Origin of the sequence: Streptomyces pactum (assembly GCF_002005225.1) — a bacterium.
GTDB classification, from domain to species: domain Bacteria; phylum Actinomycetota; class Actinomycetes; order Streptomycetales; family Streptomycetaceae; genus Streptomyces; species Streptomyces pactum_A.
In genome coordinates this window covers 1948710-2061331 of the sequence record NZ_CP019724.1, presented here as the reverse complement: position 1 = coordinate 2061331, position 112622 = coordinate 1948710, and the positions used below count along the sequence as shown (strand labels likewise).

Below are 112622 nucleotides of genomic sequence, written 5' to 3'. Positions count from 1 at the left end.
TCACCCGCCTCCTCGTTGGTGCGGCGCACCGAGACCGGCACCAGGTCGGCCTGGATCTTGCCGTCGGCGTACGCCTTGGCGGCCTTCTCCTGCGAGCGCACGGCGTACTCGTCGGCGCGCCGCTTGGTGATGCTCGGGTAGCGGTCGTGCAGGTTCTCCGCGGTCATCCCCATGAACAGGGCGGACTCGTCGACCAGCTTCTCGCTGACGAAGCGCGGGTTCGGGTCCACGCCCTCGCCCATCGGGTGGCGGCCCATGTGCTCGACACCGCCCGCGACGGCCACGTCGTACGCGCCGAAGGCGACGGAGCCGGCCACCGAGGTGACGGCGGTCAGGGCGCCCGCGCACATGCGGTCGATCGAGTAGCCCGGGACCGAGGTGGGCAGGCCCGCCAGGATGCCGGCGGTGCGGCCGATGGTCAGGCCCTGGTCGCCGATCTGCGTGGTCGCGGCGACGGCGACCTCGTCGATCTTCTTGGGGTCGAGACCGGGGTTGCGGCGCAGCAGCTCCCGGATCGCCTTCACGACCAGGTCGTCGGCGCGGGTCTCGTGGTAGATGCCCTTCGGGCCCGCCTTGCCGAACGGGGTGCGGACGCCGTCTACGAAGACGACGTCCCTGACGGTACGAGGCACGATGGCTCTCCTCCAGGGTGCGGGATGGCACTGCTGCGGCACGCAGGTACTGAGCGCGCGCTCAGGCCCATGCTACTTATGAGTAACGTAGCTGCCCAGTCCCCCCGGCCCAAGCGGCGAACGTCACACCGCCGGGTCGCCGCTCCATCCCTGGATCTTGGCTGGATCCCGCCGCCCGCCCCTTCTACGACACGCTCTGGGACAGAGCCGTCACCAGTGCGGGCGTCACCTGCTCCACCTGCCAGGGCCGGGCCCCGTGGCCGGCGAGGGCCGCGGCCACGGACTCCGTGTCGACCGTCGCCGGCGGCTCCCAGCAGACCCGGCGCACGGTGTCCGGGGTGATCAGGTTCTCCTGGGGCATGTTCAGCCGCTCCGCCAGCGTCGTCACCGCCGCCCGCGCGGCGGTGAGCCGGGCCGCGGCGGCCGGGTCCTTGTCGGCCCACGCCCGCGGCGGCGGGGGACCGGTCACCGGCTGGCCGGGCTGCGGCAGTTGCGACTCGGACAGGCCCCTGGCCCGGTCGACCGCCACCTGCCACTGCTCGAGCTGCCGGCGGTTGACCCGTCCGAACCCGTTCAGCGCGGCCAGCGCGTGCGCGTTGACCGGGAGGGCGAGCGCCGCCTCGACGATGGCCGCGTCCCCGAGCACCTTGCCGGGAGAGACGTCGCGGCGCTGCGCGATGCGGTCCCGGGTCTGCCACAGCTCCCGCACCACGGCGAGCTGGCGGCGCCGGCGCACCTTGTGCATGCCGGACGTACGGCGCCACGGGTCCTTGCGCGGCTCGGGCGGCGGGGCCGAGGCGATCGCGTCGAACTCCTGCCGGGCCCACTCGAGCTTGCCCTGCCGGTCCAGCTCCTTCTCCAGCGCGTCGCGCAGGTCGACGAGGAGTTCGACGTCGAGCGCGGCGTAGCGCAGCCACGGTTCGGGCAGCGGGCGGGTGGACCAGTCGACGGCCGAGTGGCCCTTCTCCAGGACGAAGCCCAGTACGTTCTCGACCATCGCGCCGAGGCCGACCCTCGGGAACCCGGCGAGCCGGCCGGCCAGCTCGGTGTCGAAGATCCGGGTGGGCACCATCCCTATCTCGCGCAGGCACGGCAGGTCCTGGGTGGCCGCGTGCAGCACCCACTCCACGTCGGAGAGCGCCGCGCCCAGCCCGGACAGGTCGGGGCAGGCCACCGGGTCGATCAGCGCGGTCCCGGCGCCCTCGCGGCGCAACTGCACCAGATAGGCGCGCTGGCCGTAGCGGTAACCGGAGGCGCGCTCGGCGTCGACGGCGACGGGGCCGCTGCCCGCGGCGAAGGCGGCGGTCACCTCGGCGAGGGCGGCCGCGTCGGCGATCACCGGCGGAACGCCCTCCCGTGGTTCGAGCAAGGGGGTCGGCGCCTGACTCGCAGAAGATCCGGCGTCGTCCGGAGGGGCGCCTCCGGTGGTTCGCAGTGGGCGGTCTGCTGCGGTTTCGTGGGCGTCGGTCACGTGTCAAGGGTATCGGTGGATCGACGGCGCCCGCCGACGGAACGTTCCGTCGGCGGGCGCCGGGGGGTCGTAAACCAGTCAGGTCAGTGAAAGATCGGCTGTGGGGGAGGGGAGGGGAGGGAGGCAGGGGAGGGGAGGCGGGGATCGGGTCGGGTTCGGGAGCGGTCAGTGGATGATGCCGGTGCGCAGGGCCACGGCGACCATTCCGGCGCGGTCGCCGGTGCCGAGCTTGCGGGCGATGCGGGCCAGGTGGCTCTTGACGGTCAGGGCGGACAGGCCCATCGAGACGCCGATCGCCTTGTTCGACTGGCCCTCCGCGACCAGTCGAAGCACCTCCACCTCGCGGCCGGAGAGCTCGCGGTAGCCGCCCGGGTGGCTCGGGGCGCCCGGGGGGCGGCGGTGCAGGCGGGCGGCGGCGGCGCCGATGGGGGCGGCACCCGGCCGGGTGGGGAGCCCGACGTTGGTACGGGTGCCGGTGACGACATAGCCCTTCACACCGCCGGCGAGGGCGTTGCGTACGGCGCCGATGTCGTCGGCGGCGGACAGGGCGAGGCCGTTGGGCCAGCCCGCGGCGCGGGTCTCCGACAGCAGGGTCAGACCGGAGCCGTCGGGGAGATGGACGTCTGCGACACAGATGTCGCGGGGGTTGCCGATGCGGGGACGAGCCTCCGCGACGGACGAGGCCTCGATGACATCGCGCACACCGAGCGCCCACAGATGGCGGGTGACGGTGGAACGAACGCGCGGGTCGGCCACGACCACCATGGCGGTCGGCTTGTTCGGGCGGTAGGCGACCAGGCTTGCAGGCTGCTCGAGGAGAACGGACACCAGGCCTCCTGGGGTGCGGGACGGGGCCGGCTCATGGGGGTGAAGCCGGGACGAACCGTGCTTTCAAGGTCACAGTCGTCTTCGGCACCGAACCCGTCCGCCTTTAGAGAATGATCACGATCTGGTGAGTAACAATCCGAGCAATTCGGACACGCGGTCGATCATTCGAAGATCGAACGGTTTCACACTTTGTCGATACGGGGCCGAAAGTGGCCGTGTCGACAAAGTGACGGAACGTTTCCTGGGCCGCACGGAGCCCGGGTGCGGGAGGGCGGAGAGAGGGGCGGCCTAGCGCGACTGCGGGCCGCGCCGCTGCGGCAGCGACACGATCGACGCGTCGCCCGGCGCGGCCGGTGGCAGCCCGGCGACCTGGGCCAGCAGGTCGCACCAGGAGGCGAGGTGCGCCGCGGTGTCCGGGACGCCGCCCAGCCCCTCGCGCGGCGTCCAGGACGCCCGGATCTCGATCTGCGAGGCGGGCGGGCGCGCCGAGAGCCCGCCGAAGTAGTGGGAGCCGGCCCGCGTGACCGTGCCGCTGGCCTCCCCGTACGTCAGCCCGCGCGCCTGGAGCGCGCCGGTGAGCCAGGACCAGCACACGTCCGGCAGCAGCGGATCCGCGGCCATCTCCGGCTCCAGCTCGGCCCGCACCAGCGTCACCAGCCGGAAGGTGCCCCGCCAGGCGTCGTGCCCGGCCGGGTCGTGCAGCAGCACCAGACGCCCGTCCGCCAGATCGTCGTCCCCGTCGACGACCGCGGCCTCCAGCGCGTACGCGTACGGGGCGAGCCGCTGGGGTGCGCGTGTCGCCTCCACCTCGACCTGCGGCCGCAGCCGCGCGGCCCGGAGCGCCTCGACGGCGGCCGCGAAGGCCGGCGGCGCCGTACTCTCCCCATGCCGGGCCTCCTCTTCGGTACCTTTCGGTTCGTCCATTCCGCCAGCGCCGTCCGACAGTCGTCCCTGAGCCGCAGCCATGCGGGGAAGATTAAGCGGAACGGCGCCTCGGCGCAGGGAGGGACACCCGCGTGCGGGCGCGATGTCCGGATCACGCGGGTCCGCGGGGCGCGCGGGAGGCGCCCCACCCGAGGTCGGGCGCCGTGACGGCGACATGCGAGACTTGCCGGTGTGAGTGCCAACCAGAGCCCCGCGGGCAAGCAGCCGACCGCCACGTACGACTCCGCGTTCCTCAAGGCGTGCAGGCGTGAGCCGGTGCCGCACACCCCCGTGTGGTTCATGCGGCAGGCCGGGCGCTCACTGCCGGAGTACCGCAAGGTGCGCGAGGGCATCCCGATGCTCGAGTCCTGCATGCGGCCGGAACTGGTCACCGAGATCACCCTCCAGCCGGTGCGCCGGCACGGCGTGGACGCGGCGATCTACTTCAGCGACATCGTCGTCCCGCTCAAGGCCATCGGCATCGACCTCGACATCAAGCCGGGTGTCGGCCCGGTCGTCGAGAACCCGATCCGCACCCGCGCGGACCTGGCCCGGTTGCGCGACCTCACCCCGGAGGACGTCTCCTACGTCACCGAGGCCTTCGGCCTGCTCACCGCCGAGCTCGGCGCCACCCCGCTGATCGGCTTCGCCGGGGCGCCGTTCACCCTCGCGAGCTACCTCGTGGAGGGCGGCCCGTCCCGCAACCACGAGAACACCAAGGCCCTCATGTACGGCGACCCGCGGCTGTGGGCCGACCTCCTGGACCGGCTCGCCGACATCACGGCCGCCTTCCTCAAGGTGCAGATCGAGGCGGGCGCCGGCGCCGTCCAGCTCTTCGACTCCTGGGTCGGCGCGCTGTCTCCCGCGGATTACCGTCGCTCGGTGATGCCCGCCTCGAGCAAGGTCTTCGAGGCCGTCGCCGGATACGGCGTGCCGCGCATCCACTTCGGCGTCGGCACCGGCGAACTCCTCGGCCTCATGGGCGAGGCCGGCGCGGACGTCGTCGGCGTCGACTGGCGCGTCCCGATGGACGAGGCCGCCCGCCGCGTCGGCCCCGGCAAGGCGCTCCAGGGCAACCTGGATCCCGCCCTCCTCTTCTCCACCCCGCAGGCGGTCGAGACCAAGACCCGCGAGATCCTGGACGCGGCGGCCGGCCTGGAGGGACACGTCTTCAATCTCGGCCACGGCGTCCTGCCCGCCACCGACCCGGACGCCCTGACCCGCCTCGTGGAGTACGTGCACACGCAGACCGCGCGCTGACGAGCCCGCACGCGCGGACCACCGGGCCTTCCCACGCCCTGGCCGGGTGCGCGCACGCCACAAAGGCGCCCGGCGCCCGGCCTCCGCGCTGCTCGGTGAACGGCCCGATCCGGACGTGCCTGCGCCCGCCGGTCGCGCGGCTCGGCGCGCGGGCGTGCTCGTGAACTCCTCCGCCGCGGCCGTCCCGGAGCCGGGGCGGCCCCTCCGTGCCTGCCGGGCCGCGTCGTGGGCGACGACCGCCGGCGGCCCTTCGCGGCCCGCTCGGGGGCGGAGGTCTCCCACGCGACCGCCCCCTCCTCCAGTTCCGCACCGCCCACCCGTGCGCACGGTCGTGCCCGGCAGCCGCTCCCGGGGCGGGGCGGTGACGCCGTGCGGGAGCCTCCCGTGGAACCGGACAGCCCGAGCCGGCGCGCCTCGCCGCCGTGCCTGCCGGAAGCCGTCGACCGCGCCTCTCGGAAACGGGTCTTTGGTGTAGACCAAGTGGGTGCGGACTCAGGTTAACCAGGCGTGTCAAGAGGGGTCCCGTCGAACCCGGAAGTAACAACTGGTCCTGTCGGGGCGGGTGTTGACACCTTTCCTTGGTCTAGTCCATTGTGAGACGGAAGTTCGGCGAGGGGCGCATGTGACGCCCCGGTTCCACGCCGGACGACTTCCGCTTCCGTGACGACCACCCCGGACGAGACGACCATTCCGGACGAGAACGCGGACCGGGCGATCCCCTGACCAGGGAGACCCCCGTCCCACCGAGACGCCCTCGTCACCCCGCTCCGCCCACGCGTGCGAGCGGGCCCCGCTGCCCCCACCGACCTCATGTGCGACGGCCCGACCTCCGTCGCGCACACCGCCGTTGCCCGCACGGGGCGACGGCGAGGATCTGGAGCACCACATGGCGACGCCCGATTCCCACCTCCACCGAGCCCCGTCGGACCTCCCCTACTTCAGCGCGGACGCCGACACCTACCTGGCCCGCACGCAGTTGCGCGACCTGCGCAAGACACGTCCGCTGCGGGTGCTGTCCGAGGAGGACTTCGCCCACTGGCAGACCTACGGCTACGTCGTGGTGAAGGAGGCGATACCCGCCTCGTCCGCCCGTCGACTGCTCGACTTCGCCTGGGAGTTCCAGGGCCTCGACCCCGACCGCCCCGACACCTGGTACCAGGATCGCGAGTACCGCAGCGACCTCGACCGGGAACTGCACATCTACGGCTTCGTCGAGGCCTACCACCACCAGCTCATCTGGGACAGCCGCCAGACACAGCGCGTCTACGACGCCTTCGTCGACGTCTGGGACTGCGAGGAGCTGTGGGTCACCCTGGACCGGCTCAACCTCAACCCGCCCAACACCGGCAACCGCGACCGCGCCCTGATCGAGCACCGCGAACGCGGCTTCGACATCGAGCTGCACTGGGACGTCGACACCACGCTCGGCGTGCTGCCCCAGCGGGTGCAGGGCATCATCGCCCTCAACGACACCAAGCCGGACCACGGCGGCTTCCAGTGCTGCCCCGACCTGTTTCGGCGCTTCGACCGCTGGAAGGCCCTCCAGCCCGACGACCGCGACCCGATCCGCCCCGCGATCGACCGCGAGGACATGCCCGTCGTACGGCCCGACCTGGAAGCCGGCGACCTGCTCATCTGGAACGGCCTGCTGGCCCACGGCGTCGCCCCCAACGTCTCCGGCGACGGCGTGCGCGCGGTCCAGTACCTGTCGATGATGCCCGCGCTGGAGACCCACCGGACCCTGCGCGACTCCCGCGTCGGCTCCTGGCGCACCCTCGCCACCCCCGACTGGAACGCCACGCTGCTCGGCGACGCCCGCCGGCCCGAGTCCGAGCGTTACGGCCCCGCCGAGCTGAACGACCTCGGCGCCAGGCTGCTGGGCCTGGAGTCCTGGCACGCGGACGCCGGCGACGGGGCCGGCACCGACAGGAGCGAGGCGACCGACGAGGCCACCGGGGAAGCCGCATGCGCAGCATCTGCCTGACCCTTCCCACCAACCGGCCCTGCCCGGACACCATCGCCGCCCTCGGTGCGGAAGCGGCCTACGCCGCCGACCACTTCGGCGTCGAGGTCCACCTGCTGGTCCTCGACTCCTGCCCGCCACCCGTCCACGCCGCGCACGCCGAGGCCGTACGGCGCCTGCCCGCGCACCCCCGGATCACCGCGCACCACCTCGACGAGGCCGCCCAGCGCGACTTCCTGGCACGGGTGACGGCACACTCCGGCAGCGCCAAGCCCGACCTGCTCCTCGACCTCATGCTCCCGGACGGCCTGTCCTACGGCGCCTGCACCGACCGAGCCTTCCTGATCGCGGCGGCGCTCGGCTGCGAGTCCGTCCACCGCAGGGACTCGGACAGCCGGTACCAGAGCCTGGACGGCGCCACGGTCTTCCCCGTCCACCACGAACTGCTGTCACTGGGCCGACGCGCCGCCGACGCACTGCCCGACGTCACCGAATCGGCCCTGCCCGTCTCGCTCCTGGACCGGCCGGTCGCCATGGTGGGCAGCTCCTTCGTGGGCGAACTCTCCGTGGACGTCGGGCGGATACGCGACGCCGATCCCGGCGCCTACCACGACGTCGTCTCCCTCTGGGCGCCCGAGCACTGGTCCGCCGAGCGGAAACGGGAACTGGTCGAGGAGTCCTTCCGCGGAGCGGGCACCGCCCCGTTCGAGGCCGACCACTCACTGCTGGCACTGGTCGACCCGATGCGGGTGGACATGTGCAACATCGCCTTCCACGGTGACACCGTCAGCGAACGGGTGCCGCTGCCACCCGCCAGGGACACCATCGGCAGCGACTACTTCCTGATCCACCTGGTCCACGACGCCCGGCTGCCCGGCGTGCTGCACAACCGGAACATCGTCAACTACCACACCGGTGAACGCCGGACCGGTCGCGGCTTCCTCGCCTACCAGATGCGCTTCGCCAAGTTCCTGCTGTCGATGCTCCACTTCCACTTCGTCTACGACCGGATGGCCGAGGCCGGCGACACGCTGCTCGACGGCCACGGCCGGGCCCGCCCCTTGGCCGTCGCCGCCCTGGCCCGCGAGAGCACCGGCCTGGACCTCGCGGAGAACGCCCGCCGGCTCGACGCCCTCGACACCGCCTACCGGCGGCTCGGCGGCCCGTACGCCGACGTGGCCGGCCTCCTGGCCGGCCGGCGCGAGCGACTCCTGGACGAGGCGCGCGACGACATGGCGGACTTCGCGCTGCTGACGGAGGCGTGGGAGGGTCTGGTGGCGGCGGCCAGGACCACCCCCCTCGTCCTGACGCCCGGGCGGCCTCAGTGAGCGCGGCGATGACCGAGGATGTCAGCGCACCCCTGGCCGCCGCCCTCGCCGCCACCACCGAGGACCGGCTCGTGTACGACCTCGCCGGCATCGAGCGGCGCTACGACACCCTGCGCCGCGAACTGCCCGGCGTGCGGGTCCGGTTCGCCATGAAGGCCTGCCCGGTCGACGAGGTCCTGACCGCCCTGGCACGCAGGGGCGCCGGCGTCGACGCGGCGAGCCCCGGCGAGGTGGCGCAGGCGCTGCGGGCCGGAGTGCCGGCCGGGCGCGTGCACTACGGCAACACCGTCAAGTCCGACCGGAACATCGCCGACGCCCACCGTCTCGGCATCCGCACCTTCGCGACGGACAGCCCCCAGGACGTGGCCGCCCTCGCGGTCCACGCCCCCGGTGCCCGCGTCTTCTGCCGGGTGGCGACCGGCGGAACGGGCGCCGTATGGGGCCTGAGCCACAAGTTCGGGTGCCCACCCGGCGACGCCGTCCACGTCATGGAACGGGCCCGGGAGGCGGGGCTGGTCCCGGCGGGACTGTCCGTGCACGTCGGCTCCCAGCAGATGACGGGCGAGGCGTGGCACGCCGCCCTGGAGGACCTGGGCGGCACCCTGCGCGCCCTGGGCCGGCGCGGCATCCGCGTCGACCACGTCAACCTCGGCGGCGGCCTGCCCGCGCTCGGCTACCGCGACCGGCACGGCACGCCCCTCGACCCACCGCTGGACAAGATCTTCGCGGTGATCCGCGAGGGGGCGGCCGAACTGCGCCGCATCCACGGCGCCCCCCTGGACTTCGTCATCGAACCCGGCCGGCACCTCGTCGCCGACCACGGGGCGATCCGCGCGCACGTCGCCCGCCTCACCGAGCGCCGTGGGGCGGACGGCGAGCCGCGGTACTGGCTGTACCTGAGCTGCGGGAAGTTCAACGGCCTGTACGAGATGGACGCGCTTCAGTACCGGCTGGTCTTCCCGGGGCACACCGACGGTCCCCGGGTCCCGGCCGTCGTCGCCGGACCCACCTGCGACAGCGACGACGCCTACTGTCACGAGGAGGCGCTGGTCCCGGTGCCCGCGGCGCTGGCCTCGGGCGATCCGGTCTGGGTGCTCTCCAGCGGCGCCTACGCGACCAGCTACACCACCCTCGGCTTCAACGGCTTCGCACCGCTCCCGTACGCCTGGGCGGGCCGCCCGGAAGGGGACGCCGCCGATGGATGACACCGTGCGCGTACGCCGTATCGAGGACGGGGACTGGGACGCCGTCGTGGCGCTGGAGCGGGAGGCCTACACCGGACTGGGCCTGTCGGAGGGCCGGGCGGCGCTGCAGTCCCGGGCGGCGGCCTCGCCGCGGACCTGCTTCGTCCTGGACGTCGGCCCCCGTACGGCCGGCTACCTGCTGGCCCTGCCCTACCCGTTCCACCGGTACCCGGAGCTCGAGCGGACGGAGGAGACCGCGACCGCCTTCCCGCCCGGCAACCTCCATCTGCACGACGTCGTCGTGGCGCCCGGCCTGCGCCGCAGAGGACTGGCGCGGCACCTCCTGCACCACCTCACCGGCACCGCCCGCACCCGCGGGGACGAGCGGATCTCCCTGGTCGCCGTCGGCGGCACCGAGCGGTTCTGGTCGGCGCGCGGCTTCGTACCCCACCCCGGGGTCGTGCCCGCCGCCTACGGCGCGGACGCCGTCTACATGTCCAGACCGGTGCCGCCGTCCGACCGCACCCGGCGGGCGTCCCCGTCCGCGCTCACGCCCCCGCCGCCGGTCCCGTCCCCGTCCCGGTTCCCGTCCCTGCGCGAAGTGAGCTGATGCGCGTGTCCCGTCTCCACGACCCCTTCCGGCGCGGCCAGGTGGCGATCGCCGCGCTGTTCCTGTCCCTCGGCTTCCAGTACGCCACCTGGGCCGCCCGCATCCCGGCCGTCAAGGCCGACCTGGGCCTGACCGCGGCCGAGGTGGGGGTGCTCCTGATGGCCGCGGGGGTCGGCGCCGCGGTGTCGTTCCCGGTGGTGGCGTGGCTGATGCGACGCCTCGGCTCGCGGCGGCTCGCCCTGCTGTCCCAGCTCGGCCTGGCCCTGCTGCTGCTCGCCCTGGCGGCGGCCCCGAACTACCCGGTGGCCCTGCTGGTGATGTGCGCCGACGGCGTCCTCGTGGGCTGCCTGAACGTGGCCATGAACGCGCAGGGCGCGGCCCTGGAGACCCGTCACGAGCGCAACACCATGGCGAAGCTGCACGCGACGTTCAGCGCCGGATCGCTGCTCGCGGCCCTGCTCGCCTCCGGCATGACCGCCGCGACCGGGTCGGTCGCAGCGCACTTCGCCGTCGCCGTCGCCCTCCTCGCGGTACTGGGCGTGTCCGCGCGGACGGGACTGCTCGACGACGCCGCTCCCGCGGATGCCGCCGCTCCGGCCGATTCCGCCGATTCCGCCGCTCCGGCCGAGCGGTCGGAGCGCCCGCGGAAGCCGGGCCGCCGCCGCTGGACCGTCCCGTCCAGCCTGACCCTGTGGATGTGCTGCGCCATGGTCTTCGGCACGGTCGCCGAAGGCGCCATGAACGACTGGTCCGCCCTCTACCTGAAGGACGTCGCCGACGCGTCAGCGGAACTCGCCCCCCTGGGCATCGCCGTCGTCTCGGGGATGATGGTCGTCGCCCGGCTCTTCGCCGACGGCTGGCGGGCCCGCTGGGGCGACGGACGGGTCGTGCTCCTGGGCAGCGCGGTGGCCGGTGCCGGCCTCGCCGCCGCCCTGGTCAGCGGCGGCGTCGCACCGGCCCTCGCCGGCTTCGCCTGCATGGGCCTGGGCATCGCGGCCGTGACCCCCTGCGTCTACGCGGCCGCCGCCCGGCAGGGCTCGGACGCGCTGACCCTGGTCGCCGCCATGGGAACCACCGGTCTGCTGGCCGGCCCGCCGCTCATCGGCTTCATCGCGGGCGCGAGCGACCTGGCGTGGGGCATGGGCGCCGTCGCCGCGTCGGCGGTCGCCGTCTCGCTGTGCAGCACCCGCATCCGCTGGACTCCGGCCCCCGTGGCCCGGACAGAGGCCTCCCGCGCCTGACCGCGGCACCGCCGACGGCCGTTCACCACCCTGGCCGGGCCCGCCTGTCGAGCAGCGGCCCGCGCGGCTGTGGCGGGGGCGGGGTGCCGCGCCGCAGCGGCCGGGCGATCAGCACGCCGACGACGAAGCCGACCACATGGGCCACGTACGCCACGGTGCCCGCGTCGGGGACGGCCCCGCCGGACGAGTGGACCGCCTGGAGCCCGAACCAGAAGCCCGGCACGATCCGGGCCGGCAGGCGCAGCGGCAGGAAGACGGGGAAGGGGACGAGGAGCCGGACGCGGGCCTTCGGGTACAGCACGGGACAGGCGCCGAGGACCCCGGCGATCGCGCCCGACGCGCCGATCAGCGGGGCACCCGAGCCGGCGTCGAGGAGGGCGGAACCGTAGGTCGCCGCGTAGCCGCAGACGCCGTGGAACAGCAGGTGGCGCACACGGCCCAGCCGGTCCTCGACGTTGTGCCGGAGATCCACGGGAAGAGCGTGTTGCCCAGCAGGTGGAGCCGGCCGCCGTGCAGGAACATCGCCGTCAGGACGCTCGGCGCGGGCAACTTGCCGTAGTCCGGCGGCCGGACGGTGAATCGGTACGTCTTTGAACGCCCGCGTCCGAGTCCGCGTATGTCCTGTCAACCGCCCGCGGCCCGGGGAAGGCGGGGCGCGGGGACGACGTGAGGAACAGGCGATGAACGAACGGGTCACACCGGCTCCGGCGATACACGCCCTGCCCGACGGCGAGGCCGAGGTCGCCCTCGTGCTTCGTCTGCCGTGGGAGGACGTCGCCCGGCTCGGTCAGGAGGCCGGGCGGCTGGCCGCGCAGACGCAGCGGCCGGTGACACTGGACGAGGCGGTGAGCCACCGGCTGCGCTCCGCGCGGGGCGCGGCGCACGCCAAACCGGCGGGTGAGCAGCCGCCCGCGGTGAGCGCCCCGGGGCCGGCGGCCGCCCCGGCACGCGTGACGACCCCGGCGCCGGTGTCGTCCCTGCCGTCGCGGCCCCCGGCCGAGCAGGCGCGGCAGGCCATCGACCGGATCAACGGGACGGCGTAGCGGGCGGCGCGGCGGGCCCGCTCAGGCCTGCCGCTCCACCGCCCGCGCCGCCTTGCGCGCGGCCACCAGCACGGGGTCCCACACCGGTGAGAAGGGCGGCGCGTAGCCCAGGTCCAGGGCCGTCATCCGCTCCACCGTCATACCGGCCGTGAGGGCGACCGCGGCGATGTCGACCCGCTTGCCCGCGCCCTCGCGGCCGACGATCTGGACGCCGAGCAGCCGTCCGGTGCGCCGCTCGGCGAGCATCTTCACCGTCATGGGGGAGGCACCCGGGTAGTAGCCGGCGCGACTGGTGGACTCGACGGTCACCGTCACGAACCGCAGCCCCGCCCGCAGCGCGTCCTTCTCGCGCAGTCCGGTACGCGCGATCTCCAGGTCGCAGACCTTGCTGACCGCCGTGCCGACCACGCCCGGGAAGGTGGCGTACCCGCCGCCCGCGTTGGTGCCGATGACCTGCCCGTGCTTGTTGGCGTGGGTGCCGAGCGGGATGTGCCGCTCCTGCCCGGAGACCAGGTCGAGCACCTCCACACAGTCGCCGCCCGCCCAGATGTTCTCGTGTCCGCGCACCCGCATGGCCATATCGGTCAGCAGCCCGCCGTAGGCGCCGAGCGGCAGCCCCGCGGCCTTGGCGAGCGCGGTCTCGGGGCGTACGCCGATGCCGAGCACCACCACGTCCGCCGGGAACTCGGTGTCCTCGGTGGCCACCGCGCGCACCCGGCCGTCGTCGCCGGTGAGCACCTTGGTGACCTCGGCGTCGTTCACCATGGTGATGCCGAGACACTCCAGGGCCTCGTGCACCATGCGGCCCATGTCGGGGTCGAGGGTGGACATCGGCTCCCGGCCGCGGTTGACGACCGTCACCTCGTAGCCGCGGTTGATGAGCGCCTCGGCCATCTCCACGCCGATGTACCCGGCGCCGACGACCACCGCGCGGCGGCCACGTGTGCGGGCCAGCGTGTCGAGCAGAGCCTGCCCGTCGTCCAGTGTCTGCACCCCGTGCACGCCGGGCGCGTCGATGCCCGGCAGCTCCGGGCGGACCGGACGGGCGCCGGTCCCGATCACGAGTTTGTCGTACGACGTCCAGGACTCAGCCCCCGAATCGACGTCGCGCGCGCGTACCCGGCCGGCGGCGACGTCGATCTCGGTGACCTCGGTGCGCATCCGCAGATCGATGCCGCGCGCGCGGTGCTCCTCGGGCGTCCGGGCGATCAACTGGTCCCGGCCGGTCACGTCACCGCCGATCCAGTACGGGATGCCGCACGCCGAGAACGAGCTGAAGTGGCCCCGTTCGAACGCCACGATCTCCAGCTCGTCCGGGCCCTTCAACCGCCGTGCCTGTGATGCCGCGGACATCCCCGCGGCATCACCGCCGACCACGACCAGTCGCTCTCCGGCCCGTCCGCTCCCGCCCGTACCGCTGGTACCGCCTGTCCCGCCGGTACCGCTCGTCCCGCTCGCAGCGCTCATGCTCATGCGAACACGCTACGGGGGCGGGGCATTTCAGTCCCGCCCGCCGGGCTCCTCGCGGCCCGCGGCCCCGGGCGCCGGGCGGGCCGTCGGCAGCGGGGCCGACGTGGCGGACGCGGCCGCCGTGGGCGAAGCCGGCACCGGTGCCGGGCGGCGCGGCAGCCGGGGCCGCACCACCCGCAGCCACAGCAGCACCAGCAGCGCCGCCACCGCGGCGAACGGCAGCGCCGCGCCGAACGCCACCGCCACCCAGCGCAGCATCGTCACGAAGGCGTCCCAGCCGCCGGCCAGCGCGTCCGTGAACCCGGGGGCGTCGTCCTTCTCCGCCCGTTCCTGCGGCGTCTCGGACAGGGAGAGGGTGATGGTGGCCAGGCTCGTGCGGTCCTTCAGGGCCGCCTGCCGGGCGAGCAGCGCCTCCAGCTCCGCCTGACGGGTGCTCAGCTCGCCCTCAAGCGTCACCACGTCGCTCAGTTGCGTCGCCCGGTCCATCAGCTCGCGCACGCGGGCCACGCTGGCGCGCTGCGACTTGACCCGGCTCTCCACGTCCACGACCTGGTCGGTGACGTCCTCGGCCTTGGCGTTGCGTTCGAGGAGCTTCCCGGCGCCCTCCAGTTCGCCGAGCACCTCCTCGTAGCGCTCCACGGGCACGCGCAGGACGACCTCGGTCCGTTCGTGGCCCTCCCCGTCCCGGGTGGTGGTCTCGTCGCCGACGTAGCCGCCGGCGTTCTCGGTGGCGGTCCGGGCCGCTTCGAGGGCCTTCGGGGCGTCCTCGACCCGCACGGTCAGGGAGGCGGTGCGGATGATGTGCGTCGGGGCGAGTCGCGGCGGCGCCGTCGCCTTCGCGCCGTCGGCGTCGCCGCCCGCGGCACCGGCCCCGTCCTCGGCCCGTGCGGTCGCGCGCGCTTCCCCCGGGGGCGCGGCCTCCTTCGCCGCGCTGCCGGCCGAGTCGGAGCCGGCGCCGGACCCGGTGCAGCCGGTGAGGGCGAGGACCGCGGCCAGCAGCAGACCGGCCAGGGCGCGGGCGGGCGGCGCGGAACGGAGTGCCGGGCGTGCTGCCGGTCGTGGTGCTGCGGGCCGTGCGTGCATGGCGGTACCCCCGAGGGTCGTGACGACTGACGCTCCTTCGACGCGGGGAGGGGCGCGGACGTTGGCGCGGAACGGTTTCGAAGAGGTCACGGTCCGGACTCGCGGAAGCGCGGGACACGGCGGGCGCGCGGGGACCGCCCGGCCCCGCGGCGCTGTCGGTGCGGTCTGAGACGCTGGGGGCATGTGCGCAAGTGAGAGCCCCGCGGGCGAGATTCCCGCGGACACGGGGCATGTCGTCGTCATCGGAGCCGGAATCGCCGGACTGGCCGCCGCCCACCGGCTGCTGGAGCGCGGCGCACGGGTGACCGTGCTGGAGGCCTCCGACCGCGTCGGCGGCAAGCTGCTGGCCGGCGAGATCGCCGGAGTACGCGTCGACCTCGGCGCCGAGTCGATGCTGGCCCGCCGCCCCGAGGCCGTGGGCCTCGCCCGCGAGGTCGGTCTCGCCGACCGTCTCCAGCCGCCGTCCACCGCGTCGGCTTCCCTGTGGACCCGCGGCGCCCTGCGCCCCATGCCCAAGGGCCACGTCATGGGCGTCCCCGGCACCGCCGCCGCCCTGACCGGCGTCCTCTCCGAGGAGGGCCTCGCCCGCATCGAACGCGACGCCGAACTGCCCCGCACCGAGGTCGGCGACGACGTGGCGGTGGGGGAGTACGTGGCGGCCCGCCTCGGCCGCGAGGTCGTCGACCGCCTCGTCGAACCACTGCTGGGCGGCGTCTACGCCGGTGACGCCTACCGCATCTCCCTGCGCTCGGCCGTTCCCCAGCTCTTCGAGGCCGCCCGCACCCACGCCTCGCTCACCGAAGCGGTGCGTGCCCTCCAGGGCCGGACGGCCACCTCCCCGCCCAGCGGCCCGGTGTTCATGGGCATCGAGGGCGGCGTCGGCACCCTCCCGCCCGCGGTCGCGGAGTCGGTGCGCGCGCGAGGCGGCACGGTCATCACCGACGCTCCGGTCACGGAGCTGCGCCGCACCGCCCCGGACGGCTGGCGGATCGTCGCCGGCGACCGGGAGCTGCACGCGGGAGCGGTGGTCGTCGCCGTCCCCGCCCGCCCCGCCGCCGAGCTGCTGCGCGCCGAGGCTCCCGCCGCCGCGGCCGAGCTGGCCGGGGTGGAGTACGCCTCCATGGCCCTGATCTCCCTCGCCTACCGCCGCTGCGACGCCGCCGCGCTCCCCGAGGGCAGCGGCTTCCTGGTGCCGCCCGTCGACGGGCGCACCATCAAGGCGGCCACCTTCGCCTCCCGCAAGTGGGGCTGGATCGCCGACGAGGACCCGGACCTGGTCGTCCTGCGCACCTCCGTCGGACGGTACGGCGAGTCGGAGATCCTCGGCCGCGACGACGCGGGCCTCGTCGCCGTCTCCCGGCACGATCTGGGGGAGGCCACTGGGCTCACCGCCGAGCCCGTCGCCACCCGCGTCACCCGCTGGCAGGACGGCCTGCCCCAGTACCCCGTCGGCCACCACGCGCGCGTGGCCCGCGTCCGCGAACACGTCGCGAAGCTCCCGGGCCTGGCCCTGTGCGGCGCCGCCTACGACGGCGTGGGCGTCCCGGCGAGCATCGCGAGCGCGTACGCGGCCGTGGACCAGCTCCAGGGTGACCTGCGCGGGGTGCGGGAGCTCACCGACCACCCGGTGCAGAGCCTGCACGGCGGAGCGGGAGAATAGGGCCATGAGTGACGACGCCTCCACCCCCGCCGACCGGATCCCCAACAAGGGCAAGCTGGCCAAGGACCTCAACGAGGTCATCCGCTACACCCTCTGGTCCGTCTTCAAGCTCAAGGACGTGCTGCCCGAGGACCGCGCGGGCTACGCCGACGAGGTCCAGGAGCTGTTCGACCAGCTCGCCGCCAAGGACGTGACGATCCGCGGCACCTACGACGTGTCCGGTCTGCGCGCCGACGCCGACCTCATGATCTGGTGGCACGCCGAGACCGCCGACCAGCTCCAGGAGGCGTACAACCTCTTCCGCCGCACGAAGCTCGGCCGCGCGCTGGAGCCGGTCTGGTCGAACATGGCGCTGCACCGCCCCGCCGAGTTCAACCGCGCGCACATCCCGGCCTTCCTGGCCGACGAGACGCCGCGCGACTACATCAGCGTCTACCCGTTCGTGCGCTCCTACGACTGGTACCTGCTGCCCGACGAGGACCGCCGCCGCATGCTCGCCGACCACGGCAAGATGGCCCGCGGCTACCCGGACGTGCGCGCCAACACGGTCGCCTCGTTCTCCCTCGGCGACTACGAGTGGATCCTCGCCTTCGAGGCCGACGAGCTGTACCGCATCGTCGACCTCATGCGCCACCTGCGCGCCTCCGAGGCCCGGATGCACGTCCGCGAAGAGGTCCCCTTCTACACGGGGCGCCGCAAGGACCTCGCGGAGCTGGTGGCCGGGCTCGCCTGATCAGGCCTTCGGCGTCGCGGCCCTTCTCGGCTCCGGCTCCGGGCGCGGGGCGCACGACGCGTCCCGCGCCGGGAGGCGGCCGTCCAGCAGGTACGCCTCCAGGTGGCCGTTGACGCAGGCGTTCGGACCGCCGGCGACGCCGTGCGTACCCGCGTCCCGCTCGGTCACCAGCACCGAGCCCGACAGCCGCCGGCGCAGCTCCAGGGCGCCGTCGTACGGAGTGGCCGCGTCCCGCTCGGCGGCCAGGATCAGCGTCGGCGGCAGTTCGCCCGGCCCGGTGCGCACGTCGAGGGGGGTCTGCCGGGGCGCCCGCCAGTAGGCGCACGGCAGGTTCGTCCAGACGTTGTCCCACGTCTCGAACGGCGCCCGGCGCGCCAGCCGCGTGTTGTCCCGGTCCCAGACCTCGAAGTCGGTCGGCCAGGGCGCGTCGTTGCACCCGACGGCCGTGTACACGGCGTTGGAGTTCTCCGCCCCGACCGCGCCCTCCTCGGTCCGTGTCCCCGCCTGGTCGATGAGCGGTTGCGGGTCCCCCTTCAGGTACGCCGACAGCGCCTCGGCACGGTGCGGCCAGAAGTCGTCGTAGTACCCGGCCCGCAGGAACGCCCCCTGCAACTGCGCGGGGCCCACCGTCCCGCCCGCGGGCTTTGCCGCGAGCCGCGCGCTCGCCTCCTCGTAGCTGTCCTGCACCTCCCTCGGCGTGTCCCCGAGCCCGTACCCGGAGTCGTGCTCGGCGATCCACTCCTTGAAGTCCGACCAGCGGTCCTCGAACGCCTCCGACTGCCCGAGGTTGTTGCGGTACCCAACCCGCTCGGGCTCCGGGTTCACCACCGAGTCGAACACCATCCGCCGCACGTGCGTGGGGAACAGCTCGGCGTACAGCGCCCCGAGGTAGGTCCCGTACGACACCCCCATGAACGTCAGCCGCTCCTCGCGCAACGCCGCCCGCACGACCTCCAGGTCACGGGCGTTGTTGAGGGAGTGGTAGTGCCGAAGCGCGTCCCCGGCACGTTCGGCGCAGCCGCGCGCGTACGCCCCGGCCTCGGCGGCGCGCTGCTTCTTGTACGCGTCCGAGGGCCGCGTCGGCGCCGGCCGGGGCCCCTTGAAGAACTCCCCGGGCTCCTGGCAGGACAGCGGCGCGGAGGGCGCGACCCCGCGCGGGGCGTACCCGACGAGGTCGTACGCCGCCGCGATCCGCTTCCACTCGGGCACCATGCCGACCAGCGGGAAGTACAGCCCCGAGGTACCCGGTCCGCCCGGGTTGTAGAGCAGCGCGCCCTGCCCGGGCACGTTGCGCTCGCCGTTGTCCGGATCCTTGTGTGTGGCCCGCATCCGGCTGACGGTGAGCCGGAGCTGCTTCCCGTCGGGGCGCGCGTAGTCCAGGGGCACGGCGACCGTGCCGCAGCGCATGCCGCCCGGCAGGTCCTCCGCTTCCGGACACCTGCCGAACTCGACGCCCGCCGCCGCGGCGCGCTGCGCGGCCACGGCGGTGCCGCGTGCCTCGGCGCTCCCGGACGGCGTCCCCGCGACAGCCTCCGCCGGGGCGGCCGCGAGGGTGGTCAGCAGCAAGGACCCGGCGGCCGAGTAGAGGGCGGCAGCTCGCATCGCGTATCCCTTCGGTGCACGGTGTGACACAAGGGATATTTGGTGCGGCGACCGGGCGGGGCAAGCACCGCCCGCGTGTCGGCGCCGAGTGCCTCCGTACGCCCCAGGCGCGTCAGGCCCGGCGCTCCCAGAAGTCCTCGGCGAACTCCTCGCGGTGGGCGAAGGCCGCGCGCAGGTCGGGTTCGCCGATCGCGTGGACGCCCCGGACGGCGACCGACGTGAGGTAGGTGCGGTCGTCCGCCGAGCCGTCGGCGTGCCGGACGAGGGCACCGATCAGCCGCTGCCCGGCGGGGGAGGCCCAGTGCGAGTACGGGTGCGCCTCCATCCGCGTGATGGCGAGGCACCCCAGGGTCAGGGTGAGCGGCAGCGCGAACCACAGGGCGATCAGCGGGCGCGGCTGGTCCGCCGGCAGCGGCAGGGCCAGGGCGGCGCCGCCCAGCGCGCACACGGCCACGGCCGCGACCCGTACCCGTCGGACCCCGGCGGCGACGCCGCGGGCGCCGTCCGGCACGGCGAGGCCCGCGCCGACCAGCCGTTCGGCGAGGGCCCGCACCGCGTCCGCGGTCGCCGCGGCGGCCCGTACCGGCGCTATCCGGGACTGTCCCCCGGGCCCTATCGCCCCTATGACCGACCGCTCCATCTCGTCCCGCCCGCACGGGTCGACCACGGTCGCCCAGCCGGTGTGCGCGAGCAGCAGCCGGCGCTGGCGTGCCATGGAGACCAGCGTCAGGTCGGCGACCCGTCGGGGGCCGCCGGACAGGAACGCCGCCTCGTACAGGGTCAGCGCATGCTCACGGCCGGCGGCGTGCGGGGCGACGGCGGCCGCGCGCACGGCGGCCAGGCACAGCCGCAGGCACGCCAGGCCGGCGACGGCCCAGGCCGACAGGAGCAGGAGGACCCAGAACATGCCGTACTTCTATGCCAAAGGCTTTCGCCGGCGCCATGCCCTGTTCACATTTCGGGACGCAGTGTTGTGGGTATGTGACGTTCCGTTTGTCGATGTCCCGACGAGGCCGTGATCGGTTCAGCGGCGCAGCAGAACACGCCTGGTGGCGCGGGCCCACCGTGCCCCGGGACGCGCCGACCGCGGCTGTGGCCCCGACCGCTCCAGCCACCACTCCCGCAACTCGTGCCGCACATCGGCATCCCGCGGACGGCCGTTCCGCATCAGGTGCTCGACGAAGTCGAGGGCGTCCCGCCGGTAGCCACCCGTCATCGGACGCTGCTGGGCATAGGCGAGGAAGGCCGGCCGGTACCCCGCACCGAGGACGACCGGCAGCTCGGGCGCGACCCTGGCGACCACGTCCGCCCGCTTCCCGGCCAGCGCCCGCGCCTGCACCCCCAGCCGCACCCGGTCGAACCCCTCGGGCACGGGCGTCCCGGCGACCAGCGCGGACAGCAGCGCGGCCTGCGCCAGGCCGAGCCGCTGCCGTACGGCGTCACCGGCGCCGGACCCGTCACGCGCGGCGCGCGGCCCCACCGCCCCGTCCGCGGCGCGCGCCGTAGCCGCCGCCCGTCGTTGCTCCGCGGCGCGCGCCGTACCCGCCGCCCGTCCCTTCTCCATGGCGCCCCGGATCGCCTCCACCTCCCCCGCCAGCTCGTCCCCCTCGGGGAAGTTCTCGTCGCGCTCGAGCAGCACGCCCGGCGGCATCACCCGCGAGGCGAGGTCGGTCAGGATGTCGAGCACCGGCCGCGGAACGGGGTGGGCGTGGCTGTCGTGCCAGACGCCGTCCCGTTCGAACCCGCCCGCGACATGGACGTAGGCGATGGCCTCCAGGGGCAGTTCGGCGAGGGCCTCGGCCGGATCCTCGCCGCGGTTGACGTGGTTGGTGTGCAGGTTCGCCACGTCGATCAGCAGTCGCACGCCCGTGCGGTCGGCCAGCTCGTACAGGAACTGCCCCTCCGTCATCTCCTCGTCCGGCCAGGAGACGAGCGCGGCGATGTTCTCCACGGCGAGCGGCACGGGCAGCGCGTCCTGCGCGACGCGCACGTTCTCGCACAGCACGTCGAGGGCGTCGCGGGTACGCGGCACGGGCAGCAGGTGCCCCGCCTCCAGGAGCGGGGAGGCGGTCAGCGGCCCGCCCGCCCGGACGAACGCGATGTGCTCGGTCACCAGCGGCGACCCCAGCGCCTCCACCCGCTCGGCCAGCGCCGCCAGCCGTCCCGCGTCCGGCCGTTCGGCGCCGCCGAGCCCGAGCGAGACGCCGTGCGGTACGACGGTCACCCCGCGCTCGCGCAGCCGCAGCAGCGAGTCGGGCAGATGCCCGGGGCAGAGGTTCTCGGCCACGGCCTCGACCCAGTCGATGCCGGGCATCCGCTCGACGACGTCCGCGATCTCCGGACGCCATCCGATGCCGGTTCCCAGTCGCGCCACTCGCCGCATGGTCCCTCCCCCTCCTGCGAACATGTCGGGGGTATCGCCCGCCGCGCCCGGCCCGAACCCCGGAAAGGGCATGTCCAGAGCAACATTTGAGGTTCGCGGCGGAGCCGGGCCGTCAGCGCAGGTCGAGCCGCATCAGCACCCGCGGGTGACCGGCCAGCACCGAGGCGGTGTCGGCGGCGTGGACGAACCCGGCACGTTCGAAGTTCTTCCGCAGCCCGGCGTAGGCCATGGTCAGGTCGACCCTGGCAGCCCCGTTGTCGAGCGGGTACGCCTCGATCGCCGGTGCGCCCCGGGCGCGGGCGAAGTCGACCGCTCCGGCGATCAGGGAGTGCGAGATCCCCTGCTTCCGGTGCCCGGGGCGCACCCGGACGCACCACAGCGACCAGACCGGCAGGTCGTCCACGTGCGGGATCTTGCGGTTGCGCGCGAAGGAGGTGTCCGCGCGCGGCGCCACCGCGGCCCAGCCGACCGGCTCGTCACCGTCGTGGGCGAGCACGCCCGGAGGCGGTCCCGAGCGGCACAACTCTTCGACGTAGGCGCCGCGGGCCGGGCCGCGCAACGCGTTGTTGACCTTGGCCGGGAGGCGGTGGCTCAGGCACCAGCAGACGCTGGACCGCTCGGACTTCGGGCCGAGCAGCGCCCGGACGTCTGCGAAGACCGAGGCCGGGCGGACATCGATGGTCATGGCACCACGATGGCACGGCGCACGGAGCGACGCTCCCGGCCCGCCACCGGGGGCGGTGCGGAAGGTCCCGCTCCCGGCCCGCCACCGGGCGGTGCGGAAGGTCCCGCTCCCGGCGTCGGCCGCCCTCTACCGCAGCGCCGGGTGATCCGCCACCACCGTGCACGACCCCGGCGCGATCTCCGTGTACCCGGCGTCCCGGACCACCGGCAGGCCGCTCGTCGTGAGGGCGCGCCAGCGAGCCGGGTCCGGGGTGCGCACCGCCAGCGGGTAGCCCGCGTCCCGCCAGCCGGACCGGGCCTCGTCGTCCAGCTCCCACCACGCGAGCTGGGCGCCGTGTCCGGCCTGGGCCATCGCCTTGCCGGCCGACATGTCCAGGTCCGGGTTCATCCAGAGCACCGGAGCGGAGAGATCGGCGTCGACCGGCGGCTCCGGGTCGTCGAGGTCGGTGCCGGAGACCTGGAGGCGGGCCAGGTCCTTGGGCCAGCCGTCCAGCGGGACCGGCGGGAAGACCCGCACCTCGGCCGTCTTGCCGGTGACCGTGATACCGGGCAGCGCCTCGGCCCGCCGCCACTCGGCGCCGCGCGCCCGCCGCACCACCTTCCGGATGCGCGCGTCCTGCCAGTCGCGCACCGCCCGTGCCCACTCGCCCTCACCGGCCGACCGCTCGTCGCCGAGCATCACCAGCACCGCCCGGGCCGCGGTCTCCAGCGCGTCGGTACGGGGCGGCGGCGCCGCCCGCTCGATGCGTACGACGAGCGGCAGGACGAACTGCGGCGCGAGGTCGCGGTCGCCGGGCTCGGGGCGGAAGGGGCTGTCGGGGACGGGAGTCGTCGGATCGTTGCTCACGCCCACCAGTCTGCCAAGTCCCGCGCGCACGAGAGGATGGCCCCATGCGACGAGAGCTGCGGCTGGACGGCGTCGGCCGTCGGTACGGTCTGCGCGGGCCCTGGGTACTGCGCGGCGTCGACCTGGGCGTGACCCCCGGCACCCTCGTCCGCGTCGAGGGCGCCAACGGCACCGGCAAGTCGACCCTGCTGCGCCTGCTCGCCGGGATCGACACCCCCACCGAGGGCCGGGTCACCGGCCGCCCCCGCACGGCCTACGTCCCCGAACGCTTCCCGCCCGCCCTGCCCTTCACGGCCGCCGCCTACCTCGTCCACCTCGGCACCGTGCACGGGCTGTCCCGCCGGGCGGCGGCCCGCGCGGCCGGGCAGTGGCTGGAGCGGCTGGGGGCCGCCGGGCACGCCGCCACGCCGCTGGCCCAACTGTCCAAGGGCAGCAGCCAGAAGGTGGCCGTGGCGCAAGCCCTGCTCGCCGAACCGGAGCTGCTCGTGCTCGACGAGGCGTGGACCGGGCTCGACGCCGACGCCCGGGCGGAGTTGGAGCGTGCGGTAGCCGAACGGACCGCGTCCGGCGGTGCGGTCGTCTACGTCGACCACGACCCGAGCCGTCTGGCCGACGCGCCCGACGCCACGTACACCGTGCGCGACGGCGGCCTGCACCGCCGTACCGAGGTCGCCGGGGTCTCGGCCGGACCGCGCGTCGTGGTGCGGGTGCAGGGTCCGCCCGTCGGCGGCCTGCCCGCCGACGCGGTGCGGATCGCCGCCTCCGCCGAGGAGAGCCGCCCCGGCTGCTACGCCCTCACCGTCCCCGCCTCGCACTCCGACGTCCTGCTGCGTACGCTCCTGACCGCCCGGCCGCCGTGGCACGTGGTGAGCGTGCACGCCCAGGAGGGCCCGCGATGACCGCCCTGCTCCGCTACCAGGCCGCCTTGCTGCTGCGCTCCCAACGCTGGCTGCCGCCCGTCATCCTGTACGCCGCCGCGCTCGGCATCGGCGTACAGGGCGGGCAGCCGGTGCTCGACTCCCTGGGCTGGGCGGCGGCCGTGCTGCTGCCGGTCGCGGCCTGGCTGGTACGGATCTGCGTCACCGGCGAGCCGCCCGCCGCCCGGGGATGTGTGGCCGCGGCGCGCGGACCCGCGCGTGCCCACCTGGCCTGTCTGCTGGTGGCGCTCGGCGCCGCGGTCGTACTGGGTGCGGCGGCCACCGTCGTCGTGACGCTGATCAGCGACCCGGTGAGCACGGACCACGGCACGCGCGTGCCCCCGCTCGCGGCGGGCGGTGCCGGACTGCTCGCCGCGCTGGTGTGCGCCCTGCTCGGCACCGCCGTCGGCGCGCTCACCGCCTGGCCGCTGCTGTGCTCGCCCGGCCGCGCGGTCCCGGCACTGCTGCTGGCGGCCCTGCTCGCGCTGGTGGCGTCGGGGTCCCCGGCACGGGCGGCGGTCGGCGGGCTGGTCACCGGCTCGCGGTCGGGGACCGTGCCGCTGCCCCTGTTCCCGCTGGCCGTGGCCGCCCTGGTCACCGCGGCCGCGGCCGCCGCGGCCTGTGCGCTCAGCTCGCGCAGATCAGCCTGAGCAGGCCGTGCGCTGGGCCTCCTGCCACTCGCAGACCGGGCAGAAGGTGATGCCCTTGTACGACTCGGGATACTCCGTCGGCTCCCGGCACAGCACGCACTCGGCATACGGCGGGCCGTCGGCCTTGGGCGGCCGGGTCGCGTCGATCAGACAGTAGTCGTCGGGACCGGTGTCCTCGTCGCTGCTCATCCCTCCAGGGTAGGCCCGTCAGGCGCGGCCGTTCGCGGCGCCGATCAGCTCCGAGACCTTCACGAAGCGGTAGCCCTGGCGGCGCAGCTCGGGTACGACCTTCCGTACCACCTCCTCGGTCACCGGGGCGGCGCTGCGGGTGCAGTGCATGACGACGACCGACCCCGGCCGCACCCCGTCCAGCACCTGCCGGGCCACCGCCTCCGCGTCCGTCGCGAACGCGTCCCCGCTCACCACGTCCCACTGCACGGCGGTGACGCCGGTGCCGGTCAGTTCCCTGAGGGCCGCCTTGTCGTAACAGCCGCCGGGGAAGCGGAAGTACGGCATCGCGTTGCGTACTCCGGCCTTCTCGAACGCCGCGTACGCCCGCTCCACGTCCGTGCGCATCCGCTCCCTGGAGACGGTCGGCAGGCCGTAGCAGTCGTCGGTGTAGGCGTAGTGGCTGTAGGAGTGGTTCGCGATCTCGAACCGCGGGTCCCGGCCGATGGACCGGGCCTCGTCCGGGTACTCCTCGGCCCACCGCCCGGTCATGAACACCGTGGCCGGCACCTTCAGCTTCCGCAGGGTCGCGATCAGCCGCGGGTTGTCGAACCGTTCGCCCGCCGCCGCCCGAGGCCCCTGGTCGGCGGTCATGTCGGCGTCGAAGGTGAGGGCGACCGTCCTGCCGTCCGCGCGCGGACCGTGCTCGAAGACGGGGGTCAGACCCGCGGGGCCGGGGGCGAGCGTCGGCGGCCGGGAGGGGGCCTGCCCGGACGGGGACGCGGAGGGCGCGGCCGGGGCCGGCCGGGGGGCCTGCGGGGCCTCGGCGGTCCCGCAGGCGGCGAGGGCGGCGCCCAGGGCGCACAGGGCGGTTGCGCGTCGTACGAGAGTGATCATCGTACGAACGTATGAGTGTGTTGTTCTGTATGTACGACTATGGGGAGTGACGTGCCCGAGGGGTCACCCTCCCGGGTCAGAACGGGCCTGCCGGGGTCAGATGTCCCGCTGCTCCAGCGGCTTCGTCGCCGGGCCCTCGATCACCTTGCCGTCCGTGCCGAACCGGGAGCCGTGGCAGGGGCACTCCCAGGCACGTTCGGCGGCGTTGAAGTCGACCAGGCAGCCGAGGTGGGTGCAGCGCGGCGAGACGGCGTGCAGCGCGCCGGCCTCGTCACGGTAGACCGCGAGCCGGTCGCCGCCCGCCCGCACGACGGCGCCCTCGCCCGGCGGCAGGGCGTCCACCGGCGGCACGGGCCGCAGCCGGTCGCCGACGAAGTGGCGCGCGACCTCGGCCTGCGTCTTGAGGAACGCCGGCGCCTCGCGCACCGCCGTGCGCAGCCGGCGCGGGTCGTACAGCTCGCTCCACGCGCACTCCTCGCCGGTGATCTGCGCGGTGAGCAGTCGGCCCGCCATCATGCCGCCGCTCAGTCCCCAGCCGCCGAAGCCGGTGGCGACGTAGGTGTGGTGCGCGCCCGGGTGCAGCGGTCCCACCATCGGCACGGTGTCGGTCGGGTCGATGTCCTGGGTGGCCCAGGCGTACGTGAGGTCGACGCCGGGGAAGTGCTCGCGGGCCCAGGCGGACAGGCGGTCGAAGCGCTCCCGGGTGTCGCCCGTGCCGGGGGTGAAGTGCTCCCCGGTGACGACCAGGAGCCGGCGGCCCGCGCCGTCGCCCCCGTCCTCCAGGGGCGCCGTACGGACCGAGCGTGTGTTCTCGTCCGGCGTGATGTACATGCCGTCGACGTCGCGGTCCGCCTCGACGCTCCCGGCGACGACCAGTTCCCGGCGCGGGGAGAGGCGGGTGAAGAGCAGCGCACGGTCGAAGATCGGGTAGTGCGTGGCGACCACGACGTCCCGGGCGGTCACCGTCGCTCCCGTCCCGGTCGCCACCCGGCACGGCTCACCCTCGTCCAGGCCGTGCACGGTGGTGTCCTCGAAGATCCGCCCGCCGTGCGCCTCCAGATCGTCGGCGAGGGCCAGGAGATACTTGCGCGGGTGGAACTGGGCCTGCCCGGTGACCCGCACCGCGCCCGCGACCGGGAACGGCAGCCCCGTCTCCGTCACGAACGACGCCGGCAGCCCCGCCTCCTTCGCGGCGGCCGCCTCGGCCCGCAGCTCGTCCACGCGGCCCGGGTCGCAGACGTACGTGTACGCGCTGCGGGTCTCCCAGTCGCAGTCGATGCCCAGCTCGGCCACGACCCGGGCGGCGTGCTCGATCGCCTCGGACTGCGAGCGGGCGTACAGGCGGGCGCCCTCGGGGCCGCGGGTGCGGCGCAGCTTGTCGTAGACCAGGGTGTGCTGGGCGGTCAGCTTGGCGCTGGTGTGGCCGGTGACGCCGGCGGCGACCCGCCCGGCCTCCAGCACCGCCACGCTGCGCCCGGCCCGCGCCAGTTCCCAGGCCGTGCTGAGACCGGCGACGCCGGCGCCGATCACGGCGACATCGACGTCGAGGTCTTCCGCGAGGGCGGGGCGCGGCGCACCGCCCGGTGCCGTCTGAAGCCAGTACGAGCCGTTGACCTGCGGGTTCTCCGTCATGCGGCCCCGAGTACCCCGTAGTCGCGGCTTCAGTGACCGGGCGGTGCGCGCGCCGCGGGCGGGTGTGCCCGCCCCGGCAGGTGTGCCCGCCGCCGGGGCGGCCCCCGCTACCTGCGCCAGGGTCCCGTCACGGCGAACGTCGTCCCGGGCGTGTAGCAGTTGACGTACATCGTGTCGCCGTCGGGGGAGAAGGTGACCCCGGCGAACTCACCCCACTCCGGTTCCTGAGGCGTCCCGATGTTCTGGGCGCCGCGGGCCATCGCGTACACCTCGCCGCGCCTGGTCACGCCGTAGACGTGCTGGGCGCCGTTGCCGTCCTCGCAGACCATCAGGCCGCCGCTGGGGGCCAGGCAGATGTTGTCGGGGGACTCGCCGGGGAGCTGCACGTCGGTGTCCGGGCCGAACACGATCACCAGGGTCAGCCGGCGCCGCTCGGGGTCGTAGCGCCAGATCTGCCCGTAGTGGTCGCCCGCCGAGCCCTCCGCGCTGCGGGCGAAGGACGACACGAAGTAGACGCTCCGCCCGCCCCAGTAGCAGCCCTCCAGCTTCTGTGCGTGGGTGGCGCCGCCCCGGCCGAAGTCCTGGAAGCGGATGGGTGTCTCCACCGCCAGCGGGTCGGGCACGTCCACCCACTCGACGCCGTCGAAGCAGGCGCCCGTCTCCTGGATCGAGGACAGGTCGGGCACACCCGGCACGCGCATCGCCTGGAGCCGGCCGCCCGCCCGCAGCGAGCCGGTCCCGCCCAGCGGCTTCTCGGGCAGGAAGCGGTAGAAGAGGCCGAACGGCCGCTCGAACGCGTCCTCGGTCTCGTACACCACGCCCCGCCGCGGGTCCACGGCGATCGCCTCGTGCTGGAAGCGGCCCATCGCGGTCAGCGGCACCGCGCCGGTGCGGTGCGGGTCGGCCGGGTCGACCTCGAAGATGAAGCCGTGGTCCTTGGTGTAGCCGTTGGTGCCCGCCTTGTCCTCGGTCTCCTCGCAGGTCAGCCAGGTGTGCCACGGGGTGGGACCGCCCGCGCAGTTCACCGCCGTACCGGCGATCGCGACCCGCTCGTCCTGGACGTGGTTGCGGGAGTCCAGGGTCAGGGCCGTACAGCCGCCCTTGCCCTCCGGGTCGTAGGTCAGGCCCTTCACCGTGGGGACGGGGATCTTGCCGTTGGCACGGTTCTCGTGGTTGCGCACGAGGTGGACGCCGCCGTGGCGGCCCCCGTGGCGGTCCCGGGAACGCGCGGCGAAGGCCGCCATGCCGTCGTGGTTGGACGGGACCGGGCCCTCACCGGAGCGCAGCTCGTCGCCCTCGCGGGACAGGACCCGGTAGCGGAATCCTCTGGGCAGGTCGAGCAGGCCGTCGGGGTCGGGGATCAGCGGGCCGTAGCCGGTGTGGCCCAGGGGCTGCGCGGCGGCGGTGCCGGCGAAGAGTTCGGAGAGGGCTCCGGTGAACGCGATGCCTGCGCCCAGGGCTCCCGTGCGGGCGAGTACCTGGCGTCGGGTTGCGGACATGGGGTGACCTTCCTGCTGGCGGACAGGATTGCGACCCGCTGTGTCTATCACCTGGCACGTTTCCCGGGAACCACACGCGCTACACGCGTCACATGTCGGTCGGCCGCTCCAGGGTCCGGTCCGGCGGCACCCTCTGCGGATTCTCCAGGAACCGCAGCAGCTCCACCGGGAAGGGCAGTACCAGCGTCGAGTTCTTCTCCGCGGCCACCGCCACCACCGTCTGCAGCAGCCGCAGTTGCAGCGCGGCCGGCGTCTCCGACATCTCCCGCGCGGCCTCGGCGAGCACCTTGGAGGCCTGGCGCTCGGCGTCGGCGTTGATCACCCGGGCGCGCCGCTCGCGGTCCGCCTCGGCCTGCCGGGCCATCGAGCGCTTCATGGTCTCGGGCAGCGACACGTCCTTGATCTCGACGCGGTCTATCTGCACGCCCCAGCCGATGGCGGGGCTGTCGATCATCAGCTCCAGGCCCTGGTTCAGCTTCTCCCGGTTGGACAGCAGGTCGTCCAGGTCGCTCTTGCCGATGATGGACCGCAGCGATGTCTGCGCCATCTGGGACACGGCGAACTTGTAGTCCTCGACGCGGATGAGCGCGTAGGCGGCGTCGACCACCTTGAAGTAGACGACCGCGTCCACGCGGACGGTCACGTTGTCCCGCGTGATGCCTTCCTGGGCGGGCACCGGCATCGTCACGATCTGCATGTTGACCTTGTGCAGACGGTCCACCACCGGAACGATCATGGTGAAGCCGGGTTGCCGCACCTCACCGGCGAGCCTGCCGAGCCGGAGGACGACCCCGCGCTCGTACTGCTTGACGATCCGCGCCGCCGATGCGACGTACAGCACCCCGGCGCTTCCGGCGGCGGCAGCCGCGGTCAGCAGCTCCTGGAGCATGGCGACCTCCTCGCCCTGAGGATCGTTTCGCCTACTCCTGTCACGATATGCCGGAGGTCCGGTCCGAGGCCATGCCTCGGACCGGACCTCCGGTTATCGACGGGACTACACCGCCGCCGTCGCCGGTTCGGTGACCTTCACCGGGTCCGTGCCGGTGGCGCTGTGCCGCTCGGCCCAGTTCTCCAGCGCGGTGCGGCAGGCGTGGTCCAGGTGGTGCAGCCCGGACAGGTCCAGCTCGACCGGGCGGTCCTGCGGCAGCGCCTCCAGGCTCTCCAGGATCTTCGGCAGCCGCAGGAAGGTCGCGTTGCCCGACAGGTGCGCCTGGATGGGACCGGCGCCCTTGTCGACCACCTCCAGCTTGAGGTGCGAGGCCTCCCAGGCGGTCTTGGCCACGGACAGGGCCAGACCGATCAGCACGCCCTCGAACATGTTCACCGCGACGATCGACACGGCCGTGACCACCAGGATCAGCGCCTCGCCCCGGTGGCCCCGCCACAGCGACACGATGCCGCGGAACGGGATCAGCTTCCAGCCCGCGTGGACCAGGATGCCGGCCAGTGCGGGCAGCGGGATCAGCGCCAGCGTGGACGGCAGCAGCGCGGCGAACAGCAGCAGCCACACGCCGTGCAGCACCCGGGACGCCTTGGTCCGCGCCCCGGCGCCGACGTTGGCGGAACTGCGCACGATGACCGCGGTCATCGGCAGCGCGCCGAGCATGCCGCACACGGTGTTGCCCGCGCCCTGCGCCATCAGCTCCTTGTTGTACTCGGTGCGCGGGCCGTTGTGCAGCCGGTCCACCGCGGCGGCGCTGAACAGGCTCTCCGCCGAGGCGATCAGGGTGAAGGCGACGATCGTGCCGAGGATGCCCACGCTCGCCAGCTCGCCGAAGGCGTCGGCGCCGGGCGGCTGGATCGAGTCCAGCAGGCCGTTCACCTCGACCGTCGCGACCGACAGGCCGAACGCCGCCGTGACCGCCGTGGCCAGTCCGACCGCGGCCAGCGCGCCCGGCACGGTCCGCGCCCGCTGCGGCAGCCGCTTCCACAGCACCATCACCGCGATGGTGCCCGCGCCGAGGGCGAGCGAGGTGAGCGCCTCGGTGCTGCCCAGCGCGTCGGCCGCGGCACCGGGCAGCCCGGTGAGCTTGTCGAGGCCGGAGGCGGGCGCCTCCAGCCCGGCCGCCGAGTAGAGCTGGCCGGCGATGAGCACGAGGCCGATGCCGGCCAGCATGCCCTCGACGACCGACAGGGAGATCGCCCGGAACCAGCGCCCCAGCTTCAGGGCGCCCATCGCGAGCTGGATCAGACCGGCGGCCAGCACGATCACGCCGAGCGCGGGCAGCCCGTACGCGTCGACCGCGCCGAAGACCAGCACGGTCAGGCCGGCGGCGGGACCGGACACCTGCAGGCTGCTGCCCGGCAGCAGGCCGGTGACGAGGCCGCCCACGATGCCGGTGACGAGGCCGAGTTCGGCCGGGACACCGGAGGCGACGGCGACGCCCACGCACAGCGGGAGGGCGACCAGGAACACGACGAGCGAGGCGGTGAAGTCCTGCCGCAGGTGGGGGAACTTCCGGGAGTTCTCGGTTATGGCGTTCATGCCGGCGCTCACAGGGTCTCGAACGTGTCGGTGTCCGTGCGGTGTTCGCGTACGACCCCGGTGTGGACCTCGTAGTACCAGCCGTGCATCCGCAGTCGGCCGTCCGCCAGCCGCCGCTCGACACAGGGGTAGGAGCGCAGCCGCAGCAGTTGGGCCAGGACGTGGTGCTGTACGGCCTCGGCGACCGTCGGGTCGGCGGGGTCGCACGGCTTCGGCTCGTCCGCGGCGGTCGTCAGCCAGTCGCGCACGGCGGGTACGGCGGTCAGGTCGTCGCCGCGCACCAGCGCGCCGACGGCGCCGCAGTGCGAGTGACCGCAGACCACGAGGTCGGTGACGCCGAGGACCTCGACGGCGTACTCGATGGTGGCGGCCTCGCCGGAGGGGTGCTCGGCGCCGTGGGGCGGGACGATGTTGCCCGCGGTGCGCAGCTCGAAGAGCTGACCGGGCCGGGCGCCCGTGATCAGGGCCGGTACGACCCGGGAGTCGGAGCAGGTGATGAACAGGACTTCGGGCGACTGGCCTTCGGCGAGCCCGGCGAACTCCTCAGGGCGCTGTCCGAACGTGCGGGCGTTGTCGATGAGGGGCTGCATGATGGGTGTTTCCTCCTGGCGCGCGATGGGGGCGCGTCGGATGGGCAGGACAGAGGTGGGGGGGGGGCCGGGCCCTCAGCAGCGGAAGACCTGCAGCGCCGCGGGAGAGTGGTCCGGCGCCGGTCTCGGCCGGTGCCCGGTCGCACGCCCGGACAGGGCGGTTTCGGGCACCACCGGGCCGCGCTCCCGCAGGAACGGGCGTTCGGCGGCGTCGGGCTGGGGTGTGGCGGTGGTGCGGTGCCGGTCGCGGACACGCGGGGAACTGTTCGGGTTCCCGGACCGGCCGGCGTCGTGGCAGGTGACGGTCTCGTCGTGCGGCGCCGTTCCGGAGAGGGTGGTTCCGGGATGGGCGTTGGCCACGGCATCACGGCTCGTATGCGCGGATGCGAAGGGTGTGCCGGGTGCGAAGACCACCAGGGCGATCAGGACGGCGGCGAGGAGCGCGATCACGGACCGGGCCGTCGTGCCTCGTGACATACCGCCCCCCTCCAGGCAGTTCACGCCCGCGGCGTGTGTCGGCGCACGGCCGACGCAAGGTCAATACGTCACCAACGCAGGGTCAACGCGCGGTCAAGAAACACGTTAACCCTGCAAAGAGCTTTGCAGGGTTAACGTAGCGTTACGAGCTGAAGAGAGCCTGAAATTCGCGGGTGAGTTGGCGGGAACGGACTGCTCCGGCCGTTCTCAGGGCGTGTCGACGAGGCGCGCCGCGTCCCGGGCCAGTGCGGTGAGCCGGGAGATCGCCCGGAAGTACTTCTTGCGGTACCCGCCCTTCAGCATCTCCTCGCTGAACAGCCGGTCGAAGGGCAGGCCGGAGGCCAGGACGGGCACCTCGCGGTCGTAGAGCCGGTCCGCGAGCACCACGAGGCGGAGCGCCGTCGACTGGTCCGGCACCGGGCGCACCCCGGTGAGGCACACCGCCGCCACGCCGTCGGTCAGCGCGCCGTAGCGGCTGGGGTGGACGCGGGCGAGGTGGTCGAGGAGCGCGGGGAAGTCGTCCAGGGAGGCACCCTCGGCGGCCTGCGCCGCGCGGGTCACCTGCTCGTCGGAGTACGGCGCCGGTGCCTCGGGCAGGCCGCGGTGGCGGTAGTCCTCGCCGTCGATGCGCAGGGCGCGGAAGTGGGCGGACAGGCCCTGGATCTCGCGCAGGAAGTCGGCCGCCGCGAAGCGGCCCTCGCCCAGCTTGCCGGGCAGCGTGTTGGAGGTGGCGGCGAGCGCCACACCCGCCTCGACGAGCCGGGCGAGCAGGCTGGAGACGAGGACGGTGTCGCCGGGGTCGTCGAGCTCGAACTCGTCGATGCACAGGAGGCGGTGCCCGGACAGGGTCCGCACGGTCTGCTGGAAGCCGAGGGCGCCGACGAGGTTGGTCAGCTCCACGAAGGTGCCGAACGCCTTGCGGGAGGGTTCGGCGGGGGTGGCGTGCCACAGCGAGGCCAGCAGGTGGGTCTTGCCGACGCCGTAGCCGCCGTCGAGGTAGACGCCGCGGGGGCCGGCGGGGGTCTTCGGGGCCTTGCTCCGGCCGAGGCCGAAGAAGCCGCGCCTGCCGGTGGCGGCGGGGGTCCCGTCCAGCCCGGTCGCGAAGTCCTCCAGGACCCGTACGGCCTCGCTCTGGCTGGGCTGGTCCGGATCCGGGATGTACGTGCTGAAACGGGCCGAGTCGAAGCGGGGCGGGGGCACCATCTCGGCGACCAGGCGGTCCGCGGGAACGCGGGGCTCGCGGGCGCACAGGGACAGCGGGGCGGGCGCCGTCCCGGCTATCGGGGGGCGGCCGGCGGGGGTGGGGGCGGGGGAGGAGGACGACACGGGGGTCCATGGTAGGGCCTGTCGGGGGACGCCCGTCGTGGCCGGGGGCGCGCCCGGGCCGGTGCGGCGCGGCCGCCCGGTACCGGCGCGGGCCGGGGGCGGGGTGGGCCGGTGTGCCGTTGCGGTCGCCGGTCGCCCGGCGTGAGTGCCCGCGTGTGGGTGGGCGTGCGGCCCGGAGTCGCGGGGTGCCTCCCGCGGAAGGGGCGCCCCCAGCGGCGCCCCCGGCGCCCACCCGTGCCACGCCTCGGGGTACCTACCGGGCCCTTCACGCCCCGGGGGAGGCACGGCTGCCCGCGGCCCGCGGGCACGGGCGGCCGGCGGGGCCCCGCGGGCGGGGCGGCCGCGCGGTTCGGTTTCCGGGTGCGTGGAACACTGCACGGCATGCGACGCCTGTTCCCCGTGACACCTGTGACCGATCAGACAGCCGGCCCGGGCTCCGACGGGGCCGACCGGGAGTGGAGCCTCGCCGAGCTGGCCGCCGCCTACGCCTACCCCGAGCCGGCCGGGGGTTCGGGGGCGTGGCTGCGGGCGAACATGGTCTCCACCCTCGACGGCGCCGCTCAGCACGACGGCCGGTCCCAGCCCATCTCCAGCGCCGCCGACATGCGTGTCTTCGGCACCCTGCGCGCCCTGGCGGACGTGGTGGTCGCGGGCGCCGAGACCGTACGCCAGGAGGGGTACCGCCCCGCCCGCTCGCGTGCCGAGTTCGCGGAGCTGCGGCGGGCGGCCGGGCAGCGCCCCGCGCCGGCGATCGCGGTGGTCAGCGCGAGCCTGGAGCTGGACTTCTCGCTGCCGCTGTTCACCTCGCCGCTGGTGCCCACCCTGGTCCTCACCGGTGCGGCCGCGGCCCCGGACCGGATGGCGGCCGCCGAGAAGGCCGGCGCCCGCGTGGTGATCGCCGGTGACGGCGTCGGCGTGGACCCCGCCCGCGCCGTCGACGCGCTCGTCGCCCTCGGGCACACCCGGCTGCTGACCGAGGGCGGCCCCCGGCTGCTGGGGCAGTTCGTCACGGCCGGCGTGCTCGACGAGCTGTGCCTGACCGTCTCGCCGATGCTCACCGCGGGCGACGCGCAGCGCATCGCGGGCGGCCCCTCGGTCGAGGTCCCGCGGCGGTTCGCGCTGGCGTCCCTGCTGGAGGAGGAGGGTTTTCTCTTCGGCCGGTACCGCCGGGACTGAGGAAATCGACGGAATCTGCCGTTCCGCTTAGTCCGGGCCGGGCACACTGAATCCGGCAGTACCCGTGCGATCACGGGGCAGGATGGTTTCCGCAGGGTCCGGTACGGCCTACGGAGGGTGGGCCGTACGAGCCCTCGAAGGAGAAGGGGCGCCTGAGTGTTCACAAGCGTTTTGATGATCGAGAAGGCCCTGACGTCCGCCGACGTGGAGTTCGTCACCACCTTGCACGGGGAGGAGCCGGTCGCCTTCCACGTGCTGCTCCAGCCGCGCGGCGATCAGGCGGACCGGCTACTGAGAGCCATCGACGACGTCGCTCTCGGTGAGCTCGACGACGCCGTGCGCGAGGGGGAGACGCCCGAGGGCCGGGAGGCGCAGAGCGTCGGGCAGCGGGCCCTGGAGGTGTCCCTCACCGCGCTGCGCGCGTCCGGGGCCGAGGCCGAGGGCCGGCTGATCGAGGACCACCCCCTCGACGAGCTCAAGTCCCTGGTCCTGGAGATCGGGGCCGACGAGGTGATCGTCCTGACCGACCCGCACTACGTGGAGGAGTTCTTCCACCGGGACTGGGCCTCGCGGGCCCGGCACAAGGTCGGCGTACCGGTCCTGAAACTGTTCTCCCACAGCAAGGCATAGGCTGGGGCCGCGCTCCCGCGCCGGGGGCGCGCCACCGGCAGATCACCTCTCGTACACCCGTCGCACCTCTGGGGAGAACAGCGCATGGCACCCGGCCTTCCTACCGCCATGGACCGACCGCACTTCATCGGCATCGGCGGCGCCGGAATGTCGGGCATCGCCAAGATCCTCGCCCAGCGCGGCGCCGAGGTGGCGGGCAGCGACGCCAAGGAGTCCGCGACCGCCGAGGCACTGCGCGCGCTCGGCGCCACCGTGCACGTCGGACACGCGGCGGAGCACCTCGCCGACGACGCGACCTGCGTGGTCGTGTCGTCGGCGATCCGCGAGGACAACCCGGAACTGGCCCGCGCGCACGAACGCGGCATCCCGGTCGTCCACCGCTCGGACGCCTTGGCCGCCCTCATGCACGGTCTGCGCCCGATCGCGGTCGCCGGCACGCACGGCAAGACCACCACCACCTCCATGCTGGCGGTCTCCCTGTCCGAGCTGGGCCTGAACCCGTCGTACGCGATCGGCGGCGACCTGGACGCGCCCGGCTCCAACGCCCTGCACGGCGACGGCGAGATCTTCGTCGCCGAGGCGGACGAGAGCGACCGCAGCTTCCACAAGTACGCCCCCGAGGTCGCCATCGTCCTCAACGTCGAACTCGACCACCACGCCAACTACGCGTCGATGGCCGAGATCCACGAGTCCTTCGAGACCTTCGCCGGCAAGATCGTCCCCGGCGGCACCCTGGTGATCGCCGCCGACCAGGACGGTGCCCGGGAGCTGACGCGGCGGCTGGCCGGGTCGGTGCGGACGGTGACGTACGGGGAGTCCGAGGACGCCGACGTACGGATCCTGTCGGTCGTCCCGCAGGGCCTGAAGAGCGAGGTCACGGTGGTGATGGACGGCGCGGAACTGACCTTCGCGGTCTCCGTCCCCGGCCGCCACTACGCCCACAACGCGGTCGCCGCCCTCGCCGCCGGCGTGGCCCTCGGCATCCCCGCCGCCGAACTCGCCACCGCACTGGCCGCGTACACGGGCGTCAAGCGGCGCCTCCAGCTCAAGGGCGAGGCGGCCGGCGTCCAGGTCGTCGACTCCTACGCGCACCACCCCACCGAGATGACCGCCGACCTGGAGGCCATGCGCGCCGCCGTCGGCGACGCCCGCATCCTGGTCCTCTTCCAGCCGCACCTGTTCTCGCGCACCCAGGAGCTGGGCAAGGAGATGGGCCGGGCCCTGTCGCTGGCGGACGCGTCGGTCGTCCTCGACATCTACCCGGCCCGCGAGGACCCGATCCCGGGCATCACCAGCGACCTGATCATCGAGGCGGCGCGGGCCGCGGGCGCGGACGTCACGCCGGTCCGCGGCAAGGACGGGGCGCCCGCGGTGGTCGCGGGAATGGCGAAGGCCGGTGATCTCGTTCTCACCATGGGCGCGGGCGACGTCACCGACCTCGGACCGCGCATCCTGGACCAGTTGTCGAGCACGGGTAAGTAAGGGGCTGAGGACTCATGTCGTACGACGTCGAGAAGCCGGACGAGCAGTGGCGCGCGGAGCTGGCCCCGGCCGAGTACGCCGTCCTGCGCCAGGCCGCCACGGAACCCGCCTTCACCGGTGAGTACACCGACACCAAGACCGAGGGCGTCTACTCCTGCCGTGCCTGCGGCGCGGACCTGTTCACCTCCACCACCAAGTTCGAGTCGCACTGCGGCTGGCCGTCCTTCTTCGACCCGAAGGACACCGACGCGGTCGAGCTGATCGAGGACCGGTCCCACGGGATGGTGCGCACGGAGGTGCGGTGCGCGCGTTGCGGCTCGCACCTCGGGCACGTCTTCAAGGGCGAGGGCTACCCGACCCCGACCGACCAGCGGTACTGCATCAACAGCGTCGCGCTGCGGCTGGCGCCCGCCGAGGGCTGAGCACGCCGGTCAGCGGGCGGCGGACGGGAGCGTCACGGTGAACACCGTCGTGCCCGGCTCGCCGCCCAGCTCGATCGTGCCGCCGTGTGCCCGCACCAGCGAACCGGCGACGGCGAGGCCCAGCCCGCTGCCCCCGCGGTCGCGGCTGCGGGCCTTGTCGACGCGGTAGAAGCGGTCGAAGATCCGTTCCCGGTCGGCGGCCGGGATCCCCGGGCCCGTGTCGGCGACCGCCACCCGGGCCGCGCCGGCCGTCACGGACACGGCCACCGAGACCCGCGTACCCGGCGGGGTGTGCACGGCGGCGTTGGCCAGCAGGTTGTCCAGCACCTGCCGGATCCGCTGCGGGTCCAGCCGCAGCTTCACCACCGCGGGACCGGCCGTCAGCGACAGCGGATGCCCCGGGTGACCGGCGCGGAAGGCGTCGGCCGCCTGCCGTACCAGCTCCGTCAGATCCGCGTCCTCCCAGCGCAGCGGCGTCTGCGCCGCGGCCGCGTCCAGCCGGGCGAGCAGCAGCAGGTCGTCCAGGAGCACACCCATCCGGGCCGCCTCGGCGCGCAGCCGGCCCAGGTGCCGCTCCCGCTCCCCGGGCTCGTTGGCCGCCGCGTACTGGAACAGGTCGGCGTAGCCCCGCACCGACATCAGCGGGGTGCGCAACTCGTGCGAGGCGTCCGCGACGAACCGGCGCAGCCGCTGCTCGGCCTCGGCGCGCACCGCCAGTGAGTCGTCGATGTGCTCCAGCATGGTGTTGAACGCGGTCCGCAGCTCCGCCACCTCCCGGCCGCCGTCCCGCCCGTCCACCCGCAGCGGCAGCCGGGCGGCCGACTCGGTCAGGTCGTGCGAGGCGATGCCGTGCGCCGTGCCCGCCATGTCGCTCAGCGGCTTCAGGCCGCGCCGCAGCATCCGCCGCCCGGACACCACCAGCGCCAGCAGCGCGAGACCGAAGGCGACGACCTGCACCGTGACCAACTGCTCCACGGTGTCCTCGACGTCCTCCATGGGCGCGGCGCTGACCAGCACCACCCCGGGCTCGACCTCGCAGGCCCGCAGCAGATAGGGGCCGTGCCCGTCGATCCGCACGGTGCGGGTGAGGTCCTCGTCCGAGCGGGCCATGGTCTGCGCGAGGGCGGTCAGCGCGCGGCTGTCCGCCGGCACCTCGGCGGGCGTGCGCAGGTTCGCCGTGCCGCCGGAGACGTCGTAGACGGCCGTGTACCAGCCGTAGTACGGCTTGCGCCGGACCGTGCCGTGCGTCGCCGCGTCCTTGGACTGCACGACCTGCACGAGTTTCATCTGGTCGGCGAGCTGCCGCTCCAGATAGTCCCGCATGTACGCGGTCAGCACCGTGCCGACCACGGCGAACACCAGCAGCGACAGCACGCCGAGGCCCAGCGCCAGCCGGGTCCCGAGCCGCAGCCCGCGATGGGCGCGCCACGGCCGCCGTATCACCGGGCCGCCTGCCGGATCACGTACCCGAAACCACGCACCGTCCGAATCAGCGGCTCACCGGTGTCGTCCGTGTCGTCGAGCTTGCGCCGCAGCCGGCTGACCACCAGCTCCACGACGTTGGACCGGCCGCCGAAGCCGTACTCCCACACGTGGTCGAGGATCTGCGCCTTGGTCAGCACGGCCGGCGACTTGCGCATCAGATAGCGCAGCACCTCGTACTCGGTCGGGGTCAGCGACACCCGCCGCTCGCCCCGGCGCACCTCACGGGTGTCCTCGTCCATCGTCAGGTCCGCCACGCGCAGCACCGACCGCTGGAAACCGGGGCCGGCGCCGCGCCGCAGCACGGTCCGCAGCCGGGCCATCAGCTCCTCCACCGCGAACGGCTTGACCAGGTAGTCGTCACCGCCCCGGGTCAGCCCCGCGACCCGGTCGGCCACCCCGTCGCGCGCGGTGAGGAACACCACCGGCACCATCGTGCCCGAGCGGCGCAGCCGGTCCAGGACACCGAAGCCGTCGACGTCCGGCAGCATCAGGTCGAGCACCACGATGTCCGGACGGAACCCGGCGGCCAGCCGCAGCGCCTGCTCGCCGGAGTTCGCGGTGACCGCCTCCCAGCCCTCGTAGCGGGCGACGGTGGCCACGAGATCGGCGATGGGCGGGTCGTCGTCTACCACGAGGAGTCGCACTTTTTCCACCCGCTCATACTGCGCCACCGGCCGCCCGCACCCCATACCGCGCGGACCCCCGTGCCGTGATCGATAAGCACCTGAAAGTCGCCCGACAGGAAAACGACAGGTCGGGCGGGTGAAGTTCGGTGCCGTGACCACAGTCCCGAGCGCCCCCGCCGTCAGCCGCCTCCCCCACCGGCCCTGAGCCCCAAGGCGGTGGCCCGTACCGGCCTGTTACGCGGTCCTGGCCGCCAACGCCGCCGTCGTGGCCGTCCTCTTCGGCCGGGCGGGCTTCGCCTCCAACACCCCGATCGTCCTCGGCCGCCTCACCGGTCTCTACGGCGCCCTGCTCACGGCCCTCCAACTGCTCCCGGTGGCCCGGCTGCCCTGGTTCGACCGGCGGCGGGTCTCACACGGTCACCACGGGTCCGCGACACCGGACGTCTAGACTCTCCCGGCAACGACCCGTAGCGACCTGGCCAGAACTTCCCGCCCACCCGAAGGGTATTCGGCGTTTTGATACGGATGGAATCAGTCACCAAGCGGTACCCGGACGGCACCGTGGCGGTCGACCGGCTGTCGCTCGAGATCCCGGACCGCTCGATCACGGTCCTCGTCGGTCCGTCCGGCTGCGGCAAGACGACGACCCTGCGGATGATCAACAGAATGGTCGAGCCCAGCGAGGGCACCATCCTCCTCGACGGCGCGGACCTCCAGCGGCAGCCGGTCACCACGCTGCGCCGGTCGATGGGATACGTCATCCAGAACGCCGGGCTCTTCCAGCACCGGACGATCATCGACAACATCGCCACCGTGCCCCGCATGACCGGCTGGGGCAGGCAGAAGTCCCGGGAGCGGGCGGCGGAGTTGATGGAGCGGGTGGGGCTCGACGCCTCCCTCGGCAAGCGGTACCCGTACCAGCTCTCCGGCGGTCAGCAGCAGCGCGTCGGCGTGGCCCGCGCACTCGCCGCCGACCCGCCCGTGCTCCTCATGGACGAGCCGTTCTCCGCCGTCGACCCCGTGGTCCGCAAGGGACTCCAGGACGAACTCCTGCGCATCCAGGAGGAGCTCGGCAAGACCATCGTCTTCGTCACGCACGACATCGACGAGGCCATCAAGCTGGGCACCATGGTCGCGGTGATGCGCACCGGCGGCCGGCTCGCCCAGTTCGCGCCGCCCGCCGAGCTGCTGTCCAACCCCGCGGACGACTTCGTCGAGGACTTCCTCGGCGCCGACCGCGGCATCCGGCGGCTGTCCTTCTTCCCGTCGGCCGGCCTGGAGCTGACGAACGACCGGGTCGTGCGCGTGGACGCCACGGCCGAGCAGCTCGCCGCGCCCGGCGCCGCCCACCTGCTGGTGACCGACGCGGCGGGCAGACCGCTGGGCTGGGCCGAACCCCGGGACCTGACGGCCGGGGACGTCGCGGTGGAGGGGCTGCTCCCGTACGGGCGGCCGTTCGTGCCCGGCACCGACTCGCTGCGGGCCGCGCTCGACGGGGCCGTGCTCTCGCCGACCGGCTGGGCCGTCGCGGTGGACGCCGACGGCCGGGTGACCGGCGTCGTCTCCCAGCAGACCATCGGCGAGGCGATCCGCGCCGCCCACGGCGCAGGGAACACCGACGGCCAACAGGCCGGGGACGCGCGGGGCGACGACGCGCGGGGCGACGACGCGCATGGCGACGACGCGCATGGCGACGCGCGGGGCGACGAAACGCAGGGCGGGGACGCGCGGGACGCGGGGGCCGCCGGTGTCACGAAGGTCGGCCCGTGAACGGCTTCTTCGACATCCCGAGCGACCTCGGCAACACCTACTTCGGCCTGATCGGGCTGCACCTGCGCGAGGCGCTGCTGCCGGTCCTGGCCGGTCTGCTGCTCGCGCTGCCCGTCGCCCAGCTCTGCGTGCGCTTCCGCTGGCTGTACCCGCCGGTGCTCGGCGTGACCACCGTGTTCTACGCCGTCCCGTCGCTGGCCGTCTTCGTCGTCCTCATCGACTACACCGGCCAGACCGAGCTGACCGTGATGATCCCGCTGGCCCTGTACAGCCTGGTGGTACTCGTCCCGGCGATCGTCGACGGCGTGCGGTCGGTGCCCGAGGAGACCCTGGCCGCGTCCACCGCCATGGGTTTCGGGCCCGTACGGCGGTATCTGCAGGTGCAGTTGCCGATCGCCGTGCCCGCGATCCTCGCCGGTCTGAGGGTGGCCGTGTCCGCCAGCATCTCCCTGGTCAGCGTCGGTGCCCTCATCGGCAACCAGGGCGCCCTCGGCAACCTGCTCGCCGACGCCCAGAAGTACGGCCGGCCCGAACTGGCGGTGAACTCGGTACTCACCACCGCCGTACTGGCGGTGGCGTGCGACGCGGCGCTCGTGCTGGCCCGGAACCTGCTGACGCCCTGGATGCCGCGCGGCAGGCGGCAGCGCCCGAAGGAGGCGGCCGTGCGGCAGGAGCGGCCCGGACCCAAGAAGGCGGCTGCCCGGTGAACGTACTCGACTTCGTCAACGCCTTCTTCAGCGACAGCGCCCACTGGCACGGTTACGACGGCATCCCGCAGCGCCTGCTGGAACACGTCCAGTACACGCTGATGGCCCTCGGCCTGGCGGCCGCGATCGGCCTGCCCGTCGGGCTGCTCACCGGGCACACCGGGCGCGGCGGGAACGCCGTCGCGTTCGTCGCCACCGCCGCCCGCGCGCTGCCCAGCTTCGGACTGCTGGTGCTGATCGCCGTCGTGGTCGGCATCGGCCTGCTGCCCGTGATGATCCCGCTGGTCGTACTCGCGATCCCGCCGATCCTGGTCACCACCTACGAGGCGGTGCGCTCGGTCGACCCCTCCCCGGTGGACGCCGCGCGCGGAATGGGCATGCGCGAGTCGAGCATCCTCTTCCGGGTCGAACTGCCGGTGGCCCTGCCGCTGGTCCTCAGCGGGCTGCGCTCGGCCGCCATCCAGGTCGTGTCGACGGCCACCATCGCCGCGTACGTCAGTCTCGGCGGGATCGGCCGGTACATCATCGACGGGCTCTACCAGCGCGACTACGAGAAGGTGGTCGGCGGGGCCACCCTGGTGGCGCTGCTGGCGCTCGTCACGCTCGCGGTGTTCTGGGCGGCGGAGCGGTTGGCGGTGTCGCCGGGGGTGCGCAGGCGCTGACGCCGCGACCAGGATCGAACACAGTGGTGAAAACCGTAACCAGGTCGTTCTTGACTGACCGACAAGTGGCTCGTTTGGATCGTTGGATGACTTCTACCGCGAAGAGCAGCAGGTCCAGGACGAGGCACACCGGCGCGGCGGCCGTCGCGCTCGCCGCCGCGGCGGCGCTGCTCGCGGGCTGTTCCTCCTCCGACGACACCTCCGACAACCCCCTCGCCGGGGAGAAGGCGGAGGCCGGCACCGTCGTCGTCGGCTCGAACAACTTCGCCGAGAGCACCCTGCTCGCCGACATCTACGGCGAGGCGCTCAAGGCCAAGGGCCTCAAGGTCAGCTACAAGCACAACATCGGCAGCCGGGAGACGACGTACGGCCTGATGAAGAACGGCTCGGTCACGGTGCTGCCGGAGTACAACGGCGCGCTGCTGGCGTACCTCGACCCCGATGCGGAGCAGAAGAGCACCGAGGCGGTCAACACCGCGGCCAAGGCCAAGCTCGACAAGAAGCTGACGCTGCTGGAGTCGTCGCCGGCCCAGAACAAGGACTCGGTCAGCGTCAACGCCGAGACCGCGAAGAAGCACGGTCTCACCGCCGAGTCGACCCTCGCCGACCTCAAGGACATCGCGCCGGACCTGGTGATCGGCGGCTCGCCCGAGTTCCAGACCCGGCAGCAGGGGCTGAAGGGCCTGGAGTCCGTGTACGGCCTGAAGTTCAAGTCCTTCAAGGCACTCGATGCGGGCGGCCCGCTGACCCAGTCGGCGCTGACCAAGAACACCGTTCAGGCCGCGGACGTCTTCACCACCGACCCGACCATCATCAAGGAGAAGTTCGTCGTCCTGAAGGACCCGGAGAACCTCTTCGGGTACGCGAACGTGACCCCGCTCGTATACAAGGAGGGGCTGTCCCAGGAGGGCGTGGACACGCTCAACGCGGTCTCGGCCAAGCTGGACACGGAGACCCTCCTCGACCTGGACGCGCAGGTGCAGTTGGACAAGAAGGACCCGCTCGACGTGGCCAAGGAGTGGCTCGAGTCGGCCGGGCTGAGCTGACGCCCCGCCCCGACCGCCGCCACGACGCCCCTTCCTGACCGCCCCTCACGACGCCGCGGCCCCGGCCGCGGCGTCGATCAGTTGGTCGAGCAGGGCGATGAGGACGTCCCGGCAGGAGGCCCGCTCGCGCGCGTCGCACAGCAGCACCTGCACGTGCTCCGGCAGCGCCAGGGCCTCCCGGATCTCCTCGGCCGGGTACGGATGCCGCCCGTGGAAGCCGTTGACGCCGACGACGAACGGAATGCCCCGCCGCTCGAAGAAGTCGATGGCCGCGAAGCTCGACTCGGGCCTGCGCACGTCGACCAGGACCACGGCGCCGAGGGCACCGATCGCCAGGTCGTTCCACATGAACCAGAACCGTTGCTGACCGGGCGTGCCGAAGAGGTACAGCACCAGCTCACGCCCGATGCCGATCCGCCCGAAGTCGAGGGCCACGGTCGTGGCCCGCTTCTCCTCGATGCCGGCCAGGTCGTCGACGTCCAGTCCCGCCGCGGTCAGCGGTTCCTCGGTGCGCAGCGGGGCGATCTCGCTGACCGAGCCGACCATGGTGGTCTTGCCGACGCCGAAACCACCGGCGATCAGTATCTTCACGGCCTCGGGGGCGGCAGCCGGGGCCGCGGGTTCCGTGGGCGCCTCAGCGGCGCGGTCAGAGCCGGCCAAGGCCGTCCCTCACTTTCTGCAGCAGGTCCAGGTCCGGGGTGGCTCGGGAGACCAGACGCGGGGGCCGGGCGGTGATCCGGCCGGCCTCCAGCAGGTCGCAGAGCAGAATGACGACCACGCTCACCGGCAGGTCCAGGCGCGCCGCGACCTCGGCCACGGCGACGGGCTCGGCGCACAGCCGCAGGATCCGCAGGTGCTCGGGCTGCGGTCGCGCGGCCCGGGCGGGCTGCGGATCGACCGCGGTCACCGTCGTGATGAGGGTGAAGTCGGCGCGGCTGGGCCGGGTCCGGCCGCCGGTCAGGGTGAACGGCCGTACGAGCCGGCCGCCCGCGTCGCCTCCGGTCACGTCACTCGCCGGGGCCGGCGGTGGCCCGCGGTGCCGCGCTCAGGTGCTCACCGATCTTCTTCACCAGCATGTTCATCTGGTACGCCACCACGCCGACGTCGGCGTTCGGGCCGGTGAGCACGACGAGGTGGGCGCCGGTGCCCGCGGAGGTGAGTATCAGGTAGCTGTTGGCCATCTCGATCAGTGCCTGGCGCACGGGGCCGCCGCGGAAGTCCATGCTGACGCCCTTGCTGAGGCTCATCAGGCCCGAGGCGGTCGCCGCCAGCCGCTCGGCGTCGTCGCGGAGGAAGCCGGTGGACTTGCTGACGACCAGTCCGTCCTCGGAGAGCACCACGGCCTGGTTCACGTCGGCGACCCGCTCCACCAGTCCGGTGAGCAGTTGGTCCAGCTCGGTGTGCGTGGCGGGGGAGGGTCGGGTCATCGCGTGTCCTTCGTCGGCGGTCGGTGGTCGGCGGTCTGAGTGGAGGGGGCGGCGGAGGAGAGGACCTGCTCGTCGGTCTCGGTCTCGGTTTCGGTTTCGGTCGCGGAGGCGGCGTCGGCGTCCGTGACGTCGGCGTCGTCGGTCTGGGCTCGCAGCGTGCCGCTCTGGAAACCGGCGAGGGAGGAGGCGGCGCGGTCGGCGGTGAAGTCGGCGTAGGCGTCGGACGCGCCGTCGGGGCCGTCCGGGCCGGTGTCGGTGTCCTCGTCGCGCAGCTCGGCCGCCAGGCTGGTCTGCGGCACCCGGCGGGGCAGCGGGGCCAGGCCGTTTCGCCCGGACGCGGACGCGGACGCGGACGCCGACGCGGAAGGGGCGGGAGCGCCGGTCCGGTCGGCGGGCACGGGCCGCACCGGCCGTACGGGCCGCTGCGCGGGAGCGGGATCGGTACCGGTACCGGTAGCGGCCTCGGACCCGGCCGGCGAGGGGGCCTCGGACGGCTCGGACGGCTCGGGCCTCTCGCGGGGCGCCGTACGGTCGTGGTCGTGGTCGTGGCCGCCGCCGTGGGCCGCGTCGATGGCCTCGCGCACCACGATGTCGTGCGGGATCAGCACGATCGCCGTGGTCCCGCCGTACGGGGAGGAGCGCAGCGTGACGGTGATGCCGTGCCGGTGCGCGAGCCGGGCGACGACGAACATGCCGAGCCGCAGGTCGTCGGCGAGCGCGACCACGTCGAACTGCGGGGGCACCGCCAGCAGGGCGTTGAAGGAGGCGTAGTCCTCCTCCGACAGACCGAGCCCGCGGTCCTCGATCTCGACGGCCAGGCCCTTGGCCACCAGCGCCGCCCGCACCCCGACCGGGTGGGGCGCGGGGGAGTAGGCGGTCGCGTTGTCGATGAGCTCGGCGAGCAGGTGGATCACGTCGGCCACCGCGGGCGGCGCGAGGGCCACCTCCTCGTCGGTGTGCAGCTCCACCCGCTGGTACTCGGCGACCTCGCCGACGGCACTGCGCAGGATGTCGACCAGCGAGACCGGCTCGCGCCAGGTGCGCCGGGGCTGCTCGCCGCTGATGATGACGAGGTTCTCCTCGTAGCGGCGCAACTGGCTCGCCGTGGAGTCCAGTTCGTACAGGCCCTTGAGGATCTCCGGGTCGGTGTGCTCGCGCTCCAGCGCGTCCAGCTTGCCGAGCTGCATGTTGACGAGGTTCTGGCTCTGCCGGGCGATGCCGAGGATCACCTTCTGGAAACCGCGCCGCGTGTCGGCGAGTTCCACGGCGGTGTGCACGGCGGTGCGTTGGGCCGTGTTGAACGCCTGCGCGACCTGACCGAGTTCGTCCCGCCCGTAGTCCAGCGGCGGGGTCGCGGAGTCCACGTCGACCTTCTCGCCCCGCTCCAGCCGGGCCACCACGTCCGGCAGCCGCTCCTCGGCCAGGCTCAGGGTGGCCAGCCGCAGCCCGCGCAGCCGCCGGGACAGCGAGCGGGTGATGCGCCAGGACATGACGACGCAGAGCAGCAGGGCGACCAGGCCGCCCGCGCTGAGGGAGGCGGCCGTGATCAGCAGCGCGCGCGCCTCGTCGGCGCTGCGGTCGAGCAGTCCGTCGGTCTGCTGCCGGATGAGCGCCTCGTACTGGTCCGAGACCTCGTCCAGCGCGGCGGTCCAACGCTGCCGCGCGTCCGGCAGGTCGATCGCGCCGTCCCCGTCCGCCGCGCGGGCCGCGAGCACCTGGTCCTCGACGGCCTCCAGGGTCTGCCACTCGGGGCTGGCGAGGACCCGCTCGGTCTGCGCCTTCGCGCTGCCGCGCAGGGAGGGGACGATCTGGTCCTGGACGAGCCAGCGCCGGGTGTGGGCCAGTTGGGCGAACTGCCCCCAGTCCTCCTCGTCCATCCGGCCGGACGGCCAGGCCAGGGTGAGCCGGGCGTTCTCCTGGGAGACCAGCTCCGCCGCGTGCTCCAGGGCGACCAGCGGCCCGGCCTGCGAGGTGAGGTCGCCGTCGTCGACCTGGGAGAGCTCCTGGAAGGCGTGGATCTGCTCGTCGATGATCGAGGTGTACTGGTCGAGCGCCTGCTCCTCGGTGATGTCGCTGGGGTCGTCCACCTGGTTGCGGTAGTACTCCAGGCTGCCCACCGAGCCGAGCACCGAGTACAGCCGGTCGGACACCCGGGCGGGCGCGCGTTCGATCGCGTCGGACTGGCCGACCAACTGGGCCACGGCCGCGTCCGTCTTCTTCCGCTGGGCGTCCAGGGCCGTCCGGTCGCCGCCGGGGCCGGCCAGCCAGGCGGCCGACAGGCTGCGCTCCTTCTGCAGCGCGAGCGCCGCCTCGGTGCCCATGGCCCCGGTGTCGCGGCTCAGCTCGGTCTGCGCGCGCAGCCGCAGGCCCTCCGAGAACATCTGAATTGTCGTCACCCCCCACACGGCGGCGAGGGTGACACCGGGGACCAGGGCCAGGAGAATCAGGGAGAGACGTATGGAGCCGAGGCGGCGCCGGGCACCTGTCCGTGCAGACATCGTCGTCCTAGGCGATCAGTGGGAGAGGCTGTCGGGTGTGCGCGGGCGCGTACGGCCGCGGTGTGACGGTCACCGGGTGCCGCCCGCGGCGAACTTCGCGACGGCGTCGGCGTTCGCCCGGGTCACGAACGCGGGGCCGGTCAGCACGGGTGCCACTCCGCCGCCGCTGACGTTTCCGTTGGTGCGGTACAGCCAGAGGGCGTCCACCGCCAGGTAGCCCTGGAGGTACGGCTGCTGGTCCACCGCGAACTGCACGTCCCCGCGCTTGACCGCGGCGATCAGGTCCTCGTCGAGGTCGAAGGTGGCGACGTGGGCGCCGCTGCCCGCCTCCTCGACCGACTCGACCGCGGTCAGGGCGAACGCCGCGCCGTTCATGACGACCTCGTCGATGCTCGAGTCCTGCCGCAGCCGCGCGGTGACGGCCGCGCCCACCGCCTTCATGTCGGTGCCCTCGACGTAGAGCATCTCGGTCTCGCCCCCGAAGGTCTTCTTCACACCGGCGCAGCGGGCCTCCAGGGCGACGTTGCCGCGCTCGTGGATGACGCACAGGGCGTGCTTGGCCTTGAGGGCGTTCAGCTTGTCGCCGACGGCCCGGCCCGCGACGCTCTCGTCCTGGCCGAAGTACTCCAGGAGACCGGTGGACCGCCACGCGTCCATGCCGGAGTTGAGCCCGACCACGGGGATGCCCGCCGCCTTGGCCTCGGCGACCGGCCCCTTCATCGCCTGCGGTTTGGCCAGGGTGACGGCGATGCCGTCGGCCTTGTCGCGGACCGCGTCCCGCACCAGGTCGGCCTGGTCGGCGGTGTCGGCGTCACCGGCGTACGTCAGGTCGATGCCGTCCTTGGCCGCCGCCGCCTCGGCGCCCTTGCGCACCCGGTCCCAGAAGGCGTCGCCCTCACCGCCGTGGGTGACCATGACGACCTTCATCCGGTCGGCGCCGGACCCGCCCGCGGCGTCCGCGGCCGAGCCGTCGTCCTCCCCGCCGAGGGCGGAGCAGCCGGCCGCCAGCAGACAGGCGGCCGCGGTGAGGGCCGCGGCGCGGAGACGTCCGGGGGAGTGGGTGGACGGGGGAGTTGTACTCATGGGGGGTGCGGCACCTCGCTGTGCGACCGAGCAGGAGGAACGGAGCGAGGGGTGACCGGAGCCGCGTGTCGCTACGCCGACCGGATAAATCTCGCCTGGCCGGAGCAAACCGTGTGTGACCGCCGGTAGTCAAGTGATCAGCGACCAGGTGTGAGTTGTCGGTGCCGCATCGTGATGAACGGGGCGGGTGAAGAGCGGGTGAAGCGTGTGCTGGAGCGGGGCTGAAGCGCGAGCGGGCACGGAAGCCCGGCGTCCGGCTCCGGGTGCGTGCCGGGGCGCGGACGCCGGGCGGCCCGGTGTCAGGCGGGCCCGCCCGCCCGCTGCTCCAGCGGTTGCCGGGCTCCGCGCGCGGCCCGGCTCTCCTTCCTGCGGCGCCGGCGGTCGCGGCGCGACTCCTGGTCGGGCAGCCAGCCGAAGACCAGGCAGCTTCCGACGCAGCCGAGGAGAAGCCCGACGATGAACCCGCCGAGGTTGGAGGTGACCCACGTGCCCAGGGAGGCCAGGACGCCGATGAGGGAGTAGAAGAGGCGCTGGGCGGGGTTGACCAGGGCCAGCAGTCCGCACAGCAGCATCACGACCGGCAGGAGATAGCCGGCCACGCCCTGCATGCCGACGTGCAGGACGACCTCGAAGGAGGCCTTCATGGTGAAAAGGACCTCCGCCCCGGCCAGGGTGAGCAGCAACCCGCCCCAGAACGGCCGCCCGGAGCGCCAGCGGCGAAAGCCGGCCCGGAAGCCCGCACGCCGATCGCCGGGCATCAGCAGCCCGACCCGCTGAAGCGCAGCTTCAGGCCGGGGAGCTTGAACACCCCCGCGGTGGTCGCGTAGTTGGTCTGCCGTAGGTTCTTGATCTGCACGGTGTCGGCCTGCTGGCTGAAGACGCCGATCGGTCCGCGGCCCTTCGGGCCGGCCTTGTCCAGGGTGCTGGCGTCGTTGCCGATCTCGATGTTGTTGAAGGCGGCGTCACCCGACAGGAACGTCGAGTCGGTGGTCAGATCACTCGCGGACACCCGGGTGTCCCCCTCGCCCGCGGTGATGAGCAGGTTGGTGCCGCCCAGGTCGACGCTCTGGCACAGCTTGGTCAGCTTCGCCTCCTTGATCACGGAGGTGACGACCAGGACCTGGCCGCCGGTGTCCCCCGCGTTCGGGCTGCCCTCGGCCATGTTGTCGAGGCCGCCGAACTGGGCGAACCCCTTGCCGTCGAGCTCCGTGGCGGTGACGGTGAAGGGCATGCCGGAGATCGCGAACTGCACACCCAGGGCGCCCTGGGCGGTGAGGATCGCCAGGCCCGCGGTGACCGCGGCGGCCGGCACCGCCAGCACCGCGGCCCGGCGCAGCCTGACCCGGCCGCGTCTCGTGGGTGCCCCGCCGGTATCCGGCGCGAAAGCGCCTTCCTGGCCGGTCTCGGGTTCGGGGGTGTCGCCGGCGGGCGGGGTGACGTCGGAGGACGAGGCCATGTCTGCTCCCAGAGGCATAGTGAATGCGGATCGGGTTTCAGCGGCACGTTCTTGAGCGGCACGCTGTCCTGGCGCGGACAGCGGCTGGTGCGGACAGCGGCTGATGCGCACGCCTCCCGGCAACTCCCGGCGGGTGCAGGGGTTTTCACGTTACGCACCAGTAGCCAATCGGGAAGTTACCGGTGGTTACACCGCAGGGTCAAGCAAGTTGTGAGTAAAGAGTGGGGATTGTGTGCCACCTGCCGCTTTTCCGTCCCGGCGTCTTCGGAAGTACGCGATCATCAGCGTCAACTCGTGTGCGCACCCTTGACGTTGACTGCCCGTCAGGCTTACAACTGCTCCTGTTTCCCCGGATCCGTGGCGCCGGATCCGTTCCCGCGGCACCGTCCGCGTTCCCGGCATCGGGACCCGTCCTCCGGACAGGACCCGGCCCCGCCCCCCAACGGGGCAGCCGTATCTCCTGGGCAGGGCCCGTACTTCGCTTCCGGGGCCGTGCCCGCACCCGCCGGGCACGGCCCGCACCTGTCGGGCACGGCCCGGAATCTCATCGCATCGGCCCGGTCGCATTCCCGCGGCCGGCCCACCCCTGCTTCACCGAACCCCACTCCGGAAGAGGTAGCCGCATGCGTACGCGTACTCGTCCCCGTACTCTCCTCACCCTCACCGCGGCCGTCGCCGCGCTGACCCTCCCCGCGGCGGGCACCGCCGTCGCGGGCACCGCCGCCGCCACACCCGTCCTCACCACCGGCTCCGCCGGCGGGACGCCCGTCGCGGTCGGGGACACCCTCACCGCGTCCCTGGCGAGCGGCACCAGTGCCACGTTCCACTCCAGCGCGACCGGCACCAGCGGCGTCTCGTGCACGTCCTCGCAGTTCACCGTCAACGTCACCGACAACCCCACCGCCCCCGGCACGGCAACCGAGTCGCTCACCGCCCACACCTTCGACAGCAGTACCTGCACCAGCAACGTCATCGGCGTCCTCGGTGTCAACGGCATCACGGTCCACAACCTGCCCTACACCACCACCGTGTCCTCCGACGGTGCCGTCGCCGTCACCCCGCCGAGCGGCTCCACCGTCCGGACCACGGTCAGCCTGCGCACCCTCCTCGGCAGCATCAACTGTGTCTACGAGGCCCCCGGCCTCTCCGGCACGGCGAGCAACGGCACCAACTCGATCGCCTTCGCGGACCAGCACTTCACCAAGGTCTCCGGCTCGGGACTCTGCTTCGCCAACGGGTACTTCACCGCCACCTACGCCCCCGTGACCGACGGGAGCGCGACGGTGTTCGTCAACTGACGACGCACGGCGGCCCGGCCCACGCCTCGAACGGGGCGGGACCGGGCCGCCGTCCGCGGGGCAGCAAGGAGGCGGATCTGACGGTGAGTTATCGTGTACAGGGCGTAAAAACAGGCGGCACGGCCTGTTGAGTTCCAGCCCAGGAGAGTTCAGCCGATGGCGAGGCAGCTACGCGCCGAGCAGACCCGAGCGACGATCCTCGGTGCCGCCGCCGACCTGTTCGACCGTCACGGGTACGAGTCGACCAGTCTGAGCGAGATCGTGACCCACGCCGGGGTCACCAAGGGCGCCCTGTACTTCCACTTCGCGGCGAAGGAGGACCTCGCCCACGCGATCATGGAGCTCCAGTCCAGGACCTCGCGCCGGCTGGCGAGGGAGCTGGACGGCCGGGGCTACACCTCCCTGGAGGCGCTGATGCGCCTGACGTTCGGCATGGCCCGGCTGTGCGAGGAGGGGCCGGTCCTGCGGGCCGGGCTGCGGCTCGCCACCGGGGGAGTGCCGGTGCGGCCGCCGCTGCCGCACCCCTTCACCGAGTGGCGGGAGATCGCCTCGTCCCGCCTCCTGGACGCCGTCCGCCAGTCCGACCTGCATCCGGACATCGACGTCGACTCCGTCGCCCACACCCTCGTCTGCTCCATCGTCGGCACCCGCGTCGTGGGCGGCACCCTGGAACCGGCCGCGCGACAGCCCCGCCGCCTGGCCGGAATGTGGCACATCCTGATCCGCGGCATGGTGCCGGTGACCCGCCGCGCGCGCTACCTCACCCTCGCGGCACGCCTGGAGCGGGAGCTGGGCGGGGTCTGATCCGGCGGCAGCTCGGCCGGGGTGCGGTGCGCTTTGGCCGGGACGTGAGGGACTCCGGCGCGCCGCGGTGGGCCGGCCGCCCTGACGCGGTGGGAATCCGCCCTGACGCGGTGGGTCCCGCCCTGATGTGTTGGGCTGCCTGTCCCGATACGGTCGGCTCGGCCCCGACACGGCCGGCTCCGCCGTCCCGCCCCGGGGCGCGCGATACGGTGAGGCTCATGTCCGACACCCCGCCCGAGCCGGCCCCCGTCATCGTCGGCGACGAGCCCGGGTCTTTCCCCCACGGCGTGCTGGCGGAGCGGCACCCGGCCATCGTCCGGCAGGTGCGGAAGGCGTTCCCCTTCGGCCCCGAACGGCGAAAGGCGCTCGACGCGCTGCTCGCGAGCTGTACCGACGGCGTGGTCGAGCCGCTGCCCGCCGGCGCCGACGCCCGCGACCGGGACCGCTGGGCGGACTGGGGGATCGACGCGTACGCCGGACGCTCCTGGTTCGACGTGCCGTGGCTGTGGGCCGAGAGCCACTTCTACCGCCGCCTCCTCGACGCCGTCGGCTACTTCGGCACCGGCGCCTGGCAGGGCGTCGACCCCTTCCGGCCCGCCAAACTCGCCGAACTCGACGCCCCGGAGACGGACGAGGAACTCGCCGCGCTCGACGGCCTCGCCGACCTGCCCGCCGACGAGCGCACGCGGGCCCTGCTGCACGGCTCGCTCTGGGGCAACCGCGCGGACCTCGGCTTCCGCCTCTCCGGAAGCGGCACCGGCACCCAGGACCGGGTGCAGGCCCTGGTCGCGGACGACAGCGACATGCTCTGGGAGCTGCTCCCGCCCGCCGGGAAGGGCACCTCCGGCCGCCCGAGGACCTTGTGCCTCGTCGCCGACAACGCCGGCCGCGAACTCGTCCCCGACCTGCTCCTCGTCGCGCACCTGCTCGAGCGTGGCAGCATCGACCGGGCGGTCCTGCACCTCAAGCCGTATCCGTACTACGTCTCCGACGCCACGCCCGCCGACCTGATGGACGCGCTGCGGCGGCTCGTCGCGGCGGGTGGCGCGGCGGCCGCGTACGGCGAGCGGCTGTGGAGCGCGCTGACCGACGGCCGCGTCACCGTCCGCGCCCACCCCTTCTCCTGCGCCCCGCTGCCCTACGCGGACATGCCCGACGACCTGCGCGAGGAGTTCACCGCGGCCACGGTCACCGTCCTCAAGGGCGATCTGAACTACCGCCGCCTGGTGGGTGACCGGTGGTGGCCCCCGACCACGTCGTTCGCGGCGGCCACCGGCTACTTCCCGGGCCCCGTCGCCGCCCTGCGCACCCTGAAGTCGGACGTGATCACCGGCCTGTCCCCGGACACGGAAGCGGCACTCGTGGCGAGCGGGGAACAGCGCTGGCGGACGAGCGGGACGCACGCGCTGATCCAGGTCAGGCGCTGAGCGCCCGCGTCGGAAGGCGGCGGACCACGACCGCGCCCCGAGCGGACGAACCGGTGAAAGTTCCCGAGTCCCCCCTGGATTCACGCGATGGTGTGATCATGTCCCACCCCGCGGATGTGCCCGGAGGGCCATGGGTAGGGCCCGGCCATGACGCGACAGCCCTTCGAACTCCCGCACTTCTACCTGCCGCACCCCGCGCGGCTGAACCCGCACCTCGACGAGGCCCGCGCCCACTCGACGGCGTGGGCGCGCGAGACGGGCATGCTGGAGGGCTCAGGGGTCTGGGACCAGGCCGACCTCGACGCACACGACTACGGCCTGCTCTGCGCCTACACCCACCCCGACTGCGACGGGCCGGCGCTCTCCCTCATCACCGACTGGTACGTGTGGGTCTTCTTCTTCGACGACCACTTCCTGGAGAAGTTCAAACGCAGTCAGGACCGCGTCGCCGGCAAGGCCCACCTGGACCGGCTCCCCCTGTTCATGCCGCTCGACCTCGCCACCGACATGCCCGAGCCGGAGAACCCGGTGGAGGCCGGTCTCGCCGACCTCTGGAGGCGGACCGTGCCGGCGATGTCGGCCGACTGGCGCCGCCGCTTCGCCGTCGCCACCGAGCACCTGCTCAACGAGTCCCTGTGGGAACTGTCCAACATCAACGAGGGGCGGATCGCCAACCCCGTCGAGTACATCGAGATGCGCCGCAAGGTCGGCGGCGCCCCCTGGTCGGCCGGGCTGGTGGAGTACGCGACCGCCGAGGTACCCGCCGCCGTCGCCGGTTCCCGGCCGCTCAGGGTCCTGATGGAGACCTTCTCCGACGCCGTGCACCTGCGCAACGACCTCTTCTCCTACCAGCGGGAGGTCGAGGACGAGGGTGAGCTGAGCAACGGGGTGCTGGTCCTGGAGACCTTCTTCGACTGCACCACGCAGGAGGCCGCCGAACTCGTCAACGACGTCCTCACCTCCCGGCTGCACCAGTTCGAGCACACCGCGTTCACCGAGGTTCCCGCGATCGCCCTGGAGAGCGGCCTGACCCCGGCCGAGGTCACCGCCGTCGGGCTGTACGCGAAGGGTCTGCAGGACTGGCAGTCCGGCGGCCACGAATGGCACACGCGTTCCAGCAGGTACATGAACAAGGGCGTGCGTCCCGCCGCCGGCTGGCAGGCGCTGACCGGCCCCGGCACCTCCGCCGCCGACGTCGGTACGCTGCTCGCCGCGGCCGGCGCCCAGCGGGCCCGCCCCTACACGTACGTGCCCTTCCAGAAGGTCGGGCCCTCGATCATCCCCGACATCCACATGCCGTTCCCGCTGGAGCTGAGCCCCGCCCTGGACGGTGCCCGACGGCACCTGTTCGAGTGGTCGCGCGCGATCGGCTTCCTCAGCGAGGGGGTCTGGGACGAGGACAAACTCGCGAGCTGCGACCTTCCCCTGTGCGCCGCGGGCCTCGACCCGGACGCGACCCAGGAGCAGTTGAACCTCGCCTCCGGCTGGCTGGCCTTCGGCACCTACGGCGACGACTACTACCCGCTGGTCTACGGCCACCGCCGCGATCTGGCGGCCGCCCGGCTGACCACGGCCCGTCTGTCGGCCTGCATGCCGCTCGACGGCGAACCGGTCCCGCCGCCCGCCAACGCCATGGAGCGCTCCCTGACCGACCTGTGGGCCCGTACCACGGCCGGCATGACGCCCGAGGAGCGGCGCCCGCTGAAGTCGGCCGTCGACACGATGACCGAGGCCTGGGTGTGGGAGCTGTCCAACCAGATCCAGAACCGCGTCCCCGACCCGGTCGACTACCTGGAGATGCGGCGAGCCACCTTCGGCTCCGATCTCACCCTGGGCCTGTGCCGCGCCGGTCACGGGCCCGCCGTGCCGCCCGAGGTCTACCGCAGCGGTCCCGTCCGTTCCCTGGAGAACGCGGCGATCGACTACGCGTGCCTCCTCAACGACGTCTTCTCCTATCAGAAGGAGATCGAGTACGAGGGCGAGATCCACAACGCCGTCCTCGTCGTGCAGAACTTCTTCGGCGTCGGCTATCCGGCGGCCCTCAACGTCGTGCAGGACCTCATGAACCAGCGCATGCGCCAGTTCGAGCACGTCGTCGCGCACGAACTGCCGGTCGTCTACGACGACTTCCGGCTCTCGGACGAGGCGCGGGCCGTCATGCGGGGCTATGTGACCGACCTGCAGAACTGGATGGCAGGCATCCTCAACTGGCACCGCGAGGTCCCGCGGTACAAGGCCGAGTACCTGGCCGGGCGAACCCACGGGTTCCTCCCGGACCGGGTCCCGGCCGTTCCCGTCCCGGCGCGCGCCGCACTGCCCGCGCTCGGCTGACCGTCGGTCAGTCTCACTCTTTCGTGGCTCGTCACGCGCCGGTGCGCCGGGTAGAGCACCTGCCGGAGGCGATCCATGGAACAGACAGCGTTGCGACCCAAGCCGATGCCCGGTCAGGAACCGGGGGGCGGCACCGCGCCCGACGACGTCCGGCGTCCGCATACCGGGAGCCGGCGCCGCCGACGGCTCACCATCCTGCTGCTCGGCGTGTTCTCCGCGACGATCCTGCTCCTGGCGGGCGTGGGACTCGGCACGATGGGCGCCACGGTGATCGGCATGAGCGAACTCGCCGAACTGCAACGGCAGGCGGGGGCGTCGGGGCCAGGAGCGGAGCCGGGTGCGCAAGCGCGGCCGGGCAGCCGGGCCGCCGCCGCGCATCCGTCGACCGGTCCGTCCCCGTCCCCGGCGCCGGCCGCCGCGACCCTCGGCGTGGAGGCCGTGGACGACGAGAAGCCGGGGGCTCTGGTCGTGGGCGTCCACGTGCCCGGCCCCGGGTACGCGGCGGGCCTGGTCCGGGGTGACGTGCTCCTGGCGTTCGGCGCGACCCGGGTCGACTCGGCCGCCGACCTCGTCGACGCCGTGGCCCGCGCCCGGCCGGGCAAGGAGGTCAAGGTGACGGTGCGCCACGAGAGCGGCGGCTACCAGCAGCTCACCGCCGTACCGGGGGTCGTCACCTGACGCCCGTCACCCGGCCGTCGCGACGCGCCCGACGTCACGCGACCGTACGGAAGTGGCTCGTCAGCCGTCCGGTGTCGTCCAGGACGTGGTAGGCCAGCCCGACCGGGGCGTCCCGGTCCGCGATCCGATCGCCCTCCCAGGGGAGCCGCAGGGTCCACGTCACTCCGGGGCCCACCACCAGGGGCCGCCCGGCGAACACGGTGGCGGCGGGTGTGTGGGCGTGCCCCGTGATCAGCCCGGCGATCGAGGGCCGCCGCTTGAGCAGCGCGGCGAGGCGTTCGGGGTGGCGCAGCCGGCAGGAGTCGGGCAGGGGGTGGTGCACGGCCGTGGGCGGGTGGTGGAAGGCGAGGAGGGCCGGGCGCTCGGCGCCGAGTTCGTCGAGCGTCGCCTCGATCCAGCCGTACGTCTCCTCGTCAAGCTCCCCCTCGTCGCTTCCCGGGATGCTGGAGTCGCACATCAGCACCGCGCCGCCGTCGAAGACCCGCGCCTCGTTGACCGGCCCCTCCGCGCTGGGCAGGCCGAGCAGGGCCTTGCGGTAGGGTGCGCGGCTGTCGTGGTTGCCGGGGCAGGTCAGCACGGGGAACGGCGCGGTGCCGTCGCGCAGCCCCAGGACGCGGGCGGCCTCCTCGTACTCCTCCTCCGTGCCGTGGTCCGCGATGTCCCCGGTGACCAGCAGGGCGTCCACCGGCCCCGGCAGTCGCCGGAGCCGGTCGCGGACCCGCTCGGCGCGCTCGGTCGCCCGCGCGCTCCCGTCCAGGTGCAGATCGCTGATGTGCGCGAGTACGAGCACGGTGCAGGCCTCCTCCGGGCGCCGCGGGGCACGCCCTCATGGCTAACGTTCGAACGGCATCACACCATTAACTCCAGTGGCCGATCAATGCCGATCGGCTCGCGTCGCTCCCTCGCCCGGGGCAGGATGCTGCCCGTAGTCCCTTCACTCTCGCCGCCCAGGGAGGCCCGGATGACCGGCAGCGCGCCCACTGCTCCCTTCACCGCCGACGACTACCGGGCCCGGATGGAACGGGCCGCGCGGGCGGCCGCCGACGCCGGGCTGGCCGGGCTGCTGGTGGCGCCTGGGCCGGACCTCGTCTGGCTCACGGGCTACGCGCCCACCGCGGCCACCGAGCGGCTCACCCTGCTCGTCCTCGCCGCCGGCCGCGACCCCGTCCTCGTCGTTCCGACGCTGGAGGCCCCCGACGCCGAGAAGGCCGCCGGCGCCCCCGCCCTGACCCTGCGCGACTGGACCGACGGCAAGGACCCCTACGCCGCCACCGCCGCTCTCCTCGACGGCTCCGGGCGGTTCGGTATCAGCGACAACGCCTGGGCGATGCACCTGCTGGCCCTCCAGAGGGCGCTGCCCGGCACCTCGTACGCCTCCCTCACCGAGGCGCTGCCCATGCTCCGCGCCGTCAAGGACGCGGCCGAGCTGGAACTGCTGGCGGCGGCGGGGGCGGCCGCGGACGCCGCGTTCGACGAGATCCGGCAGGTGCGCTTCGGCGGTCGTCGCGAGTCCGACGTCGCCGCCGACCTCGCCGGTCTGCTGCGGCGGTTCGGGCACGCGCAGGTCGACTTCACGATCGTGGCCTCCGGCCCGAACGGAGCCAACCCGCACCACGAGGTCGGCGACCGCGTCATCGGGGACGGCGACATGGTCGTCCTCGACTTCGGCGGTCTGAAGGACGGCTACGGCTCCGACACCTCACGCACCGTCCACGTGGGCGAGCCCACCGACGAGGAGCGGCGGGTGCACGACCTCGTCCGCGAGGCGCAGGAGGCGGGCTTCGGGGCGGTGCGGCCCGGTGCCGCCTGCCAGGACGTCGACCGGGCCGCCCGCGCGGTCATCGCCGGCGCCGGGTACGGCGAGTACTTCATCCACCGCACCGGGCACGGCATCGGCGTCACCACGCACGAGCCGCCGTACATGATCGAGGGCGAGGAGCAGCCCCTCGTCCCCGGCATGTGCTTCTCCGTCGAGCCCGGCGTCTATCTGCCCGGCCGCTTCGGGGTACGCATCGAGGACATCGTCACGGTCACCGGGGGCGGCGGCCGGCGCCTCAACGACACCACCCGGGAGATGGTCATAGTGGAGTGACCGACGACGGACGGACCCCGAACGCCCCGGCAGACCCGGAAGACGACGGCGCGACCATGACCCAGGCACCGACACCCACCGCGGACACCGTCCGCCGACTGGTCCGTTCCCTGCTGGGCGAGAGCGCGGAACCCGATGTCCGGCCCGTCACCGAGGGCACCGAGCCCGCCACCTGGTGGGTCGGCGCCCGGTGTGTGCTGCGCCTGGCCCCCGACCGCGAGGCCGCAGTACGGCAGCGGCGCGAACTGCGCCTGCGCGAGCTGGTGCGGCCGTACGTCTCCGTCGCGGTGCCGACGAGTGTGGCGCACGGGGAGTGGGCGCCGGGTCTGACCTACACCCTGGACGCCAAGGTGCCCGGCGAATCGGGCGAGGACCACGACGTGTCGGCCCTGGGCGAGGCCGACCTCGCGGCGCTGCTCACCGGAGTGCGCGAGGTGCCGGTCGGCCAGGCCGAGACCCTCGGCGTGCCCCGGGCGGCCCCGCGCTCGCTGGAGACGTTGCGGGAGGCCGCCGAGCGCGCCGCCCGGCGGCTCGCCGAGGCCGACGAGTTCGACGCCGCGCGGCCGGAACGGCTCACCCGGGCGGCGACGGTCCAGCTCGCCGCCCAGCCCGGCGCGGCCGTGCTCGTCCACCACGGACTGGCCGGCGAGCACCTCGTGGTCGGCGCCGACGGCCGGGTGCGCGGCGTCCTCGGCTGGACCGACGCGGTCCTCGGCGACCCGGCCGAGGACATCGCCGGGCTCGCGCTCTCCGTGGGCTCGCCCGCCGCCGTCCGCGCCGCCACCCTCGCCGGCTACGGCGCCCGGCCGTGCCTGCGCGGCCTGTGGCTGGCCCGCTGCGACACCCTCGTCCAACTCGTCGCGGCCCTCTCCGGCCGCTCCGCCGCCTCCGCGTCCGGGCCGCTGCCCGTGCCCCTGCCCGTGTCCCTGCTCAGGACCCGGCTGCGGCGTGCGTGGGAGCCGATCCTGCTGGAACGGGTGACGGAACTGCGCGAGGACGGCATGGACGACAGTGCGGCCGGCGGCAGGGACGGCGGCACGGGCGGCGGCGCCCCCGCCTGATCGCCCCCGTTCCCTGTCACCCGCGTCACGTCGTCCGCGTCGCTCTGTCACCCTCATCGCCGCCGTCACTTCTGTTCGAGCACCACGCTCGACTCGCCGGGTACGCGCAGCACCCCGTCAGCCCCCGGCGCCCGCACCGGTTCCCATGCGGCGAGCACGCGCGCGGGGCGGCTGCCCAAGGGGATCGCCGCCGGTTCGGGACCCAGGTTGACGGCCACCCGGATGTCCCCGCGCCGGAAGGCCAGCCAGCGTGCCTCGGCGTCGTACGCCACCCTGGTGTCGGCCAGGTCCGGGTCGGTCAGGTCCGGCTCCTCGCTCCGCAGGGCGATCAGCCGGCGGTACCAGGCCAGTACGCGCGCGTGCGGTTCGCGTTCCGGCTCGGACCAGTCGAGGCAGGACCGCTCGCGCGTCGCCGGGTCCTGCGGGTCGGGCACGTCCTCCTCCCGCCAGCCGTGCGCGGCGAACTCCCGCCGCCTGCCGTTGCGTACGGCGGCCGCGAGCTCCGGGTCGGTGTGGTCGGTGAAGAACTGCCACGGTGTGCCCGCCGCCCACTCCTCGCCCATGAACAGCATCGGTGTGAACGGCGCGGTCAGCGTCAGCGTCGCCGCGCAGGCCGCCAGACCGGGGGAGACCAGCGCGGCCAAACGGTCCCCGCGGGCGCGGTTGCCGACCTGGTCGTGGGTCTGGCTGTAGCCGGCCAGCCGGTGCGCGGCCACCCGGCCGCGGTCCAGCGGGCGCCCGTGGGAGCGGCCCCGGAAGGCGGAGTAGGTGCCGTCGTGGAAGTAGCCCCGCGTCAGCGTCTTGGCGAGCGCCGCCAGCGGAGCACGCGCGAAGTCGGCGTAGTAGCCCTGCGACTCCCCGGTCAGCGCGGCGTGCAGGGCGTGGTGGAAGTCGTCGTTCCACTGCGCGTGCACGCCCAGGCCGCCCTCCGCGCGCGGGGTGATGATCCGCGGATCGTTGAGGTCGGTCTCGGCGATCAGGAACAGCGGGCGCTCCAGGTCGGCGGAGAGGCCGTCCACAGCGGTCGACAGTTCCTCCAGGAAGTGGCACGCGCGCGTGTCCACCAGGGCGTGCACCGCGTCCAGACGCAGTCCGTCGATCCGGTAGTCCCGCAGCCACGCCAGCGCGCTGTCCACCAGGTAGGCGCGCACCTCGTCCGAGCCGGGTGCGTCCAGGTTGACGGCGACGCCCCAGGGCGTGTGGTGGGTGTCGGTGAAGTACGGGCCGAAGGCGGGCAGGTAGTTGCCGGACGGGCCCAGGTGGTTGTGCACCACGTCCAGGACCACGCCCAGGCCCAGTTCGTGGGCCCGGTCGACGAACCGTTTCAGCGCCTCGGGCCCGCCGTACGGTTCGTGCACCGCCCACAGCGAGACCCCCTCGTACCCCCAGCCGTGCCGGCCGGGGAAGGGGCACAGCGGCATCAGCTCGACGTGCGTGACGCCCAGGCGGGCGAGGTGGCCGAGCCGCTCGGCGGCGGCGTCGAGTGTGCCCTCGCGCGTGCAGGTGCCCACGTGCAGCTCGTACAGGACGCCGCCGGGCAGCGGACGCCCGCTCCACTCGGTACGCCAGGCGTACCTTCCGTGGTCGACGACCGCGCTCAGCCCGTCCGGTCCGTCCGGCTGCCGGCGCGAGCGCGGGTCCGGCAGCACCGGCCCGTCGTCCACCGCGAATCCGTACCGCGAGCCGTCCCGCGCCCCGGCCTCACCGCACCACCACCCCGGCCGCTCCGGATCGCGCTCCAGCGCGCGCGTGGCGCCGTCGCACTGCAACGTCACTCGGCCGGCCAGCGGTGCCCACACCTCGAACTGCACGGACGGTTCCCCTTCGTCTGCTCACCGTGATGTAGCCCGTCCATGGTCCTGCAAAAGTGATCTCTCCGCTGCCGAAAGCCGCCGTTCGCGGCGGGTGTCGTGCCGTGCCGCGTGTGTGGCGGCCGTGGGTGCCGCGCGCGGTGGCCGTTTCCCGTTTTCTGGACACTCCGGCCCGGCTGACCGACAATCACCTGCGTGACGTCGTCCTTCGAGTTCAACACGTACCCCGCGCGGTTGTCCGACGCGGAGCGCGACAAGGCGCTGAAGGTGCTACGGGACGGCGTCGCCATGGGGCGTCTGTCGCACGAGACGTTCATCCGCCGGATGGAACTGGCGTTCGCCGCCCGCCGAGTGGAGGAACTCGCCGCGCTCACCGCCGACCTGCCCACCGAGGGCCGGATGTCGCGGCTGGTGTTCGGCACCGTCGAGGCGGTGTCCGGGTTCGGCGTACGGCTGCGCAGGGCCTGGCAGGCCGAGCGGCTGCCCAAGCTGCTGCTGCCGCACCCCGGTACCGGCCACCCGCTGCGCATAGGACGCGACCCGGCGAGCGGGCTGCGGCTGACCCACGAGACGGTCTCCCGCGTGCACGCGGAGCTCAGCCGCCAGGGCGGCATGTGGGTGCTGCGCGACCTCGGCTCGACCAACGGCACCACGGTCAACGGGCGGCGGGTCATCGGCGTGGCCGTCGTCCGCGAGGGTGACCAGATCGGCTTCGGCCAGATGGCCTTCCGCCTCGCGGTGGGCTGAACCCAGGACAGGGGGAGCACAGCTCTGGCCTGGGCTTCACTCGTTGTCGCGCATCGCGGTGGGGCGGCCGGCGAGCCGGATCCGTGGGGCAAATCGCATTCTTTTTCATGGTGTTGACGTACCCCCCAAGTCGTGACTGACTGTGCGTACACCGCGCACGCCAGGTGAACCGACGGCCCGCATCGTGGAGGTGTGCCCTGCCGCCCCTCCTGCGCTATCCGACCGTGGACGAGCTGGGCGCACGGGCCACCGCTCTCGCCGCCCGTCATCCCGGACGCGCCCGGCTCCGCCGCGTGGGCACCTCCCGCGCGGGCGCCCCGCTGTGGCTGCTCTCCGTGGGCCACGGCAGCCGCCAGACCCTCGTCGTCGCCGGACCGCACGCCAACGAACCCGTGGGCGGCGCGACCGTCCTGCGGCTGGCCGAGCGCGCCCTGGCCGACCCCCGGCTCACCGAGGGTGCCGACGCCACCTGGAACCTGCTGCTGTGCGTCGACCCCGACGGCCTGCGCCGCAACGAGGGCTGGCTGTCCGGCCCGTACACCCTCGGCCGCTACGCCCGGAACTTCTTCCGGCCCGGCTTCCTGGAGCAGCCCGAGTGGCTGCCGCACGGCCCGGACCACGCCGCGCTGCCGGAGACCCGCACCCTGCTCGCACTCCAGGACGAACTGCGGCCCTTCCTGCAGTGCTCCCTGCACGGCGTCGACGTCGGCGGCGGCTTCGCCGAGCTCACCCACGACCTGCCGGGCCTCGCCCAGCGCATCGCCCACACCGCGGCCCGGCTCGGCATCCCCCGGGAACTCGGCGCGTACGACACCCTGTACTGGCCCGACCTCGGACCCGCCGTGTACCGCATCCCGCCGCCACGCCGCGGCGACCTCACCGCGGCCATCACCGAGGCCGCCGTCGACTCGACGTGGTGCCACCCGCAGCGGTACGGCACCGTCACCGCCGTCGTCGAGGCGCCCATGTGGGGTGTGGCCGCCGTGGCGGACGGCTCGCCCCCGGCCGACCGGGACGCGGTGCTGCGGTCCGTGAGCCGCACCCTGCGGCACGACACCCGGCGCCTGCACCGGGTCCTCGCCCGCGTCCGGCCGCACCTCGCCACCGTGCCGGAGGCGGCGCACCTCCTCGCACCGGTCGACGACTACCTGCTGGTCTGCCCCCGGCTCGCCGACGCGTGGGACCCCGACACCGACGACGGATCGGGCCGCTCCCTCCCGCCGATGAGCACCGCCCACCTGGTCGCCCTGCGCCTTGCCGGACGGCGCCTGTCCCTGCGGACCGCGGGACTGCTGCATCAGCTCGTGACCCGTACCGGAGCCGATCCGGCGGGCGTCCTGCCCGAGCTGGACCGGCTCGTCGACGAGGGCTGCGCCGACTACCGCGACGGCTGCGCGGCCCGCTGGATCCCTCTCGCGCGCCAGGTCGAGTACCAGACGCGCGTCGTACTCGCCGCCTTCGAACTGGCCGGGCGGCGCCCCACCGCTCACTCCCGTTCGGGTGAGCCGGGCTGGGGTTCCGAGGCCGCCGTGCCGATGCACCGGGAATGACCCACATCACCACAACCCGAGCGGCACGGACCGGCCTCCTGGCGGCCGCGGCCCTCCTCCTCACCTGCGCGGTCCCGGCACAGGCCGTCGCCGGGCGGGAACCGGCGAGCGACTGGCTCCTCCTCACCGTCACCCAGGGCGACACCCGGCCGGGCGCACGGCCCGGTGTCCCGGGCACCCAGTCCGGTGCCACACGCAGTGCCCTCCTGCTGTGCGACCCGCCCCGGGGCCACGCCCGCGCGGCCCGCGCCTGCGCGGAACTCGACGCCACGGACGGCCGCATCGCCGACATCCCGCTGCGGGAGACCCACTGCCCGATGATCTACGCACCGGTGACCGCCCACGCGCACGGGCAGTGGCGGGGGCAGCCGGTGGAGTACACGCGGACCTTCCCCAACCCGTGCGTGATGGCGGCGCGCACGGGGGCGGTGTTCGCTTGGGACACGGAGGGGTGAGCGGGGCGGGCCGGTGAGCCGGTGACACCTCGGGGCGCCTGCCCGGCCGCCGACCGCGTCACCGCTGGTGCAGGCCCGCGGCGGTCAGGTCGAGGCCGTCGGTGACCGGCGTCCGCCCCACGGCCACCAGGAGCCGTTCGGCCGGGCCCGGCACCGACCGCCCCACCCACCTCACGCCACGTCCGGCCGGCATCCGCGGCCCCCCGGCCCCGGCGCTGACCCGACACGCCGAGGCCGCACGGCCGGGGCGTGCGGCGCACGGCCGGGGTGACTCCTCGGCGCCGGCCGATCGGCCCAGCCCGCCCCTTTCCCGCCCCGGCCGCACCGGTACCGCCGGCACCCGCGAAAGCGGCCTGGCGCGGGCCGCTCACGAGCGGGACGGCAACGCGGAAGTGCGACGACGCCGGAGGGCCGGTCCCGCGTCCTGGCGGCGCCCGGCCCGTGGCTCGGTCCTCGTTTCTCCCCGTCCTCCCACTCGCCCGGCGCCACAGCCGGCGCCTGCGGAGTTCCTCTCAGCACGAGGGCGGTCAGTCCCCGTCTCCCCCCTCCGCACCCACCCGCTCCAGCAGCGCCACCGGCACCCCCGCGAAAAGGTCCTCCACGCGCGCGTGCCCCGTGAACTCCCGACCGGGCGTCAGCGCGTCGGCCCACCGGCCCGGCGGCAGGGGCAGGGTCGTGCCGTGCCAGCCGCCCGCCTCCGCCAGCCGCAGTGACAGCCGGGTCACGGCGGTCAGGACCTCGCCGGAACGGACGAAGGCCACGCAGTGCGCCGCCGCGTGGCCCTCGGCGGCCAGCGGCTCGTACGTCGCCGCGTCGCCGAACGCGTCGGGCCGCCGTGCCCGCAACGCCAGCGCCGCCCGGGTCACCGCGCCCTTCTCACCGCCCCGACCGCCCACGCCGCCCTCCGTGTCCCTTTCGTCCTCTCCGAAGCGCACGGGCCGGCGGTTGTCCGGATCCACCAGTGCCAGGTACTCGCCCTCGGTGCCCTGGTAGAGGTCGGGCACCCCCGGCATCGTCAGGTGCGTCAGGGCCGTGCCGAGGACGTTGGCCCGGATGTGCGGCTCCAGGGTGTCGCGGAAGGCGACCACCCGCCCACCCGGCGCACCGCACGGCCCCGTCGACACGAACCGGGCCACCGCCGCCTCGTACGGAGGCTGCTGCTCGGTCCAGCCGGTGTACATCCCCGCCTCGCGCACATGCTTCAACAGCGCCTCCCGCACGCGTTCCCCGTCCGCCGGTCCCAGCCCGAACACCGTCTGCCAGGCCGCCCACGCCAGTTGCGCGTCCGGCGCGCCGTCGCCGGTGCGGGTGACCTCCGTGAGGACCTCCGCCCATCGCTCGGGGCACTCGGTGAGCACGGCCAGCGCGGCGCGTACGTCGGCGCTGCGCTTGGTGTCATGGGTCGAGACGACCGTGCCGGTCGCGGGCCAGTCGCGCTGCACGCGCGCGCAGTACGCGTGGAACTCCTGCGGTGACAGGGCCGGACTCCCCGGGTTCTGGCCCACCTCGGTCGCCGACAGCAGCGGCACATAGCGGTAGAACGCCGTGTCCTCCACCGACTTGGCGCGCAGCGCGGACGCGGTCTGCGCGAACCGCGTCCGGAACTCCACGTGCTCCGGCCCGTCCCCGTACCGCCCCAGCACCAGGCCCCGTACGACGTCCACCGCGCCGGCCTCCTCCGGCACCGTGAACGCGAGCCGCGCCTCGGCCGCCGCCTCCTCGGTGACGACCGAAGCCGCGTCCACCGACGCGTACGGCCGGTACACCTCCAGCCGGACCAGCAGCTCCCGCAACGCCGTGCGCAGCGCCCACGGCGCCCGGTCGCGCAGGACCGGGTCCGGCGAGGCCACGCACAGGCGGTGCGCCACCCGGGTCAGCCGGTCCATCTCGGTGGCGAGCTCGTGCGTGAGCACCTTGTACGCCGCCCGCCGCACCGTCGCCGCCCACTCCCCGCCGCGGTCCGTCTGCGGTGCGGCGAACCTGCGGTACTGGCCGAGCAGTTCCCCGTACCCGGCCGGATCCGTGAAGAGGCCGTCGACGTGTCGCAGGGCGTCGTAGCCGGTCGTGCCCGCGACGGGCCAGGCGGCGGGCAGCCGCTCGCCGTCCGCGAGGATCTTCTCCACGACCGTCCACCGTCCGCCACCGGCCTCGTGCAGCCGCCCGAGGTAGGTGTCGGGGTCGGCGAGGCCGTCGGGATGGTCGACGCGCAGACCGTCGAACACCCCCTCGCGCAGCAGCCGCAGAATCGTGGCGTGCGTGGCCTCGAACACCTCCGGGTCCTCCACGCGCACGCCGATCAGCTCCGAGATGCTGAAGAAGCGCCGGTAGTTCAGCTCGGTGCGGGCGAGCCGCCACCACACCGGGCGGTACCACTGCGCGTCCAGGAGCTGCGGCAGCGGCAGCTCACCGGTGCCGTCCCGCAGCGGGAACGCGTGGTCGTGGTAGCGCAGCACGTCGCCGTCGACCCGCAGCTCGTCCAGCACCTCGCCGACCGGTGCGCCGAGCACCGGCATCAGCACCTGGCCGCCCTGAGCCTCCCAGTCGATGTCGAACCACCGCGCGAACGGTGATGTCGGCCCCTGGCGCAGCACCTCCCACAGGGCACGGTTGTGCCGCGGCGACATGGCCATGTGGTTCGGCACGATGTCCACCACCAGGCCCAGACCGTGCTCCCGCGCGGTGCGCGCCAGCGCCCGCAGTCCCTCCTCGCCGCCCAGCTCCTCGCGCACGCGCGCGTGGTCCACCACGTCGTAGCCGTGCGGCGAGCCCGGGACCGCCTCCAGGACGGGGGACAGGTGCAGGTGCGACACACCGAGCGAGGCCAGGTACGGCACGGCAGCCGCGGCGGCCGCGAACGGGAACGCGGGCTGAAGCTGCAGCCGGTAGGTGGCCGAGGGGGCCGGGGAGGTGGCGGACAGCACCGGGTCGGGTCGCTCAGGCGTCATGCAGAGCTACGTACCCGCCCCGCCGCCTTTCGTGTCATCTGCCCCCTGCACGGACGTACGGGCGTGTCCGGAGCGGACACGCCCGCACGTTCCTCAGACGGGCCGCTGCAGCACCACGAGGCTTCGGTCCACCAGGGTCAGCCGGTCCCCGGCCTGTACCTTCGCGGCCGTGTCCGCGGGCACGCCCTTTGTCAGGGAGGTGTCGACGACGACCTCCCACTGCCGGCCGTGGTCGACCGGCACCACGAAGTCCAGCGGCTTGGGTGAGGCGTTGAACATCAGCAGGAACGAGTCGTCGGCGATGCGTTCCCCGCGCGCGCCGGGCTCGGAGATCGCGTTGCCGTTCAGGAACACGGTGAGGGCCGACGCGCGCGCCGAGTTCCAGTCCCGCTGGGTCATCTCCGCACCCTCCGGGGTGAACCAGGCGATGTCCGACAGCTCGTCGTGGGTGCCCTCCACGGGCCGCCCGTGGAAGAAGCGCCGCCTGCGGAAGACCGGGTGGTCCCTGCGCAGCCACACCATCGCGCGGGTGAACTCCAGCAGCCCGGTACCCGTACCGGTGACGTCGCCGTCGCCGTCGGGCCATGCCACCCACGCCAGCTCGTTGTCCTGGCAGTAGGCGTTGTTGTTGCCGCGCTGGGTGCGGGCGAACTCGTCGCCGTGGCTGATCATCGGCACGCCCTGGGAGAGCAGCAGGGTGGCGATGAAGTTCCGCATCTGCCGGGCCCGCAGCTCCAGCACCGCGGGGTCGTCGGTGTCGCCCTCGACACCGCAGTTCCAGGACCGGTTGTGGCTTTCGCCGTCCCGGTTGTCCTCGCCGTTGGCCTGGTTGTGCTTGTCGTTGTACGCCACCATGTCGTGCAGGGTGAAACCGTCGTGGCAGGTCACGAAGTTGATCGAGGCCAGCGGGCGGCGGCCGTCGTCCTGGTACAGGTCGGAGGAGCCGGTCAGGCGGGACGCGAACTCCGCCAGCGTGCGCGGCTCGCCGCGCCACAGGTCCCGCACGGTGTCCCGGTACTTGCCGTTCCACTCGGTCCACAGCGGCGGGAAGTTGCCCACCTGGTAGCCGCCCTCGCCCACGTCCCACGGCTCGGCGATCAGCTTCACCTGGGAGACCACGGGGTCCTGCTGCACCAGGTCGAAGAACGACGACAGCCGGTCCACCTCGTGGAACTGCCGGGCCAGGGTGGCGGCCAGGTCGAAGCGGAATCCGTCGACGTGCATGTCGGTGACCCAGTAGCGCAGCGAGTCCATGATCATTTGAAGCACGTGCGGGGACCGCATGAGCAGCGAGTTCCCGGTGCCCGTGGTGTCCATGTAGTAGCGGGGGTCGTCGGTCAGCCGGTAGTAGGAGGGGTTGTCGAGGCCCTTGAAGGACAGGGTCGGGCCCAGGTGGTTGCCCTCGGCGGTGTGGTTGTAGACCACGTCGAGGATGACCTCGATCCCCGCCTCGTGCAGTGCCTTCACGGCCGACTTGAACTCCAGCACCTGCTGGCCGCGGTCGCCCCAGGAGGCGTACGCGTTGTGCGGGGCGAAGAAGCCGATCGTGTTGTAGCCCCAGTAGTTGTTCAGGCCCATGTCCACCAGGCGGTGGTCGTTGACGAACTGGTGCACCGGCATCAGCTCCAGCGCGGTCACCCCCAGCTCGGTCAGGTGCTCGATGAGCGCCGGGTGGGCGAGGGCCGCGTAGGTGCCGCGCAGTTCCTCGGGGAGGCCCGGGTGCCGCATGGTGAGGCCCTTCACGTGGGCCTCGTAGAGCACCGTGTGGTGGTACTCCGTCCGGGGGCGCCGGTCGTCGCCCCAGTCGAAGTACGGGTTGACCACGACCGACGTCATCATGTGCGGAGCCGAGTCCAGGTCGTTGCGCCGTCCGGGGTCGCCGAAGTGGTAGCCGTACACCTCCTCGCCCCACTGGATCGAGCCGCTGATCGCACGCGCGTACGGGTCGAGGAGCAGCTTGGCGCTGTTGCAGCGCAGCCCGCGCTCCGGGGCGTACGGGCCGTGCACGCGGTAGCCGTACCGCTGCCCCGGCATCACGCCCGGCACGTACGCGTGCCGTACGAACGCGTCGCTCTCCCGCAGCTCGATCGCGGTCTCCGAGCCGTCGTCGTGCAGCAGACACAGCTCTACTCGGTCGGCGGCCTCCGTGAAGACCGCGAAGTTGGTGCCGGCGCCGTCGTACGTGGCACCGAGTGGATACGCCTCTCCAGGCCAGACCTGCATGGACACGACTCTTTCAGGTGTGGGGCGCCGGTGCGGACGCCTTGGCTCCGAGTCTCCCGGAAGTCTCCCCGAAAGTGAGGCGACCACCTAGCACGTACGTCCTCCTACCCACCCTTCGGCCTTCCGCTCGGGGCGCGCCCCGGGAGGGGCGCGGGGAATCCTTCCCCGTACCCGGCCACGTCACCTCTATGAATCCGCTCACTCCCCGGTGTCCCGCCGACCGGAACGGGCTTGTGGATCAAGGATGTTGGGAAAACCGGCCCGTCCATCGGGCTGCACCGCGGACCGCTCGCGGAGTACCCTTCCTTGATCGTTGGGACGGGGTCTGACCGGGAGTGCTCCCAGGGAGCGGAAGGCGGTGCGCGGGTGGGCTCGGGAGGGCTGGAGCTGCCTCCTGGTGACGACGGTCACCAGGGGAACTCCACGGACGTCCCGCCCGGTGCGGTGTCCCTGGCGCGGCCGATGAACGCCGGCGCGATCGGTCCGGAACTGGACTGGGACACCGACGCCTGGCACGAGGTGCGCACCCGTGCGCAGCGGGCGGGCCGGGCCTACATCTGGCTCAACCTCGTCGAACAGCGGCTGCGCGCGGTCGTGGCCGCCGTCCTGAGGCCGGTCTACGAACCCGTCCACGGCGACGAGTGGGTGGTGGCCGCGGCCGGACCCGCCGGCCAGGAGTGGGTGCAGCGGGCCGTCGCCGTCCGCGAGGTCAGCCGCCGCAAGGGCTACCTGCTCGACCCGGCCGACGACAACGTCCTCAGCTTCCTCACCCTGCCGCAGTTGCGCGAGTTGATGGTGCAGCACTGGCCCTGCTTCGAGCCCTACGTGGACGAGCGCCGCGACGTGGAACTCGCCCTGGACGAGCTGGAGGTCACCCGCAACGTCGTCTCCCGCAACCGGGCGCTGTCCGAGGCGGTGCTGAACCAGGCCGAGCGGGCCTCCGCGCGGCTGCTGGAGGTCCTCGGCGCGGGCGGCGACGTGCCGTCCACGCGCCGCCTGCCGATCGACGCGGTGGAGGACCTGGTCGGCGACCGGTACGCCGACGTGGTCGCCGTGCACTCGGACCGGGTGCGGCTGCTGCGCCAGTTCCCGGCCGAGGACCTCTTCGGCGGCGCGCGGCGCGTGGACGCCCTCGGCATCGGCCTCAACCTGCTCGTGCAGAACTTCTCCGGCCGCCGGCTGCTGCGGCTGGCCGAGTCCGGCGGCCGGGTGCGGCTGCTCTTCCTGAACCCGGCCTCCAGCGCCATCAAGCGCCGCGAGCGCGAACTGGGCATCAAGCGGGGCGAGCTGAGCCGCGCGGTGGAGATGAACATCCTGCACATGCGCCGGGTGCGCGCCCGGCTGCGGGACCCGGGCGCGTTCGAGATCCAGGTCTTCGACGAGACGCCCCGCTTCACGGCCTACCTCGTCGACGGGGACGGCGCCGACGGCATCGCGGTCGTGCAGTCCTACCTGCGCCGGACGCGGGGGATGGAGGCGCCGGTGCTCGTACTGCGCAACGGGCGCAACGGCGGCAAGGTCGTGAAGTCGGACCAGGCGGACGAAGGCGGACTTTTTCCGACCTACCGCGAGGAGTTCGAGTCGATGTGGGCGGATTCGCGGCCGGTGTCCTGAGCGACGGCGTCGGCCGGGCGCCGGTCGGGCGCGGGGCCTAAACGGAATGCGATCCTCTGATTGTCAGTGGCCCGTGGGAAGGTGGAGACCACTGGGGGAACGCACCACCGAGAAGGGGGACCGCCCATGGGCTGGCACCGGGAGCTGCTGATCGGCTTCGACCTGGAGACGACGGGCACCGATCCGCGCGAGGCGCGCATCGTCACGGGGGCCGTGATCGAGGTCATGGGCGGGGAGCCGCGAGGCCGCCGGGAGTGGCTGGCCGACCCCGGCGTGGAGATCCCGGCGGACGCGGTCGCGGTGCACGGCATCACCAACGAACGGGCGGCCACCGAGGGCCGGCCCGCCGACCAGGTCGCCGACGCCATCGCCGGTGTGCTCGCGGCCTACTGGAAGACGGGCGTCCCGGTCGTCGCCTACAACGCGGCCTTCGACCTCACCCTGCTCTCCGCGGAACTGCGGCGCTACGGGCTGCCGTCCCTCCGCGACCGCCTGGGCGGCCTCGACCCCGCCCCGGTCATCGACCCGTACACCATCGACCGTGCGGTCGACCGCTACCGCCGCGGCAAGCGCAACCTGGAAGCGGTCTGCCGGGAGTACGGCGTCCCGCTCGACGCCGCCCACGACGCCACGGCCGACGCCCTCGCCGCGGCCCGGCTGGCCTGCGCGATAGCCGGCCGCCACCCCAAGGTCGCGTCCCTCGGCCCGGCGGACCTGCACCACCGCCAGATCGAGTGGTACGCCGAGTGGGCGGCGGACTTCCAGAGCTTCCTGCGCCGCAAGGGCGACGCCACGGCCGTAGTCGACGGGACGTGGCCGGTGCGCGAGCCGGCCGACGAGCGGGTCTGACCCCGGCCGGACGCCGGAAGGCGACACGGGGTCAGAACGGGTACCACCGCACCGTCGGGTCCCCGTCCCGCAGCGACGCCACCCGGCGTTCGAACTCGGCCAGCGCCTTGGGATTGCTCGGCGCGTGCTGGGCCACCCACGCGCAGCTCGCGGTCTCCCGGGCGCCGCGCAGCACCGCGCAGCCGTCCCACTCGCGCACGTCCCAGCCGTAGGCCGCGGTGAAGGCGTCGTGCGCCTCGGCGGGCAGCCCGTAGCGGTCCCGGCTGAGCGCCATCACCACCAGGTCGTGCTCGCGCAGGTCGGCGGAGAAGGTCTCCAGGTCGACCAGGACCGGACCGTCGGGACCGACGTGCACGTTGCGGGGCAGGGCGTCGCCGTGGATCGGGCCCGGCGGCAGATGGGGGGTGAGCGCGGCGGCGGCCGTCGCGAAGCCGTCGCGCCGCTCGCGCAGGTACGCGGCGTCCGCGGGGGCGATCACGTCACCCGCGAGCCGCAGCCAGCGTTCCACCCCGCCCAGCAGTTCGCGGGGCGGCAGCTCGAAGGAGGGGGCGGGCAGCGCGTGGACAAGCCGGAGCAGTGCGGCCACGTCCCGGGGCTCCGCGGGCCGTACCGGATCGGGCAGCCGCCGCCACACGGTCACCGGGTGCCCCTCGACGAACAGCGCGGTCGGGTCGGCCGCCCGCACCGCGGGCACACCGGCCTCTTCCAGCCACACCGCGACGGCCAGTTCCCGGCGTGCCCGGTCGAGGAGTTCGGCGTCGCGGCCCACCTTGACCGCCAGGTCACCGACGGCGAACACCGCGTTCTCGCCGAGGGCGAGCAGCCGCGCCTCCCGTGCCGGTCCGGGCAGCACCCCTGCCGCGGCCAGCACCTCCCGGGCCCGTGCCTCGTCCATCGTCGCCTGCCTCCGTGTCGGTCGTGTCCGTGGTGCCGGCCGCCCGGTCGTGTCCGTCATGTCCGCCCGGTTCCCGCCATCCGTCCGTCAGTGTCGCATTCGCACAGGTGGGAGCGTGTGCGCGGGCTCTTGACGGGGCACGGCGCCTTCACGACCATGACCAGGCCCGTTCGAGCCGCGCAAAGGGGCTGATTACGTGACATCGGTGACCGAGTCGAGAAAGCCGGCGCGCCGCGCGCCCGGTACGGACCGGTTACGGCGCGGCCCGGATCACGGTGCCTGGTTCCTGGTGCTGCCCGCCCTGATCCCCATCCTGGTGCTCAGCGTGGGGCCGCTGCTCTACGGCATCCTGCTGGCGTTCACCGACGCCCAGTCGGGCCGGACGGAGCCCACCCAGTGGGTCGGCACGCTGAACTTCCAGGACCTGATGCACGACACGCTGTTCTGGGAGTCGTTCAGGATCGGGCTGGTGTGGGCCGTCGGGGTGACGGTGCCGCAGTTCCTGCTCGCGCTCGGCCTGGCCCTGCTGCTCAACCAGAACCTGCGGATGCGTTGGCTGGCCCGCGCGCTGGCGATCATCCCCTGGGCGATGCCCGAGGTCGTCGTCGGCATCATGTGGCGGCTGGTCTACAACCCGGACGCGGGCATCCTCAACGAGACCCTGCGCGACCTCGGCCTCGGCGACGGCCGCGACTGGCTCAGCGGCCTCGCCACCGCCCTGCCCGCCGTCATCGTCGTCGGCGTCTGGGCCGGCATGCCGCAGACGACGGTCGCCCTGCTCGCCGGACTGCAGAACACCCCGCGCGAGCTGCACGAGGCCGCCGCGGTCGACGGCGCCAGAGCATGGCGCCGCTTCCGCACGGTCACCTGGCCCGCCCTCAGACCGGTCGCGCTCGCCATCACCGCGCTCAACCTCATCTGGAACTTCAACTCCTTCGCCCTGGTCTACGTGCTGACCAACGGAGGCCCCGGCGGCCGGACCCGGCTGCCCATGCTCTTCGCCTACGAAGAGGCCTTCCGCTACGGGCAGTTCGGCTATGCGGCGGCGATGGGCTGCGTGATGGTCGCCGTGATCTCGGTCCTGCTGGCCGTCTTCCTCGCCGGCCGGCTCAAGGGCGGACTCAGGGGCGAACCCAAGGGCGACCTCAAGGGAGGTGGTGAGGCATGAGGACCTCGACCGGGGCCCGCGTGGGCCAGTACGCCGCGCTGCTCGCGTATCTCGTCTTCCTGGCCTTCCCGTTCCTCTGGCTGATCTCCACCGCGTTCAAACCGCCGCAGGAACTGGCGAGCCTCCACCCCACCTGGATCCCGGAGAACCCCACCCTCGACAACTTCCGCCAGGCCTTCGACGAACAGCCGCTGCTGCGGGCCGCCTTCAACTCCCTGCTCGCCGCGCTCGGCGCCGCCGTGATCGCCGTGGTGATCGCCACGCCGATGGCGTACGTGATGGCCCGGCACCGCGGCCGGCTCGGCAGGGCGGCCACCGGGTGGGTCGTGGTCAGCCAGGCCTTCCCTTTCGTACTGCTCATCATCCCGCTCTTCCTGGTGCTGAAGCACCTCCGGCTGATCAACTCCGTGGCCGGGCTGGTGATGGTGTACGTCGTGTGGTCGCTGCCGTTCGCGCTGTGGATGCTCGCCGGGTACGTCCGGGCGGTGCCGGCCGAGCTGGAGGAGGCGGCGGCGGTCGACGGCGCCGGCCGGCTGCGCGTCCTGGTGTCGGTGACCGCGCCGCTGCTCGCGCCGGGGATCGTGGCGACGGCGCTGTTCGCCTTCATCACCGCGTGGAACGAGTTCTTCTTCGCGCTGGTGCTGCTGAAGACACCGGAGAAACAGACCCTGCCGGTGATCCTCACCCACTTCATCGGCGCCGAGGGCGTGGCGGACCTCGGCCCGCTCGCGGCGGCGGCCTTCCTCGCGACGCTGCCCTCGCTGGTGGTCTTCGCACTCATCCAGCGGCGGATCACGGGCGGCATGCTCGCCGGGGCGGTGAAGAGCTGATGCCGACGCGTACGAGGATCACGACCCTGCTCGTCTCCCTCTCCCTGCTGCTCGCGGGCTGCTCGGGCGGCGGCGACGGCGCGGACGACGGCCGGATCACCCTGCGCTTCCAGTCCCTGGCCTGGCAGGAGGAGTCCGTCACGGCCAACAAGGAACTGGTCCGGGAGTGGAACGCCACCCACCCGGACGTGCGCGTCGAGTACGTCCAGGGAAGCTGGGACAGCGTCCACGACCAGCTCCTGACCTCCTTCGAGGGCGGCGAGGCGCCCGACATCATCCACGACGCCTCCGACGACCTGGCGGACTTCGCCTACGGCGGCTACCTGGCCGACCTGACCGACCTGCTGCCCGGCCGGCTCAAATCGGACATCCCGCGGCGCAGTTGGGAGACGGTCACCTTCGGCGACGGCGTCTACGGTGTGCCGTTCCTCCAGGAGCCGCGGGTACTCATCGCCAACGCCGACCTGCTCGACAAGTCGGGCGTGCGCGTCCCGACGCCCGGGCGTCCGTGGTCCTGGGCGGAGTTCCGCCAGGTCACGAAGCGGCTGAGCGGCGACGGCACCTACGGGGTGGCCTGGCCGCTCAAGGAGCCCGTGTCCGCCACGCTCAACCTGTCGCTGTCCACGGGAGGGAAACTGTTCCACCGCGGCGCGGACGGGAAGGTCACCGTCCGGTTCGAGGAGGGCGACCGGGTGGTGCCCCGCACCATCCACGACCAGGTCAACACCGACCACAGCGCCTCCTCCACCACCCTCGGCAGCGGCGGCTCCGACACCCTGCCCGGCTTCTTCGCGGGCAAGTACGCGATGGTGCCGCTCGGCTTCTCCTACCGCCAGCAGATCGAGCAGCAGGCACCCGAGGGCTTCGACTGGCGGGTACTGCCCGCCCCGGCGGGCGCCGAGGGGCTCACTCAGGGCGTCAGCCCGCAGACCCTGTCGATCGCGGAGGACAGCCCGCACAAGAAGGAGGCCGCGGCCTTCGTCGACTTCCTCCTCCAGCCGGACAACATGGTGCGCCTCGCCCTCGGCGACTGGATGCTGCCCACCGGTACCGAGGCGCTGAAGGACCCGGCCCTGCACACGGCCGAGCACGGCTGGGCCACGGGCACCGCCCTCGCCGGCCATCTGCGCCCGGCACCCGCCCAGTCCGTGAGGGGCTATCCCGAGTGGAAGGACAAGGTGGCCACGCCCGCGCTCCAGGAGTACTACAGCGGCGCGATCGGCATGGCGGAGCTGCGCAAGCGCCTGGTCGAGGACGGAAACCTCGTCCTCGCCCGCTACCAGCGCTGACGGCTCCCGCGCCGGGCGGCGACGGGTGGAAAATCCGTTGCCCGCCCGGCGCGCGGGCGCCTAGTGTCCCCTCCGTGGCAGCTTTCAACGCGATCATCAACTCCGGTCTCGGCCGGGGCTGCACGTACGCCATCAGGATGCGTCGTGGCCCCGGAGCCCTGACCGGCCCGGGGTCCCCCCGCCGCTGACACACGTGACACACGCGCGGCGGGGCTGAGCCTCCGCATCCCTTTTCGCCTTCGTCTTCCGGTCAGGGCCTTCGGCTGCCCTTTTTCCCCCTTCACGGAAGACAAGGACCGCAGGCCATGGCCCGCCCCACCCAGCGTGCCCGCACGCTCTCGCAGAACTTCCTCGCCGACCGCGCCACCGCCGAACGGGTCGCCCGGCTCGCCGCCCCCGACCGCCGGCACCGGCCCCTCCTCCTCGAAGTGGGCGCCGGCAAGGGCGCCCTCACCGAGCCGCTCGCCCGTCGCAGCCGGGAACTGCACGCCTACGAGATCGATCCCCGGCTCGTCCCCGTGCTCCGCGCCCGCTTCGCGGACACACCCCACGTCCACGTGGTCGCCGGTGACTTCCTCGCCGCGCGGCCCCCGCGCACACCGTTCTCCGTCGCCGGGAACGTGCCCTTCTCCCGCACCGCGGACATCGTCGACTGGTGCCTCACCGCACCCGGCCTCACCGACGCCACGCTGCTGACCCAGCTCGAGTACGCCCGCAAACGCACCGGCGACTACGGCCGCTGGACCCTGCTGACGGTCCGGACCTGGCCCCGCCACGAGTGGCGGCTCGCCGGGCGGGTGAGCCGGTACGGCTTCCGGCCGGCGCCACGCGTCGACGCCGGAATCCTGCGCATCGAACGCCGCCGCACCCCGCTGCTCGCCGACGCCGCCCACCGGAGCTGGCACGACCTGGTCGACCTGGGCTTCTCGGGAGTCGGCGGCTCGCTGCACGCGTCCCTGCGCCGCGCCCACCCCAGGCGCCGGTTGGACGCGGCCTTCCGGGCCGCGCGCCTGGACCCCGGCGTGCTCGTCGGCGAGGTGACGCCCGAGAGGTGGCTGCGGCTGCACGAGGAGCTGGCGGCATGAGGAGGAACGTACGGGAAAAGAAGTTGTACGAGACGTATCGTCTCGCATATCGTCGAGACATGACCAGCCCTGCTCACATCGCCATGTTCTCCATCGCCGCGCACGGCCACGTGAACCCCAGTCTGGAGGTGATCCGCGAGCTCGTCGCGCGAGGACACCGGGTGACGTACGCGATCCCGCCGCTCTTCGCGGAGAAGGTCGCCGAGACGGGCGCCGAACCCAAGCTGTGGAACAGCACGCTGCCCGGCCCCGATGCCGACCCGGAGGCGTGGGGGACCACACTGCTCGACAACGTCGAGCCGTTCCTGAACGACGCCGTCCAGGCGCTCCCGCAGCTCATCGAGGCGTACGAGGGCGACGAGCCGGACCTCGTCCTGCACGACATCACCTCCTACCCGGCCCGTGTCCTCGGTCACCGCTGGAACGTGCCCGTGGTCTCCCTCTCGCCGAACCTGGTCGCCTGGGAGGGGTACGAGAAGGAGGTCGGTGAGCCGATGTGGGAGGAGCCGCTGAAGACCGAGCGCGGCCGGTCCTACTACGCCCGTTTCCACGCCTGGCTGGAGGAGAACGGGATCACCGAGCACCCCGACCCGTTCGTCGGCCGCCCCGCCCGCTCCCTGGTGCTGATCCCGAAGGCGCTCCAGCCCAACGCCGACCGCGTCGACGAGACGACGTACACCTTCGTCGGCGCCTGCCAGGGCGATCGCTCCGCCGAGGGGGAGTGGCAGCGTCCCGACGGCGCCGAGAAGGTCGTCCTCGTCTCCCTCGGGTCGTCCTTCACCAAGCAGCCGGCCTTCTACCGGGAGTGCGTCAAGGCCTTCGGCGAGCTGCCCGGCTGGCACGTGGTGCTCCAGGTCGGCAGGCACGTCGACGCCGCGGAGCTGGGCGACGTACCGGACAACGTGGAAGTGCGGTCCTGGGTACCGCAGTTGGCGATCCTCAAGCAGGCCGACCTGTTCGTCACCCACGCGGGCGCCGGCGGCAGCCAGGAGGGAATGGCCACCGCCACGCCGATGATCGCCGTACCGCAGGCGGTGGACCAGTTCGGCAACGCGGACATGCTCCAGGGGCTGGGCGTCGCCCGACACCTGCCCATCGAGGAGGCGACCGCCGAGGCGCTGCGCGCCGCAGCCCTCGCCCTCGTCGACGACCCGGAGGTGGCCGGGCGTCTGCGGAAGCTCCAGGACCGGATGGCGCAGGAGGGCGGCACCCGACGGGCCGCCGACCTGATCGAGGCGGAGCTGGCGGCGGCGAGGGCCTGACCGCGTACCGAAGCGGCAGAGGCCGAAGGGCCCGTCGGGCCCGGGAGAACTCCCGGGAGCCGACGGGCCCTTCGGCTCGCAGCCGTGCGTCAACCGTCCAGGCGGTCGCTCACACCCTCACCCGCTCGCCCCCCACCCGCTCGCCCTCGTCGTCCCGGGCGCTCGCCGAGCAGGGCCATCACGGCCGGCAGCAGCACGCTCCGGACGATCGTCGCGTCGATCAGGGTTCCGGAGCAGGGTGCGACGCTCGGCCGGACTCCTTGCACAGAGTTGTTGAATAAGTCACAGGCGCGTGTAGTGGTTGAAGCGCGCACAGCGCATCGGCGAGAGTGGCGCGCACGCCCGCCCGGCGGGTGGCCGCGGCCGCCGTGCCCACCCCCACGGGGCACGGCGGCCGCTCTATGGTGTGCGCATGACGACGATGTACGCGGCGCTGCTGCGCGGGATCAACGTGGGCGGCGCGAGAAAGGTGCCGATGGCCGAACTGCGCGACCTCCTGGAGGGCCTCGGCCATGACGCCGTACGCACGTACCTGCAGAGCGGGCAGGCCGTGTTCGCGTCCGGCCACGGGGACGAGGACTCCCTGGCCGCCGAGTTGACGCGGGCGATCGAGGAACGCTTCGGCTTCGCGGTCGACGTGATCGTGCGCGACCACGCCTATCTGCGGGCGGTCGCCGAGGCGTGTCCGTTCCCGGCCGCCGACCTGGAGGCCAGGCAACTGCACGTCACCTACTTCTCCGCGCCGGTCGGCACGGAGCGCTTCGCGGCGGTCGACCGACCGGCTTTCCTCCCGGAGGAGTTCCGTCTCGGCGACCGCGCCCTGTACCTGTACGCACCGGACGGCCTCGGCCGCTCCAAGCTCGCCGAGGCCCTCGCCAGACCCGGGGTGACCAAGGGTCTGATCGCCACCACCCGCAACTGGAACACCGTCGTCAAGCTCGTGGAGCTGACCGCTTCCTGACTCGCGACAGCAGGAGCAGGAGGACCGGGCCACCGTCCCGGCGGCGGACCACGAGCCGATCAGGCTCCGACCGCCGCCAGTACCGGTGTCCGAGCCTCGTCGTACCGCTCCAGCAGCACCCGCGCCACCTCCGGCGAGGGGCCGAGGACGTCCGCCAGCACGTCCGCCCCGGCGGCACCCCGCGCGATGCGGTCCGGCAGGAAGCCCGGGGCCAGGACGTACGGCGCCACGGCGACGCGGGCGCAGCCCAGCTCCCGCAGCTCACGCACCGCGTCCTCGGTGCGCGGAAGGGATGCGGAGGCGAACGCAGGCCGCACGGCGCACCAACCGGTGTGCCGCCACTCCCGCGCGATTTCTGCGATCACTGCGATCGCCTCCGGGTCGGAGGACCCCGCCGAGGCCAGTACGACCCCGGTCGAGGATTTGTCGGCGGGCGTCAGGCCCGCCTCGTACAGGCGCCGTTCCAGCGCCGACAGCAGCAGCGGGGAGGGGCCGAGTACCTCCGCCTGGCGGATCCGCAGCCGCGGCGGCGCGTCCGCGAGGACCGCCGGGATGTCCGCCTTGGCGTGGAAGGCGCGGGTCAGCAGGAGCGGCAGCGCCACCACGTCCCGCACTCCCTCCGTCTCCAGGGACTCCAGCACGCCCCGCACCGAGGGCACGTTGAAGTCCAGGAAGCCGGTCTCCACCCGTACGTCGGGGCGCAGTGACCGGACCCGGCGCACCAGGGCGTGCACGGTCGCGGCGTGCCGCGGGTCGCGGCTGCCGTGGGCGATGACCAGGAGGACCGGCGCGGACATGACGGCTGTCAGCTCCTCACCAGCAGGCCGCGGCTGCGCAGGACCCATCGCTCCAGAGGGCTGAAGACGAGGAGGTCGATGGCGATGCCGACGGTCAGGATCAGCAGGATGGCTTCGAAGACCATGGCCATGTCGCTGGCGTTGCGGCCGTTCTCGAGGAGCTGGCCGAGTCCGACGCCGAGGTCGGGGAAGGAGGCGATGATCTCGGCGGCCATCAGGGAGCGCCAGGAGAACGCCCAGCCCTGCTTGAGGCCGGCGACGTAGCCGGGCAGCGCGGCCGGCAGGACGATGTGCCAGGTGCCCTTCAGTCCCGTGGCGCCCAGTGTGCGGCCCGCGCGCAGGAAGACGGGGGAGATCTGGTCGACGCCGGAGACCAGGCCGTTGGCGATGGAGGGTACGGCGCCGAGGAGGATGACGGCGTACATCATCGAGTTGTTCAGGCCGAGCCAGATCACGGCGGGCGGGACCCAGGCCACGGAGGGCAGTGACTGGAGGCCGGAGAGGATCGGGCCGATCGCCGCGCGGACGAACCTGACCCGTGCCACGAGCAGTCCCAGTGGTGTGCCGATCACGAGGGCCAGCAGGAAGCCGGACAGGCCGCGCGAGACGCTGGTCCAGATGTAGCCGAGCAGTTCGCCCTCGAGCCATGCCTGGTGCAGGACGTGCCACACGTCGGACGGGGCGGGCAGTTTGGTCGGGTCGTCGACGATCTCGAAGGTGACGAGCCCCTGCCATACCGCGAGGACCAGGAGTACGGCCGCGGCGGGCGGCAGGATCTTCTCCACGAGGGTCTGCCGGAAGGGCTTGCGGCCCTGCTGCACCGTCTCGAGTGCGTCCAGGCCCGCCTCGAGGCCGGCGAGGTCGCCGCCGTCCTGGGCGGGACGCGTCGTGTCAGTGCTGGCCATGGCGGCGGATCTCCCCACGCAGTTCTTCGGTGATCTCGACGGACAGTTCCGCCACGGCGGTGTCCTCGATGCGGCGCGGATGCGGGATGCCGACGGTCCACTCGCGGGCGATGCGACCGGGACGGGAGGAGAGCAGCACCACGCGCTCCGCGAGCCGGACGGCCTCGCGGACGTTGTGCGTGACGAACAGGACCGACAGCTTCGTCTCGCGCCAGATCCGGGTCAGTTCGTCGTGCAGCACGTCTCGCGTGATGGCGTCCAGCGCCGCGAACGGCTCGTCCATCAGCAGCAGCCTGCTCTCCTGGGCGAGCGCCCGGGCCATCGCGACCCGCTGGCGCATGCCGCCCGACAGCTCGTGCACCCGCTTGCCGTACGCGCCCTTCAGCCGGACGAGTTCGAGCAGCTCCTCCGCCTTGTCGCGGCGCTCGGACTTGGGCACGCCTCGCAGCTTCAGGGCGAGTTCGATATTCTTGCCCGCGGTCAGCCAGGGGAACAGGGCGTGCTCCTGGAACATCAGGGCCGGCCGCCCGTCCGTGGTGATCGCGCCGGCGCTCGGCTTGTCCAGGCCCGCCACCAGGTTCAGCAGCGTGGACTTGCCGCAGCCGGAGGCGCCCAGGAGGGTGACGAACTCGCCGGGTGCGACATCGAGGGTGATGTCGTCCAGGACGAGCTGTTGTCCGGCCGGGCCCGGGAACGACTTGGAGACGTGCTCGATCCGGGCGGCGTGGGTGGCCGCCGCGGTGTCCTCGCCGGCCTTGGCGAGGGTCGTGGTCGTGGCCATGGTCGTCACCTCCTGGGAAATGGTCGGGATGCGGGCCTACTGGACGCCGAGACCGGCGTCGTCGACCGCGGGCTCGCCCTTGGCCTTGAGGACCTTGTTGAGCAGCGTGAGGTCGTAGATGCCGTCGAGGTCGGGCTGCTCCAGCAGGCCCGCCTCCACGGCGTGGTCCGCCTGGGCGGCGAGGGTGGCGGCCAGCGGGTCGTCGGTCACCCTGATCGACTTCCACGCCGGGTCCAGGACGTCGGCGGGCAGTGCCTTGCCGGTGTCCTTCTCCAACTGCTTGTTCGCCGCGGCCTTGGCCTCGCCGGGGTGGGCCCCGATCCACTCGTTGGTGTCCACCGAGGCCTTCAGCACCGCCGCCACGGCCTTCGGGTGCTCCTCGAGGAACTCCTGGCGCACGACGATGTTGGTGGTGACGAACTCCTCGTCCGGCCACAGCGTCGATTCGTCCAGCAGCACTGTGCCGCCCTGGGCGACCAGCCGGGACGCGGTCGGCTCCGGTACCCAGGCGCCGTCGACGGACCCGGACTCGTATGCGCCCGGGGTCACCTTGTTGTCGCTGCGGACGACCGTCACGTCGCCCTTGCCGCTCTGCGCGTCGACCTTCCAGCCCTGCTCGGCGGCGATCCAGTTGAGGAGCGCGACGTCCTGCGTGTTGCCGAGCTGAGGGGTGGCGATGCGCTTGCCCTTGACGTCCTTCAGGGACTTGATCTCGTCCGGGTTCACCACCAGCTTCACCCCGCCGGAGGCCGACCCGCCGATGATCCGCAGGTTCCTGCCCTCGGACCGGGCATAGCCGTTGACCGCGGGGGAGGGGCCGATCCAGCCGATGTCGATCGAGCCGGAGTTCAGCGCCTCGATCGCGGACGGGCCCGCGTTGAAGACCGCGTACTTGGCCTCGGTGGCGCCCAGTTCCTTCTGGAAGAAGCCCTTCTGGTTGCCGACCAGCGCGGTGGCGTGGGTGACGTTGCCCAAGTAGCCGATCCGGACGGAGTCCAGACCGTCGGTCTTCTCGGCCCCGGCGGCGATCCGGACACCTCCGTCGTCCTTGGCCTGCGAGCCGTATCCGCAGCCGGCGAGAACCAGCAGCGGCAGGGCGGCAAGGAGCGCCAGGGCGCGGCGCGGGGCGGTGGTGGCAGGCACGGGAGGTGTTCCTCTCGTTGGTCCGGCTCGCACGCCTGTCGGTTGGTCCGAGGTGTCAGGTCGTGGCCGGGAGATCGGCGGGTCTGTGTCTACGGCGGTGCGGGATGCGGGCGCGCGTGCGGTGCGCGTACGTCACCGCGCACATCGCCCGACGCCGCCCTGCCCGCTGCCCAGGGCACCTCCCCCAGTCTTCGTCCGGGGGGACCCCCAGCCGACGCGGCCGCCCTCCTTCGCGAACGTGGAGTAGAAGTCGAGGGGGCCCATGCCTAGAAGTCCCACCCGTCGTCGGTCTCGTCCTTGACGGGCTCCGGGGTGGCGAACGACTCGCCGGCCATGCCGGCGGTGAGGGTGGTGCCGTCGCTGGGGTCGATCAGGATGAACGAGCCGGTGCGGCGGGAGTCGGCGTAGGAGTCGGCGGGCAGCGGTTCGGCGGTGCGGATCTTGACGCGGCCGATGTCGTTGGCGACGAGCTGCCCGGGGTGCGGGTGCAGGGACAGGTCGTCCAGCGTGAGCCGGGCCGGGATGTCCTTGACGATCGCCTTGACGGTGCGGGTGCCGTGCTTGAGGAGCACCCGGTGGCCCACCGTGAGGGGGGCGTCGGCGACGTGGCAGACGGTGGCCTCGACGTCCTGGCTGGTGGCCGGGGCGTCCTTGCTGGGCACGATCAGGTCGCCGCGCGAGATGTCGATGTCGTCCGCGAGCAGCAGGGTGACCGACTGCGGTGTCCAGGCGGCGTCGACGGGCTCGCCGAGCAGGTCGATGCCGGACACCGTCGAGGTGCGGCCCGAGGGCAGGACGGTGACCTCGTCGCCGATGCGGAAGGTGCCGGCGGCGATCTGTCCGGCGTAGCCGCGGTAGTCGGGGTGCTCGGCGGTGCGCGGGCGGATCACGTACTGCACGGGCAGCCGGGCGTGGCAGTGCGCCAGGTCGTGGCTGACCGGGACGGTCTCCAGGTGCTCCAGGACGGTCGGGCCGCCGTACCAGTCCATGACCGCGGACGGCTCCACCACGTTGTCCCCGGCGAGGGCCGAGATCGGGATGGCGGTGACCTCCGGGACGCCCAGCTCGAGGGCGTAGGCCGTGAACTCCTCGGCGATGGCGGCGAACACGGGCTCTTGGTAGTCGACCAGGTCCATCTTGTTGACGGCGAGGACGACGTGCGGCACGCGCAGCAGGGCGGCGATCGCGGCGTGCCGGCGGGTCTGCTCGACGACGCCGTTGCGGGCGTCGACCAGGATGACCGTCAGCTCGGCCGTGGAGGCGCCGGTGACCATGTTCCGGGTGTACTGCACGTGCCCGGGGGTGTCGGCCAGGATGAAGCGCCGGCGGGGGGTGGCGAAGTAGCGGTAGGCCACGTCGATGGTGATGCCCTGCTCGCGTTCGGCCCGCAGGCCGTCGGTGAGCAGCGCGAGGTCCGGGGCGTCCTGGCCGCGGCCGGCGGAGGCGCGCTCCACGGCCTCCAACTGGTCGGTGAGGACCGACTTGGAGTCGTGCAGCAGGCGCCCGACCAGGGTGGACTTGCCGTCGTCGACGGAACCGGCGGTGGCGAACCGCAGCAGGGTCGTCTCCGACAACTGCCAGACCGAAAACGCCTCGGCGGCCTCGGCAGGCTCGGTGGGTTCGGTGGGTTCGGTGGTGCTGGTCATGGTTAGAAGTACCCCTCGCGCTTGCGGTCTTCCATCGCGGCCTCGGACATCTTGTCGTCGGCACGCGTCGCGCCGCGCTCGGTGAGCCGGGAGACGGCGATCTCCGCGATCACCTTCTCGATGCTGTCGGCGTCCGAGTCGACGGCGCCGGTGCAGGACATGTCACCGACCGTGCGGTAGCGCACCCGCCGCTTGACGACCCTCTCGCCGTCCTTCGGCCCGCCCCACTCACCCGCGGTCAGCCACATCCCCGCACGGGCGAAGACCTCGCGCTCGTGGGCGTAGTAGATCGCCGGCAGCTCGATGCCCTCACGCGCGATGTACTGCCACACGTCCAGCTCGGTCCAGTTGGACAGCGGGAACACCCGCACGTGCTCGCCGGGGGCGTGCCGGCCGTTGTACAGGTTCCACAGCTCGGGGCGCTGGCGGCGCGGGTCCCACTGGGAGAACTCGTCCCGCAGCGAGAACACCCGCTCCTTGGCCCGCGCCTTCTCCTCGTCGCGGCGCCCGCCGCCGAAGACCGCGTCGAACCTCTCCGCCTGGATCTTCTCGGTCAGCGGCAGCGTCTGCAGCGGGTTGCGGGTACCGTCCGCACGCTCCTTGAGCACACCGCGGTCGATGTAGTCCTGCACGGAGGCCACATGCAGACGCAGACCGTGCTTGTCGACCGTGCGGTCGCGGTAGTCGAGGACCTCGGGGAAGTTGTGCCCGGTGTCCACGTGCAGCAGCGAGAACGGCACCGCCGCGGGCGCGAACGCCTTCAGCGCCAGGTGCAGCATCAGGATCGAGTCCTTGCCGCCGGAGAACAGGATCACCGGCCGCTCGAACTCACCCGCCACCTCACGGAAGATGTGCACCGCCTCGGACTCGAGGGCGTCGAGGTGCGAGAGGGCGTACGGGCTGTCCGTACCCTCCGCCACTGTGGCCACGGACGTCGTCATGCCAGTCCCCTTTCGGTGAGCAGGGCGTGGACCGCCGCGGCGGACTCCTGGACGGTCTGGTCCTGCGACTCGATGCGCAGGTCGGGCTTGACGGGCTCCTCGTACGGGTCGTCCACCCCGGTGAGCCCCGTCAGCTCACCCGCGGCCTGCTTGGCGTACAGGCCCTTCACGTCGCGCACCGAGCAGACCTCCACGGGCGTGGCCACGTGCACCTCGACGTACGGCGTGCCGTTCGCCTCGTGGCGCCCGCGCACCGCGTCGCGGCTGTCCGCGTACGGCGCGATGACCGGGACCAGCGCCGTGACGCCGTTGCGGGCGAGCAGTTCGGCCACGAAGCCGATGCGCTGCACGTTGGTGTGCCGGTCCGCGCGGTCGAAGCCGAGGCCGGCCGAGAGGAACTCGCGGATCTCGTCGCCGTCGAGGAGCTCGACGCGCCGGCCCTCCTCACGGAGGCGGCCGGCCAGCTCGCGGGCGATGGTGGTCTTGCCGGCGCTGGGCAGCCCCGTGAGCCAGACGGTGGCTCCGGTCGTCACGTGGTTCTCCCTGGATCTCGATGGTCCGGTGGTTGTCGGTCCGGTGGTCGTCGTCATGTCAGCCGTGCAGTCCGCACTCGGTCTTGGAGCGGCCCGCCCAGCGCCCGGCGCGGGCGTCCTCGCCCTCCAGCACACGGCGGGTGCAGGGCGCGCAGCCCACGGAGGCATAGCCGTCCATCAGCAGCGGGTTGGTGAGGACACCGTGCTCGGCGACGTACGTTTGCACATCTTCCTGTGACCACTTCGCGATGGGGGAGATCTTCACCTTCCGGCGCTTGTCGTCCCAGCCGACCACCGGGGTGTCCGCCCGGGTCTCGGACTCGTCGCGGCGCAGGCCGGTCGCCCAGGCCTGGTAGCCCTTCAGGCCCTCCTCCAGCGGCTTCACCTTGCGCAGCGCGCAGCACAGGTCGGGGTCGCGGTCGTGCAGCCTCGGACCGTACTCGGCGTCCTGCTCGGCGACCGTCTGCCTGGGCGTGAGCGTGATGACGTTCACGTCCATCACGGCCTCCACCGCGTCCCGGGTGCCGATGGTCTCCGGGAAGTGGTAGCCGGTGTCGAGGAACACCACGTCCACGCCGGGCAGGGCGCGGGAGGCGAGGTGGGCGACGACCGCGTCCTCCATCGAGGAGGTCACGCAGAAGCGGCTGCCGAAGGTGTCGGCCGCCCACCGGAGGATCTCCAGCGCGGAGGCGTCCTCCAGCTCACGGCCCGCACGCTCGGCGAGCGCCTTGAGTTCCTCGGTCGTACGCTCTTCCTGAACCGTCGTCATATCGGTTCCCCTCCCGTCGAGTTGGGCTGAAGGCCCCGGGCGAGGAGCCCGAGGAACTTCAACTGGAATGCGCGGTTGCACGCCCCGCATTCCCAGGCGCCGTGACCTTCCTCGTGCGGGCGCAGGTCCTCGTCGCCGCAGTAGGGGCAGTGGAACGGCACGGCACGCTCGCTCATGACAGGGCCTCCTCGGGGGCGCGGGCCGCCCAGGTGGCGAACCGCTCGCCGTCCTCGCGCTCGGCCTGGTAGCGCTTCAGGACGCGCTCCACGTAGTCCGGCAGCTCCTCCGCCGTGACCTTCAGGCCGCGCACCTTGCGGCCGAAGCCGGGCTCCAGGCCGAGCGCGCCGCCCAGGTGCACCTGGTAGCCCTCGACCTGCTCGCCCCGGTCGTTGAGGACTAGCTGGCCCTTGAGACCGATGTCCGCGGTCTGGATGCGGGCGCAGGCGTTCGGGCAGCCGTTGAGGTTGATGGTGAGGGGCTCGTCGAACTCGGGGAGCCTGCGTTCCAGCTCGTCGATCAGCGAGGCGCCGCGCGCCTTGGTCTCGACGATGGCGAGCTTGCAGAACTCGATGCCGGTGCAGGCCATGGTGCCGCGCCGGAAGGTGGAGGGCCGGGCGGTGAGGTCCAGCGCCTCCAGGGACTCGACCAGGGAGTCGACCTGCCCCTCCTCGACGTCGAGGACGATCATCTTCTGCTCGACCGTGGTACGCACCCGGCCCGAGCCGTGCGCCTCCGCCAGGTCGGCGACCTTGGTCAGGATCGTGCCGTCGACGCGGCCGACGCGCGGGGCGAAGCCGACGTAGTAGCGGCCGTCCTTCTGCCGGTGCACGCCGATGTGGTCACGCCAGCGGCTGGTCGGGTCGGCGGGCGCCGGTCCGTCGGTCAGCTTCCGCTTCAGGTACTCGTCCTCCAGCACCTGGCGGAACTTCTCCGCGCCCCAGTCGGCGACCAGGAACTTCAGACGGGCGCGGTTGCGCAGCCGGCGGTAGCCGTAGTCGCGGAAGATCGAGATGACGCCCTCGTAGACGTCGGGGACGTCCTCGATCGGCACCCAGGCGCCGAGGCGCACGCCCAGCTTGGGGTTGGTGGACAGGCCGCCGCCGACCCACAGGTCGAAGCCCGGCCCGTGCTCGGGGTGGTCGACGCCGACGAAGGCGACGTCGTTGATCTCGTGCACCACGTCCAGCACCGGCGACCCGGAGATCGCGGTCTTGAACTTCCGCGGCAGGTTCGAGTACGCCGGGTTGTTCAGCACCCGGCGCTTCATCTCCTCGAGTGCCGGCGTGCCGTCGATGATCTCGTCCTCGGCGATGCCCGCGACCGGCGAGCCGATCATCACGCGGGGCGTGTCGCCGCAGGCGGTGACCGTGGACAGGCCGACGCCCTCCAGACGGTTCCAGATCTCGGGCACGTCCTCGATGCGGATCCAGTGGTACTGGACGTTCTGCCGGTCCGTGATGTCGGCGGTGCCGCGCGCGAACTCCTGGGAGATCTCGCCGACGACGCGGAGCTGCGCGGTGGTCAGCGCGCCGCCGTCGATGCGGACGCGCAGCATGAAGTAGCTGTCGTCCAGCTCCTCCGGCTCCAGGACGGCCGTCTTTCCGCCGTCGATGCCCTGCTTGCGCTGGGTGTACAGACCCCACCAGCGCATCCGTCCGCGCAGATCACCGGGGTCGATCGAGTCGAAACCCCGCTTGGAGTAGATCGTCTCAATACGTGTCCGTACGTTGAGACCGTCGTCGTCCTTCTTGGTCTGCTCGTTGCCGTTGAGCGGGGTGAAGTGTCCGGCCGCCCACTGACCCTCGCCGCGGTGACGGCTCACCTTGCGGCGGGGGGTCGCGGCAGCGGGCTTCGGCGGGGTGGCGGCCATGGTTGACACGTCCTTCGGGACAGCGATGGATTGGGCCGGCGCGGAGCGCCGTCGGTGGGGCAGTGGCGGTCGGGTGACGGGAGGGCGGCTCTGACCTGCGCGCACGGCGCATGACATACGTGTGGCATACGTGCGCGTCGTTGCGCGGGATCAGGCGAGTGAAGGGGAATCCGGGGTGCTGGAGGGCGCTCTCAGCGGGCCGGACAGATGGCGCTGGACATGCGGCCGAGGTCGACGTGCCGCCGACTCACCAAGGCAATTCCAGTTCCAGGCATGGCGGAAGCCTGGCACGGCGATCTGGACACAGTCCAGCTTCGTCCAAGATGCGGACACCCTTGTCTCGTAGAGCGGGACAAGGGTGTCGTGGATCACAGACGGACCGCTCCGGAAGGGGTGTCTGGTCAGGCAGGGAGGGGCGTCGGGTCAGGCCGGAAGGGGTGTCTGGTCAGGCAGGGAGGGGCGTCGGGTCAGGCCGGAAGGGGAGTCTGGTCAGGCGGGGAACGCTCCGGGCCAGGGCCCCGGGGTGGCCACATCCGCCTCCTCCTCGACCTTGGTGTCGAACAGCCGGAAGCCGCGGCGCTGGTAGTTGTCCATCGCGTACTCGCCGTCCTTGCTGCACGTGTGCAGCCACACCCGCTTGGTCGTGGCCAGTCCCGGCCACCGGTCGGCCAGGTCCCAGGCGCGGGCGGCGCCCTGCGAGAGCAGGTGGCCGCCGATGCGCCGGCCCCGGAAGGCCGGGATCAGGCCGAAGTACTCGATCTCCACGACCCCGTCGTCCCCGGGCGTCAGCTCCACGTATCCGGCGGGCGTGCCGTGGTCATGGGCGACCCAGGTCTCCACGCCGGGCCGCTCCAGGTGCTCCTGCCACCGCGCGTAACTCCAGCCCAGCCGGTCGGTCCAGCGGATGTCGCCGCCGACCGAGGCGTACAGGAAGCGGCTGAACTCGGGGGAGGGCACCTCGGCGCGGACGATCCGGACGTCCCCCTCCGGGGCGGCGGCCGGCAGCAGGTCCGTCGGCGCCGTCTGCTCCAGCGACCACGTGGTCACGGCGATGTTGGTCATGCCGGTCAGGGAACCATCCGGTCCGACGATCTGTCGATCCCCGCCCGAGCGGTCCCCGGTGCGGCGGCCGTCAGTCGAGCGCGTCCTCGATCGAGGTCAGCGGGAGCGCGAACAGCATGCGGCCCGACTGGGACCAGACCTCACCGGTCCGCGCCCAATAGGACAGGGAGCCCGCCTGCCCGCTCCAGCACCGCTGCGAGCGGTCGGCGCCGCACTCCGTGGCCCGGGCGCCCTCCGTGTCCTGGCGCCACAGGGTCCCGCGCCCGTCGTGCCCGCCGGCCGCGCGTCCCAGGTACCAGTCCGACCGCGCCGCCCCGGGCGGGCGGTACGACAGCACGCCCCCGACCTCGGTGGCCCCGGTCGCGTACGCCTCCACCGCGTCGACCCGCCCGGCGGAGTCGGCGGCCGGCAGTCCGGAGCGGGCCGGGTCCGTGCCGAACGCGTAGCGCCACAGCCGGGTGGGGCGGTCGACGTCGGCGGGCACCCGCTCGCTGGCCACCAGGCTGTCGGGGGCCGTGCCGCGGTCCAGGGAGATCGCGCCGGGGCGTGCGGCGTCGTCGGTGTCGGGGAGCCGGTACGAGGCGACGGCGGGCAGCACGTAGGGCTGGCCGTTCGCCGCCCAGCCCCCGGGGACCCGCCCGACGGCGTCCGCCTCGGCGGTGGCGCGCTGGACCCGCTCCACGTCGTACACGTACAGCGCGTCGCGGTCCCCGGAACCGGCGGTGACCAGCAGCTTGTCCTGGTACCAGACCATGCCGGAGACGGGGGAGGCGAGCCCCCGGTAGTCGTGGCCGCCGTCGACCGGGACGGCGAGGAGCGCCGAGGTGTAGCTCAGACGGTCGGGATCGTCGGCGTCGACGAAGGAGATCCGGGCGAGCCCGCCCTCGGGGGTCCCGTCGTCGCGGGTCCAGGCGGAGAGGATGACGCGGTGGGCGCCCCAGCGTCCGTCCTCGTCGGCGTCGCCGGAGGTGGTGACCGCGCCGGGCCGCCAGTCCTCGGTGTCGTCCTCCTCCCAGCAGTAGGCGCGGGTCGCCGCGGGGAAGACCGGCAGGGTCTCCCGGTCGTCGGCCGTGCAGTCGGCGGCGTCGCGCAGCGTGTGGTCGGCGGAGTCGAGGACGGCGTCGACGCCCACCGGTGCACCCATCGAGTCGGAGAGCCGGTCGAGCCAGGGCCGCGGTACGCGGTGCTCCGTCAGCCGCAGCGCGTCGGTGTCGGCGGCGGAGGTGAGGGGCTTGAGGGCGCCGGGGTCGTCGGCGACCGTGGCCTGCGAGGCGCTGATCAGCGTGGCGGCACCCGTCAGGGCGAGCGCGGCCCCGGTCAGGGCCGCACGCAGCGCCCTGCCCCGCCTGCGCCGGCGGTGTCTGCCGCGCTGCTTCATACGACCTCCACGGACACCGGACCAACTGGGCTCGACGGTGGCCACGTTGACCGAGGAGCGGATGGGACGGTCCGTAGAGGATGCTACGACAGACGGAGGGGTTCGCGGACGCGGACGCTGCAAATATGCGAAGACGAACCGTCTTTCCGGCCATCCGGGACGGCCCGTCGGGACCGGGGCCCGCAGGTGCGGGGCCCGGCGGCGGGACGGGACGGGACGACGGTCCGGCGGCGGGGTGTGCGCGAGGGCTCGGGAGTGGCGGACCGTGGGGCGGACCCTGTGGTGGGTGCGGGCCGGGGCGGACGGGGGCGTCGTGGCTGATCGCGCCCGCCCGGCGGAGCCGCGTGCCGGACACGGTCCCGGGCCGCCGGGGGACCGCGGCCTTCCTCAGGGGGCCGGCCGGGACGCCCGGCGCTCCGCCACCGCGGGTGCCGTCGAGTGGGGAAGCAGGTCGCACGGGTCGTCGGGGAGGACCACCTCGACTTCCGCGTGCTCGCAGAAACGATACGGCCGGTGTTCCAGGTAGGCCCCGAGGTACCTCCGCACCCGTGACATCTCGGCCCGTACCGTCACCGTGCGGGCCGGGTCGCCGAACACGTCCTCGGCCAGCCCCGCCGCGCTGCGGCCGGCGCGGTGGACGGCCAGCAGGTACAGCAACTCGGCGTGCCGGGGACTCAGTTCCCGGACCCAGGTCTCCGCGCCGCCCAGCACCCGGACCGACCAGCGGCGCGGCTGCCCGAGGTCCAGCACGATCCGGGTGGCGCCCCGCGGCACCGGTTCCCCGGCCGCCCGCACCAGCCACCCCTCGCCCAGCGGCTCCACGGTGCACGCCCCGATCGCCGGCAGCCACCTCGGCCCCGCCGCCGGGGACTTGGGCAGCACCACCCGGTCCACGTACGGCATCCCCGTCACCGCCGCCGTCCAGCCCTCCCGGTCCGTCACCAGGGCCCGCCCGTCCAGCCGGGCCAGCACCGGCGCGGCCACCGCCCGCAGGCGCTCCAGCGACAGCACGTGCAGCTCACGCAGCCGGGCCTCGGCGAGCTTGGCCACCGAGTCGACCCAGGCGAGCGTCGCCGGGTGCATCGTCTCCAGCGGCCCGCTCACGTCGACCACACCGAGCAGCCGGCCGCTGCGCGGGTCGGTGATCGGCGCCCCGGCGCAGGTCCAGGCCGCCTGGGACCGTACGAAGTGCTCGGCGGCGAAGACCTGCACGGGCCGCCGGGTCACGGCCGGCGTGCCCACGCCGTTGGTGCCGACCACCTCCTCGCGCCAGTCCGCGCCCAGCTCGAAGCCGAGACCGTCGGCCTTGCGCAGCACCCGCGCGCTGCCCTCCCGCCACAGCACCCGGCCCTCGTCGTCGGCGACCACCATGATGTGGTGCGCCACGTCCGCGACCGACAGCAGACCCTCCCGCAGCACCGGCAGCACATGCCGCAGCGCCGACGCCTCCCGCCGCCGCCGTACCTCCTCGGGGGACAGGAGCCCGGAGCGGAAGTCGTGCTCGGGATCGACACCGCTGCGCAGCATCCGCGCCCAGGACTGCTCGATCACCGGACGCGGCGGCACCGGGGCCCGTCCGCCCGAGAGTGTCGCGGAACGGACCTCGTTGAGCATCCGCGCCGCACGCGCCGTGTCGACGGCGGCGAACTGCGTCACGTCCATCGGCGAGAGCGCCACTGGTCCCCGTCCTCCCGAAGCCGGATGTCCGAATACTCAGATGTTCGTCCGGTACTCACTGCCCGCCCGGGCCGCGAGGGCACAGTCCGCACACAGTCGGCAGCAAGTTGCAACCCCCTGCAACCCTGGTGGACGGCCGTACCGGCGGCCAGACTTGAACCACGTCGCCCCGAGCGGCGTACGCGGCCTGTACGGGCCTGTGTGGCGGGGGTGGTGCCGTGTCGGCGCGGCACCACCCCCGCTCCACCCGGCGGATCAGGCCGGCGCCACCGGCCGGGCCCGCTCCACCACCGACGCCAGGTCCAGCGTGGGCGGCAGTGTGCCGAAGGCCGCGCCCCCGTCACCGCCCAGCCGCGCGGCGCAGAACGCGTCGGCGACCTCCGGCGGCGCGTACCGGACCAGCAGTGAGCCCTGGAGCACCAGCGCCAGCCGCTCCACCAGCCGCCGCGCCCGCCCCTCGGCGGCACCCAGGTCGGCCAGCTCCGTCAGCAGGCCCCTGATCGCCGCGTCCAGCCGGTGGTCGGCGCCGCGCGTCAGGCCCACCTCCGTCAGATACGCGTCCATCGCCCGCGGCTCCCGCCCGAGCGCCCGCAGCACGTCCAGCGCCTGCACGTTGCCGGCGCCCTCCCAGATCGAGTTCAGCGGCGACTCGCGCACCAGCCGGGGCATCCCCGACTCCTCGACGTATCCGTTGCCCCCCAGGCACTCGGCCGCTTCCACCGCCACCGGCGCACACCGCTTGGTCACCCAGTACTTGGCCACCGGCACCGCGATCCGCAGCAGCGCCCGTTCCCGCTCGTCCCCGCCGTCGGCGGCGTCCTGGGCCGCCGCGAGCCGCAGGGCGAGCGTGGTGGCCGCCTCGGACTCGACGGCGAGGTCCGCGAGGACGTTGCGCATCAGCGGCTGGTCGACCAGCTTCGCGCCGAAGGTCTCCCGGTAGGTGCAGTGGTGCACCGCCTGCGCGACGGCCTGCCGCATCAGGCCGGCCGAACCCAGTACGCAGTCCAGCCGGGTCGCCGCCACCATGCCGATGACGGTGCGCACCCCGCGCCCCTCCTCGCCGACCCGGCGCGCCCAGGTCCCGGCGAACTCGACCTCGGCGGAGGCGTTGGACCGGTTGCCCAGCTTGTCCTTGAGCCGCTGGAGCAGGAACACGTTGCGGGTGCCGTCGGCCAGCACGCGCGGCACCAGGAAGCAGGTCAGCCCTCCCGGAGCCCGGGCCAGGACCAGGAAGGCGTCCGACATCGGCGCCGAACAGAACCACTTGTGCCCGGTCAGCTCGTAGGTGCCGTCCTCGGCCAGCGGGCGTGCCGAGGTGGTGTTCGCCCGTACGTCGCTGCCGCCCTGCTTCTCCGTCATGCCCATCCCGAACAGCGCCCCGGCCTTGAGGTGGGCGGGCCGCAGCTCCCGGTCGTACACCCGGGAGGTGAGCCGCGGCTCCCACTCGGCGGCGAGGTCCGGGTCGGCGCGCAGGGCCGGGACCGCCGCGTGGGTCATCGACAGCGGGCAGCAGTTGCCGGCCTCGACCTGGGTCCACATGAGGAAACCGGCCGCACGCCGCACGTGCCCCCCCGGCCGGGACCAGGCCGCGGTCAGGCCGGCCGAGACGCCCTTGCCCAGCAGCCGGTGCCAGGCCGGGTGGAAGCCGACCTCGTCGATCCGGTGGCCGTAGCGGTCGTGGGTGCGCAGGACCGGCGGGTTCCGATCGGCCTGCGCGCCCCACTCCTGCGTCTGGACCGACCCGCAGCCGCGGCCCAGGCCCGACAGCTCCTCCAGGGCCTCGTCGAGCAGCTCGGGTGCCAGATGCCGCTCGACCGCGGCCGTCAGGGCCCGGTCGGCGGTGAAGACGTCGTAGCCGACCAGCGGCGGCGCCTGATTCGTCACGGTGTGGGTACTGCCTGCCATGACCGTGAACCTACCGCGCCGGGGACCCGAGGGGGGCCGGCACCGGTCGGTGGGCGTCCGCGGATGAGTGCGACCCCCCGCGACGGATACCTTTAGGTCGTGCAGCCAGCAAGTGAATCCCCCGAACGGCCCTCCGGCCGGCTCCATCGCGTCCGGGTCCTGTACCGGAACGTCTCCAAACGCAGGACCGCCTGGCTGCTGCTCAAGGACACCGTCAACTCGTGCATGGAGTACCGCATCCTCGGCCTGGCGGCCGAGGCGGCGTTCTTCACGCTGCTGTCGGTGCCGCCACTGCTGCTGAGCGTCATCGGTCTGCTCGGCTACGTCGACCTGTGGATCGGCGCCGACACCACCGACAGCCTGCGCACCAGCATCCTGGACGCCTCCCGCGCGGTGCTCTCCGAGCGGGGCGTCGAGCAGATCACCGAGCCGATCCTGGACGACGTGATGAAGGGCGGCCGGCCCGACGTCATCTCCCTCGGCTTCCTGTTCGCCCTGTGGTCGGGCTCCCGCGCGGTGAACGTCTTCATCGACACCATCACCGTGATGTACGGCCTGGACGGCGTCCGGGGGATCGTCAAGACCCGCCTGATGGCCTTCCTGCTGTTCCTCGTGGCCCTGCTGATCGGGTCGGTCGCGCTGCCGCTGATGGTGGCCGGGCCGGACGCCGTGGTGCGGATCGTGCCCTGGTCGACGACGGTCGTCCAGGTGCTCTACTGGCCGGTCGTCATCATCCTGTCCGTCGCCTTCCTGACCACGCTGTACCACGTCTCCGTGCCCGTGCGCTCCCCGTGGATCGAGGACGTGCCCGGCGCGCTGGTCGCCCTCGCCATGTGGGTGCTCGGCAGCTTCCTGCTGCGCATCTACCTGACCAGCACCGTGGAGGGCCCCACCATCTACGGCTCGCTCGCCGCGCCCGTCGCCGTGCTGCTGTGGATCGGCGTGTCCGCGTTCGCGGTGCTCGTCGGGGCCGCGGTCAACGCGGCCATCGACCGGGTCTGGCCGGCCGCGGCCACCGCCGCCGCCCGTGAGGCCAACGAGCGGCTGCGCCAGGCCCAGGTCGCCGAGTACGTGGCCCGCACCGCCGCGAGCGGCGAGTCGGACCCCGACATGCCCTCCGAGTTCCCGGAACGCTGGTCCCGCTTCCTGCCCCCGGAGGACGTCACGTCCCGCCTGCGCACCCACGTGAAGAGCACGCCGCCCGCGCACCACGACAACGTGAACCACAACAACGTCAACCACGGCAGCACCAACCACGACAAGGCGAACCACAACAAGCCGGAGGCCTCGTAGATCCGGCCGACCCCGCGCCGTCGTCCAGCGCGAAGGGCGGCCCGCGGGACAACGGCGCGCGCCGCTGCCCCGGCGGGGGCGCTACGACACGGGCGCCGCCCGCCACGTCCCCGCCGCCGCCCCGTCCCGGACGAAGTCCGCGAAGTCCCTCGGCGGACGGCCCAGCACCTGCTGGACGCCGTCCGACAGGTGGGCGTTGCGGCCGTCGAGCATGGCGCCGAACAGCTCCACGAGGAACGCGGCCTCCTCCTCCGGCACCCCGAACCCGGCCAGGTTCTCGCCGTACTCGTGCGCTGACACGGCGCGGTACCTCAGCGCGCGGCCCGTCTCCCCGGCGATCTCGGCGACCGCCTCCCCGAAGGTCAGCAGCCGCGGCCCCGACACCTCCAGCACCCGCCCGGCATACCGGTCGCCGGAGGTCAGCGCCGCCACCACCACGTCCGCGACGTCCCGCAGGTCCACGAACGGCTCCCCGACCCCACCGCCGGGGAAGACCAGCTCCCCGTGCTGCCGCAACTCCTCGACCAGCGGGCCCTCGCTGAAGTTCTGCGCGAACCAGGCGGCCCGCACGACCGTCCAGTCCGCGCCCGCCCCGGCCAGCGCCTCCTCGGTGGGCCGCGCCTGCTCCTCACCCCGCGCCGACAGCAGCACCAGCCGCCGTACGCCGAGCCCGGCCGCCTCGCGAGCCAGCGCGCCGACCGCCCCGGCGGCGTCGGGGGCGCCGACGTCGGTCGGGTGGGCCAGGTAGGCCGCGTCGGCGCCGCGCAGGACGTCCGCCCAGGTCGACGGGTCCCGCCAGTCGAAGCCCGTCGCCCGGGACGCCGCCCGCACCGTCAGCCCGGCCGCCCGTGCCGCCTCGGCCACCCGTCGTCCGGTGCGACCGGAGGCCCCCGTCACCACGACCGTCATGTCCCCGTGTGTCCTCGTGTCCGTCATGGCTCCAGTCAACTGCCGGGCGCCGTACGTTCCCATCGCCGAAGGGCTCGCTCCCATACGCGTGCGTCTACGCTGTGACGCCATGGACGCACTCGCCGGTCTGCTGGAGGGCCCCCGCGCCCGTGGCGCGTTCATGATCCGCGCCTGTTTCGACCCGCCGTGGGCCGTGCGCGTCGAGGACCGGGCGCCCCTGACGGTGATGCTGATGGTCCGCGGCGACGCCTGGATCGTGCCGGACACGGGGGACCGGCTGCGGCTGCGGGCCGGCGACCTCGCCATCGCGCGCGGCCCGGACCCGTACACCTGCGCCGACGACCCCGGCACCCCGCCGCAGGCGGTGATCCTTCCGGGCGGCGCGTGCGGTTACCCCGACGGACGCCCCCTCAACGGCTCGATGGACCTGGGCGTGCGCACCTGGGGCGACCGTCCCGACGGCGGCGCGGTGCTGCTGATCGGCACCTACCTGGTGCGGGGCGAGATCGGCGGCCGGCTGCTGGACGCCCTGCCGCCGCTGCTGTCCCTCGACTCCGACCAGTGGGACTGCCCGCTCACGCCGCTGCTGACGACGGAGGTCACGCGGGACGAGCCGGGCCAGGAAGTCGTCCTGGACCGGCTCCTCGACCTGCTGGTCATCGCCGCTCTGCGCGCCTGGTTCGCCGGGCCGCGGGCCGAGCCGCCCGCCTGGTACCGGGCGCTGGGCGACCCGGTCGTCGGCCGGGCGCTGCGGCAGCTCCAGGACGACCCGGCGCACCCCTGGACGGTGGCGTCCCTCGCCGCCGAGGCAGGGGTCTCCCGCGCCGCGCTCGCCCGGCGCTTCACCGACCTGGTGGGCGAACCCCCGATGGCGTACCTCACCGGCTGGCGCCTCGCCCTCGCCGCCGACCGGCTGCGCGACACCCAGGACACGCTCGGCGCGATCGCCCGCCAGGTCGGCTACGGCAGCGCGTTCGCCCTGTCCACGGCCTTCAAACGGGTGTACGGCGTCAGCCCGCAGGAGTACCGCACCCCGGCGTAGCCTGGCAGGCGTGTACGCGGAACGGGCCTCCCGGCTGAACGGCGCCGTGGTGTGGACCAACACCCCGACCGCGCCCGGACCGGGACGTGTCCTGCCCGACGGCTGCATGGACCTGCTCTGGCACGACGGCCGGCTGCTGGTCGCGGGCCCCGACACCCGCGCCCACGCCACCGGGGGATCACCCGGCCCCTGGGCGGGCGTCCGCCTCTACCCCGGCACCGCACCCGCCCTCCTCGGCGTCCCCGCCCACGCACTGCGCGACCGGCGCGTCGACCTCACCGACCTCTGGCCGGCCGCCCGGGTGCGGCGCCTGACCGCACGGGTGAACGCGGCCCCCGACCCGGCGAGCGGCCTGGAGGAGGCGGCGCTGTCCCGGGCGGCCGACACCGAGCCCCCCGACCCGCTGCTGCGCCGGGTCGTGACCGCCCTCGACGCGGGCCGCACGGTCGCCGCCACCGCCGACGAACTGGGCGTGAGCGCACGTCAGTTGCACCGCCGCTCGCTGGCCGCCTTCGGCTACGGGCCCAAGACGCTGGCCCGCGTACTGCGGTTGCAGCGCGCCCTCGCCCTGGCCCGGGCCGGCACGTCCCTCGCCGAGACGGCCGTCCGGTCCGGTTACGCGGACCAGGCCCATCTGACGCGGGACGTACGGGAGTTGGCGGGCGTGGCGCCCGGGGAGCTACTGGGCCGACGCGGCTAGCGGCGCGAACAGGTCGACGCCGTGGCCGTCCGGGTCGCTCAGGACGGCGTACCGCTGCCCCCAGACGGCGTCCCAGGGCTCGCGCTCGCCGTGGCAGCCGGCGCCGGTCAGCTCCTCGTACAGCGCGTCGACTTCCGCCGGCGTGTCGCACAGCAGGGCGAGCGAGTGCCGACCGCCGCCGGCCGGCGGCTGCCACCCGGGCGTGAAGGAGCGGACGGACTCCTCGGTGTCGAGCAGCAGCCGGATTCCGCCCGGCAGTCCGGCCTCGGCGTGCGGCCGGCCCCCGGCGCCCTCGGGGAACGCGAAGCCGAGCCGGCGGTAGAAGGCCACGGAGGCGGCCATGTCGGCGACGATGAGACTGATGGCGTTGAATCGTGCGGTCATGGGGCCACCGTAGGCAGGGCCCGCGAGACCGGTCTTGAAAGAATCGGACACGCGCGGGACGGGCCCGGAAGGGCCGCCGGGTGGTCCGTGCCTCAGGAGCTCCTCAAGTCACTTGAACCGCACAGGCCTCGGCACCGATCATGGCTCCATGTTCGGACGCGGCAGACAACCGGAACTCAACGTCCTCGTCCTGCGCGACGCGGACGTCATGGCCCACGGCATCCGCCAGGCGCTCGCCGAGGCGACGCCCGAGCAGCGGCCCGGACTGGAGCTCGCCGCTGCCCTGGCCGAGCGGGCCGCCGGGGCCTGTGACGCCGAGCTGCGCGCCCGCTGGGTCCACGAACGCTTCGCCATGGCCGGTTACCAGGGCCCGGCCGATTCCGTGCGGGCCGTCAAGGTCCTCCGCGAGGCGGCCCCCGGCCTCAGCCTGGTCGCTGCCGTCCAGCTCACGAAGGACGCCGCGGCGCACCGCCCCTGACCCGACGGCCCCCGCCGCTCTTACGGCGGGCCGAACGACACCGGCCCCCGCGGTGTGTCCACCGTGCAGCACAGGCCCGTCGGACCGGCGGTGAGCGGGAGCGCGGTGCCGAGCGCGGACAGCAGCGGGCGGATCACGGCCGGGTCGGGGGCGGTCGCGGTGAGGGCTAGCAGGGGAGTGACGGGCAGGCCTGACGAGGGATGGGGTGTCGTGCCCCAGTCGATGAGGAAGGGCACCAGGCCGGAAGGGTGGGCGCCGTCGGTCAGGCGCCACTCGAGGAGCGCACCGCCGGGGCGGCTCCGGCTCATCCGGTGTACCGCGCCGGGATCGTGACCGCGTGCCCGGGCCGCCGCCACCGCCGCGTCCAGCTCGGGCGGGCGGATCGCCCAGGACACGAACCGCGGGGCGGTGAGCCGCTCGAGCCACACGGGGCGCGGCCCGTTCGGCGGGGACCGGTCCGGATCGGGGCCGATGATCTCCAGGTAGGCGGTGCCGCCCAGCCCCACGAGGTGGTTGCGGGTGCCCAGGCCGAGGTGCGCACCACCGGGCGCGGGGGCGACACCGGTGCGCCGGGTGAAGTCGGCGACCGTGGCCGCGAGATCGGGGGTCGCCAGGACCAGGTGGTCCAGCAGGGCGGGAAGGGCGCTCATCGCGGCCGAGCGTAGGCGGCCCGGCCCACCTGTGGAACGCCTGTGCGGCAGGATGGCCGCATGATTCGTCCCACGCGCGTCCTGCCGGTGCTGCTGCTGGCCCCGCTGCTGCTCACCGCCTGCGGCTCCGAGAAGGCGGACGCCGACCCCGCGTCCGGCTCCTCCACGCGGTCGGCCGAGGCCGCCGACCAGGGTGAACTCGACGCCCGAGCACAGGCGCTGGGCATCGCGCCCGAACTGGTCTACGTCACCGAGGCCCCCGGTTTCAGCCTGGCCCGGCAGTCCGTCGGCGTCCTCGGCGACGACGGCTTCTCCGCCACCTGGGTCTCCGGCGAGACCGGCGCCCAACTGCGCCTCTCCGTCGACCGGGGCTCGATCACGGCCGCCACCTGCCCCGGGCAGCCGGTCGGCGACATGTCCGGTGAGCGCACGACCTGCGAGCGCGACGGCGACGCCTGGTACCGCACCGGGGCCGGACGCCACGAGTACGCCGTGCTCGAGGAGGGCCACGTCGTGCGCGTCTCGGGCGAGGCGGACGCCGTACCGCGCGACGTCCTGCGCGAGGCCGCCCTGGCCGCCCACCGCCCCGACGCCGCCGAGGCCGCCGGCCTCCTGCCCTCCGCCGAACCCGCGCCCAGCGCACCGGTGGAGCGCGGCGACCTGCCCCCGTTCGGTGACGGAGCACCCGACAACAGCGTGGACGCGGGCGGCTGATGCCGCGGCACCGTCCGGCCCGGCGGTCCAGGGTCGGCGCCGTCATGTTTCGGTAGTACCGTCGTGCACGTCGCGCCCACAGGGCGCAAACAGCGTCAACCAGGGGCGCTTTGGGATCAGACAGGAGCGACCCGACTCAAACGGGCAGAGGCATGGAGTCTCCTGCCTTACAGGCCGCATTGACCACTCTTGCCTCAGCAGTCACAGACCCATTCGCCCATCGAAGCGCCATAAGAACAACCCTGACGGGACAAAACGCTCTTCAGTAGGTGTTTTCGAGCCTCTGGCTGGTCATCCCGTGAGTGCGGCAAAGTCGCCCACGGGATGTGCTCACCTGGTGAACTGGGAGGCGCGATGCTGCTGCCTGGCCCGGGTGCCGGTCATGGTGCCGGGATCAGACGCCAGAGGGACGTGGTCTCGGCGCTTCGTGCTGTGTGGAGTGGGTCGGCGGCGTCCTGGGAGCGTGGGTGCCGGGGCTGGGTATCGATCTTGCCCACGACGTGGAGCTGTGCTGCCTGGAGGGCGTCGAGTAGCTGCTGACGAGTTCGGAGGTCGAGGTGCTCTGCCAGGTCGGACAGGATGAGCCAGCCCTCGCCGCCTGGTCGGAGGTGGGCGGGCAGTCCGGCGAGGAAGCTGTGGAGCATGGTGCTGTCCGGGTCGTAGACGCCTTGTTCGATGGGGCCGGTCGGACGGGCGGGGAGCCAGGGCGGGTTGCAAACGATGAGGTCGGCGCGGCCTTCGGGGAACAGGCCGGGGCCCGACACGTCGATACGGTCGGTCAATGCGAGCCGGTGGACGTTCTCTCTGGCACAGGCCAGCGCGCGTGGGCTGATGTCGGTGGCCATGACGCGGTTGATACCGCGGTGGGCCAGGACCGCGGCGAGGACGCCGGTTCCGGTGCCGAGGTCGAATGCCGTACTGGTGGCGGCACTGTGCCGGGCTGCGGGCGGCAGTGGCGTGTGGGCGACCAGGTCGACGTACTCGCCTCTGACGGGTGCGAACACGCCGTAGTGGGGGTGGATGCGAGTCCCGAGCGCCGGCACGTCGATCCCTTTCAGGCGCCACTGGTGAGCACCGATCACTCCCAGCAGCTCTCGCAGGGACACCGCCATGGGTCCCTTTGAGGGGCCGTAGGCTTCCAGGCACGCCTGGCGGACGTTCGGGGCTCGGCGCAACGTCAAGGTGTAGTCGTCGTCCAACGGCACCAGGAGCTTTCCGAGGACACGGGCGCGGTGACTGCTGCTGCGTCGGTGCAGGTGGAAGTTCTCGCTCGGGGACGTGCTGAGCCTGGGCGGCTTGCGGTCGATGCGGCGGCCCATCGCCTGTAGCAGTTGCCGGGCGTTGTGGAAGTCGCCTCGCCAGAGCAGAGCCGTTCCTTCGCACGCCTGTCGGTAGGCGTCGTCGGCCTTAGTTCGGTCGTCGGCGACGATGGTTCGCTGGGGAAGAGGGGCGGCGTTCTCGGAGTGCCAGCGGGCGGACTGGTGGGTGTGGTTTTCGGTCCAGTGGATGGTGGACACCACGTACTCCTCGTGGTCGAACGTGCAGGGGCACGAAGAGCACTTCGACGAGGAGCAGGCGTGAACCCACGCCTGTCCATCGGACAGGCGTGTGCGTTGAGGCAGGTGGCCGTTACCGCTCTCGCGTCGAAGCGCGAGAGCGGACGTCCCAGACAACCATGCCGAGCATCAGGGTGAGCCCTTTCGGAGGAGTGGCAGCAGGCTCGCACAGGCGCTGCTCGGCTGCCAAAAGCACCAGCCCTGCCAGGTCAACCGGCTGGCCGTTTCGTCCACTGGCTGGTTCGCGGGTTCTGGCGGGTGAGGCACCTGGTCATCGTGGTGATGAGTGCCCAGTTCAGGTGTGCTTCGGAGTGCTGCGGGAGGCGTTCGTAGCAAGGGTTCGAGCTGTCGCAGCCTCTGCGTCCAGGGCCGCGGACACAGCGTTCCGGGCCTGCGCGACGGTGGGCGCCAGGCGGTGGCCAGTAGAGCCGTTGATATACCAAGAGACCAGGATCACGCGGGAAGGCTATCCATCGAACAGCCCCGTTGATGAGGTGATGCCCTGGAAGTTCGCGAGCACCGCTTCCTGGACAACCACCCGGCGTCCCTGTAGCCCACAGTGCCTCCGACACCGGCCGAAGCGCCACCGCCGCGCCGGGTCGGTCATCGTGCCCCGTCCGAACGTCGGGCCTGCCGGCGCGAACTGCGCACCTGGGTCCAGTGGCTGCGCCGCACCGCCGAGCTGCACAACGACCTCCCACCCTGCTGGTACCGGCACCGCTGGACGCGGGAGATGCTCACCGCCCTCCACCTGGGCCGGCTGCGCACCTACGCGGGCGAGAAGACGCCGGGACGCGAGCTCGCCGAGGCCGAGTGGATCAACACGCTGCACGCCTCCAGGCCGCACATGAAGCCTCCCGCCTGCGCGGGCGGCCACCAGGAGCCGCCCCCGCCGCCGGACCCGGGAGCCGAGGAGGAGCGGGAGCCGTACCTGGCCACCTCGGGCGACACCAGACACCACCGCCCCGGCGAGGCACCCGGCCGAGGCGGAGCTACAGCGGATGACCGCCGAAGCGGACCGCCGCTGTAGCGGGGGAGGGTTGCTCTGCGGCCGGCCGCGCAACCTAGGGTCAGTCCGGACGCGGGCGGCCAGTGGCTACGGCTTGCTCTCGTCGGTGACCGCGGCAGGCAGCGGCGAGGCGCCACCGTGCGGGGTGCAGACCTCCTTGCCCCCGTCCTTGAGGACCACGCAGGCGCGTGCGGCCGCGGGGTAGGGGGCTTCGACCATGGGTGAGTAGGTGTCCCGGTCGTAGGTGATCGAGCGGGTGGCCGAGTGGTTGTGCGGCCCCTCGACCCTCGCCGTGTCCCCGACCTGGCCCTCGGTGATCCTGGCCCACGCGGCTCCGCAGCGCGGGCTGTAGCGCAGTTCCAGGTGGACGCCGTCGACCTTCGCTGCCGCAGCGGTCCACACTCCGATGTGGCATTCCATGCGCTGGGAGTCCTTGTTCCGGCACTCGAAACCGCTGCACTTCGTGAGGCTGCCCTTGGTCATGGGCTCTCCCTGGCTCGCCGGGGCGCCGATGAGCATTCCCGCGAGCAGTCCCACGGCCGCTCCCACACCGGTGGCGGCGGCCCCGAGAGCGAGGCCCCAGCGCCGCGGCCGGCGGAGCGTCGCGGAGGTGGTGGGCTGCTTCGGCGGCTGCGTCATGGGCGGCTCCGCGTCCGGGGCCACGGAGGTGCCCGTGCTCGAAACCGGTTCGGGATCGGGATCGCGGTCGGGATCTGGACCGGTGACTACCGTCGGCGGTGTGCCGGAGGCGTCGGAGCGCTCGACGGGATCGGTGCTCTCCGGAGGCTTGCCGTCCGGCTGCCCGCGCTCGGCGATCTCCAGCAGAAGGAGCAGGCGGTCGGGTTTGACAGAGATCGCCTGGGCGAATTCCCGCACTGCCTGTCGGGGCGGAAGTGCCTTCCCGCTGAGGTAACGCCCCCACGACGACTTGCTGTAGCTCGTCCGGCCGGCGAGCGTGGCCAGGGTCATTCCGCTGCGCCGCCGCAGCAGCCTCAGCTGCTCGGTCAGAAGTTCGGCTTCCCCGGGCGCTCCACTGGCCCGGGGTCTCCCAGCCTGTCCCGCCACCACTCGTCCTCCCTCGTCTTGTCCCCCTGATACAGGGCCTGTTGCCGCGTCCCGCTTCCCATCATGTCCCACCCGGTCCCACTGCTCTACCGGCGTTGCCGTCCCCGAAGCGAGCATGTGATCACCCGCCCCGACAGGAAGACCGCGGACACCTGCCGGACCGGCCCACTCGATCACCGCGAGGCCGCAGTGGCGGGCACGCGCGTCCATCAATCGGTCCGACCAGGCGAATGGGTATCCATGGCAGACGAGCTCGTCCTGCGGGCACATGACTTCATCGACACCTGCGACGTCGCCGGCATACCCACCGGGGTCAAGGAGGGCATCACCGGGCTGGGGGGCTCCCTGTACGCCCTCACTTGCTGCCTCCAGCACGAGCTCGACCTCACCGCCCTGTCGCACGGCTCCGTGCGGCCACACATCGTCCGCGGCTGCTTCGGCGCCTGACGCGTCCGCTGCGTCCTGGACGAGAAGCCCATGGGTCCCTGATCCATACCACCCACAGACATACGGAGACAGTAGTGGCAGACGCCAAGGTCCTGGAAGCGCAGAAATGGGTGAACAGCACTTACGGTGACGTCCCCGGCTACAGGCCCTGCGCCGAGGACGGGCAGACGGGCTGGAACACCATGCACTCCCTCACCATGGGACTTCAGCACGAACTGGGCATCAGCCCTCTCGTCGCGGCTTTCGGCCCCACCACCCTGTCGCGGCTGACCGCCTACGGCGACATCGGCCCGGGGCACACGAACGCCAACATGGTCAACCTCATCCAGCACGCCCTGTTCTGCAAGGGCTACTGGGGCGGCAGCGGGAACGGCCAGTACGACACCGCCACCCTCAACGCCGTCATCAGCCTCACGACGGACATGGGTCTGACCGGCCACGGCGGCACGGTCACTCCGAAGGTATTCAAAGCACTGCTCACCATGGACGCCTACATCGTCCTCGCAGGCGGCTCCGAGAAGGTCCGCACCATTCAGCAGTGGCTCAACCGCAACTACCTGGACAGATCGACCTTCTTCATAGGTCCCTGCGACGGCCACTACTCACGCGACGTACAGAAGGCCCTCATGAAGGCCATCCAGTACACGGTGGGCATCCCCGAGGACCAGGCCAACGGGAACTTCGGCCCCGCCACCCAGGCGGGGCTGAAGGCCAACACTCTGTCGAAGGGGGCTACGGGGACCCTCGTGCGACTTTTCTCTGCGTCATGCGTCTTCAACGAACCCGTCCCCGCAGGGGATACGCAATACAGAACTTCCTTCAAGGACACCTACGATTCCGATCTCGCTCTTTTCGTGAAAGCCTTTCAGAGATTCTCCCTGCTGGAGGACCACGGGGGAGCCGACTACCAGACCTGGGCTCAACTGCTGGTGTCTACGGGAGACCCGGAGCGCCGTGTCGACGCCTGCGACACCCGCTTCACTATCACCGACTCCCGCGCGCGGGCCCTGGCCGCAGAAGGCTACAAGTACGTGGGGCGCTACATATACGACCCGCCGGGCAGCACTCTTGACAAGGAGATCCAGCCCGGCGAGCTCGACAACATCTTCGGCAACCAGCTCCGCGTCTTCCCGATCTACCAGGACAACGCGCGTCAGCTTTCCGACTTCACCTACAACACGGGATACCAGCACGCCTTGGAGGCACACAACCGAGCTGTCGGTTACGGTTTCAACCGTGGCACGGTGATCTACTTCGCCGTTGATTACGACGCCACCGACCCGGAGATCACCTCCAACATCATTCCCTATTTCCAAGGAGTCGCCGGCGGGCTGGCCAGAAAGGGGAAGCGCTACGTATACGGAGTCTACGGATCTCGCAACGTGTGCGCACGGATCACCGACGCCACCTACGCCCGCTGGTCATTCGTATCCGGTATGTCCTGGGGATTCTCCGGCAACCTCGGTTTCCCGTTGCCGGCCAACTGGGCCTTCAATCAGATCAAGGAATTTCGCTTCCTCAACGGTTCCGACTCCTTCGATCTTGACAACAACGCACATCGGCCGGGCACGGACTCCGGTCAGGGAAGCGTCAACGACCCCGTATCCCCCTCCAGGGACTTCGTCGACTACATCGCCGAGCTCTACGACCTGGCCCGCTCCTACAATCAGGGCGACCCCAACCAGCTCGTCATGGAGTACGTCCGGCACAGGTCCTACAGCGATCTCACGTGGACCGGTCTCATCGGCACGCTGGACCGTGACTTCGTCGCCTACGTCGAGGAAAACGGCGCGCCCTGGAAGGTCGAGTTCGTCGACAGCGCCACCGGCCAGGAAATCGGCATGGAACATCTGATGGCCACTTGCAACGGCCACTACCGCTACCCGCAGCCCGCCGATACCGGGTGGGTCAATCACGGTGACGTCGCCGGCTGGGGCGGGGACCTCATCACGTTCTACGCGGAGTGGCAACGAGATCGCGCCGGCTACTCGTCCGGTTACCAGTACTGCGTGGAGCGGCTGGCGAAGATCAATGTCTCCTCGACCTTCGGCTACTCGGACCTCATTGAGGACGCGGACGGCTACTTGATCAGCAAGCGCGTCAGGGCCGGTACCGACATCGTCACCGCGGTCCGCCACCACTACGAGACCGGCGGGAACGACGACCGGTTCAGCGACTACCGCCGTCGGCGTTTCGGGACCGTCGCGAACACCATCGAGCTGGCCCGGGACATGCTCACCACGGACAGCGCCATGATCTCACTCGGGCGAACGGGGCTCATCCAGCTGACCGCAGGCGTCGGCACGCCTGTGCCCGACATGCTGCCGTCCGACAAGCTCGACGAATTCCTCCGCGGGTTCGCCGAAGTCCTCCACGGACAGGTTGGCTGAGAGTGCACTCCATCCCCGCTCAAGAGGCAGGTCGCCAGTGAACCAGCACGAATACGTCGCACCGCACGGAACCCTCAAGCGCCGTCATGTCGTCGCCGCCGCACTCGGCGTGGCCGGCGGGGCCGTACTGTGGTCCGCCCCCGGAACGGCCGCCGTCGCGGCGGACGCGTCCCCGGCCGGGCCGTGGAACGGCAGACGCAGCGCCAACGGCTGGCCCGTCATCGACGAGACCCCGGAACACAGGATCGAAGGTGCAGGGAACACCGGTGTCTCCTGCCTCGGTGGCGACGTCGCCACCGTCCTGCTCCACCTGGCGCGCCGCTACCACTACGAAGTACGCGCGATCACCCCCCGGGACATCACCGGGCACACGACCGAACGCGTCCTCGGCCGGCGGTACGAGAGCAACTACCTCTCCGGGACGGCCATCACCATCTTCCCGGCCCTGTACCCCGCAGGGGCGAAGGGGAATGTCTACCCCCAGGACCTCGCCACGATACGGGACATCCTGGCGGAACTGGAGGGCCTGGTGAAGTGGGGCGGCGACTTCGATCCGGCCAAGGAGTCCCACTTCCAGATCGACGTCGCGCCGCGAGACCCGAAGCTGACGGACGTCGCCGCCCGGATCAGGGGGTGGGAGTCCCGGCCCGGCGCCGGTGCCGGAGTGGTCCCCGACGTCTTCGCAACCCGGCGGCGAGTCCGGGCCAGGGACCTGCGCAACCGGCAGAACCGGTAGCAGTCCGGGCGACGTCTCGTCCGGTGCACCCGCGGGTGACCGCGCCAGAGGCCTTCACGGTGGTCCCAGCCGTCCCACCGTGTCCCGCTGGGATCGAAGTCCCCGCAGGTCAGCGCATGGGACGTCTCGGGCGTACGTCACTTGGGCGGCGACTGTTGCGGTCCGTGCATCACCGCCCGAAAACTGATCACCGAGCCGCCCGCAGCGGGTGGTTCCGGTCAAGGGAGGGAATACGCATGCGAGCCATGATGAGGACGCTCGTCAGTGTCACGACTGTCGTAGGGATCGCCGCCGGAAGCCTGGCCGCCGCAGGAACCAGCTTCGCGGCGGCCCCGGAGAAGAAGCCGGTGGAGAGTGCGGAGGCGTTCGCCCCACTGGCTGTGGTCAACCTCGGTCTGACGACCTCTGAGGCCAAAAGCCTCCAGGGCAAGTTCCTGAGGTCCTGGGGCTACACCGGCGCGATCGACGGGCAACTCGGCACCAACAGCTGGAAGGCGATGCAGCGTCTCCTCAAGGAGAACTGGGGCTACACCGGATCGATCGACGGAATCGTCGGCACGGGAACGGTGAAGGCGTTGCAGCGCTACCTCAAGACCTGGTACCGCTACACCGGCGCGATTGATGGGGTCGCCGGGCCGGGGACCAAGGCGGCGTTCAGGCGGATGGCCAACGTGACCTGAGCTTGGCGCTCGTCCTCGCCTGAAGCAACGCAGAGAAGCCGCCGGTGTGCTTGCAAGTGAATTGCGGTAGCTGCCGCACTCGCAATCAGAGGTCAGGCGCCTGAGGAAAGCACGGAATCCTGTCAAATCGCAGCAATCGAAGGATGAAGATGCGCAATCGAGTAATCGCGTCCCTTGTCGCAGTGGCATCTGCCGCGGTCGCCGTCAGTACCGTGACTACCGTGCCGGCAAGCGCCTACAGCCCTGACCCGAGGGTCATTCAGAGAGACTCGGCGCTGACGGTCTACTGCCCGTGCCGGTTCAACGACGACATCGACGGAACCTATTTCCAGAAGGATGACGGCGGGGTAGGAAGTAAAGTTGTCTTCGGTAATCAGAGTGGTTACGCGTTGGCGAAGGTCGAATTCCATCCTTACGATGAAGTGCTGTGGATGTACGACGTCGCCAACGACGATGACGGCCTCTACTACAAGGTGTCCTACGAAGGTGATGGTGGACGGTACGGGCTGTACATGCCCCCGGGCTCGTCCGACATCTGGGATGTCAAGAAGGTGAATCTGGACATCCCGGAGGGCAGGAGCGTAACGATCACGGTGTACGACGACCGTGGGATGACCGACTGGGTCTCCACGATCAAGGCCACTGCCTGATAGGCCGTCTAGATCGGCGCGTCGGAAAGCCTTCCGACGTGCCGGTTGCTGGGTGCTTCGTGCCGGATGAGCTGTGGGGGAAGGCCACCCGCTTTCTCGCCTTCGCCGGCATCGCCCGCACTCTCATCTGCTCCCGCAGGCTCATCCGCACGGACGATATTCAGGACGCGTCAGCGTAGGCGAGGTGGCTTCCGCAGCCGGTCCAGCGGAAGAGCATGACGGTTGCCCCCTCGCCCAGGCTGGTCGGGAAGCGCTCAAGCCGGCTTTCGTCGTGCAAGCCGTCGAGACGCATGTCGGTCCGAAGCTGGTCTAGCGCTTCGGGATGCGCCGCCAGCTCGGCGTATCCGACTTCGCCCACGAAGGCGGCCGCGTCCTGACAGTGGACGAGCCAGTGCGGATCCTGCCAGGCGTGGAATCCCGGGGTGCGGCGGGTGACCTCGTGCAATACGTCCTCGCTGACACCGTCGAGCCCGTAGGAGTCAGTGAATTCACCCGCAAAGCGTTCCGCTGCGCTCCCGTCTGCGATGCACCAAGGGCAGAACCGACCGCTGACGTCCTGAGCGGAGTAGAAGGTTGCCGTGTAGATCCATCCTCTGTCGCGCCGGCAGCAGGCACACGTCTCGGCGGCCGCGCAGATGGACCCGCTTGCAAGGGGGTCTGGGTGATAACGGAAGAAGGGCAGGGCGGCACTCATCGGCACTGTCCGATCCGCAGCCTGGTGGCCATGCCCACTGATCCCATGAGAAGCAGTCTGCTCTGTGGACAGGACGTCGATCAAGCGCGGGGCCGGCGGGCTCGGCCGAGGGTCCAGGCCCGCGGGTGCGGGGAGCAGGAACTGGACCAGGCCGCGCAGATCATGGCCCAGGGGCCATCCCGGCGGGTGCGGGGAGCAGCCGGACGCGTCCGTGGTGACGGAGTCGGGACCATCCCCGCGGGTGCGGGGAGCAGAAGGCACCCGCCACCGAAGGAGATAGATGACCGGGACCATCCCCGCGGGTGCGGGGAGCAGGGCGTGTTCTCGAGGGTGAAGCCGTCGATGGCGGGACCATCCCCGCGGGTGCGGGGAGCAGTGTGTGGCGGTATGAGGCGGGCCAGCACGTGAGGGACCATCCCCGCGGGTGCGGGGAGCAGGAGCATCAGCGCCCGGACCCGGACCCGGACCCGGACCCGGACCCGGGACTATCCCCGCGGGTGCGGGGAGCAGGCGGACCGGCCGCACCCCTTCAGGCCCCGGTCGGGACTATCCCCGCGGGTGCGGGGAGCAGCTCCGGGCCGTCCGCTCCCAAACTCGCGCCCCGGGACTATCCCCGCGGGTGCGGGGAGCAGCCCGCACGACGGACCGCCTCGCGGCCGCCGGGTGGACTATCCCCGCGGGTGCGGGGAGCAGAGGCACATCTTGCGGAGCGCGATGCGGGCCAGGGGACTATCCCCGCGGGTGCGGGGAGCAGCTCGAACGTGACAGCCATCAGGCTGCCAGCGGGGGACTATCCCCGCGGGTGCGGGGAGCAGAGCGCCGACCTCCTCTTCAGCGAGCCACCGGCGGGACTATCCCCGCGGGTGCGGGGAGCAGAGGAGGCGCTCCCACAATGTGGTCGGGCAGGCGGGACTATCCCCGCGGGTGCGGGGAGCAGGCTCCGTCCCCGTCCGTCCACTCCATCCGTCCGGGACTATCCCCGCGGGTGCGGGGAGCAGGTCGAGATCGTGAATTCCATTTACTGCTCTCCGGGACTATCCCCGCGGGTGCGGGGAGCAGACTGGATGACCTGCGGCTTTACTGGCGCTGCGGGCCGTTTTCGAGTACTTGCTTTGATTCTGACAAATAGGGCATACGTGGCTCGACTTGCATCAGCCTCTGCCGAAGCGTCGGCGTTTGGAGGCTCTGCTCCAGCCGGATGGCGGACCGTTCCGGGGAGTTGGGGCGGCGGTGGGTGCGTTCGGGTCTGGGCGGTGGATCAGGGTGACGCCTTCGTGGTCGGTCGGGTGCCAGGCGTGGTCGTGGGTGCGGAAGGTGAAGCCCTGCTCGTTGTTCATGGTGTGGGCCAGCAGGGCGCGGCCCTGGTCTGCGTACTGGCGGACTTCTTCCCAGAGGGCGTCGCGGACCCGGGCGGAGGGATTGCCCACGAACACGCCGGCGGAGATCTCCAGCAGCCAGCGTGTGAGGAAGCCGCGTAGGCCGGCCGGGCAGTTGGTCAGGACGATGACGGTCACCAGAGCTCGTCTCCGTAGTCCTCTGGGCCATCGTGGTTGACGCCTGAGGCGACCTGGTGGCCGTGGTCGCTCTGGAGGGTGACTACGTCCCGGTCGTCGCCCGGGGCGGCGGAGCCGGTCGATTCCGGGAGGAGGAGGTGTTTGATGTCGTCGACGCATCGGTTCAGCAGGGACGTTTCATTGATGCGGTCGCGTAGTGCGCGGCGGGTGCGAGGGCCGGTGTCTTCCTCGTCCTGTGCGGCCACGGCGAAGGCGAGCGGGATGCCGAGCTCCGTCTTGTAGAGGTCGGCGATGTCCAGGACGAAGGACAGTTCGTGTCCGGAGTGGATGAAACCGAGGGCCGGGCTGCAGCCCAGGGAGGTGACGACGGCGTGGGCGATGCCGTACATGCACTGGGCGGCGGCGGTGATGGCCTGGTTGACGGCGTCGCCGCTGGTGAAGTCGCCGGGGGTGTAGCGGCGGCCGCGCCAGGGGACGCCGGTGCGGGCGGCCTGGGCCCGGTAGCAGTCCTTGACCCGTTTTCCCTCGCGGCCGAGGAGCTCGTGCCGGGTGAGACCGGAGGGGTCCTCGTCCGGGAAGCGCAACCGGTACATCGCTCGCGCCACGGCGAGACGGCTGCGCGGGTTGGCCCATTGCCTGGCCTGGGCTTCCATGAGGGCGGAGGAGCGGCTGAGGGCGCGGCCGGACGCGTAGTAGCGCACGCCGTGTTCGCCGACCCAGCAGACCGCCGCGCCGGTCTCACCGAGCACGCTCATGGCCTGGTGGGTGACGCGGGTGCCGGGGCCGAGGAGGAGGGTGCCGATGGTCGCCGAGGGGATGTGAGTGGTGCCTTCCGCGTCCTGAGCCGTGATGGCGTTGGCGTCGCGATGGAC

General features: G+C 72.7%; 106 protein-coding genes, 3 pseudogenes and 1 CRISPR repeat array (2 of these 110 cut by a window edge). Of the genes and pseudogenes, 49 read left to right on the top strand and 60 right to left on the bottom strand.

Annotation, left to right across the window (positions count from 1 at the left end):
- The 4 genes from B1H29_RS08605 to B1H29_RS08590 all read right to left on the bottom strand — a co-directional run.
- A protein-coding gene (locus B1H29_RS08605; protein ID WP_055419676.1) for a thiolase family protein crosses the window boundary here: on the bottom strand, positions 1-632 show its 5' portion. It extends 586 nt beyond the left edge of the window; 632 of the gene's 1218 nt are visible here — the first part of the coding sequence; its start codon is at positions 630-632; the stop codon falls past the left edge of the window.
- A gap of 184 nt (positions 633-816) precedes the next feature.
- Positions 817-2103: a ribonuclease D gene (locus B1H29_RS08600; RefSeq protein WP_167392520.1), complete on the bottom strand. Its 1287-nt coding sequence runs from the start codon at positions 2101-2103 to the stop codon at positions 817-819.
- A gap of 165 nt (positions 2104-2268) precedes the next feature.
- Positions 2269-2931, bottom strand: a complete 663-nt coding sequence (locus tag B1H29_RS08595; protein WP_003972894.1) for a response regulator transcription factor — start codon at positions 2929-2931, stop codon at positions 2269-2271.
- A 288-nt stretch (positions 2932-3219) separates the two neighbouring features.
- A complete protein-coding gene (locus B1H29_RS08590) occupies positions 3220-3855 on the bottom strand; it encodes a DUF3000 domain-containing protein (RefSeq protein ID WP_055419674.1) in 636 nt (211 codons plus the stop codon).
- A 192-nt stretch (positions 3856-4047) separates the two neighbouring features.
- Here B1H29_RS08590 and hemE point away from each other — a divergent pair, with 192 nt between their 5' ends.
- The 6 genes from hemE to B1H29_RS08560 all read left to right on the top strand — a co-directional run bounded on the left by hemE (position 4048) and on the right by B1H29_RS08560 (position 11441).
- Positions 4048-5115, top strand: a complete 1068-nt coding sequence (gene hemE / locus B1H29_RS08585; protein ID WP_055419673.1) for a uroporphyrinogen decarboxylase — start codon at positions 4048-4050, stop codon at positions 5113-5115.
- Between the two features lie 886 nt (positions 5116-6001).
- On the top strand, positions 6002-7099 hold the full coding sequence (locus tag B1H29_RS08580; RefSeq protein ID WP_055419672.1) for a phytanoyl-CoA dioxygenase family protein: 1098 nt from the start codon (positions 6002-6004) through the stop codon (positions 7097-7099).
- A complete protein-coding gene (locus tag B1H29_RS08575; protein WP_055419671.1) occupies positions 7081-8406 on the top strand; it encodes a DUF6271 family protein in 1326 nt (441 codons plus the stop codon). Before B1H29_RS08580 ends, B1H29_RS08575 begins: the two co-directional genes overlap by 19 nt.
- Before the next feature lie 8 nt (positions 8407-8414).
- Entirely contained in the window at positions 8415-9611 is a 1197-nt protein-coding gene (locus tag B1H29_RS08570) for a type III PLP-dependent enzyme (RefSeq protein WP_055419670.1), read from the top strand.
- A complete protein-coding gene (locus B1H29_RS08565) occupies positions 9604-10200 on the top strand; it encodes a GNAT family N-acetyltransferase (protein WP_079160097.1) in 597 nt (198 codons plus the stop codon). Before B1H29_RS08570 ends, B1H29_RS08565 begins: the two co-directional genes overlap by 8 nt.
- Positions 10200-11441 carry an MFS transporter gene (locus tag B1H29_RS08560; RefSeq protein WP_167392519.1) on the top strand — a complete coding sequence of 414 codons (1242 nt, stop codon included), beginning with the start codon at positions 10200-10202 and terminating at the stop codon, positions 11439-11441. Before B1H29_RS08565 ends, B1H29_RS08560 begins: the two co-directional genes overlap by 1 nt.
- A gap of 22 nt (positions 11442-11463) precedes the next feature.
- Here the strand turns inward: B1H29_RS08560 and B1H29_RS08555 are convergent.
- Positions 11464-12014: pseudogene (locus B1H29_RS08555) on the bottom strand (rhomboid family intramembrane serine protease); the annotation flags it as partial.
- A gap of 107 nt (positions 12015-12121) precedes the next feature.
- Here B1H29_RS08555 and B1H29_RS08550 point away from each other — a divergent pair.
- On the top strand, positions 12122-12484 hold the full coding sequence (locus B1H29_RS08550; RefSeq protein ID WP_055419669.1) for a hypothetical protein: 363 nt from the start codon (positions 12122-12124) through the stop codon (positions 12482-12484).
- A 21-nt stretch (positions 12485-12505) separates the two neighbouring features.
- On the opposite strand, the gene B1H29_RS40170 is transcribed toward B1H29_RS08550, so the two are convergent.
- From B1H29_RS40170 to B1H29_RS08540, 3 genes and pseudogenes are all read right to left on the bottom strand, one after another.
- Positions 12506-12892, bottom strand: a complete 387-nt coding sequence (locus B1H29_RS40170; protein ID WP_409350920.1) for a hypothetical protein — start codon at positions 12890-12892, stop codon at positions 12506-12508.
- 141 nt (positions 12893-13033) lie between these two features.
- Positions 13034-13837 (bottom strand): annotated as a pseudogene (locus B1H29_RS40165) (NAD(P)/FAD-dependent oxidoreductase); the annotation flags it as partial.
- Positions 13838-13984: 147 nt separating this feature from the next.
- On the bottom strand, positions 13985-15037 hold the full coding sequence (locus B1H29_RS08540) for a DUF4349 domain-containing protein (protein ID WP_055419668.1): 1053 nt from the start codon (positions 15035-15037) through the stop codon (positions 13985-13987).
- A 181-nt stretch (positions 15038-15218) separates the two neighbouring features.
- Here B1H29_RS08540 and hemG point away from each other — a divergent pair, with 181 nt between their 5' ends.
- Entirely contained in the window at positions 15219-16697 is a 1479-nt protein-coding gene (gene hemG / locus B1H29_RS08535; protein WP_055419667.1) for a protoporphyrinogen oxidase, read from the top strand.
- A 4-nt stretch (positions 16698-16701) separates the two neighbouring features.
- Entirely contained in the window at positions 16702-17430 is a 729-nt protein-coding gene (gene hemQ / locus B1H29_RS08530; RefSeq protein WP_055419666.1) for a hydrogen peroxide-dependent heme synthase, read from the top strand.
- On the opposite strand, the gene B1H29_RS08525 is transcribed toward hemQ, so the two are convergent.
- The 5 genes from B1H29_RS08525 to B1H29_RS08505 all read right to left on the bottom strand — a co-directional run bounded on the left by B1H29_RS08525 (position 17431) and on the right by B1H29_RS08505 (position 22946).
- Complete coding sequence (locus B1H29_RS08525) at positions 17431-19032, bottom strand: alpha/beta hydrolase (protein WP_055419665.1); 1602 nt, start codon at positions 19030-19032, stop codon at positions 17431-17433.
- 112 nt (positions 19033-19144) lie between these two features.
- A complete protein-coding gene (locus B1H29_RS08520; RefSeq protein ID WP_055419664.1) occupies positions 19145-19939 on the bottom strand; it encodes a TIGR04222 domain-containing membrane protein in 795 nt (264 codons plus the stop codon).
- Between the two features lie 117 nt (positions 19940-20056).
- Complete coding sequence (locus B1H29_RS08515) at positions 20057-21406, bottom strand: DUF692 domain-containing protein (protein WP_079160095.1); 1350 nt, start codon at positions 21404-21406, stop codon at positions 20057-20059.
- Positions 21407-21527: 121 nt separating this feature from the next.
- A complete protein-coding gene (locus B1H29_RS08510; protein WP_055419662.1) occupies positions 21528-22100 on the bottom strand; it encodes a GNAT family N-acetyltransferase in 573 nt (190 codons plus the stop codon).
- 126 nt (positions 22101-22226) lie between these two features.
- Entirely contained in the window at positions 22227-22946 is a 720-nt protein-coding gene (locus tag B1H29_RS08505) for a peptidyl-tRNA hydrolase (RefSeq protein ID WP_055419971.1), read from the bottom strand.
- Between the two features lie 44 nt (positions 22947-22990).
- Between B1H29_RS08505 and B1H29_RS08500 the strand changes: the two genes are divergently transcribed.
- Positions 22991-23845: an ABC transporter ATP-binding protein gene (locus B1H29_RS08500; protein WP_055419661.1), complete on the top strand. Its 855-nt coding sequence runs from the start codon at positions 22991-22993 to the stop codon at positions 23843-23845.
- Complete coding sequence (locus tag B1H29_RS08495) at positions 23842-24513, top strand: hypothetical protein (protein ID WP_055419660.1); 672 nt, start codon at positions 23842-23844, stop codon at positions 24511-24513. The genes B1H29_RS08500 and B1H29_RS08495 overlap by 4 nt, the downstream gene beginning before the upstream one ends.
- Here the strand turns inward: B1H29_RS08495 and B1H29_RS08490 are convergent.
- The 9 genes from B1H29_RS08490 to zapE form a co-directional block, all read right to left on the bottom strand.
- On the bottom strand, positions 24505-24702 hold the full coding sequence (locus B1H29_RS08490; protein WP_055419659.1) for a hypothetical protein: 198 nt from the start codon (positions 24700-24702) through the stop codon (positions 24505-24507). The genes B1H29_RS08495 and B1H29_RS08490 overlap by 9 nt on opposite strands.
- An 18-nt stretch (positions 24703-24720) precedes the next feature.
- On the bottom strand, positions 24721-25578 hold the full coding sequence (locus B1H29_RS08485; protein WP_055419658.1) for a polysaccharide deacetylase family protein: 858 nt from the start codon (positions 25576-25578) through the stop codon (positions 24721-24723).
- Between the two features lie 96 nt (positions 25579-25674).
- On the bottom strand, positions 25675-27210 hold the full coding sequence (locus B1H29_RS08480) for an FAD-dependent oxidoreductase (protein WP_055419657.1): 1536 nt from the start codon (positions 27208-27210) through the stop codon (positions 25675-25677).
- A 107-nt stretch (positions 27211-27317) separates the two neighbouring features.
- The gene (locus tag B1H29_RS08475; protein ID WP_055419656.1) at positions 27318-28709 is read right to left on the bottom strand and encodes a PhoX family protein; all 1392 of its coding nucleotides are present in this window, start codon (positions 28707-28709) and stop codon (positions 27318-27320) included.
- An 88-nt stretch (positions 28710-28797) separates the two neighbouring features.
- Positions 28798-29598 (bottom strand): slipin family protein, encoded by an 801-nt coding sequence (locus B1H29_RS08470; RefSeq protein WP_055419655.1) that lies wholly within the window; start codon positions 29596-29598, stop codon positions 28798-28800.
- Positions 29599-29703: 105 nt separating this feature from the next.
- Positions 29704-31194: a SulP family inorganic anion transporter gene (locus B1H29_RS08465; RefSeq protein WP_055419970.1), complete on the bottom strand. Its 1491-nt coding sequence runs from the start codon at positions 31192-31194 to the stop codon at positions 29704-29706.
- Between the two features lie 8 nt (positions 31195-31202).
- On the bottom strand, positions 31203-31784 hold the full coding sequence (locus B1H29_RS08460; protein ID WP_055419654.1) for a carbonic anhydrase: 582 nt from the start codon (positions 31782-31784) through the stop codon (positions 31203-31205).
- A gap of 75 nt (positions 31785-31859) precedes the next feature.
- Complete coding sequence (locus B1H29_RS08455) at positions 31860-32261, bottom strand: hypothetical protein (protein ID WP_055419653.1); 402 nt, start codon at positions 32259-32261, stop codon at positions 31860-31862.
- 207 nt (positions 32262-32468) lie between these two features.
- Positions 32469-33587: a cell division protein ZapE gene (gene zapE, locus B1H29_RS08450; protein WP_055419652.1), complete on the bottom strand. Its 1119-nt coding sequence runs from the start codon at positions 33585-33587 to the stop codon at positions 32469-32471.
- A 381-nt stretch (positions 33588-33968) separates the two neighbouring features.
- Here zapE and B1H29_RS08445 point away from each other — a divergent pair, with 381 nt between their 5' ends.
- The 4 genes from B1H29_RS08445 (at position 33969) to msrB (ending at position 37297) form a co-directional block, all read left to right on the top strand.
- Positions 33969-34763 carry a pyrimidine reductase family protein gene (locus tag B1H29_RS08445; RefSeq protein WP_055419651.1) on the top strand — a complete coding sequence of 265 codons (795 nt, stop codon included), beginning with the start codon at positions 33969-33971 and terminating at the stop codon, positions 34761-34763.
- A 156-nt stretch (positions 34764-34919) separates the two neighbouring features.
- Positions 34920-35393, top strand: coding sequence for an indole-3-glycerol phosphate synthase (locus B1H29_RS08440; protein ID WP_199832382.1), 474 nt, complete (start codon positions 34920-34922; stop codon positions 35391-35393).
- An 84-nt stretch (positions 35394-35477) separates the two neighbouring features.
- On the top strand, positions 35478-36875 hold the full coding sequence (gene murC / locus B1H29_RS08435) for a UDP-N-acetylmuramate--L-alanine ligase (protein ID WP_055419649.1): 1398 nt from the start codon (positions 35478-35480) through the stop codon (positions 36873-36875).
- Between the two features lie 14 nt (positions 36876-36889).
- Complete coding sequence (gene msrB, locus B1H29_RS08430; RefSeq protein WP_055419648.1) at positions 36890-37297, top strand: peptide-methionine (R)-S-oxide reductase MsrB; 408 nt, start codon at positions 36890-36892, stop codon at positions 37295-37297.
- 9 nt (positions 37298-37306) lie between these two features.
- On the opposite strand, the gene B1H29_RS08425 is transcribed toward msrB, so the two are convergent.
- Together B1H29_RS08425 and B1H29_RS08420 are read right to left on the bottom strand one after the other, a co-directional pair.
- Entirely contained in the window at positions 37307-38740 is a 1434-nt protein-coding gene (locus B1H29_RS08425; RefSeq protein WP_055419647.1) for a sensor histidine kinase, read from the bottom strand.
- A complete protein-coding gene (locus B1H29_RS08420; protein ID WP_279636542.1) occupies positions 38737-39435 on the bottom strand; it encodes a response regulator transcription factor in 699 nt (232 codons plus the stop codon). Before B1H29_RS08420 ends, B1H29_RS08425 begins: the two co-directional genes overlap by 4 nt.
- Positions 39436-39609: 174 nt before the next feature.
- Here B1H29_RS08420 and B1H29_RS08415 point away from each other — a divergent pair.
- From B1H29_RS08415 to B1H29_RS08395, 5 genes and pseudogenes are all read left to right on the top strand, one after another.
- Positions 39610-39811: pseudogene (locus tag B1H29_RS08415) on the top strand (oxidoreductase); the annotation flags it as partial.
- A gap of 113 nt (positions 39812-39924) precedes the next feature.
- Positions 39925-41178, top strand: a complete 1254-nt coding sequence (locus B1H29_RS08410) for an ABC transporter ATP-binding protein (RefSeq protein ID WP_234393075.1) — start codon at positions 39925-39927, stop codon at positions 41176-41178.
- Positions 41175-41885 (top strand): ABC transporter permease, encoded by a 711-nt coding sequence (locus B1H29_RS08405; protein ID WP_055419644.1) that lies wholly within the window; start codon positions 41175-41177, stop codon positions 41883-41885. Before B1H29_RS08410 ends, B1H29_RS08405 begins: the two co-directional genes overlap by 4 nt.
- A complete protein-coding gene (locus B1H29_RS08400) occupies positions 41882-42547 on the top strand; it encodes an ABC transporter permease (RefSeq protein ID WP_055419643.1) in 666 nt (221 codons plus the stop codon). Before B1H29_RS08405 ends, B1H29_RS08400 begins: the two co-directional genes overlap by 4 nt.
- An 86-nt stretch (positions 42548-42633) precedes the next feature.
- Positions 42634-43593, top strand: a complete 960-nt coding sequence (locus tag B1H29_RS08395) for an ABC transporter substrate-binding protein (RefSeq protein ID WP_055419642.1) — start codon at positions 42634-42636, stop codon at positions 43591-43593.
- A 45-nt stretch (positions 43594-43638) separates the two neighbouring features.
- Here the strand turns inward: B1H29_RS08395 and B1H29_RS08390 are convergent, their stop codons facing one another.
- The 7 genes from B1H29_RS08390 to B1H29_RS08360 all read right to left on the bottom strand — a co-directional run bounded on the left by B1H29_RS08390 (position 43639) and on the right by B1H29_RS08360 (position 50057).
- A complete protein-coding gene (locus B1H29_RS08390) occupies positions 43639-44253 on the bottom strand; it encodes a GTP-binding protein (protein ID WP_055419641.1) in 615 nt (204 codons plus the stop codon).
- Positions 44240-44599: a DUF742 domain-containing protein gene (locus B1H29_RS08385; protein WP_055419640.1), complete on the bottom strand. Its 360-nt coding sequence runs from the start codon at positions 44597-44599 to the stop codon at positions 44240-44242. The genes B1H29_RS08390 and B1H29_RS08385 overlap by 14 nt, the downstream gene beginning before the upstream one ends.
- A 1-nt stretch (position 44600) precedes the next feature.
- Positions 44601-45020, bottom strand: coding sequence for a roadblock/LC7 domain-containing protein (locus B1H29_RS08380; protein WP_055419639.1), 420 nt, complete (start codon positions 45018-45020; stop codon positions 44601-44603).
- A complete protein-coding gene (locus B1H29_RS08375; protein WP_055419638.1) occupies positions 45017-47518 on the bottom strand; it encodes a sensor histidine kinase in 2502 nt (833 codons plus the stop codon). Before B1H29_RS08375 ends, B1H29_RS08380 begins: the two co-directional genes overlap by 4 nt.
- 69 nt (positions 47519-47587) lie before the next feature.
- Entirely contained in the window at positions 47588-48601 is a 1014-nt protein-coding gene (locus tag B1H29_RS08370) for a substrate-binding domain-containing protein (protein WP_055419637.1), read from the bottom strand.
- Positions 48602-48900: 299 nt separating this feature from the next.
- Positions 48901-49359 (bottom strand): DUF6114 domain-containing protein, encoded by a 459-nt coding sequence (locus tag B1H29_RS08365; RefSeq protein WP_055419636.1) that lies wholly within the window; start codon positions 49357-49359, stop codon positions 48901-48903.
- Positions 49359-50057, bottom strand: a complete 699-nt coding sequence (locus B1H29_RS08360) for a DUF6230 family protein (RefSeq protein WP_055419635.1) — start codon at positions 50055-50057, stop codon at positions 49359-49361. Before B1H29_RS08360 ends, B1H29_RS08365 begins: the two co-directional genes overlap by 1 nt.
- Before the next feature lie 623 nt (positions 50058-50680).
- Between B1H29_RS08360 and B1H29_RS08355 the strand changes: the two genes are divergently transcribed.
- From B1H29_RS08355 to B1H29_RS08335, 5 genes are all read left to right on the top strand, one after another.
- The gene (locus tag B1H29_RS08355) at positions 50681-51355 is read left to right on the top strand and encodes a hypothetical protein (protein ID WP_055419634.1); all 675 of its coding nucleotides are present in this window, start codon (positions 50681-50683) and stop codon (positions 51353-51355) included.
- A gap of 156 nt (positions 51356-51511) precedes the next feature.
- Positions 51512-52159, top strand: coding sequence for a ScbR family autoregulator-binding transcription factor (locus B1H29_RS08350; RefSeq protein WP_055419633.1), 648 nt, complete (start codon positions 51512-51514; stop codon positions 52157-52159).
- Positions 52160-52377: 218 nt separating this feature from the next.
- Positions 52378-53586: a damage-control phosphatase ARMT1 family protein gene (locus tag B1H29_RS08345; protein WP_055419632.1), complete on the top strand. Its 1209-nt coding sequence runs from the start codon at positions 52378-52380 to the stop codon at positions 53584-53586.
- A gap of 147 nt (positions 53587-53733) precedes the next feature.
- Positions 53734-55917, top strand: a complete 2184-nt coding sequence (cyc2, locus tag B1H29_RS08340) for a germacradienol/geosmin synthase Cyc2 (RefSeq protein ID WP_055419631.1) — start codon at positions 53734-53736, stop codon at positions 55915-55917.
- A 75-nt stretch (positions 55918-55992) separates the two neighbouring features.
- A complete protein-coding gene (locus B1H29_RS08335; protein ID WP_055419630.1) occupies positions 55993-56595 on the top strand; it encodes a PDZ domain-containing protein in 603 nt (200 codons plus the stop codon).
- A gap of 34 nt (positions 56596-56629) precedes the next feature.
- On the opposite strand, the gene B1H29_RS08330 is transcribed toward B1H29_RS08335, so the two are convergent.
- Positions 56630-57385: a phosphodiesterase gene (locus B1H29_RS08330; RefSeq protein ID WP_055419629.1), complete on the bottom strand. Its 756-nt coding sequence runs from the start codon at positions 57383-57385 to the stop codon at positions 56630-56632.
- Between the two features lie 171 nt (positions 57386-57556).
- Between B1H29_RS08330 and B1H29_RS08325 the strand changes: the two genes are divergently transcribed.
- Together B1H29_RS08325 and B1H29_RS08320 are read left to right on the top strand one after the other, a co-directional pair.
- Positions 57557-58687 (top strand): aminopeptidase P family protein, encoded by a 1131-nt coding sequence (locus B1H29_RS08325; protein WP_055419628.1) that lies wholly within the window; start codon positions 57557-57559, stop codon positions 58685-58687.
- A 56-nt stretch (positions 58688-58743) separates the two neighbouring features.
- A complete protein-coding gene (locus tag B1H29_RS08320; protein WP_055419969.1) occupies positions 58744-59748 on the top strand; it encodes a phosphotransferase family protein in 1005 nt (334 codons plus the stop codon).
- A gap of 65 nt (positions 59749-59813) precedes the next feature.
- Here the strand turns inward: B1H29_RS08320 and treZ are convergent, their stop codons facing one another.
- Positions 59814-61559 (bottom strand): malto-oligosyltrehalose trehalohydrolase, encoded by a 1746-nt coding sequence (gene treZ / locus B1H29_RS08315; RefSeq protein ID WP_055419627.1) that lies wholly within the window; start codon positions 61557-61559, stop codon positions 59814-59816.
- A gap of 195 nt (positions 61560-61754) precedes the next feature.
- Here treZ and B1H29_RS08310 point away from each other — a divergent pair, with 195 nt between their 5' ends.
- The 3 genes from B1H29_RS08310 (at position 61755) to B1H29_RS08300 (ending at position 64311) form a co-directional block, all read left to right on the top strand.
- A complete protein-coding gene (locus B1H29_RS08310; RefSeq protein WP_055419626.1) occupies positions 61755-62306 on the top strand; it encodes a DUF1707 and FHA domain-containing protein in 552 nt (183 codons plus the stop codon).
- A gap of 224 nt (positions 62307-62530) precedes the next feature.
- Positions 62531-63856: a M14 family zinc carboxypeptidase gene (locus B1H29_RS08305; protein WP_055419625.1), complete on the top strand. Its 1326-nt coding sequence runs from the start codon at positions 62531-62533 to the stop codon at positions 63854-63856.
- Entirely contained in the window at positions 63853-64311 is a 459-nt protein-coding gene (locus B1H29_RS08300; RefSeq protein ID WP_055419624.1) for an SSI family serine proteinase inhibitor, read from the top strand. Before B1H29_RS08305 ends, B1H29_RS08300 begins: the two co-directional genes overlap by 4 nt.
- Positions 64312-64369: 58 nt before the next feature.
- Here the strand turns inward: B1H29_RS08300 and B1H29_RS39850 are convergent, their stop codons facing one another.
- From B1H29_RS39850 to glgX, 3 genes are all read right to left on the bottom strand, one after another.
- The gene (locus tag B1H29_RS39850) at positions 64370-64504 is read right to left on the bottom strand and encodes a hypothetical protein (RefSeq protein ID WP_267891955.1); all 135 of its coding nucleotides are present in this window, start codon (positions 64502-64504) and stop codon (positions 64370-64372) included.
- Between the two features lie 334 nt (positions 64505-64838).
- Positions 64839-67256 carry a malto-oligosyltrehalose synthase gene (treY, locus tag B1H29_RS08295; RefSeq protein WP_055419623.1) on the bottom strand — a complete coding sequence of 806 codons (2418 nt, stop codon included), beginning with the start codon at positions 67254-67256 and terminating at the stop codon, positions 64839-64841.
- Between the two features lie 93 nt (positions 67257-67349).
- Positions 67350-69479 (bottom strand): glycogen debranching protein GlgX, encoded by a 2130-nt coding sequence (glgX, locus tag B1H29_RS08290; RefSeq protein ID WP_055419622.1) that lies wholly within the window; start codon positions 69477-69479, stop codon positions 67350-67352.
- A 366-nt stretch (positions 69480-69845) separates the two neighbouring features.
- On the opposite strand from glgX, the gene B1H29_RS08285 reads away from it, so the two are divergent.
- Both B1H29_RS08285 and B1H29_RS08280 read left to right on the top strand, forming a co-directional pair.
- The gene (locus B1H29_RS08285; protein WP_055419621.1) at positions 69846-71093 is read left to right on the top strand and encodes an SAV2148 family HEPN domain-containing protein; all 1248 of its coding nucleotides are present in this window, start codon (positions 69846-69848) and stop codon (positions 71091-71093) included.
- Positions 71094-71219: 126 nt separating this feature from the next.
- Entirely contained in the window at positions 71220-71942 is a 723-nt protein-coding gene (locus B1H29_RS08280; protein ID WP_055419620.1) for a 3'-5' exonuclease, read from the top strand.
- A 31-nt stretch (positions 71943-71973) separates the two neighbouring features.
- On the opposite strand, the gene B1H29_RS08275 is transcribed toward B1H29_RS08280, so the two are convergent.
- Entirely contained in the window at positions 71974-72837 is an 864-nt protein-coding gene (locus B1H29_RS08275) for a phosphotransferase enzyme family protein (RefSeq protein WP_055419619.1), read from the bottom strand.
- A 196-nt stretch (positions 72838-73033) separates the two neighbouring features.
- Here B1H29_RS08275 and B1H29_RS08270 point away from each other — a divergent pair, with 196 nt between their 5' ends.
- The 6 genes from B1H29_RS08270 (at position 73034) to B1H29_RS08245 (ending at position 79432) form a co-directional block, all read left to right on the top strand.
- On the top strand, positions 73034-74005 hold the full coding sequence (locus B1H29_RS08270) for a carbohydrate ABC transporter permease (RefSeq protein ID WP_055419618.1): 972 nt from the start codon (positions 73034-73036) through the stop codon (positions 74003-74005).
- Positions 74002-74835, top strand: a complete 834-nt coding sequence (locus B1H29_RS08265; protein ID WP_055419617.1) for a carbohydrate ABC transporter permease — start codon at positions 74002-74004, stop codon at positions 74833-74835. The genes B1H29_RS08270 and B1H29_RS08265 overlap by 4 nt, the downstream gene beginning before the upstream one ends.
- Complete coding sequence (locus B1H29_RS08260) at positions 74835-76124, top strand: ABC transporter substrate-binding protein (RefSeq protein ID WP_055419616.1); 1290 nt, start codon at positions 74835-74837, stop codon at positions 76122-76124. Before B1H29_RS08265 ends, B1H29_RS08260 begins: the two co-directional genes overlap by 1 nt.
- A 305-nt stretch (positions 76125-76429) precedes the next feature.
- The gene (gene erm(O), locus B1H29_RS08255; protein ID WP_055419615.1) at positions 76430-77209 is read left to right on the top strand and encodes a 23S rRNA (adenine(2058)-N(6))-methyltransferase Erm(O); all 780 of its coding nucleotides are present in this window, start codon (positions 76430-76432) and stop codon (positions 77207-77209) included.
- Positions 77206-78471, top strand: coding sequence for a macrolide-inactivating glycosyltransferase (gene mgt / locus B1H29_RS08250; protein ID WP_079160092.1), 1266 nt, complete (start codon positions 77206-77208; stop codon positions 78469-78471). Before erm(O) ends, mgt begins: the two co-directional genes overlap by 4 nt.
- Before the next feature lie 412 nt (positions 78472-78883).
- A complete protein-coding gene (locus B1H29_RS08245; RefSeq protein ID WP_055419613.1) occupies positions 78884-79432 on the top strand; it encodes a DUF1697 domain-containing protein in 549 nt (182 codons plus the stop codon).
- 59 nt (positions 79433-79491) lie between these two features.
- Here the strand turns inward: B1H29_RS08245 and B1H29_RS08240 are convergent, their stop codons facing one another.
- From B1H29_RS08240 to B1H29_RS08175, 15 genes are all read right to left on the bottom strand, one after another.
- Positions 79492-80229 (bottom strand): sirohydrochlorin chelatase, encoded by a 738-nt coding sequence (locus B1H29_RS08240; RefSeq protein ID WP_055419612.1) that lies wholly within the window; start codon positions 80227-80229, stop codon positions 79492-79494.
- 8 nt (positions 80230-80237) lie between these two features.
- Positions 80238-81134, bottom strand: a complete 897-nt coding sequence (locus B1H29_RS08235) for an ABC transporter permease (RefSeq protein WP_055419611.1) — start codon at positions 81132-81134, stop codon at positions 80238-80240.
- A complete protein-coding gene (locus B1H29_RS08230) occupies positions 81121-81915 on the bottom strand; it encodes an ABC transporter ATP-binding protein (protein WP_055419610.1) in 795 nt (264 codons plus the stop codon). Before B1H29_RS08230 ends, B1H29_RS08235 begins: the two co-directional genes overlap by 14 nt.
- Positions 81916-81951: 36 nt before the next feature.
- Positions 81952-83058: an aliphatic sulfonate ABC transporter substrate-binding protein gene (locus tag B1H29_RS08225; RefSeq protein WP_055419609.1), complete on the bottom strand. Its 1107-nt coding sequence runs from the start codon at positions 83056-83058 to the stop codon at positions 81952-81954.
- A gap of 266 nt (positions 83059-83324) precedes the next feature.
- Entirely contained in the window at positions 83325-84704 is a 1380-nt protein-coding gene (locus tag B1H29_RS08220) for a sulfate adenylyltransferase subunit 1 (protein WP_079160091.1), read from the bottom strand.
- A gap of 2 nt (positions 84705-84706) precedes the next feature.
- Positions 84707-85645 carry a sulfate adenylyltransferase subunit CysD gene (cysD, locus tag B1H29_RS08215; RefSeq protein WP_055419608.1) on the bottom strand — a complete coding sequence of 313 codons (939 nt, stop codon included), beginning with the start codon at positions 85643-85645 and terminating at the stop codon, positions 84707-84709.
- Positions 85642-86235, bottom strand: coding sequence for an adenylyl-sulfate kinase (cysC, locus tag B1H29_RS08210; protein ID WP_167392518.1), 594 nt, complete (start codon positions 86233-86235; stop codon positions 85642-85644). Before cysC ends, cysD begins: the two co-directional genes overlap by 4 nt.
- 1 nt (position 86236) lies before the next feature.
- The gene (locus B1H29_RS08205) at positions 86237-86947 is read right to left on the bottom strand and encodes a phosphoadenylyl-sulfate reductase (protein ID WP_055419606.1); all 711 of its coding nucleotides are present in this window, start codon (positions 86945-86947) and stop codon (positions 86237-86239) included.
- Positions 86944-87123: a hypothetical protein gene (locus tag B1H29_RS08200; protein ID WP_055419605.1), complete on the bottom strand. Its 180-nt coding sequence runs from the start codon at positions 87121-87123 to the stop codon at positions 86944-86946. The genes B1H29_RS08205 and B1H29_RS08200 overlap by 4 nt, the downstream gene beginning before the upstream one ends.
- A complete protein-coding gene (gene sirA, locus B1H29_RS08195; protein WP_055419604.1) occupies positions 87120-88817 on the bottom strand; it encodes a sulfite reductase SirA in 1698 nt (565 codons plus the stop codon). The genes B1H29_RS08200 and sirA overlap by 4 nt, the downstream gene beginning before the upstream one ends.
- 191 nt (positions 88818-89008) lie before the next feature.
- Positions 89009-89092, bottom strand: a complete 84-nt coding sequence (locus tag B1H29_RS40160; protein ID WP_310887545.1) for a putative leader peptide — start codon at positions 89090-89092, stop codon at positions 89009-89011.
- A gap of 214 nt (positions 89093-89306) precedes the next feature.
- Entirely contained in the window at positions 89307-89879 is a 573-nt protein-coding gene (locus B1H29_RS08190) for a GNAT family N-acetyltransferase (RefSeq protein WP_055419603.1), read from the bottom strand.
- Positions 89880-89949: 70 nt separating this feature from the next.
- Complete coding sequence (locus tag B1H29_RS08185) at positions 89950-91257, bottom strand: hypothetical protein (protein WP_055419602.1); 1308 nt, start codon at positions 91255-91257, stop codon at positions 89950-89952.
- A 387-nt stretch (positions 91258-91644) separates the two neighbouring features.
- Positions 91645-92934 carry a GAF domain-containing protein gene (locus tag B1H29_RS08180; RefSeq protein ID WP_055419601.1) on the bottom strand — a complete coding sequence of 430 codons (1290 nt, stop codon included), beginning with the start codon at positions 92932-92934 and terminating at the stop codon, positions 91645-91647.
- Between the two features lie 255 nt (positions 92935-93189).
- Complete coding sequence (locus B1H29_RS08175; protein ID WP_055419600.1) at positions 93190-94839, bottom strand: acyl-CoA dehydrogenase family protein; 1650 nt, start codon at positions 94837-94839, stop codon at positions 93190-93192.
- Positions 94840-94938: 99 nt separating this feature from the next.
- Between B1H29_RS08175 and B1H29_RS08170 the strand changes: the two genes are divergently transcribed.
- Positions 94939-96132, top strand: coding sequence for a YihY/virulence factor BrkB family protein (locus tag B1H29_RS08170; RefSeq protein WP_055419599.1), 1194 nt, complete (start codon positions 94939-94941; stop codon positions 96130-96132).
- 81 nt (positions 96133-96213) lie between these two features.
- On the opposite strand, the gene B1H29_RS08165 is transcribed toward B1H29_RS08170, so the two are convergent.
- On the bottom strand, positions 96214-97068 hold the full coding sequence (locus tag B1H29_RS08165; RefSeq protein WP_055419598.1) for an NAD(P)H-binding protein: 855 nt from the start codon (positions 97066-97068) through the stop codon (positions 96214-96216).
- 82 nt (positions 97069-97150) lie between these two features.
- Between B1H29_RS08165 and B1H29_RS08160 the strand changes: the two genes are divergently transcribed.
- Both B1H29_RS08160 and B1H29_RS08155 read left to right on the top strand, forming a co-directional pair.
- A complete protein-coding gene (locus B1H29_RS08160) occupies positions 97151-98083 on the top strand; it encodes an AraC family transcriptional regulator (protein WP_055419597.1) in 933 nt (310 codons plus the stop codon).
- A 10-nt stretch (positions 98084-98093) separates the two neighbouring features.
- Positions 98094-98783 (top strand): helix-turn-helix transcriptional regulator, encoded by a 690-nt coding sequence (locus tag B1H29_RS08155; RefSeq protein ID WP_055419596.1) that lies wholly within the window; start codon positions 98094-98096, stop codon positions 98781-98783.
- On the opposite strand, the gene B1H29_RS08150 is transcribed toward B1H29_RS08155, so the two are convergent.
- Positions 98763-99167 (bottom strand): VOC family protein, encoded by a 405-nt coding sequence (locus B1H29_RS08150; RefSeq protein WP_055419595.1) that lies wholly within the window; start codon positions 99165-99167, stop codon positions 98763-98765. The genes B1H29_RS08155 and B1H29_RS08150 overlap by 21 nt on opposite strands.
- A gap of 148 nt (positions 99168-99315) precedes the next feature.
- Here B1H29_RS08150 and B1H29_RS08145 point away from each other — a divergent pair, with 148 nt between their 5' ends.
- Complete coding sequence (locus B1H29_RS08145; RefSeq protein ID WP_055419594.1) at positions 99316-99645, top strand: hypothetical protein; 330 nt, start codon at positions 99316-99318, stop codon at positions 99643-99645.
- A gap of 20 nt (positions 99646-99665) precedes the next feature.
- Here the strand turns inward: B1H29_RS08145 and B1H29_RS08140 are convergent, their stop codons facing one another.
- The gene (locus B1H29_RS08140) at positions 99666-100295 is read right to left on the bottom strand and encodes a VOC family protein (RefSeq protein WP_055419593.1); all 630 of its coding nucleotides are present in this window, start codon (positions 100293-100295) and stop codon (positions 99666-99668) included.
- A 60-nt stretch (positions 100296-100355) separates the two neighbouring features.
- Here B1H29_RS08140 and B1H29_RS08135 point away from each other — a divergent pair, with 60 nt between their 5' ends.
- On the top strand, positions 100356-101009 hold the full coding sequence (locus B1H29_RS08135; RefSeq protein WP_055419592.1) for a hypothetical protein: 654 nt from the start codon (positions 100356-100358) through the stop codon (positions 101007-101009).
- A gap of 380 nt (positions 101010-101389) precedes the next feature.
- Here B1H29_RS08135 and B1H29_RS08130 read toward each other — a convergent pair whose 3' ends face one another.
- On the bottom strand, positions 101390-102526 hold the full coding sequence (locus tag B1H29_RS08130) for a methyltransferase (RefSeq protein WP_055419591.1): 1137 nt from the start codon (positions 102524-102526) through the stop codon (positions 101390-101392).
- Between the two features lie 598 nt (positions 102527-103124).
- Here B1H29_RS08130 and B1H29_RS08120 point away from each other — a divergent pair.
- On the top strand, positions 103125-103595 hold the full coding sequence (locus tag B1H29_RS08120; protein WP_063787512.1) for a hypothetical protein: 471 nt from the start codon (positions 103125-103127) through the stop codon (positions 103593-103595).
- Between the two features lie 66 nt (positions 103596-103661).
- Here B1H29_RS08120 and B1H29_RS08115 read toward each other — a convergent pair whose 3' ends face one another.
- Positions 103662-104543, bottom strand: coding sequence for a DUF2690 domain-containing protein (locus B1H29_RS08115; RefSeq protein ID WP_055419590.1), 882 nt, complete (start codon positions 104541-104543; stop codon positions 103662-103664).
- 336 nt (positions 104544-104879) lie between these two features.
- Here B1H29_RS08115 and B1H29_RS08110 point away from each other — a divergent pair, with 336 nt between their 5' ends.
- The 5 genes from B1H29_RS08110 (at position 104880) to B1H29_RS08090 (ending at position 109542) form a co-directional block, all read left to right on the top strand.
- Complete coding sequence (locus tag B1H29_RS08110; RefSeq protein ID WP_055419589.1) at positions 104880-105086, top strand: hypothetical protein; 207 nt, start codon at positions 104880-104882, stop codon at positions 105084-105086.
- Positions 105087-105160: 74 nt separating this feature from the next.
- On the top strand, positions 105161-107476 hold the full coding sequence (locus tag B1H29_RS08105; protein WP_055419588.1) for a glycoside hydrolase domain-containing protein: 2316 nt from the start codon (positions 105161-105163) through the stop codon (positions 107474-107476).
- A gap of 37 nt (positions 107477-107513) precedes the next feature.
- On the top strand, positions 107514-108212 hold the full coding sequence (locus B1H29_RS08100) for a hypothetical protein (protein ID WP_063787511.1): 699 nt from the start codon (positions 107514-107516) through the stop codon (positions 108210-108212).
- A gap of 236 nt (positions 108213-108448) precedes the next feature.
- Positions 108449-108892 carry a peptidoglycan-binding domain-containing protein gene (locus B1H29_RS08095; RefSeq protein ID WP_055419587.1) on the top strand — a complete coding sequence of 148 codons (444 nt, stop codon included), beginning with the start codon at positions 108449-108451 and terminating at the stop codon, positions 108890-108892.
- 221 nt (positions 108893-109113) lie between these two features.
- Positions 109114-109542, top strand: coding sequence for a hypothetical protein (locus B1H29_RS08090; RefSeq protein WP_234393074.1), 429 nt, complete (start codon positions 109114-109116; stop codon positions 109540-109542).
- Positions 109543-109702: 160 nt separating this feature from the next.
- Here B1H29_RS08090 and B1H29_RS08085 read toward each other — a convergent pair whose 3' ends face one another.
- From B1H29_RS08085 to cas1e, 3 genes are all read right to left on the bottom strand, one after another.
- The gene (locus tag B1H29_RS08085; RefSeq protein ID WP_055419585.1) at positions 109703-110236 is read right to left on the bottom strand and encodes a CbrC family protein; all 534 of its coding nucleotides are present in this window, start codon (positions 110234-110236) and stop codon (positions 109703-109705) included.
- 109 nt (positions 110237-110345) lie between these two features.
- Positions 110346-111295: a CRISPR direct-repeat array (repeat unit 29 nt; unit sequence GGGACCATCCCCGCGGGTGCGGGGAGCAG).
- 92 nt (positions 111296-111387) lie between these two features.
- A complete protein-coding gene (gene cas2e, locus B1H29_RS08080; protein ID WP_055419584.1) occupies positions 111388-111750 on the bottom strand; it encodes a type I-E CRISPR-associated endoribonuclease Cas2e in 363 nt (120 codons plus the stop codon).
- Positions 111747-112622, bottom strand: partial view of a type I-E CRISPR-associated endonuclease Cas1e gene (gene cas1e / locus B1H29_RS08075; RefSeq protein ID WP_055419583.1) — the 3' portion only. It continues 93 nt past the right edge of the window; the window shows 876 of its 969 coding nt (coding positions 94-969); the start codon falls outside the window, past its right edge — the gene reads right to left on this strand; its stop codon occupies positions 111747-111749. The genes cas2e and cas1e overlap by 4 nt, the downstream gene beginning before the upstream one ends.

What these genes read in the sequence shown, in the direction of transcription:
- sirA (WP_055419604.1), bottom strand. Translation starts at nt 88,817, where the DNA reads ATGGCCGCCACCCCGCCGAAGCCCGCTGCCGCGACCCCCCGCCGCAAG.
- B1H29_RS08160 (WP_055419597.1), top strand. Translation starts at nt 97,151, where the DNA reads ATGGACGCACTCGCCGGTCTGCTGGAGGGCCCCCGCGCCCGTGGCGCG.
- B1H29_RS08320 (WP_055419969.1), top strand. Translation starts at nt 58,744, where the DNA reads ATGACCCAGGCACCGACACCCACCGCGGACACCGTCCGCCGACTGGTC.
- treY (WP_055419623.1), bottom strand. Translation starts at nt 67,256, where the DNA reads ATGACGCCTGAGCGACCCGACCCGGTGCTGTCCGCCACCTCCCCGGCC.
- B1H29_RS08445 (WP_055419651.1), top strand. Translation starts at nt 33,969, where the DNA reads ATGCGACGCCTGTTCCCCGTGACACCTGTGACCGATCAGACAGCCGGC.
- B1H29_RS08480 (WP_055419657.1), bottom strand. Translation starts at nt 27,210, where the DNA reads ATGACGGAGAACCCGCAGGTCAACGGCTCGTACTGGCTTCAGACGGCA.
- B1H29_RS08375 (WP_055419638.1), bottom strand. Translation starts at nt 47,518, where the DNA reads ATGTCTGCACGGACAGGTGCCCGGCGCCGCCTCGGCTCCATACGTCTC.
- B1H29_RS08200 (WP_055419605.1), bottom strand. Translation starts at nt 87,123, where the DNA reads ATGAGCGAGCGTGCCGTGCCGTTCCACTGCCCCTACTGCGGCGACGAG.
- B1H29_RS08575 (WP_055419671.1), top strand. Translation starts at nt 7,081, where the DNA reads ATGCGCAGCATCTGCCTGACCCTTCCCACCAACCGGCCCTGCCCGGAC.
- B1H29_RS08525 (WP_055419665.1), bottom strand. Translation starts at nt 19,032, where the DNA reads ATGCGAGCTGCCGCCCTCTACTCGGCCGCCGGGTCCTTGCTGCTGACC.
- B1H29_RS08490 (WP_055419659.1), bottom strand. Translation starts at nt 24,702, where the DNA reads ATGAGCAGCGACGAGGACACCGGTCCCGACGACTACTGTCTGATCGAC.
- B1H29_RS08345 (WP_055419632.1), top strand. Translation starts at nt 52,378, where the DNA reads ATGTCCGACACCCCGCCCGAGCCGGCCCCCGTCATCGTCGGCGACGAG.
- mgt (WP_079160092.1), top strand. Translation starts at nt 77,206, where the DNA reads ATGAGGAGGAACGTACGGGAAAAGAAGTTGTACGAGACGTATCGTCTC.
- B1H29_RS40160 (WP_310887545.1), bottom strand. Translation starts at nt 89,092, where the DNA reads ATGCCTGGAACTGGAATTGCCTTGGTGAGTCGGCGGCACGTCGACCTC.
- B1H29_RS08455 (WP_055419653.1), bottom strand. Translation starts at nt 32,261, where the DNA reads ATGTCACGAGGCACGACGGCCCGGTCCGTGATCGCGCTCCTCGCCGCC.
- B1H29_RS08540 (WP_055419668.1), bottom strand. Translation starts at nt 15,037, where the DNA reads ATGCACGCACGGCCCGCAGCACCACGACCGGCAGCACGCCCGGCACTC.
- B1H29_RS08460 (WP_055419654.1), bottom strand. Translation starts at nt 31,784, where the DNA reads ATGCAGCCCCTCATCGACAACGCCCGCACGTTCGGACAGCGCCCTGAG.
- glgX (WP_055419622.1), bottom strand. Translation starts at nt 69,479, where the DNA reads ATGCAGGTCTGGCCTGGAGAGGCGTATCCACTCGGTGCCACGTACGAC.
- B1H29_RS08095 (WP_055419587.1), top strand. Translation starts at nt 108,449, where the DNA reads ATGCGAGCCATGATGAGGACGCTCGTCAGTGTCACGACTGTCGTAGGG.
- B1H29_RS08240 (WP_055419612.1), bottom strand. Translation starts at nt 80,229, where the DNA reads ATGTCCGCGCCGGTCCTCCTGGTCATCGCCCACGGCAGCCGCGACCCG.
- B1H29_RS08235 (WP_055419611.1), bottom strand. Translation starts at nt 81,134, where the DNA reads ATGGCCAGCACTGACACGACGCGTCCCGCCCAGGACGGCGGCGACCTC.
- B1H29_RS08190 (WP_055419603.1), bottom strand. Translation starts at nt 89,879, where the DNA reads ATGACCAACATCGCCGTGACCACGTGGTCGCTGGAGCAGACGGCGCCG.
- B1H29_RS08350 (WP_055419633.1), top strand. Translation starts at nt 51,512, where the DNA reads ATGGCGAGGCAGCTACGCGCCGAGCAGACCCGAGCGACGATCCTCGGT.
- B1H29_RS08325 (WP_055419628.1), top strand. Translation starts at nt 57,557, where the DNA reads ATGACCGGCAGCGCGCCCACTGCTCCCTTCACCGCCGACGACTACCGG.
- B1H29_RS08335 (WP_055419630.1), top strand. Translation starts at nt 55,993, where the DNA reads ATGGAACAGACAGCGTTGCGACCCAAGCCGATGCCCGGTCAGGAACCG.
- B1H29_RS08230 (WP_055419610.1), bottom strand. Translation starts at nt 81,915, where the DNA reads ATGGCCACGACCACGACCCTCGCCAAGGCCGGCGAGGACACCGCGGCG.
- B1H29_RS08110 (WP_055419589.1), top strand. Translation starts at nt 104,880, where the DNA reads ATGGCAGACGAGCTCGTCCTGCGGGCACATGACTTCATCGACACCTGC.
- B1H29_RS08205 (WP_055419606.1), bottom strand. Translation starts at nt 86,947, where the DNA reads ATGACGACGGTTCAGGAAGAGCGTACGACCGAGGAACTCAAGGCGCTC.
- B1H29_RS08275 (WP_055419619.1), bottom strand. Translation starts at nt 72,837, where the DNA reads ATGGACGAGGCACGGGCCCGGGAGGTGCTGGCCGCGGCAGGGGTGCTG.
- B1H29_RS08510 (WP_055419662.1), bottom strand. Translation starts at nt 22,100, where the DNA reads ATGACCATCGATGTCCGCCCGGCCTCGGTCTTCGCAGACGTCCGGGCG.
- B1H29_RS08185 (WP_055419602.1), bottom strand. Translation starts at nt 91,257, where the DNA reads ATGAAGCAGCGCGGCAGACACCGCCGGCGCAGGCGGGGCAGGGCGCTG.
- B1H29_RS08220 (WP_079160091.1), bottom strand. Translation starts at nt 84,704, where the DNA reads ATGACCAGCACCACCGAACCCACCGAACCCACCGAGCCTGCCGAGGCC.
- cyc2 (WP_055419631.1), top strand. Translation starts at nt 53,734, where the DNA reads ATGACGCGACAGCCCTTCGAACTCCCGCACTTCTACCTGCCGCACCCC.
- B1H29_RS08280 (WP_055419620.1), top strand. Translation starts at nt 71,220, where the DNA reads ATGGGCTGGCACCGGGAGCTGCTGATCGGCTTCGACCTGGAGACGACG.
- B1H29_RS08465 (WP_055419970.1), bottom strand. Translation starts at nt 31,194, where the DNA reads ATGAACGCCATAACCGAGAACTCCCGGAAGTTCCCCCACCTGCGGCAG.
- B1H29_RS08580 (WP_055419672.1), top strand. Translation starts at nt 6,002, where the DNA reads ATGGCGACGCCCGATTCCCACCTCCACCGAGCCCCGTCGGACCTCCCC.
- B1H29_RS08145 (WP_055419594.1), top strand. Translation starts at nt 99,316, where the DNA reads ATGTTCGGACGCGGCAGACAACCGGAACTCAACGTCCTCGTCCTGCGC.
- B1H29_RS08175 (WP_055419600.1), bottom strand. Translation starts at nt 94,839, where the DNA reads ATGGCAGGCAGTACCCACACCGTGACGAATCAGGCGCCGCCGCTGGTC.
- B1H29_RS08560 (WP_167392519.1), top strand. Translation starts at nt 10,200, where the DNA reads ATGCGCGTGTCCCGTCTCCACGACCCCTTCCGGCGCGGCCAGGTGGCG.
- B1H29_RS08360 (WP_055419635.1), bottom strand. Translation starts at nt 50,057, where the DNA reads ATGGCCTCGTCCTCCGACGTCACCCCGCCCGCCGGCGACACCCCCGAA.
- B1H29_RS08265 (WP_055419617.1), top strand. Translation starts at nt 74,002, where the DNA reads ATGAGGACCTCGACCGGGGCCCGCGTGGGCCAGTACGCCGCGCTGCTC.
- B1H29_RS39850 (WP_267891955.1), bottom strand. Translation starts at nt 64,504, where the DNA reads ATGCCGGCCGGACGTGGCGTGAGGTGGGTGGGGCGGTCGGTGCCGGGC.
- B1H29_RS08520 (WP_055419664.1), bottom strand. Translation starts at nt 19,939, where the DNA reads ATGTTCTGGGTCCTCCTGCTCCTGTCGGCCTGGGCCGTCGCCGGCCTG.
- B1H29_RS08475 (WP_055419656.1), bottom strand. Translation starts at nt 28,709, where the DNA reads ATGTCCGCAACCCGACGCCAGGTACTCGCCCGCACGGGAGCCCTGGGC.
- B1H29_RS08550 (WP_055419669.1), top strand. Translation starts at nt 12,122, where the DNA reads ATGAACGAACGGGTCACACCGGCTCCGGCGATACACGCCCTGCCCGAC.
- B1H29_RS08495 (WP_055419660.1), top strand. Translation starts at nt 23,842, where the DNA reads ATGACCGCCCTGCTCCGCTACCAGGCCGCCTTGCTGCTGCGCTCCCAA.
- B1H29_RS08085 (WP_055419585.1), bottom strand. Translation starts at nt 110,236, where the DNA reads ATGAGTGCCGCCCTGCCCTTCTTCCGTTATCACCCAGACCCCCTTGCA.
- B1H29_RS08395 (WP_055419642.1), top strand. Translation starts at nt 42,634, where the DNA reads ATGACTTCTACCGCGAAGAGCAGCAGGTCCAGGACGAGGCACACCGGC.
- B1H29_RS08500 (WP_055419661.1), top strand. Translation starts at nt 22,991, where the DNA reads ATGCGACGAGAGCTGCGGCTGGACGGCGTCGGCCGTCGGTACGGTCTG.
- B1H29_RS08370 (WP_055419637.1), bottom strand. Translation starts at nt 48,601, where the DNA reads ATGAGTACAACTCCCCCGTCCACCCACTCCCCCGGACGTCTCCGCGCC.
- B1H29_RS08380 (WP_055419639.1), bottom strand. Translation starts at nt 45,020, where the DNA reads ATGACCCGACCCTCCCCCGCCACGCACACCGAGCTGGACCAACTGCTC.
- B1H29_RS08245 (WP_055419613.1), top strand. Translation starts at nt 78,884, where the DNA reads ATGACGACGATGTACGCGGCGCTGCTGCGCGGGATCAACGTGGGCGGC.
- B1H29_RS08565 (WP_079160097.1), top strand. Translation starts at nt 9,604, where the DNA reads ATGGATGACACCGTGCGCGTACGCCGTATCGAGGACGGGGACTGGGAC.
- hemG (WP_055419667.1), top strand. Translation starts at nt 15,219, where the DNA reads ATGTGCGCAAGTGAGAGCCCCGCGGGCGAGATTCCCGCGGACACGGGG.
- cysD (WP_055419608.1), bottom strand. Translation starts at nt 85,645, where the DNA reads ATGACGACGTCCGTGGCCACAGTGGCGGAGGGTACGGACAGCCCGTAC.
- B1H29_RS08140 (WP_055419593.1), bottom strand. Translation starts at nt 100,295, where the DNA reads ATGAGCGCCCTTCCCGCCCTGCTGGACCACCTGGTCCTGGCGACCCCC.
- hemQ (WP_055419666.1), top strand. Translation starts at nt 16,702, where the DNA reads ATGAGTGACGACGCCTCCACCCCCGCCGACCGGATCCCCAACAAGGGC.
- B1H29_RS08165 (WP_055419598.1), bottom strand. Translation starts at nt 97,068, where the DNA reads ATGACGGACACGAGGACACACGGGGACATGACGGTCGTGGTGACGGGG.
- B1H29_RS08355 (WP_055419634.1), top strand. Translation starts at nt 50,681, where the DNA reads ATGCGTACGCGTACTCGTCCCCGTACTCTCCTCACCCTCACCGCGGCC.
- B1H29_RS08150 (WP_055419595.1), bottom strand. Translation starts at nt 99,167, where the DNA reads ATGACCGCACGATTCAACGCCATCAGTCTCATCGTCGCCGACATGGCC.
- B1H29_RS08365 (WP_055419636.1), bottom strand. Translation starts at nt 49,359, where the DNA reads ATGCCCGGCGATCGGCGTGCGGGCTTCCGGGCCGGCTTTCGCCGCTGG.
- msrB (WP_055419648.1), top strand. Translation starts at nt 36,890, where the DNA reads ATGTCGTACGACGTCGAGAAGCCGGACGAGCAGTGGCGCGCGGAGCTG.
- B1H29_RS08570 (WP_055419670.1), top strand. Translation starts at nt 8,415, where the DNA reads ATGACCGAGGATGTCAGCGCACCCCTGGCCGCCGCCCTCGCCGCCACC.
- murC (WP_055419649.1), top strand. Translation starts at nt 35,478, where the DNA reads ATGGCACCCGGCCTTCCTACCGCCATGGACCGACCGCACTTCATCGGC.
- B1H29_RS08590 (WP_055419674.1), bottom strand. Translation starts at nt 3,855, where the DNA reads ATGGACGAACCGAAAGGTACCGAAGAGGAGGCCCGGCATGGGGAGAGT.
- B1H29_RS08485 (WP_055419658.1), bottom strand. Translation starts at nt 25,578, where the DNA reads ATGATCACTCTCGTACGACGCGCAACCGCCCTGTGCGCCCTGGGCGCC.
- B1H29_RS08260 (WP_055419616.1), top strand. Translation starts at nt 74,835, where the DNA reads ATGCCGACGCGTACGAGGATCACGACCCTGCTCGTCTCCCTCTCCCTG.
- cysC (WP_167392518.1), bottom strand. Translation starts at nt 86,235, where the DNA reads ATGACGACGACCACCGGACCGACAACCACCGGACCATCGAGATCCAGG.
- B1H29_RS08300 (WP_055419624.1), top strand. Translation starts at nt 63,853, where the DNA reads ATGACCCACATCACCACAACCCGAGCGGCACGGACCGGCCTCCTGGCG.
- B1H29_RS08135 (WP_055419592.1), top strand. Translation starts at nt 100,356, where the DNA reads ATGATTCGTCCCACGCGCGTCCTGCCGGTGCTGCTGCTGGCCCCGCTG.
- B1H29_RS08115 (WP_055419590.1), bottom strand. Translation starts at nt 104,543, where the DNA reads ATGACCCTGGCCACGCTCGCCGGCCGGACGAGCTACAGCAAGTCGTCG.
- B1H29_RS08470 (WP_055419655.1), bottom strand. Translation starts at nt 29,598, where the DNA reads ATGCTCCAGGAGCTGCTGACCGCGGCTGCCGCCGCCGGAAGCGCCGGG.